The organism is Glutamicibacter sp. FR1 (assembly GCF_047300825.1).
Classification (GTDB): domain Bacteria; phylum Actinomycetota; class Actinomycetes; order Actinomycetales; family Micrococcaceae; genus Glutamicibacter; species Glutamicibacter nicotianae.
The window spans coordinates 510391-625733 of sequence record NZ_CP178602.1 but is presented as its reverse complement, the minus strand read 5'-3'; the positions used below and the strand labels follow the sequence as shown (position 1 = coordinate 625733).

General features: G+C 61.6%; 97 protein-coding genes, 6 tRNA genes, 4 rRNA genes, 1 pseudogene and 3 riboswitches (2 of these 111 only partly in view). Of the genes and pseudogenes, 41 read left to right on the top strand and 67 right to left on the bottom strand.

What is annotated here, in order from left to right:
- Together ACLQ8T_RS03030 and ACLQ8T_RS03025 are read right to left on the bottom strand one after the other, a co-directional pair.
- Window positions 1–500 carry the 5' end (the start) of an NRAMP family divalent metal transporter gene (locus ACLQ8T_RS03030; RefSeq protein WP_413455647.1) on the bottom strand. The gene continues 625 nt to the left of window position 1, outside the view, so the window shows 500 of its 1125 coding nt (coding positions 1–500); the start codon lies at window positions 498–500; its stop codon lies off the left edge, out of view.
- 474 nt (window positions 501–974) lie between these two features.
- Window positions 975–1472, bottom strand: a complete 498-nt coding sequence (locus tag ACLQ8T_RS03025) for a GNAT family N-acetyltransferase (RefSeq protein WP_413455646.1) — start codon at window positions 1470–1472, stop codon at window positions 975–977.
- 75 nt (window positions 1473–1547) lie between these two features.
- Between ACLQ8T_RS03025 and ACLQ8T_RS03020 the strand changes: the two genes are divergently transcribed.
- A complete protein-coding gene (locus ACLQ8T_RS03020) occupies window positions 1548–2036 on the top strand; it encodes a hypothetical protein (RefSeq protein WP_413455645.1) in 489 nt (162 codons plus the stop codon).
- Between the two features lie 365 nt (window positions 2037–2401).
- Here ACLQ8T_RS03020 and purH read toward each other — a convergent pair whose 3' ends face one another.
- Window positions 2402–4072: a bifunctional phosphoribosylaminoimidazolecarboxamide formyltransferase/IMP cyclohydrolase gene (gene purH / locus ACLQ8T_RS03015; protein ID WP_204720705.1), complete on the bottom strand. Its 1671-nt coding sequence runs from the start codon at window positions 4070–4072 to the stop codon at window positions 2402–2404.
- A 97-nt stretch (window positions 4073–4169) separates the two neighbouring features.
- Complete coding sequence (locus tag ACLQ8T_RS03010) at window positions 4170–4907, bottom strand: hypothetical protein (protein ID WP_204720703.1); 738 nt, start codon at window positions 4905–4907, stop codon at window positions 4170–4172.
- A 187-nt stretch (window positions 4908–5094) separates the two neighbouring features.
- Between ACLQ8T_RS03010 and ACLQ8T_RS03005 the strand changes: the two genes are divergently transcribed.
- On the top strand, window positions 5095–6432 hold the full coding sequence (locus ACLQ8T_RS03005) for an MFS transporter (protein ID WP_413455644.1): 1338 nt from the start codon (window positions 5095–5097) through the stop codon (window positions 6430–6432).
- Between the two features lie 47 nt (window positions 6433–6479).
- On the opposite strand, the gene ACLQ8T_RS03000 is transcribed toward ACLQ8T_RS03005, so the two are convergent.
- Complete coding sequence (locus ACLQ8T_RS03000; protein WP_413455643.1) at window positions 6480–7049, bottom strand: TetR/AcrR family transcriptional regulator; 570 nt, start codon at window positions 7047–7049, stop codon at window positions 6480–6482.
- A 202-nt stretch (window positions 7050–7251) separates the two neighbouring features.
- Here ACLQ8T_RS03000 and ACLQ8T_RS02995 point away from each other — a divergent pair, with 202 nt between their 5' ends.
- Together ACLQ8T_RS02995 and ACLQ8T_RS02990 are read left to right on the top strand one after the other, a co-directional pair.
- A complete protein-coding gene (locus tag ACLQ8T_RS02995; RefSeq protein ID WP_413455642.1) occupies window positions 7252–7920 on the top strand; it encodes a histidine phosphatase family protein in 669 nt (222 codons plus the stop codon).
- Window positions 7921–8028: 108 nt separating this feature from the next.
- The gene (locus tag ACLQ8T_RS02990) at window positions 8029–11049 is read left to right on the top strand and encodes an alpha-mannosidase (RefSeq protein WP_413455641.1); all 3021 of its coding nucleotides are present in this window, start codon (window positions 8029–8031) and stop codon (window positions 11047–11049) included.
- A 93-nt stretch (window positions 11050–11142) separates the two neighbouring features.
- Here ACLQ8T_RS02990 and ACLQ8T_RS02985 read toward each other — a convergent pair whose 3' ends face one another.
- Entirely contained in the window at window positions 11143–11433 is a 291-nt protein-coding gene (locus ACLQ8T_RS02985) for a hypothetical protein (RefSeq protein ID WP_413455640.1), read from the bottom strand.
- On the opposite strand from ACLQ8T_RS02985, the gene ACLQ8T_RS02980 reads away from it, so the two are divergent.
- Window positions 11432–11692: a hypothetical protein gene (locus ACLQ8T_RS02980; protein WP_413455639.1), complete on the top strand. Its 261-nt coding sequence runs from the start codon at window positions 11432–11434 to the stop codon at window positions 11690–11692. The two genes, ACLQ8T_RS02985 and ACLQ8T_RS02980, sit on opposite strands and share 2 nt — an antisense overlap.
- A gap of 24 nt (window positions 11693–11716) precedes the next feature.
- Here the strand turns inward: ACLQ8T_RS02980 and ACLQ8T_RS02975 are convergent, their stop codons facing one another.
- Together ACLQ8T_RS02975 and purN are read right to left on the bottom strand one after the other, a co-directional pair.
- Entirely contained in the window at window positions 11717–13231 is a 1515-nt protein-coding gene (locus ACLQ8T_RS02975) for an SDR family NAD(P)-dependent oxidoreductase (RefSeq protein ID WP_413455638.1), read from the bottom strand.
- Between the two features lie 32 nt (window positions 13232–13263).
- Window positions 13264–13833, bottom strand: a complete 570-nt coding sequence (gene purN / locus ACLQ8T_RS02970) for a phosphoribosylglycinamide formyltransferase (RefSeq protein ID WP_413455637.1) — start codon at window positions 13831–13833, stop codon at window positions 13264–13266.
- Between the two features lie 148 nt (window positions 13834–13981).
- Here purN and ACLQ8T_RS02965 point away from each other — a divergent pair, with 148 nt between their 5' ends.
- The gene (locus ACLQ8T_RS02965) at window positions 13982–14512 is read left to right on the top strand and encodes a DinB family protein (RefSeq protein ID WP_204720686.1); all 531 of its coding nucleotides are present in this window, start codon (window positions 13982–13984) and stop codon (window positions 14510–14512) included.
- Between the two features lie 105 nt (window positions 14513–14617).
- Complete coding sequence (locus tag ACLQ8T_RS02960) at window positions 14618–15256, top strand: hypothetical protein (protein ID WP_413455636.1); 639 nt, start codon at window positions 14618–14620, stop codon at window positions 15254–15256.
- On the opposite strand, the gene ACLQ8T_RS02955 is transcribed toward ACLQ8T_RS02960, so the two are convergent.
- The 4 genes from ACLQ8T_RS02955 to ACLQ8T_RS02940 all read right to left on the bottom strand — a co-directional run bounded on the left by ACLQ8T_RS02955 (window position 15253) and on the right by ACLQ8T_RS02940 (window position 19163).
- Window positions 15253–16542, bottom strand: a complete 1290-nt coding sequence (locus tag ACLQ8T_RS02955; protein WP_413455635.1) for a DUF6350 family protein — start codon at window positions 16540–16542, stop codon at window positions 15253–15255. The genes ACLQ8T_RS02960 and ACLQ8T_RS02955 overlap by 4 nt on opposite strands.
- Window positions 16543–16647: 105 nt before the next feature.
- A complete protein-coding gene (locus tag ACLQ8T_RS02950; RefSeq protein ID WP_413455634.1) occupies window positions 16648–17457 on the bottom strand; it encodes an aldolase/citrate lyase family protein in 810 nt (269 codons plus the stop codon).
- Window positions 17442–18227: a 2-oxo-hept-4-ene-1,7-dioate hydratase gene (gene hpaH / locus ACLQ8T_RS02945; protein ID WP_038989991.1), complete on the bottom strand. Its 786-nt coding sequence runs from the start codon at window positions 18225–18227 to the stop codon at window positions 17442–17444. Before hpaH ends, ACLQ8T_RS02950 begins: the two co-directional genes overlap by 16 nt.
- Window positions 18228–18479: 252 nt before the next feature.
- Complete coding sequence (locus tag ACLQ8T_RS02940; protein WP_204720680.1) at window positions 18480–19163, bottom strand: CE1759 family FMN reductase; 684 nt, start codon at window positions 19161–19163, stop codon at window positions 18480–18482.
- 151 nt (window positions 19164–19314) lie between these two features.
- Between ACLQ8T_RS02940 and kynA the strand changes: the two genes are divergently transcribed.
- Together kynA and ACLQ8T_RS02930 are read left to right on the top strand one after the other, a co-directional pair.
- Window positions 19315–20181 (top strand): tryptophan 2,3-dioxygenase, encoded by an 867-nt coding sequence (kynA, locus tag ACLQ8T_RS02935; RefSeq protein WP_128471450.1) that lies wholly within the window; start codon window positions 19315–19317, stop codon window positions 20179–20181.
- The gene (locus ACLQ8T_RS02930; protein WP_413455633.1) at window positions 20171–21010 is read left to right on the top strand and encodes a PaaX family transcriptional regulator C-terminal domain-containing protein; all 840 of its coding nucleotides are present in this window, start codon (window positions 20171–20173) and stop codon (window positions 21008–21010) included. The genes kynA and ACLQ8T_RS02930 overlap by 11 nt, the downstream gene beginning before the upstream one ends.
- Here ACLQ8T_RS02930 and ACLQ8T_RS02925 read toward each other — a convergent pair.
- Window positions 21007–22380, bottom strand: coding sequence for a CoA transferase (locus tag ACLQ8T_RS02925; RefSeq protein WP_413455632.1), 1374 nt, complete (start codon window positions 22378–22380; stop codon window positions 21007–21009). The two genes, ACLQ8T_RS02930 and ACLQ8T_RS02925, sit on opposite strands and share 4 nt — an antisense overlap.
- Before the next feature lie 108 nt (window positions 22381–22488).
- Window positions 22489–23196 carry a transglycosylase family protein gene (locus ACLQ8T_RS02920; protein ID WP_413455631.1) on the bottom strand — a complete coding sequence of 236 codons (708 nt, stop codon included), beginning with the start codon at window positions 23194–23196 and terminating at the stop codon, window positions 22489–22491.
- 646 nt (window positions 23197–23842) lie between these two features.
- On the opposite strand from ACLQ8T_RS02920, the gene ACLQ8T_RS02915 reads away from it, so the two are divergent.
- Window positions 23843–25003 carry a YihY/virulence factor BrkB family protein gene (locus ACLQ8T_RS02915; RefSeq protein WP_204720674.1) on the top strand — a complete coding sequence of 387 codons (1161 nt, stop codon included), beginning with the start codon at window positions 23843–23845 and terminating at the stop codon, window positions 25001–25003.
- Here the strand turns inward: ACLQ8T_RS02915 and ACLQ8T_RS02910 are convergent.
- Window positions 24986–25705, bottom strand: coding sequence for a M50 family metallopeptidase (locus ACLQ8T_RS02910; protein WP_413455630.1), 720 nt, complete (start codon window positions 25703–25705; stop codon window positions 24986–24988). The two genes, ACLQ8T_RS02915 and ACLQ8T_RS02910, sit on opposite strands and share 18 nt — an antisense overlap.
- A 158-nt stretch (window positions 25706–25863) precedes the next feature.
- Between ACLQ8T_RS02910 and ACLQ8T_RS02905 the strand changes: the two genes are divergently transcribed.
- Window positions 25864–26184: a hypothetical protein gene (locus tag ACLQ8T_RS02905; RefSeq protein WP_413455629.1), complete on the top strand. Its 321-nt coding sequence runs from the start codon at window positions 25864–25866 to the stop codon at window positions 26182–26184.
- Between the two features lie 77 nt (window positions 26185–26261).
- Complete coding sequence (locus tag ACLQ8T_RS02900; protein WP_413455628.1) at window positions 26262–29717, top strand: TM0106 family RecB-like putative nuclease; 3456 nt, start codon at window positions 26262–26264, stop codon at window positions 29715–29717.
- Between the two features lie 21 nt (window positions 29718–29738).
- Here the strand turns inward: ACLQ8T_RS02900 and ACLQ8T_RS02895 are convergent, their stop codons facing one another.
- Window positions 29739–30995, bottom strand: coding sequence for a polysaccharide deacetylase family protein (locus tag ACLQ8T_RS02895; protein WP_413455627.1), 1257 nt, complete (start codon window positions 30993–30995; stop codon window positions 29739–29741).
- A gap of 227 nt (window positions 30996–31222) precedes the next feature.
- Between ACLQ8T_RS02895 and ACLQ8T_RS02890 the strand changes: the two genes are divergently transcribed.
- From ACLQ8T_RS02890 to ACLQ8T_RS02880, 3 genes are read left to right on the top strand one after another with little or no spacing between them, the layout of a single operon-like run.
- Window positions 31223–32683, top strand: coding sequence for a DUF3375 domain-containing protein (locus ACLQ8T_RS02890; protein WP_413455626.1), 1461 nt, complete (start codon window positions 31223–31225; stop codon window positions 32681–32683).
- Window positions 32680–33366 (top strand): DUF4194 domain-containing protein, encoded by a 687-nt coding sequence (locus ACLQ8T_RS02885; protein WP_204720662.1) that lies wholly within the window; start codon window positions 32680–32682, stop codon window positions 33364–33366. Before ACLQ8T_RS02890 ends, ACLQ8T_RS02885 begins: the two co-directional genes overlap by 4 nt.
- 3 nt (window positions 33367–33369) lie before the next feature.
- Window positions 33370–36696, top strand: a complete 3327-nt coding sequence (locus ACLQ8T_RS02880) for an ATP-binding protein (protein ID WP_413455625.1) — start codon at window positions 33370–33372, stop codon at window positions 36694–36696.
- A 73-nt stretch (window positions 36697–36769) separates the two neighbouring features.
- On the opposite strand, the gene ACLQ8T_RS02875 is transcribed toward ACLQ8T_RS02880, so the two are convergent.
- From ACLQ8T_RS02875 to ACLQ8T_RS02855, 5 genes are all read right to left on the bottom strand, one after another.
- Window positions 36770–37114 carry a DUF6176 family protein gene (locus ACLQ8T_RS02875; protein ID WP_204720658.1) on the bottom strand — a complete coding sequence of 115 codons (345 nt, stop codon included), beginning with the start codon at window positions 37112–37114 and terminating at the stop codon, window positions 36770–36772.
- A 93-nt stretch (window positions 37115–37207) separates the two neighbouring features.
- Window positions 37208–39703 carry an ABC transporter permease gene (locus ACLQ8T_RS02870; RefSeq protein WP_413455624.1) on the bottom strand — a complete coding sequence of 832 codons (2496 nt, stop codon included), beginning with the start codon at window positions 39701–39703 and terminating at the stop codon, window positions 37208–37210.
- Between the two features lie 3 nt (window positions 39704–39706).
- Window positions 39707–40456, bottom strand: coding sequence for an ABC transporter ATP-binding protein (locus tag ACLQ8T_RS02865; RefSeq protein ID WP_149596367.1), 750 nt, complete (start codon window positions 40454–40456; stop codon window positions 39707–39709).
- Window positions 40457–40578: 122 nt separating this feature from the next.
- On the bottom strand, window positions 40579–41505 hold the full coding sequence (locus ACLQ8T_RS02860; RefSeq protein ID WP_413455623.1) for a cation diffusion facilitator family transporter: 927 nt from the start codon (window positions 41503–41505) through the stop codon (window positions 40579–40581).
- 2 nt (window positions 41506–41507) lie between these two features.
- Complete coding sequence (locus ACLQ8T_RS02855; RefSeq protein WP_413455622.1) at window positions 41508–41879, bottom strand: ArsR/SmtB family transcription factor; 372 nt, start codon at window positions 41877–41879, stop codon at window positions 41508–41510.
- 81 nt (window positions 41880–41960) lie between these two features.
- On the opposite strand from ACLQ8T_RS02855, the gene ACLQ8T_RS02850 reads away from it, so the two are divergent.
- Window positions 41961–42554, top strand: coding sequence for a DNA-3-methyladenine glycosylase I (locus ACLQ8T_RS02850; RefSeq protein ID WP_413455621.1), 594 nt, complete (start codon window positions 41961–41963; stop codon window positions 42552–42554).
- Window positions 42555–42558: 4 nt separating this feature from the next.
- Window positions 42559–43404, top strand: coding sequence for a DNA-3-methyladenine glycosylase family protein (locus tag ACLQ8T_RS02845; protein WP_413455620.1), 846 nt, complete (start codon window positions 42559–42561; stop codon window positions 43402–43404).
- A gap of 327 nt (window positions 43405–43731) precedes the next feature.
- Here the strand turns inward: ACLQ8T_RS02845 and ACLQ8T_RS02840 are convergent, their stop codons facing one another.
- From ACLQ8T_RS02840 to ACLQ8T_RS02830, 3 genes are all read right to left on the bottom strand, one after another.
- Window positions 43732–44586 (bottom strand): siderophore-interacting protein, encoded by an 855-nt coding sequence (locus ACLQ8T_RS02840; protein ID WP_413455619.1) that lies wholly within the window; start codon window positions 44584–44586, stop codon window positions 43732–43734.
- 63 nt (window positions 44587–44649) lie between these two features.
- Window positions 44650–45117, bottom strand: a complete 468-nt coding sequence (locus ACLQ8T_RS02835; RefSeq protein ID WP_413455618.1) for an acyl-CoA thioesterase — start codon at window positions 45115–45117, stop codon at window positions 44650–44652.
- Between the two features lie 2 nt (window positions 45118–45119).
- Window positions 45120–46205, bottom strand: a complete 1086-nt coding sequence (locus ACLQ8T_RS02830; protein WP_413455617.1) for an App1 family protein — start codon at window positions 46203–46205, stop codon at window positions 45120–45122.
- A 96-nt stretch (window positions 46206–46301) separates the two neighbouring features.
- Here ACLQ8T_RS02830 and ACLQ8T_RS02825 point away from each other — a divergent pair, with 96 nt between their 5' ends.
- Window positions 46302–46736, top strand: a complete 435-nt coding sequence (locus ACLQ8T_RS02825) for a pyridoxamine 5'-phosphate oxidase family protein (protein ID WP_204720641.1) — start codon at window positions 46302–46304, stop codon at window positions 46734–46736.
- Between the two features lie 84 nt (window positions 46737–46820).
- On the opposite strand, the gene ACLQ8T_RS02820 is transcribed toward ACLQ8T_RS02825, so the two are convergent.
- The 7 genes from ACLQ8T_RS02820 to ACLQ8T_RS02790 all read right to left on the bottom strand — a co-directional run bounded on the left by ACLQ8T_RS02820 (window position 46821) and on the right by ACLQ8T_RS02790 (window position 53621).
- On the bottom strand, window positions 46821–47678 hold the full coding sequence (locus tag ACLQ8T_RS02820; RefSeq protein WP_413455616.1) for a 3-hydroxyacyl-CoA dehydrogenase family protein: 858 nt from the start codon (window positions 47676–47678) through the stop codon (window positions 46821–46823).
- A gap of 106 nt (window positions 47679–47784) precedes the next feature.
- Complete coding sequence (locus ACLQ8T_RS02815; RefSeq protein ID WP_413455615.1) at window positions 47785–48186, bottom strand: aldehyde dehydrogenase family protein; 402 nt, start codon at window positions 48184–48186, stop codon at window positions 47785–47787.
- Between the two features lie 80 nt (window positions 48187–48266).
- On the bottom strand, window positions 48267–49445 hold the full coding sequence (locus ACLQ8T_RS02810; RefSeq protein WP_413455614.1) for an acyl-CoA dehydrogenase family protein: 1179 nt from the start codon (window positions 49443–49445) through the stop codon (window positions 48267–48269).
- A gap of 27 nt (window positions 49446–49472) precedes the next feature.
- Entirely contained in the window at window positions 49473–50618 is a 1146-nt protein-coding gene (locus tag ACLQ8T_RS02805; protein ID WP_413455613.1) for a CaiB/BaiF CoA transferase family protein, read from the bottom strand.
- Window positions 50619–50772: 154 nt separating this feature from the next.
- On the bottom strand, window positions 50773–51492 hold the full coding sequence (locus ACLQ8T_RS02800) for a GntR family transcriptional regulator (RefSeq protein ID WP_204720631.1): 720 nt from the start codon (window positions 51490–51492) through the stop codon (window positions 50773–50775).
- 46 nt (window positions 51493–51538) lie between these two features.
- On the bottom strand, window positions 51539–53086 hold the full coding sequence (locus tag ACLQ8T_RS02795; protein WP_413455612.1) for an MFS transporter: 1548 nt from the start codon (window positions 53084–53086) through the stop codon (window positions 51539–51541).
- A gap of 4 nt (window positions 53087–53090) precedes the next feature.
- Window positions 53091–53621 carry a MarR family winged helix-turn-helix transcriptional regulator gene (locus tag ACLQ8T_RS02790; RefSeq protein WP_413455611.1) on the bottom strand — a complete coding sequence of 177 codons (531 nt, stop codon included), beginning with the start codon at window positions 53619–53621 and terminating at the stop codon, window positions 53091–53093.
- Window positions 53622–53722: 101 nt separating this feature from the next.
- Here ACLQ8T_RS02790 and ACLQ8T_RS02785 point away from each other — a divergent pair, with 101 nt between their 5' ends.
- Both ACLQ8T_RS02785 and ACLQ8T_RS02780 read left to right on the top strand, forming a co-directional pair.
- Complete coding sequence (locus ACLQ8T_RS02785) at window positions 53723–54583, top strand: inositol monophosphatase family protein (RefSeq protein ID WP_413455610.1); 861 nt, start codon at window positions 53723–53725, stop codon at window positions 54581–54583.
- Between the two features lie 76 nt (window positions 54584–54659).
- Window positions 54660–54872 carry a hypothetical protein gene (locus ACLQ8T_RS02780; RefSeq protein ID WP_143181038.1) on the top strand — a complete coding sequence of 71 codons (213 nt, stop codon included), beginning with the start codon at window positions 54660–54662 and terminating at the stop codon, window positions 54870–54872.
- 94 nt (window positions 54873–54966) lie between these two features.
- Here ACLQ8T_RS02780 and ACLQ8T_RS02775 read toward each other — a convergent pair whose 3' ends face one another.
- The 4 genes from ACLQ8T_RS02775 to ACLQ8T_RS02760 all read right to left on the bottom strand — a co-directional run bounded on the left by ACLQ8T_RS02775 (window position 54967) and on the right by ACLQ8T_RS02760 (window position 59132).
- Window positions 54967–56610, bottom strand: coding sequence for a thiamine pyrophosphate-binding protein (locus tag ACLQ8T_RS02775; protein WP_413455609.1), 1644 nt, complete (start codon window positions 56608–56610; stop codon window positions 54967–54969).
- The gene (gene speB / locus ACLQ8T_RS02770) at window positions 56607–57596 is read right to left on the bottom strand and encodes an agmatinase (protein ID WP_038990019.1); all 990 of its coding nucleotides are present in this window, start codon (window positions 57594–57596) and stop codon (window positions 56607–56609) included. The genes ACLQ8T_RS02775 and speB overlap by 4 nt, the downstream gene beginning before the upstream one ends.
- Before the next feature lie 417 nt (window positions 57597–58013).
- Window positions 58014–58430 (bottom strand): hypothetical protein, encoded by a 417-nt coding sequence (locus tag ACLQ8T_RS02765; RefSeq protein WP_413455608.1) that lies wholly within the window; start codon window positions 58428–58430, stop codon window positions 58014–58016.
- Between the two features lie 135 nt (window positions 58431–58565).
- Entirely contained in the window at window positions 58566–59132 is a 567-nt protein-coding gene (locus tag ACLQ8T_RS02760) for a cupin domain-containing protein (protein WP_413455607.1), read from the bottom strand.
- Window positions 59133–59263: 131 nt separating this feature from the next.
- Here ACLQ8T_RS02760 and ACLQ8T_RS02755 point away from each other — a divergent pair, with 131 nt between their 5' ends.
- The 3 genes from ACLQ8T_RS02755 (at window position 59264) to ACLQ8T_RS02745 (ending at window position 61472) form a co-directional block, all read left to right on the top strand.
- Window positions 59264–59851, top strand: a complete 588-nt coding sequence (locus ACLQ8T_RS02755; RefSeq protein ID WP_413455606.1) for a DinB family protein — start codon at window positions 59264–59266, stop codon at window positions 59849–59851.
- A gap of 67 nt (window positions 59852–59918) precedes the next feature.
- Window positions 59919–60032: riboswitch (SAM riboswitch) on the top strand.
- A gap of 15 nt (window positions 60033–60047) precedes the next feature.
- The gene (locus ACLQ8T_RS02750) at window positions 60048–60314 is read left to right on the top strand and encodes a hypothetical protein (RefSeq protein ID WP_204720611.1); all 267 of its coding nucleotides are present in this window, start codon (window positions 60048–60050) and stop codon (window positions 60312–60314) included.
- A 54-nt stretch (window positions 60315–60368) separates the two neighbouring features.
- Window positions 60369–61472: a VIT1/CCC1 transporter family protein gene (locus ACLQ8T_RS02745; RefSeq protein ID WP_413455605.1), complete on the top strand. Its 1104-nt coding sequence runs from the start codon at window positions 60369–60371 to the stop codon at window positions 61470–61472.
- Window positions 61473–61537: 65 nt separating this feature from the next.
- Here the strand turns inward: ACLQ8T_RS02745 and ACLQ8T_RS02740 are convergent, their stop codons facing one another.
- Complete coding sequence (locus ACLQ8T_RS02740; protein ID WP_413455604.1) at window positions 61538–62728, bottom strand: LOG family protein; 1191 nt, start codon at window positions 62726–62728, stop codon at window positions 61538–61540.
- 86 nt (window positions 62729–62814) lie between these two features.
- Between ACLQ8T_RS02740 and ACLQ8T_RS02735 the strand changes: the two genes are divergently transcribed.
- The 3 genes from ACLQ8T_RS02735 to ACLQ8T_RS02725 all read left to right on the top strand — a co-directional run bounded on the left by ACLQ8T_RS02735 (window position 62815) and on the right by ACLQ8T_RS02725 (window position 68717).
- On the top strand, window positions 62815–66162 hold the full coding sequence (locus ACLQ8T_RS02735; protein WP_413455603.1) for an SNF2-related protein: 3348 nt from the start codon (window positions 62815–62817) through the stop codon (window positions 66160–66162).
- Window positions 66163–66324: 162 nt separating this feature from the next.
- Window positions 66325–66609, top strand: coding sequence for a hypothetical protein (locus tag ACLQ8T_RS02730; protein WP_128471409.1), 285 nt, complete (start codon window positions 66325–66327; stop codon window positions 66607–66609).
- A 578-nt stretch (window positions 66610–67187) separates the two neighbouring features.
- Window positions 67188–68717, top strand: a complete 1530-nt coding sequence (locus tag ACLQ8T_RS02725) for an MFS transporter (RefSeq protein ID WP_413455602.1) — start codon at window positions 67188–67190, stop codon at window positions 68715–68717.
- 441 nt (window positions 68718–69158) lie between these two features.
- On the opposite strand, the gene sucD is transcribed toward ACLQ8T_RS02725, so the two are convergent.
- The 3 genes from sucD to pcrA form a co-directional block, all read right to left on the bottom strand.
- Window positions 69159–70061 (bottom strand): succinate--CoA ligase subunit alpha, encoded by a 903-nt coding sequence (sucD, locus tag ACLQ8T_RS02720; RefSeq protein WP_038990032.1) that lies wholly within the window; start codon window positions 70059–70061, stop codon window positions 69159–69161.
- Window positions 70062–70077: 16 nt separating this feature from the next.
- Window positions 70078–71250, bottom strand: a complete 1173-nt coding sequence (gene sucC / locus ACLQ8T_RS02715; protein ID WP_204720600.1) for an ADP-forming succinate--CoA ligase subunit beta — start codon at window positions 71248–71250, stop codon at window positions 70078–70080.
- Between the two features lie 242 nt (window positions 71251–71492).
- The gene (gene pcrA, locus ACLQ8T_RS02710) at window positions 71493–73871 is read right to left on the bottom strand and encodes a DNA helicase PcrA (RefSeq protein WP_413455601.1); all 2379 of its coding nucleotides are present in this window, start codon (window positions 73869–73871) and stop codon (window positions 71493–71495) included.
- Between the two features lie 84 nt (window positions 73872–73955).
- Between pcrA and ACLQ8T_RS02705 the strand changes: the two genes are divergently transcribed.
- Together ACLQ8T_RS02705 and ACLQ8T_RS02700 are read left to right on the top strand one after the other, a co-directional pair.
- On the top strand, window positions 73956–74618 hold the full coding sequence (locus ACLQ8T_RS02705) for a hypothetical protein (RefSeq protein WP_204720596.1): 663 nt from the start codon (window positions 73956–73958) through the stop codon (window positions 74616–74618).
- A 67-nt stretch (window positions 74619–74685) separates the two neighbouring features.
- A tRNA-Arg gene (locus tag ACLQ8T_RS02700) sits at window positions 74686–74762 on the top strand.
- A gap of 119 nt (window positions 74763–74881) precedes the next feature.
- On the opposite strand, the gene ACLQ8T_RS02695 is transcribed toward ACLQ8T_RS02700, so the two are convergent.
- Window positions 74882–76111, bottom strand: coding sequence for an ROK family transcriptional regulator (locus tag ACLQ8T_RS02695; protein WP_204720594.1), 1230 nt, complete (start codon window positions 76109–76111; stop codon window positions 74882–74884).
- Window positions 76112–76310: 199 nt separating this feature from the next.
- On the opposite strand from ACLQ8T_RS02695, the gene ACLQ8T_RS02690 reads away from it, so the two are divergent.
- Window positions 76311–76709 (top strand): NUDIX hydrolase, encoded by a 399-nt coding sequence (locus tag ACLQ8T_RS02690; protein WP_275588020.1) that lies wholly within the window; start codon window positions 76311–76313, stop codon window positions 76707–76709.
- Window positions 76710–76754: 45 nt separating this feature from the next.
- Here the strand turns inward: ACLQ8T_RS02690 and ACLQ8T_RS02685 are convergent, their stop codons facing one another.
- The 4 genes from ACLQ8T_RS02685 to ACLQ8T_RS02670 all read right to left on the bottom strand — a co-directional run bounded on the left by ACLQ8T_RS02685 (window position 76755) and on the right by ACLQ8T_RS02670 (window position 80633).
- Window positions 76755–77249: an HNH endonuclease gene (locus ACLQ8T_RS02685; protein ID WP_204723209.1), complete on the bottom strand. Its 495-nt coding sequence runs from the start codon at window positions 77247–77249 to the stop codon at window positions 76755–76757.
- Window positions 77250–77480: 231 nt separating this feature from the next.
- Complete coding sequence (locus ACLQ8T_RS02680) at window positions 77481–78332, bottom strand: C40 family peptidase (protein WP_413455600.1); 852 nt, start codon at window positions 78330–78332, stop codon at window positions 77481–77483.
- Window positions 78333–78335: 3 nt separating this feature from the next.
- A riboswitch (cyclic di-AMP (ydaO/yuaA leader) is annotated at window positions 78336–78506 on the bottom strand.
- A 123-nt stretch (window positions 78507–78629) separates the two neighbouring features.
- Window positions 78630–79676: a M23 family metallopeptidase gene (locus ACLQ8T_RS02675; protein WP_413455599.1), complete on the bottom strand. Its 1047-nt coding sequence runs from the start codon at window positions 79674–79676 to the stop codon at window positions 78630–78632.
- Between the two features lie 4 nt (window positions 79677–79680).
- A riboswitch (cyclic di-AMP (ydaO/yuaA leader) is annotated at window positions 79681–79831 on the bottom strand.
- A gap of 103 nt (window positions 79832–79934) precedes the next feature.
- Entirely contained in the window at window positions 79935–80633 is a 699-nt protein-coding gene (locus ACLQ8T_RS02670; RefSeq protein WP_204720587.1) for an iron dependent repressor, metal binding and dimerization domain protein, read from the bottom strand.
- A 260-nt stretch (window positions 80634–80893) separates the two neighbouring features.
- On the opposite strand from ACLQ8T_RS02670, the gene serC reads away from it, so the two are divergent.
- Window positions 80894–82015 carry a phosphoserine transaminase gene (gene serC, locus ACLQ8T_RS02665; RefSeq protein ID WP_204720585.1) on the top strand — a complete coding sequence of 374 codons (1122 nt, stop codon included), beginning with the start codon at window positions 80894–80896 and terminating at the stop codon, window positions 82013–82015.
- Window positions 82016–82087: 72 nt separating this feature from the next.
- Here serC and ACLQ8T_RS02660 read toward each other — a convergent pair whose 3' ends face one another.
- Both ACLQ8T_RS02660 and ACLQ8T_RS02655 read right to left on the bottom strand, forming a co-directional pair.
- A complete protein-coding gene (locus tag ACLQ8T_RS02660) occupies window positions 82088–82705 on the bottom strand; it encodes a DUF3027 domain-containing protein (RefSeq protein WP_413455598.1) in 618 nt (205 codons plus the stop codon).
- A gap of 3 nt (window positions 82706–82708) precedes the next feature.
- Window positions 82709–83092 (bottom strand): cold-shock protein, encoded by a 384-nt coding sequence (locus ACLQ8T_RS02655; protein WP_204720581.1) that lies wholly within the window; start codon window positions 83090–83092, stop codon window positions 82709–82711.
- A gap of 255 nt (window positions 83093–83347) precedes the next feature.
- Between ACLQ8T_RS02655 and ACLQ8T_RS02650 the strand changes: the two genes are divergently transcribed.
- The 5 genes from ACLQ8T_RS02650 (at window position 83348) to ACLQ8T_RS02630 (ending at window position 87259) form a co-directional block, all read left to right on the top strand.
- Entirely contained in the window at window positions 83348–83566 is a 219-nt protein-coding gene (locus ACLQ8T_RS02650; RefSeq protein ID WP_204720579.1) for a hypothetical protein, read from the top strand.
- Between the two features lie 58 nt (window positions 83567–83624).
- Window positions 83625–84332, top strand: coding sequence for a response regulator transcription factor (locus ACLQ8T_RS02645; protein ID WP_038990042.1), 708 nt, complete (start codon window positions 83625–83627; stop codon window positions 84330–84332).
- Between the two features lie 52 nt (window positions 84333–84384).
- Entirely contained in the window at window positions 84385–85923 is a 1539-nt protein-coding gene (locus tag ACLQ8T_RS02640) for a sensor histidine kinase (RefSeq protein ID WP_204720577.1), read from the top strand.
- A 111-nt stretch (window positions 85924–86034) separates the two neighbouring features.
- Window positions 86035–86325 carry a WXG100 family type VII secretion target gene (locus tag ACLQ8T_RS02635; protein WP_038990044.1) on the top strand — a complete coding sequence of 97 codons (291 nt, stop codon included), beginning with the start codon at window positions 86035–86037 and terminating at the stop codon, window positions 86323–86325.
- Window positions 86326–86368: 43 nt separating this feature from the next.
- Window positions 86369–87259, top strand: coding sequence for a DUF4031 domain-containing protein (locus ACLQ8T_RS02630; protein ID WP_204720575.1), 891 nt, complete (start codon window positions 86369–86371; stop codon window positions 87257–87259).
- Between the two features lie 102 nt (window positions 87260–87361).
- Here ACLQ8T_RS02630 and groL read toward each other — a convergent pair whose 3' ends face one another.
- The 3 genes from groL to ACLQ8T_RS02615 form a co-directional block, all read right to left on the bottom strand.
- The gene (gene groL / locus ACLQ8T_RS02625; RefSeq protein ID WP_204720573.1) at window positions 87362–88999 is read right to left on the bottom strand and encodes a chaperonin GroEL; all 1638 of its coding nucleotides are present in this window, start codon (window positions 88997–88999) and stop codon (window positions 87362–87364) included.
- A 296-nt stretch (window positions 89000–89295) separates the two neighbouring features.
- Window positions 89296–89901: a LytR C-terminal domain-containing protein gene (locus tag ACLQ8T_RS02620; RefSeq protein WP_204720571.1), complete on the bottom strand. Its 606-nt coding sequence runs from the start codon at window positions 89899–89901 to the stop codon at window positions 89296–89298.
- 42 nt (window positions 89902–89943) lie between these two features.
- On the bottom strand, window positions 89944–90234 hold the full coding sequence (locus ACLQ8T_RS02615) for a DUF3263 domain-containing protein (RefSeq protein ID WP_038990048.1): 291 nt from the start codon (window positions 90232–90234) through the stop codon (window positions 89944–89946).
- Window positions 90235–90389: 155 nt separating this feature from the next.
- Here ACLQ8T_RS02615 and ACLQ8T_RS02610 point away from each other — a divergent pair, with 155 nt between their 5' ends.
- Window positions 90390–91163, top strand: a complete 774-nt coding sequence (locus ACLQ8T_RS02610; protein WP_413455597.1) for a uracil-DNA glycosylase — start codon at window positions 90390–90392, stop codon at window positions 91161–91163.
- On the opposite strand, the gene ACLQ8T_RS02605 is transcribed toward ACLQ8T_RS02610, so the two are convergent.
- Entirely contained in the window at window positions 91160–92830 is a 1671-nt protein-coding gene (locus ACLQ8T_RS02605) for a threonine/serine ThrE exporter family protein (RefSeq protein WP_413455596.1), read from the bottom strand. The two genes, ACLQ8T_RS02610 and ACLQ8T_RS02605, sit on opposite strands and share 4 nt — an antisense overlap.
- Before the next feature lie 200 nt (window positions 92831–93030).
- On the opposite strand from ACLQ8T_RS02605, the gene ACLQ8T_RS02600 reads away from it, so the two are divergent.
- Window positions 93031–94077, top strand: coding sequence for an LLM class flavin-dependent oxidoreductase (locus tag ACLQ8T_RS02600; protein ID WP_413455595.1), 1047 nt, complete (start codon window positions 93031–93033; stop codon window positions 94075–94077).
- 56 nt (window positions 94078–94133) lie between these two features.
- Here the strand turns inward: ACLQ8T_RS02600 and ACLQ8T_RS02595 are convergent.
- A tRNA-Val gene (locus ACLQ8T_RS02595) sits at window positions 94134–94210 on the bottom strand.
- A gap of 410 nt (window positions 94211–94620) precedes the next feature.
- Between ACLQ8T_RS02595 and ACLQ8T_RS02590 the strand changes: the two genes are divergently transcribed.
- Window positions 94621–95238: a GNAT family N-acetyltransferase gene (locus tag ACLQ8T_RS02590; protein ID WP_128471657.1), complete on the top strand. Its 618-nt coding sequence runs from the start codon at window positions 94621–94623 to the stop codon at window positions 95236–95238.
- A gap of 27 nt (window positions 95239–95265) precedes the next feature.
- Here the strand turns inward: ACLQ8T_RS02590 and ACLQ8T_RS02585 are convergent, their stop codons facing one another.
- The 5 genes from ACLQ8T_RS02585 to ACLQ8T_RS02565 all read right to left on the bottom strand — a co-directional run bounded on the left by ACLQ8T_RS02585 (window position 95266) and on the right by ACLQ8T_RS02565 (window position 100189).
- Entirely contained in the window at window positions 95266–96192 is a 927-nt protein-coding gene (locus tag ACLQ8T_RS02585) for a hypothetical protein (protein WP_413455594.1), read from the bottom strand.
- Between the two features lie 2 nt (window positions 96193–96194).
- Window positions 96195–97841, bottom strand: coding sequence for an N-6 DNA methylase (locus tag ACLQ8T_RS02580; protein ID WP_413455593.1), 1647 nt, complete (start codon window positions 97839–97841; stop codon window positions 96195–96197).
- 110 nt (window positions 97842–97951) lie between these two features.
- Window positions 97952–98902, bottom strand: a complete 951-nt coding sequence (locus ACLQ8T_RS02575) for a DUF808 domain-containing protein (protein ID WP_413455592.1) — start codon at window positions 98900–98902, stop codon at window positions 97952–97954.
- A gap of 164 nt (window positions 98903–99066) precedes the next feature.
- Window positions 99067–99140, bottom strand: a tRNA-Thr gene (locus ACLQ8T_RS02570).
- Between the two features lie 182 nt (window positions 99141–99322).
- Window positions 99323–100189, bottom strand: coding sequence for a DsbA family protein (locus tag ACLQ8T_RS02565; RefSeq protein WP_204720559.1), 867 nt, complete (start codon window positions 100187–100189; stop codon window positions 99323–99325).
- 400 nt (window positions 100190–100589) lie between these two features.
- Here ACLQ8T_RS02565 and ACLQ8T_RS02560 point away from each other — a divergent pair, with 400 nt between their 5' ends.
- The 3 genes from ACLQ8T_RS02560 (at window position 100590) to ACLQ8T_RS02550 (ending at window position 104007) form a co-directional block, all read left to right on the top strand.
- Window positions 100590–102053, top strand: coding sequence for an alpha,alpha-trehalose-phosphate synthase (UDP-forming) (locus tag ACLQ8T_RS02560; RefSeq protein WP_073706479.1), 1464 nt, complete (start codon window positions 100590–100592; stop codon window positions 102051–102053).
- Between the two features lie 41 nt (window positions 102054–102094).
- Entirely contained in the window at window positions 102095–102874 is a 780-nt protein-coding gene (gene otsB / locus ACLQ8T_RS02555; RefSeq protein WP_413455591.1) for a trehalose-phosphatase, read from the top strand.
- A 65-nt stretch (window positions 102875–102939) separates the two neighbouring features.
- On the top strand, window positions 102940–104007 hold the full coding sequence (locus ACLQ8T_RS02550; RefSeq protein ID WP_413455590.1) for an ABC transporter ATP-binding protein: 1068 nt from the start codon (window positions 102940–102942) through the stop codon (window positions 104005–104007).
- Window positions 104008–104129: 122 nt separating this feature from the next.
- Here ACLQ8T_RS02550 and rrf (ACLQ8T_RS02545) read toward each other — a convergent pair.
- The 11 genes and pseudogenes from rrf (ACLQ8T_RS02545) to ACLQ8T_RS02495 all read right to left on the bottom strand — a co-directional run.
- Window positions 104130–104246 (bottom strand): 5S ribosomal RNA (rrf, locus tag ACLQ8T_RS02545).
- A 144-nt stretch (window positions 104247–104390) separates the two neighbouring features.
- Window positions 104391–104639 carry an SDR family oxidoreductase gene (locus ACLQ8T_RS02540; protein WP_413455589.1) on the bottom strand — a complete coding sequence of 83 codons (249 nt, stop codon included), beginning with the start codon at window positions 104637–104639 and terminating at the stop codon, window positions 104391–104393.
- A gap of 83 nt (window positions 104640–104722) precedes the next feature.
- Window positions 104723–104860 carry a hypothetical protein gene (locus tag ACLQ8T_RS02535; RefSeq protein WP_413455588.1) on the bottom strand — a complete coding sequence of 46 codons (138 nt, stop codon included), beginning with the start codon at window positions 104858–104860 and terminating at the stop codon, window positions 104723–104725.
- Between the two features lie 602 nt (window positions 104861–105462).
- Window positions 105463–105579, bottom strand: a 5S ribosomal RNA gene (gene rrf / locus ACLQ8T_RS02530).
- A gap of 163 nt (window positions 105580–105742) precedes the next feature.
- A 23S ribosomal RNA gene (locus ACLQ8T_RS02525) occupies window positions 105743–108877 on the bottom strand.
- Window positions 108878–109473: 596 nt separating this feature from the next.
- Window positions 109474–110999, bottom strand: a 16S ribosomal RNA gene (locus ACLQ8T_RS02520).
- Together the 16S, 23S and 5S rRNA genes form the textbook arrangement of a ribosomal RNA operon.
- A gap of 1449 nt (window positions 111000–112448) precedes the next feature.
- Window positions 112449–112524: transfer RNA gene (locus tag ACLQ8T_RS02515), tRNA-Glu, on the bottom strand.
- Window positions 112525–112571: 47 nt separating this feature from the next.
- Window positions 112572–112643, bottom strand: a tRNA-Gln gene (locus tag ACLQ8T_RS02510).
- Window positions 112644–112931: 288 nt separating this feature from the next.
- A tRNA-Pro gene (locus ACLQ8T_RS02505) sits at window positions 112932–113005 on the bottom strand.
- A 108-nt stretch (window positions 113006–113113) separates the two neighbouring features.
- On the bottom strand, window positions 113114–114490 hold the full coding sequence (locus ACLQ8T_RS02500) for an FAD-binding oxidoreductase (protein ID WP_413455587.1): 1377 nt from the start codon (window positions 114488–114490) through the stop codon (window positions 113114–113116).
- Window positions 114491–114780: 290 nt separating this feature from the next.
- A pseudogene (locus ACLQ8T_RS02495) lies at window positions 114781–115343 on the bottom strand (amino acid permease); it runs 751 nt beyond the window's last position.

Sequence of the window (115343 nt, the reverse complement as noted above, 5' to 3'; positions counted from 1 at the left end):
GCCACGTACAGCATCAGCAGGATCATCACGGCGCCGAGCATCACCACGATGCGGTCCAGGGCCATGCCGGCCTTCTTGGACAGGAAGATCAAGATGGCAACGACCGCGGAGATGGCGCCACCGATCTTTGCATCAACGCCAAGCATGGCGTTCAGGCCCAGGCCGGTACCGGCGATGTTGCCGATGTTGAAGATCATGCCGCCGATGAAGACCAGCGCGGCCAGGAACCAGCCGATGCCCGGCAGGACCTTGTTGCCCAGTTCCTGGGCACGCATGCCGGAAACGCCGATGACGCGCCAAACATTCAACTGGACGGCGATGTCCACGAGGATGGAGACGACAATGGCGAAGGCAAAGGCCGCGCCAATTTGGACCGTGAACTCTGTGGTCTGGGTGATGAAGCCCGGGCCGATGGCGCTGGTGGCCATCAGGAACATGGCACCGAGCAGCGCTGTGCGCCGTGCCTTGCTGGTTTGGGATGTTGACTCAGGAAGTGCCATGCTGACGTTCCAATGCGATAGTGGTGACAACCGTCACAAGGTCAATATGATGGAGACGACTTTACAGGTTGTTCAACAACTTTGCCAACAGGTTGTTGAACAATTTACCTGCCGGACACAACACGCAGAGCAGCTGCGGCGATTAGTGATTCAGCACCAACGGTTGGCGTCAGAATAAAAATCCCGCTTCACCAGCACAAAATAGCGCAATAGCCCGTAGTGGAAACGTGGTGGCCTGCAGCCAGCGCCAGAGACAAATTTTATATTTCGTAGTGCTCCGTTTCGGAAAATACAGATTCGGCCGCGTTGCGCGGGCTTCCCAACCCCCTCGCATCAACGGCTGGCGCAACTTGCACGTGGATTAGTTTTCAACTGAAGCCGGACGCCTATCGGCACCATTGGAAACTCACGAAGGCGAAGATTGCGGCGAGGCCATGCTTCGACAACCATACTGATGACTCCGCCGCTATTCGGCTAGGACAACAACCTGAACCCAAGTCGTCGATATAGTTCTAACGCTGCGCCAGAGGTTCCATCGCCGATCCTTAGACTCAACGTGTCAGCACCTCGCTTCTTACAAGCGGCCATGGCAGCGACGATCAAGGAATTGCCCAGTCCATGTCCCTGATGCTGTGGATCAACGAAGAGGTCGATGATGAATGGCCCCAACAGGTCTTCATCCCAAATCGATTCTTCGACAACAAAAATCGCCCCAATCGGCTTTCCCAGGTGCAACGCTACGAAAGAAGCATCTTCGACGAGTTGGCCGAACTCGTGGGCAAAGGTTTCCTCCATCTCGGTTTGCGCTTCGGCAAGTGTTGCAGCCGCAATGCCCGGCGGGTATGCCGCGAAGTACGCAGCAGCTAGGGCTACCGAGGAAGATGATTTGGCATTGCAGATATCCGCGTACGAAGACACTGCAGGAGTGAGATCTGATTGATGAAGGTCAACTTGTAGAACGTCCGAGGGCATGGCAAATCCATTCGTTAGGTTTTCTGAAATAGTTGAGAGAAAACTTTATGAACGGAACATGCCTCGAATCTACCAGTGCAAAATCCATACGTCCACGCCCTGCAGCAATGCTTTGTCCGCTGGATCTGGTTGACTGTGAGGGTGTTAACCAGCTGCGAGCACGAGGAGCCACCACAGCAAATGCATATCCGGTACCAAGCGGGCGTTCCGAATCATCGAGGAATATTCCCCGGTGTCTTCGGACTTGCCAATAATCTCGCCCGCGAGGGCAAATTGAGCGATGCTGAATGGGCTGCTTGGAGGTCTGGAAATGACTGGTTCAATGCTGCATATCCGGATCCGGCGGCATCGAATCCGGATGTCTACAATCCTCAGGTGAATCCCAGCGCAGCAGCTTGGTTCAAGGACACCGCAACACACCTGTTGGAACGCGTCGAGCCGTACTTGGAACTTCTTGCACGGCATGGCGTGGAAGTTGTGCGACTTGTCAGTGATGATCCGGGGAGAATCATCTACGAAGACACAGTGCAGATCGTTGTCGTTCCGCACGAAACCACAAACTGACCACTCTTCAGTGTCCATGTCCTGCAGATGGGTGCCACCAGGACCATCGCATTTTATCCATGCCCAGTAAACCCGGCCTTCCAACATGACAACCGCGCTGGGCGAAATTGGCCGGGGCGATGATGGCCCAGAGCAGTACCGCGAGGACCGCGACCAACGCCGAGACGAACACGCCGCGACGGGTTGGGAACGTGGCGCCGGTGACTTCAACACTGATGCCGGGGATCAATCCCGAGCTCCGGCGATTCCAGCCTCAGGGCAAGAATTGCGAATCAGCACCTGCGTTGCAACCCGTTAAGCGCCGCGGGCCGTGCAGCCAGCGCGGCAAGCGCTGGCTGCACGGCCCGAAAAGGCGTGGCTAGTTCCTAGTGGAAGAAGTGGCGTGCACCGGTGAAGTACATGGTGATGCCAGCTTCGTTCGCGGCCGCGATGACTTCCTCATCGCGTACCGAGCCGCCTGGCTGCACGACAGCCTTGACGCCGGCGTCGATCAGGATCTGCAGGCCATCGGCGAACGGGAAGAACGCATCCGAAGCGGCCACGGCGCCCTGTGCGCGCTGCTCGGAAGCTGCGCCATCAGCGTTTTCGGCACCCCCGGCGGCATCTGCGCCGGACTCGACCTGCACGCCCAAGGTGTTGGCGCGCTCTACTGCCAGCTTGCAGGAGTCGATGCGGTTGACCTGACCCATGCCGATGCCCACGGCGGCACCGTCCTTGGCCAGCAGGATCGCATTGGACTTCGCGGCGCGCACGGCGCTCCAGGCGAATTCCAGATCTGCCAAGGTCGCGGCGTCAGCTGCCTCGCCGGCGGCCAGGGTCCAGTTCGCCGGGGTGTCGCCCTCGGCGTCGATCTTGTCGCCGGCCTGGACCAGCATGCCGCCGGAGACCTGGCGGAATTCGTTCTTGTTGCGGCCATAGCCATCTGGCAGGGCCAGCAGGCGGATGTTCTTCTTCGCCGAGAGGATCTGTACTGCTTCCTCTTCGAAGTCCGGGGCGATGACTACTTCGGTGAAGATGCCCTTGACGGTTTCGGCCATTTCCTTGGTGACCGTGCGGTTCGCAGCGATCACGCCGCCGAATGCGGATACCGGGTCGGTAGCGTGCGCCTTGCGGTGCGCGTCGGCAATCGGGTCCGCAGCACCATCCGAAGCCACTGCCACACCACAGGGGTTGGCGTGCTTGATGACGGCAACAGCCGGCTTCTCGAAATCGTAGGCGGCGCGCAGTGCGGCATCCGCGTCCACGTAGTTGTTGTAGCTCATTGGCTTGCCGTGCAGCTGGTCGGCCTGGGCGATGCCGGCCGGGGCGGCCTCATCCACGTAGAGCGCTGCCTGCTGGTGCGGGTTCTCGCCGTAGCGCAGCACCTCGGCGCGCTGCAGGGCCACGCCTGCATAGGCTGGCCAATCGATGACGCCGTCGCCGTCCTCGTCGAGGAACTGGCTGGCGGTCCACGAAGCGACCGCGGTGTCGTAGGCTGCGGTGTGCGCGTAGGCCTTGGCGGCCAGGCGCTGGCGGGTCTTCAGATCGAAGCCGCCTTCGGAGGCGGCGGAGATGACCTGCGGGTAGAACGCTGGATCAACCACGATGGAGACGGCGGCGTGGTTCTTCGCTGCCGAGCGGACCATGGCTGGGCCACCGATGTCGATCTGCTCGACCACTTCGTCCTGGGAGGCGCCGGAGGCAACGGTCTGCACGAATGGGTACAGGTTCACCACGACCAGGTCGATCTGTTCGATGTCCATCGAGGAAAGGGTGTCCATGTGCTCGGTGACGCGGCGGTCGGCAAGGATGCCGCCGTGGATGCGCGGGTGCAAGGTCTTGACGCGGCCGTCGAGCATTTCAGGGGAACCGGTCACCTGCTCGACCTCGGTCACGGGAATTCCAGCAGCGGCGATCTTCTTGGCCGTGGAACCGGTGGATACCAGCTGCACGCCTGCAGCGTGCAAACCAGCGGCCAGCTCCTCCAAGCCGGTCTTGTCGTAGACGGAAATCAGCGCGCGACGGATAGCGACTTTGTCCAGCACGGTCTTACTCACGAAATTTTTCTCCCGGCGGTGAGAATGAATGGGGCGGGCAGCGCAGAGGCCACCGCCATCATTCTAACCAACGAAGGCACCGGAATTTCAGTTCGTGTCAAGCCCCTTCGGACAGGGCGGAAAGCTGCGGGAAATACGTGGAAAGCTGCTTGTCAGTCAGGCAAAGCTGCAGGAGCTTCTCGGCATGCTCCTCATCTGCGACATAGGCCACAAGATCGACCTTTGTCCGTTCGTTCAACTCTTCGCGCAAGGAACGGGCCACCGCAACCAGCGTGTGGTAGTAGCGCTTGATGGTCGGTTCCCAGCCTTCGCGTGCGGCCAGCCCGGTCATCGCATCAGACCACAGGGTAGCCGCCGGATCCTCGCATAAATCAATGGATGACCAGTGCCAATCGCTGGGCTCCCACTTATCCGAGTAGAAGCTTTCGGCGTCGTCTTCTTCCAGATCCGCTTCCAAGGAGGCCAGAACGTCGTCAAGGTCTTCCCCATCGGAGTCCTCGTCATCTTCCTGCTCGTCATCCTCGTCCTCGGAATCCGAGATCAGCAGCGAATCTTCTTCCAATGTGACGGATTCAGGTTCAAGGCCTCCATCGCCTTCGGCATCGGGGCGATCCTCGTATTCGGCAGGCTCATCGGCGTCCTCGCCGCGTTCCACCAGTTGCTCGCGGGATTCGGTGAGGCGGTCGCGTTCCAGGGCCTGCACCGAGTTCAGGGCCAGCAACGGCATGGCGATGGTTTCGCTTTCCTCGGTGCTGACGCCATGCAGGGCAATGGCATAGAAGTCTTGGTCCGGGTGTCCAGCTATCACTTCCGCTGCGTGTCGAAGGGCAGTCACCCGTATAGCCTCTTCGAGAGCGGTCCAATCTACTCCCATGTCCGAAGATTACTCCCTTGCCGTCGCTTGCAACAGGCCTTGACGCGGCGCGAGAAGAAGCGTAGAGAGCTACACCTGCACCCGGGTTTTCAGTTATGCTTCACGCGGTACACACCAATTCCGCTCGCACACCGAAAGGTGCACCACTGTGTCTTCAGCACCCCTGCCCTCTGGCACGACCATCGTGCAAGAGCTGCCATTCAAATGGAAGGTGCAGGGCACCATTTTCATTATCGGCGGCCTCGGCTTCATGTTCGACGCCTGGGACGTCACCCTCAACGGCGCGCTGATTCCACTGGTCGCCGAGGAATGGGGACTGGATCGTCCCACCGCTGCCCTGCTGGGCACCTCCAACTTGGTGGGCATGGCCGTGGGCGCGTTCCTCTGGGGCGGGATCGCCGACAGGTACGGGCGCAAGAACGCGTTCAGCCTGACGCTGCTGATGTTCTCGCTGTTCACCGTCCTCGGTGCGCTGTCGCCGAACTTCGGCTTCTTCGTCGCCTTCCGCTTCCTGGCCGGTGTCGGCCTGGGTGGCTGCATCCCGGTGGATTATGCGCTGGTTGGCGAATTCACGCCGGCGAAGCTGCGCGGACGCGTGCTCACCGCCATGGACGGCTGGTGGCCGGTGGGCGCGGCGCTGTCCTTCTTCGTCTCCGGATGGGTGATGGCCACCGCGGATAATTGGCGGCTGATCCTGGCAGTCATGATCCTGCCGGCGTTCATGGTGTATCTGGTGCGCCGCTCCATGCCCGAGTCCCCGCTGTTCCTGGCGGCCAAGGGCCGGGATGCGGAAGCCCGTGCGGTCATCGACCAGCTGGTGGAACGCACTGGGGCAACCAAGCGGGACTACGTGATCGAGCCGGTGGAGCTGGAGAAGGCTCCGCGCTGGTGGGAGCAGGTGGCCTCGCTGTGGCGGTATTCATGGAAGATCACCGCCACCAGCTGGCTGCTGTTCATGACCATTCTGCTGGTCTACTACCTGGCGCTGACCTGGCTGCCGTCGATCCTCACCGAAGCCGGAATGGCCCAGTCCGCCTCCTTCTTCGCCACCGCGGTGATGGCACTGATGGGCCTGGCAGGCGTCGTGCTGGCTGCCCTGCTGGTGGAGCGGGTCGGCCGCAAATGGCTGCTGGCGATCTCCGCCCCGCTCTCCGGCCTCGTGCTGGTCATCGTCGCGCAGAACCTCGACGTCCCGGCGGCCGCGATTGGCTGGGTGCTGGTCTTCGGCGTCATTGTCCAGGTCGCCATTCCGGTACTGTATGCCTACGTTTCGGAGCTGTACCCCACCGAGCTGCGGGCCAGCGGCTTCGGCTGGGCCTCGACCATGTCGCGCTTTGCTGCCGGCTTCGGCCCGCTGATTTTCGCGGCGCTATGGCCCGTGGTGGGGCTGGGCTGGCTGTTTGCCGGCGCGACCGCGCTGGTGCTGCTGGCCATCCTGTTCATGGCACGCTTCGCCCCGGAAACCCGCGGACTGCGGCTGGACTGAATCTCTCCCCCAATAGCGAATGCCGGCACCATTGGTGCCGGCATTTTCTAGTTCTGCGCAGGTTGCGGGCGCAAGCCGTCACTCATGATCTGCACGATGCGCCCTTCCAGGCCGGGCTGGGAGTTGCTGAAGGCCCGAGGCAGCGGGCGGGTCATGGACCCGACGGCGGCAATCAGTTCCAGCCCTGAGATGTCGGCGCGGACCAGCTGGGCGTTCTTGGCCAGTTTCAAGGCGGAGTTCAGGGTCTTGGCGGCCTCGTTTTGGGCTTCGAGGATGCGCGGGCTGACCTTCTTGGGCAGCTGCAGCCCCAATGCTTCGCTCAGCGCCCCGAGGTTCTGCTCGATCAGCGTGCCCAGCAGGACGTCCCAGCCCTCTGCGTCATTTGCGTCAAGCCGCTCGATCGCCTGCTGCGAGGCACTGCGGATATCCTCCAGCATGACGAGGGTGACTTCTTCAACCAATGCCAGCCGATCAGCGAAGTTCCGGTAGAGCGTGCCGATGCCGACACCGCTTGCCTCTGCGATGGTTTCCATTGCGATCTGGGCTCCGTGTTCGGCGAATAATTCACGAGCAACTCGAAGGATGTTCTCACGTCGCCGAAGAGCATCTGAACGCATGAGCGGATTCCGATCTGGGGGAACTTCCAGGTCGCGGCTTGCCACCTGTCGAATTCACGATAGCGGACGGGCAGTGCTGAGACGAGGCGGAAATCATCATTCCAGATAGAAATGTTTCTTCCGTGCGAGAAGCCATTCCGCGTTTGCGCGAAACCGTGCTATCCCTAGGATCCAGGACCGCTAGGCCAAGGAAGCAGAGGATATGCGTTTTCAACTCATCAGGCATGGGCAAACCCCGTCGAATGTTGCCGGGAAGCTCGATACCGCTTTTCCCGGTGCCAGCCTCACCCCTCTGGGCCATCGCCAGGCTCGCGCCCTGCCGCAGGTATTCAGTAACGGGCAGCTGCAGTCGATCTACGCCTCAACGCTGAACCGCACGCAGCTCACAGCCCAGCCGCTGAGCGAGTCAATTGCAGAACCGGTGCACATCATGGACGGCCTTGAAGAGATCTCGGCGGGCGAGCTGGAAATGCTGGGAGATGAGGCATCGCGATCTGCCTATGTCATGTGCCTGCGTTCCTGGATGCACGGCGATTGGGAGCAGAAAATGCCCGGCGGGCCGAACGGCTACGACTTCATCGAGCGCTATTCCAAAGCCTTGGAATCCATCGCGCAAGCGCAGGACTACTCGGGAACCGCAGCGGTTTTCAGCCATGGTGCGGCCATTCGCGTCTTCAGCGCCTGGGCCACCAAGATGTCCCCCGATGCGGCATCGCAGCTGGTCATCGAGAACACTGGTGGTTCCCTGCTGGAGCTGGGCGTCGGCGGGCAGTGGTCACTGGCGCGCTGGGATACCGAACCGCTGGGCGGGGACTTCGTCCGCGATGCCCTCGACGAGGATGTCACCGGCGGCGAGGACGACGCGGCCTGAGCCCTGCCGACTTCTGGCGAACGCGAGTTGGACCAGCTCAGCACCTGATATTTCGGTAGTCTGGCTAGGGAGCTCATTTTCTGCGGAGCGCACAAACGGAAGGCCCTGATGCACGACGACATTTCCCTGACCATCGGACGCGTCCGCCGCGTTCTGACCGAACGTATCCTTCCAGCGATATATTCGGAAACCGTGCCACTGGATCTGTCATGGCATGAGCTGCCCGGCGAGCCGGTCGCCCCGTCGCAGGGCCTGGCACTGGACTACCAGCCAACCGCCGTTGGCACGCCTTGGGGCGCGGCGTGGGGCACCACCTGGTTCCATCTGCAGGGCCGGGTACCGGCGCAGTGGGCGGGACGCCGCGTCGAAGCGGTGATTGATCTGGGCTTTGACGTCAACATGACCGGCTTCCAATGCGAGGGCCTGGTGTACCGCCCCGACGGCATCACGATCAAGGCGATCAATCCGCGCAACCAATGGGTGCCGATCACCGCCTGCGCCGAAGGTGATGAGGTCATCGACCTGTACCTGGAAGCCGCCTCCAACCCGGTGCTGCTCGACTACCACCCGTTCCTGCCCACCGAGCAGGGCGATATCCTCACCTCCTCTTCGCGCCGCCTGTACACCACCAGCCGGATGGACCTGGCGGTCTTCGAGCCCGTGGTGCATGAGCTGTCCCTGGATCTGGAAGTGCTGCTGGATTTGCAGGAGCAGCTTGGGCAAACACCGCGCAAGATGCAGATCCTGCAGGCCATGGACAACGCCCTGGACGTTCTGGATCTGCAGCGCATCGCGCAGACCGCGCAGGCCGCCCGCGATGAGCTCGCCTCGGTCCTGGCCGCCCCGGCTGAGCACAGTGCCCACCAGATTTCGGCCATCGGCCACTCGCACATCGACTCGGCCTGGCTGTGGCCGCTGCGCGAAACCATCCGCAAGGTCTCGCGCACCTGCTCCTCGATGGTGGAGCTGCTGGGCGACGAGAAAGAATTCCTCTACGGCATGTCCAGCGCCCAACAGTACAAGTGGCTCAAGACCCACCGCCCGGAAGTCTGGGAGCGGGTCAAGCAGGCGGTAGCCGACGGGCGTTTCCTGCCGCTGGGCGGCATGTGGGTGGAATCCGACACCGTGATGCCTTCGGGCGAATCACTGATCCGCCAGTTCCTCTACGGCCAGAATTTCTTCCGCAAGGAATTCGGCATCACCTCGAAGGGCGTCTGGCTTCCGGACTCCTTCGGCTACTCCCCCGCCCTGCCGCAGCTGATGCGCCGTGCCGGCTTCGAATGGTTCTTCACCCAGAAGATCTCCTGGAACCAGCAGAACAAGTTCCCGCACCACACCTTCGATTGGGAAGGCATTGACGGTTCGCGCATGTTCAGCCACTTCCCGTCGATGGATACCTACAATTCGCAGCTTTCAGGCGAGGAAGTCGCCAAGGCATCGCGCCAGTTCCGCGAAGCGCGGGTCACGAACAATTCCATCGCGCCGGTGGGCTGGGGCGATGGCGGCGGCGGCACCACCCGCGAAATGACCGGCAAGGCAAAGCGCCTGGCCAACCTGGAAGGCAGCGCGAAGGTGGCCTGGGAACACCCCAACGACTTCTTCGACCGGGCCAAGGCCGAGCTGCCCAACCCTCCGGTCTGGGTCGGGGAGCTCTACCTGGAATTGCACCGCGCCACGCTGACCAGCCAGCACCAGACCAAGCAGGGCAACCGGCGCACCGAGCAGTTGCTAGTCGAAGCCGAGCTGTGGGCCGCCACCGCTGCGCTCTGCACCGGAGCCGACTATCCCTATGAACTGCTTGACGAACTGTGGGAGACGGTGCTGCTGCACCAGTTCCACGACATCTTGCCCGGCACCTCGATTGCGTGGGTGCACCGCGAGGTCGTGGCCCGCTATGCGCAGGTCATCGAGCAGGCCGAAGCACTGATCCGCACCGCCCAGCAGCAGCTGGCCGGCGAAGGATCCACCCCGATTGCGTTCAACGGCGCCGCGTTCACCCGCAATTCCTTGGCCTTCGGACAGGCCAAGCCGGTGCAGCCTGCTGCCGCGTCCCCGGTCAGGGCAACCGCCGTTGACGGCGGCTATGTCCTGGAGAACTCGCTGGTTCGTGTGGCCATCAATGCCCAGGGCTTGCTGACCTCCGCCGTGGACCTGGCCACCGGCCGCGAAGCCATCGCCGCAGGCCAGGAGGCGAACCTGCTGCAATTGCACCAGGACTTCCCGAACATGTGGGATGCCTGGGACGTGGACAAGTACTACCGCAACCAGGTCACCGACTTGCGCGAGCTCGACAGCCTTGAGCTGTCCTCGCGCGAGGACGGCAGCCAGGTCGTCACGATTGCCCGCAGCTTCTCGCAGTCCACGCTGGTGCAGGAACTGTCGCTGGCTCCGGGCTCGCGGACCTTGCAGATCTCGCAGAGCACCGATTGGCATGAGGCCGAGAAGTTCCTGAAGGTCGCTTTCCCGCTGGATATCCGAGCAGAGCATGCCATTGCCGAAACGCAGTTCGGCTACCACAAGCGCGTCACCCACGTGAATACCAGCTGGGAAGCGGCGAAATTCGAAACCTCGATGCACCGCTTCGTGCTGGCCGAGGAGCCCGGCTTCGGCGCAGCGCTGGTCAATGATTCCATCTACGGTTTCGACGTCACCCGTGATGCCAAGGACGCGGAGGTCACCACGACCATCCGACTGTCCCTGCTGCGTGCTCCGCGCTTCCCCGACCCGGAAACCGACCAGGGCGTGCAGACCCACCGCTACGGCTTGGTCATCGGCGCGGATGTGGCCACGGCAACGGCAGCGGGCGCATTGCTGAACAGCGCAGAGCGCGTCATCGACGGCGCGCAAGGCGTGGACCCGCTGGTTGAGGTATCCGGCGAGGGGCTGGTGATCTCCAGCGTGAAGCTGGCGGCCGACCGCTCCGGCGATCTGGTGGTGCGCGTCTATGAATCCTTGGGCCGCCGTGCCAGCGGCCGCCTCAAGGTCAACGCGCAGATCGCCCACGCATCCACCGTGAGCCTGCTGGAAGACGAACTGGACGGGCAGCGCATCGAACTGGCCGATGGTGCAGTGCCACTGAAGCTGGGCGCGTTCGAGGTAAGCACCCTGCGCTTCGCCGTGGCCAAGTAACCGCAGGATCCACAGGCCGGGCCGGCACGCTGCTTCGCGTGCCGGCCCGGTCCGTTTCCCGACGACGATTGCCAGGGATTATTGGATCATTGCCTATTGAATCATTGTCCCGTCGGGAGCCGCCGCGTACCAGACCCCGCCACCGCCTTGCCCGGCAGTATCCCCGGGCTTGGCATCCTGGGCAAAGGTGTACAGGGGCATGCCGTTGAGCGTCACCTGCTTTTCGCCATCGGGGCTTTCTATGGTGCCGGCTTCGCCGGTGACACCCTCCAGGACCGGTTCATCGCTCACGGCCGTGGAAATCGGCCACTTGGCCAGGCAATCGCCGGTGCACACGCTGCTCGACGTTCCCTTCTCATCCTTGGTGAAGTAGTACAGTGTCATGCCCTGCGAATCCACCGCAACATCTCCCAAACCGGTGGAGGCAACACCCAAGTCAGCGCCGGTCCCGCTTTCGCTGTGGGTGCTGGATGCGGCGGGAAGCGCCGAGCAGGCCGGAGCCTGGCTGGCCACAACAACCGGCACCACGCAGATGACCGGCGCCGTGCCGGTGATGCTGAATGACATTTCGGTGATACAGCTGCGCGATGCCGGCTCGGCGGTGCTCGCCGAGGTGCCGCTGGGCCGACAGGGTACGTCCTAGCCCCGGCGCATCACGCGCGGCTTCCTACCACGGCGAGGGCTGGTAGTCCTTGAGGAAGCAGCCGTACAGGTCGATGCCGCGTTCGCCGTCAACGATGGGCTGGTAGACGCGGGCGGCGCCGTCGATCAGATCCAGCGGTGCGTGCCAGCCTTCGGCGACCATGCGCACCTTGGAATCGTGCGGGCGCTCGTCGGTGATCCACCCGGTGTCCACCGCGGTCATCAGGATCCGGTCGGTGGCGAGCATTTCCTCGGCGCTGGTGCGGGTGAGCATGTTCAGCGAGGCCTTGGCCATGTTGGTGTGCGGGTGCCCGGCGCCCTTGTAGCGGCGGGAGAACTGGCCTTCCATGGCCGAGACGTTCACGATGTACTTGCGCCGCGCCTCGGAGGCGGCCAGCGCGGGGCGCAGCCGGGAGGCCAGCAGGAAGGGCGCGGTGACATTGCACAGCTGCACTTCCAGCATTTCCAGGGCATCCACATCCCCGAGGATCTGGGTCCAGGAATTCTCCGTGACCACATCCGGCACCAGTCCCCCGGCGTCGATGGCGGTGCCCGCGGCAATGCGCTCCAGGGAGGCGGAACCGGCGGTCATCGCCAGGTCCGCGAGCTGCTGCGCGTCGTACCCGCCCAGCGTGCTCGGGGCCAGCAGCGCGGAATCCTCCAGCCGGAAGGCGCTGGCCAGCGCCCGCGGGTGCTCGGCCGGCGGGTTCGCCTCGCCCCACAGCTGAGGTCCGCCCTGCCCGGAGGCCAGTTCACCGGCCAGCGGCTGCAGCTCTGATTCGATCAGGTGCTGGTAGGAGTTCGCGGTGCGGCGCACGGTCTGCGCGGCGTTGTTGATCAGGATGTCCAGCGGGCCCTCGGCCGCAATGCGGTCAGCCAGCGAGATCACCTGGGCGGGGTCGCGCAGGTCGATGCCCACGATGCGCAGCCGGTGCATCCAGTCCGCGCTGTCCTCCAATGCGGCGAAGCGCCGGGCAGCGTCCTTGGGGAAGCGCGTGGTGATGGTGGTGTGGGCACCATCGCGCAGCAGGCGCAGGGCGATATGCATGCCGATCTTCGCCCGGCCGCCGGTGAGCAGCGCGCGCTTGCCGGACAGGTCGGCGCGGGCATCGCGGCGTTCGCGCCCGGCGGCGGCGCAGTCAGGGCAGAGATAGTGGTGGAAGGCATCCACCGTGGTGTAGCGCTGCTTGCAAATGTAGCAGCCGCGCGGCTTGCGGAATTCCCCGGCACTCTGCCCCTGGGTCGGGGTGCTCAGATCCAGGCCCAGGGTCTCGTCGTCCAGCCGCTGCGGCGAGCCGGTGGCGGTCCGCTCGATCAGCGCGCGGTCAGCGGCGCTGATCTCGGCGCGCTTCTGGGATTTGCGGTAGCGCTTGGCAGCCTTGAACATGTTGCTGGTCGCGCGGCGCACGGCGATATGCCGTTCATCCGCGGAGTCCAGCGTGTGCACCACGGAGAGCACCTTCAGCGCAGTCGCCAGTTCCTCGTCGGTGAACAGTTCGGTTTCGGTTGCCTGCCCGGGCGGCGGTGTCAGTTCATTCATCTCGCCACCAATTTTACGTGGTGGGCCGCCGGCTAGTTTCCTTGGGCCAGATCCGCCAGGGTGGCGATGAGCAGGCGGCGCTCGACTACCTTGATGCGCTCGTGCAGGGATTCTTCGGTGTCGGTGTCCTCGATGGTCACGGCTTCCTGGCGCAGGATCGGACCGGTGTCCACCCCGGCATCCGCGATGTGCACGGTGCAGCCGGTGACCTTCACGCCGTAGGCCAGGGCGTCGCGCACGCCGTGGGCGCCCGGGAAGGACGGCAGCAGGGCCGGGTGGGTGTTGATGTAGGTGCCGTCGAAGGCATTGATGAACTCTTCGCCGACGATGCGCATGAATCCGGAGGACACCACATAGTCCGGGGCGTAGGACAGGCACTTTTCGGTCAGCGCATGGTTCCAGTCGCCGCGGTCCGCGTAGTCCTTGAAGTTCACCACGAAGGTCTCGATGCCGGCGGCGGCCGAGCGTTCCACCCCGTAGGTGCCGTGCTTGTCTGCGCCGACGGCAGCGATCTCGACGTTCTCCAGTTCGCCGCTGGCGACGGCATCGATGACTGCCTGGAGATTAGAACCGGTACCTGAAACCAAAACCACAATGCGCATGGGTTCAATTCTACGGTTCGCTTCTTGCCCCGCTTGAACCCGGACGCAATGTTGCACTGCGTTTCCTCTGCTGCCGCCATATTCGATGCCCGCGTGCTGTACCGGCCATAGACTGGCCTTAGCAGCGCAGTTCGAGGTGGAGGTTTTGATGAGCCAGATAGTTCCCGATGGCAAGGACTGGACAATTGTCCTGGATACGGTGTGCGAGCAGTGCGGCTATGACGTGCGCGGCATCTCGCCGGGCGATGCCATTGAGCAGCTGCCGGGACTCGTGGAGCGCTACATCTCGGTGCTCTCACGTCCCGAGGCGGCCACCCGCACCAACCCTGCGCGCTGGAGCGAGCAGGAGTACGTGGCGCACGTCGCCGAAATGCTTGAGGTGATGACCGGGCGCTTCACCCTGATGCTGGAACGCGATGAACCGGAGTTCCCCAACTGGGACCAGGACCAGGCGGCCGAGGCGGGAAACTACAACGCGCTGGGAGCCGGTCAGGTCGCCGAGCTGCTGCGGAAGAATGCCGCCGGCTACGCCGCGATACTGGAGAGCCTGGATCCGGCGCAGTATTCCCGCCGCGGCCTGCGCTCGAACGGCGCCGCGTTTACCGTGGAAACGCTGAACCAGTATGCCTGGCATGATCTCGTGCATCACCTGTGGGATCTGGGTGTGGAAATCAGCTAACTGCGCCCGACACGGACCCAGCAGGTGAATGGAATGGGTTGTGGCCTTTGGCTAGACTTCTTGGCGTATGCGCGAAAACAGATCTACGTAAGGAGCCAGGCGTCCATGCCAAAGGCATATTTCGGAAAAGTTTCTGCACTGGCAATCACCGGGCTGCTCACCCTGACGGCATGTTCGGCCGGAACTCCCCAGAGCGAACCAAGCGATGTTCCGGTCCCTTCTGCTGAAGAGTACCTGCCGCTGCTTGCGCAAACTCAGGACGATGACGACAAGCTTCCCGAGGGCTTCGAGGATACCGAATCCTACGACCCGCAAACCCGCCACTTGCTGGCCACCTCGGACTTCGGCCGGCATTATGTAGCCATCGGCAACGAAGGCCAACTGTGCATGGTGGCCATTCCCGAACCGGTGGAAGAGGGCGGCGACTACGAGATCGCCGGGACCACCTGCCCGACGATGGATTACGTGGTGCAGAACGGTGTCCCGCTCAAGGTCAACGGCGGCGAGGACAGCCTGGCAATCGTCACCTACCTGATGCCTGCCGGCATCAGCGACGAGACGGTTCAGAACGCCGTCTCCGAAATGCGCGCCTCGCACCCTGAGCTTGCCGCCGAGGATATCCAGGTAGTAGCCGAAAACGACTCCGTGCTGCTGGTGATGGAAGAATCAACCGCCGCGACGCTGGGACAAATCACCATCAACCGCCCCGAGGGCGACCCGCTGGTGCTGGCCAGCCTGACCTAGCCTTCGAGCACCGGGTCGGTTTCGAAGAGCGGGGCAATCAGGTAGCCGATGGCGGTGCCCAAGCCGATTTGCAGTGCCAGGGCGCCGGCGGTGGCCCACATGTTCGGGCCGATCTCGACCAGCCGGCCGATGGCCAGGGAACCGGAAGAGAGCCAGGAACCGGCAAGGCTCAGCAGCCCGGTCACGACCCCGGTGAAGACCGCCAAGCATGCGGTCGAGGCCCCCAGCGACAAGGCATTGAAGGGAATCCTGCGGGCAAACCAGTCTTCGAGGTGGTTCTCGCCCACGCGCAGGAAGTACCAGCCGGCCACGATGCCTGCGGCCACCGGGATCAGCAGGAACAGCCATTGGTGCGCCATGTCCCCGGAGGGCAGGGACGCGAGCATTGGAATCGACGGCAGCGGGCCCACCGTGGTTTCCAGGGTGGACAGGGTGCTGCCGGTGCCGATGCTGAACCCGCCGCCGCTGATCCACGACAAGACCCAGAACACCGCATTCGGGATGAAGGACAGCTGCACCAGGGTCAGCGCTGCCGAGCCGATCGGTCCCGGGCGCAGCTCCTGGGACACGTTGGCGACATCGGTCCAGTGCACACCGAGGTTGATGGTCAGCAGCAACCCGGAGATTCCCACGGCGGCCACATAGCCGAGGAATCCGGCGACGATCACATGCCAGACATAGGATCCGGCCCAGCGGCGATGCGGCGAGATCCTCTGGATATAGGCGGCCGTGTCAACACCGAACAGGCGGGCCCAGGAGCCGGCTTCGCGGCGCGCGCCGATAATCAGGCCCAGCAGGGCAATGATCAGCGGGATGAAGGCGGCGGCAAGGATATTGACCCGCGCATAGGAATTATTGGCAAGGAAACCGATGCCGGTGCCGATGGCCCCGTAGGCCAGGAAAGCGCCGGCCAGCCCCTGCCAGAGCTGGTCGGTGTAGGATGCGCGGGCGATGCGCCGCCCGGCTCGCAGGCAGAACAGGAAGGGCACCAGCGACAGCCCCAGGGGGATCAGCGTGAGCCATCCGGTCACCGCGCTGGGGTCCGCTTCGGGACCGAGATTCAGGATCTCCACCGGCACGCCATGGACGAGCAGCCAGATGAGGCCGCCGAACTGCAGGATCGCCTCGAAGGAGTCTTCCAGAAAGCCCCCGCTGAAATAGACGGCGACCAGCGGCAGCGTAATCAGGGCAAGGCAAAAGACCACGGATTGCAGTATCTCGAAGACCCCCTGCAACGCCAGGGGCATTGGCCAGCCGTTGCGCAGGCGCAACATCACTGCCTTCATGGGTTTCTTTTCGCGGCTCATCATCTTCAATGGTGCCACCATTGGCGCCGACCGGCCTCGATCGACGCGCAATGATGAGCTGAAGGGTTGCCTAGAACGCCCGGGCTAGTAGCTGTCCGGGGTGGCGCCCTGGGCTTCGGAGGAGAAGCTTGCGGCCAGCGCTTCGGTGGCGCGCGCCAGCAACGCCACATCGGCGCCCACGCCGACAAAGTCCGCGCCGGCAGCCATGTATTCGCGGGCGCTCTTCTGGTCGAAGGCGTTCACCCCGGCATACTTGCCCGCGGCCTTGGCCGTCTTGATGGACTTGTGCACCGCGGCGACCACATCCGGGTGGCTCTGCTGGCCGTTCACTCCCATGGAGGCGGCCAGGTCCGATGGGCCGATGAAGATGCCGTCGACACCTTCGGTGGCGACGATGTCCTCGACGTTGCGCACCGCTTCATCCGCTTCGATCTGCACCATGATGGTGATGGTCTCGTCGGCACGGGTCAGGTAGTCGGGGATGCGGTTCCAGCGGGCCGAGCGGGCCAGCGCGGAACCGACGCCGCGCACGCCCTTGGGCGGGTACTGGCAGGCGGCCACGGCAGCCGCGGCCTGCTCGGCGTCGTTGACCATCGGGATGATCAGCGACTGCACGCCCAGGTCCAGGAACTGCTTGATGGTCACCGGGTCGTTGACCGCAGGGCGGACCACTGGCACTACCGGATAGCTGCGCACCGCTTGCAGCTGGGCCAGGATGTTCTGCAGGTCGTTGGGCGAATGCTCGCCGTCGATGAACAGCCAGTCGAAGCCTGCGCCTGCGCAGATCTCGGCGACCAGCGGGGAGGCCGAGCAGACCCAGATGCCTGCCAGCGAGTGGTCGGCGTCCTTGAGCGCGTCCTTCAGCGACGGATCCGGCTCTACTCGAAATGGCATGTCACAGTTCCCAACGGTCCGTAATCGGCAAAGACGGTGTCCCCGGCGTTGACCCACATGGGGCGGGTGAAGGAACCGGCAAGGATGATTTCCCCGGCCTTGAGCTTGTCGCCGTGCGGGGCGATCTTGTTGGCCAGCCAGTACACGCCAGCGGCGGGGTGGTTCAGCACACCGGCTGCGACGCCGGTTTCCTCGACGGTCTGGTTCTTGAACAAGATGCCGGAGACCCAGCGCAGATCGATGCTTTCGGGCTTGACCGGGTTGCCGCCGATCACCATGGCGCCCATGGCCGCGTTGTCGCTGATGGTGTCCACAATCGTGCGGCCTTCCATCTCCACGCGGGCATCGAGGATTTCCAGAGCCGGGATGACGTATTCGGTAGCGTCGAGCACATCGAAGATGTTCGCCCGCGGGCCTTCGATATCCTTCTTGAGCTTGAACGCCAGTTCCATTTCCACGCGGGCGCCGGTGAAGTCTTCCCACTTCAGCTTGGCGCCGGAATCGTAGACCATGTCGTCGAAAATGATCCCGTAGTCAGGCTCGGTAATTCCGGTAGCCATCTGCATGGCGCGGGAGGTCAGGCCGATCTTGCGGCCTACCAGCACACGGCCGGCCGCTTCGGACCGCTGGCGCCACAGGTTCTGGACGCGGTAGGAATCCTCTACTGTCATTTCTGGGTAACGCGCGGTCAGGCGCGGCACGGGAGTCCGCGTCTCGCCGGCCTGGACCAGTTCATCGGCAATGGCCGTGATTGTTTCCTCGGATAGCATCGACGGCTAAACCTTTCACTACTCTTCAAACCTCGTTCAGCTGCCGCCATCTCGGAGAAATGACTTAGCTCACGGTTCTTGATCGTACCGAGGTTCCAGTTTGATGGCACATCGTACTAACATATTGCTTCGCTTTCACGGGGATTCGATACCCCAGCGAAACAAGAAGCATGGGGACGAAAAATGGCCCCGCTCCCAAGCACTCCGAATGGATGCAGGACAACGGGTCCATAATGATGGAGGCAGGCCGGCTCAGGAACCGGATTTGAGGTTCGCCAGCAGCGCCTCGAACGGCAATGAGGTGAGCTCGTCATCGGGATCGGCGAATTCACTGACCGACGGGGCGATGGAACGGGTGTCGCCCAAATCCGCGTCCGCGGATAGTTCGCCTTCGCTCAGCGACAGTGCCAGGGCGACTTCCCGCGCAACCCGGCGAGCGCGATCGGCCAGCGTGCCGGACAGTCCCTGCCCGCCGAAATCCTCGGAGGCCGCGAAGACCGTAGTCGGCATGATCTGCGCCCGGAGGTAGGAGAAGATCGGGCGCATGGCGTAGTCAATCGCGAGCTGGTGGCGCTGGGTTCCCGCGGTGGCGGCGAGCACGACCGGCTTTCCACTCAGCGATTTGGGGTCCAGGATATCGAGGAAGGACTTGAACAGGCCCGAGACCGAGGCGGTGAAGACCGGGGTCACTGCCACGAGCACGTCGGCGCCCACTACCGCGTCGATGACCTTCTGCAGGCCTGGGGCGGCGAAACCCGTGAGCATGTTGTTGGTGATCTCACCAGCATGCTCGCGCAGTTCGATATTGGCCACGTCGGCCTGCACGCCAGCGGCAGCCAGCTGGGTAGCGATGTTCTGTCCGATTTGCTGGCCCAGTAGAGAGGAGCTCGATGGGCTTCCCAGTCCACCGCTGATGACGACTACTGACTTGCTCACGGTTCCTGCCTTTCACGATTTACATGCGTATGCATGTATCAACTGCGCGGGCGCCCGAGGTATTCCCGCTTGCCTAAAACTTTTCAGCCCGTAGCGCGAGCTGCCTTTTTCAGTATTGTGACGATCGCAATGTTATTGATAACATCGGCCTATGAGCACCCCGCAGCCCCAGACCGAGAACCAGCGCGAAATCGAAGATGGCGTCCGCACCGACTTCAAGAACACGATGTCCTACGGCAGCTACCTCGATTTGGACCGCATCCTGTCCGCGCAGCATCCGGTCAGCGTTCCCGAGCACCACGATGAAATGCTCTTCATCATCCAGCACCAGACCAGCGAACTGTGGCTCAAGCTCATGCTCCACGAGCTCATCGAGGCTCGCCGACTGCTGGGCGTTGACGACTTCGGCAAGGCGCTGAAATGCCTGGCCCGGGTCAAGCACATCCAGAAGACCCTGACCGAGCAATGGTCGGTGCTGGCAACCCTGACGCCGCGCGAATATGCGCAGTTCCGCGATTTCCTCGGCTCATCTTCCGGCTTCCAGTCCTTCCAGTACCGTGCCGTCGAATTCATCCTGGGCAATAAGCATGAAGGCATGCTCAAGGTCCACGAGGCAGACCCCAAAGCCCACGAGCTGCTGTCCAAGCTGCTGCACGAGCCAAGCCTCTACGACGTCTTCCTGGCCGCCTTGGCCCGCCATGGCTACAGCATTCCCGAAGAAGTGCTGTCCCGCGACGTCACCAAGCCATGGGCGTTCCAGGAGGCGCTGGTTCCGGTCTTCAAGGACATCTACGAATCCGAGGACACCCGCTGGGGCTTCTACCAGGCCTGCGAGGACCTCGTGGATGTCGAGGACAACTTCCAGGCATGGCGCTTCCGCCACATGCGCGTCGTCCAGCGCACCATCGGCTTCAAGCGCGGCACCGGCGGTTCCTCGGGAGTCGATTTCCTCAAGCGCGCCCTGGATCTGACCTTCTTCCCGGAACTGTTCGCGGTGCGTACCGAAATTGGCAAGTAGCACCTCGCTCACCGCGCTCAGCCTCGATGATTTCGAAGCGCGAAGCGGTAGCGCGACATCAATTATCCGCACAATCACCGGCCTGTATATCAGGCATGAGAAAGCACCGGTGGCGCGAACCCGCATCGTCGAGCTGGCGCAGGCTGCCGGGGTTTCGGCTCCTGCGGCGCAGACCGCCATCTCCCGGTTGATCAACCGCGGAGTGCTGGAAGCCTCGCAGCCGTCCACCTTGGGCGTGCCGAGCGCGGCGCAGCAGATGTTCGAGCGCGGCACCCGGAGAATCTTCACGCCACGACAGATGTCGGACGCTGATCCCTGGTGCTTGGTGGCCTACTCGCTGCCGGAGAGCCTGCGCTCCGTGCGCCATCAGGTGCGCAAGCATTTCCTGCAGCTTGGCGGAGGCATGCTGGGATCCGGGTTATGGATTTTCCCCGAGTACCTGCGCGAGGAAGCCACGGCAGTGCTCATGGCCTTGGGCGCCAGGCAGCACGCAACGCTGTTCACTGCGCAGCAGCCTCACTTCCCCGGCACGCCGCAGCAGGCCGCCAGTGCATGGTGGGACCTTGAGCGCCTGGCCGCGCTGCATCAGGCATTCCTGGAGAACACCAATTCCCTCGATGCCAGTGACAGCACTCCATCCAGCGTCTATCGGGGATATGTGGCAATGGTCGATTCATGGCGCACGCTCCCCTACCTCGACCCCGGTTTGCCCGGATCCATGCTGCCCGCACATTGGCCTGGCACCGACAGCCGGGAACGCTTCCTGACGCTGTCCTCGGCATTCAAGGAACCGGCCCTGCACTTCGCCCGCTCGCTGCTGGCTTCCTAGCTCCAGGCTGGTTTGCTTTCTCCATACGGTGCCGGCGGATGGGGATAATCCATTGCTTGGCCTGCAAAGCTGAAGGGCGGTGGAACATATTCAAGCATCCCGTAAGAACTGTCCATCTGCCGCAGCTGCACGCCACTGCCGAAATCAGCAGGGTATTCGCGCTCTTCATCTAAGGCGAACAGGGCATGAGCCGTCCGAGCCAAGGAGAATCGCACCGCCCCGGTTCGTCCTTGGGCGCTGCGGGTTCCAGCCAGGGCAATGATTGCAGCAGCCAGCCCGTAGCCGGTGGCATGATCCAAGGCTTGCACCGGCAAAGCGCCGGGAGTCCTGCCGTCGCCGCTATAGGCTTGCGCAATGCCGGTGGCGGCTTGTACGACGCTGTCGAACCCGCGCCGCTGCGCCCAGGGCCCGGAAAAGCCCCACGCTCCCAGTTCAGCAATAATCAGCCGAGGATAGCGCTGGGCTAATTCATCCCGGCCAAGCCCCGCCGCGGCCAAGGCTCCGGGGCGATAGCCCAGGATGACGGCATCGGCATCCTGCAGCAGTTCATGGATCTTTGCCCGCCCCGCTGCGCTCTTCGCATCGAGCACCGTGCTGCGCTTGCCGAACCCGGTATCGACAAGTTGCCAAGGCAGTTCCGGAAGCCGCGGACCGTCCACGCGCAAGACCTGGGCACCGAAGGCCGCGAGGGTTCTGGTGGCGGTGGGTCCGGCGATCACCCGTGTGAGATCCAGGACTTTCAACCCTTGAAGGGGCAATCCCGCACGCGGATCATATTTCCAGAACGGTGCCGAAGCGAGCGGACGCATGCTGAACTGTGCCCAGTGCCCGTTGCCTGCCACCTTGCCCTCGGCGGAGCTGAGCCACTGCTGCCGGGATCGCACCCGCGCGGCAACACCGCCAGCCGCCACGATGCGCTCCTGGGCATCATGTGCTGGCAGGCCTGCCAGCACATCGATGATGCCGCTACCCGAGGACATCCCTAATGCAGATTTGAGCGCACTCTCATGATGAGGGTAATTCGCGTGCGCCCTGATCCAGCCATCGGCTGTCCGGTAGAAGCCCGAGTGCGGGGCAAAACCCTGCGTTTTCTCCCCTTCGATCCGCAGGTGGGCGGAGGACGCAAAAGCTGCCGCGATGTCCGCCGTCGCTGATGCCACCCGCAGTGGCGCAGTAGCAAGCGCATTGAGTGCAGAGCAGACCAACCCGACGGATCGTGCCGCGAGCTGCTCCACATCCAGAGGACCACCCCACCAGCCTAAGGGTCCGGAAACGGGCCAGTTGCCTGCTGTCTCAAGCAACTGATGCTCATGGAACCCAGAGCCCAGGACGTGCTCCATGGACGCGCGTTCTTCTTCGGAATGCAGCATGCTGCTCAGCCTATACCTGCAAGACCACCGTTCCGCTGCCGGCCGCTTCAATACAGAAAACCCGCAGCGCGTAGAAGTACGATGCGGGTTTTCGGAAGCTCAGAGAAATTAGTTCGCTGGAACGTTCAGGGTCTGTCCAACCATGATGTAGTCGGGGTTGGACAGCTGGTCGTCATTCAAGACGAACAGGCCACGCCAGTCCTTGACGCCAAGCTTGTCGGCAATCTTGGACAGGGTGTCGCCCGACTTGACGGTGTAGTCCTTGCCCGAGTCGGTCACATCAATGTTGAACACTGGTGCCTTCGGAGCTGGAGCAGCGTGCTTTGGAGCTGCCTGCTGCTTAGGAGCCTGCTTCTGGGTCGGTGCCGACTGCTGCTTCGGAGCTGCCTGCTGCTTTGGTGCGGCCTGCTGCTTAGGGGCTGCCTGCTGCTTCGGAGCCTGCTTCTGCGGAGTCGAGGAACCCGAAGGGGAACCGCTGATGCCCAGCTTTGCAGTACATGCTGGCCATGCGCCCCAGCCCTGCGTTGCCTGGACCTTGGTTGCAATGCGGATCTGCTCGGCCTTCGAAGCCTGGTGCGGCATGCCCGAGCCGCCGAACGCCTTCCAGGTGGACAGCGAGAACTGCAGGCCACCGTAGTAGCCGTTGCCGGTGTTGATCGACCAGTTTCCACCGGACTCGCACTGGGCCAGCTTGTCCCAGGTGCTTGCGGCGTTTGCTGGTGCGGTTGCGGCAACGATTGCGGTGCCGGCAACTGCAACGGCGGCCAGCGAGGCTCCACCGCGACGGATCAAGTTCTTAGTATTCTGCTGGATCATGATTCTCCAGTTGCTCTTCCCGCGCTCAGGTCTTCCTAGACCATCCTCGTGCACCGCTCAGCGTCGCATTTCGACTTTGATTAAATACTGCCCTGGCGAGCGGTTTGGAAGTCCCGGCAGTACCTGTTTCCCCATAACACTGCGAGTGTTATCGAAACGTTATAAAAGACCATAGCGCACCAACCCACCACCCCCGCAACTCAGGAAACGGTCAGAAACCCCGTAAATACAGGTCAACTGGTCAGAAAAAAATTTAAAATCTGGTCGCGAAATCGCTCCGAACCCCTGATCAAGCGACGAAAATGTTACTCGTATGGAGTGGATATTCATCAGGACACTGTGATATAGCTTGCAATCCACTCACGGGCGGTTTCCAGCACCCTTCAAGGCTGCATTTCCGCATCGACGAAGCTGCACACTCTGGATCCGCTACGCAGCATGCAAGGCATTCTGAACGAGGCAATTTCTCCCCGGCAGATCCCCTCGGCTCTCAACGCCCTCAAGATCTCAGCGTGCAATAGACACACCACGCAGTTCCAGCAACGTGTCAACTAAATTTCCCTTAGGTAATGTGATTCAAGAAGCCGGAACTGTAGGTTTGATTTCATCAGTCAGACAGGGGAACTCGATGCCACTGGGAAACAGCATGACGAAAGAACGGTTCAAGGAGTCCTTGAGCTGCTATCCCCGTGCCCTGCGGGAATTCTTCCGCAATGACGGGCTGGATATAGCGGCGTCTCTGTCCTACTTCATGGTCCTTGCCATGTTCCCCGGCCTCTTGGCCTTGATCTCGCTGCTGTCCTTGGCCGGTGCCAGCGAGAGCGGCACCAAATGGATCATGGAGCTGCTGGAACAAAGTCTCGCCCCGAACGGAGAATCGGCAAGCGGCGACTCTCAGCAGCTGCTCGACACAGCAGAACAGCTGCTCGCAGGTTTGGCATCCCAGGCCAGCGGAACATTCTGGGCAATCCTCGTCGGTTCACTCGGCGCCTTGTGGAGTACCTCTGGCTATGTCACGGCATTCAGCCGCGCATTGAACCGGCTTTACGGTGCACCGGAAGGCCGCCCGCAGTGGAAGCGCCGCCCGCAAATGTTCCTGATCACCGTGCTGATCATGCTCGTTGCCGTCGTAACCTTGGTGCTCCTGCTGACTTCGGGCTCCGTCGCCCGCGCAATCGGCAACATCATCGGCATGGGCGACAGCTTCGTGCTGATGCTGAATATCGCAAAGCCGCCATTGATGCTCATCATGTTGCTGCTGGTTCTGGCCTTGCTCTACTACTTCACCCCCAACGTCAAGCCGACGAAATTCCGCTGGTTCTCACCCGGCACCCTGACCGCTCTGGTAATCCTGGGGCTCTCGGTCTTCGGCTTCGGCATCTACGTTTCGCAGTTCGCCAGCTACTCCGCTACCTATGGAACCATTGGAGGCGTGATCATCCTGGTCCTTGCTTGCTGGATCAGCAATATCGCCTTGCTCCTCGGGGCCTTGGTGGATATCGAATTCATCCGCCTCCGCCAGCTGCGTACCGGCATGCCGGCCGTTGATGATGTGCTGCTTCCGCTGCGCGATGACACTTTGATAGCGAAGCAGGAACTGGCCTCGTACAAGGACCTGGTCCAGGCTCAGGAGATCCGGATCAAGCACGGTGGCGACCCGCTGGAGGATATGGAAGCGGATCCTTCAACGAGTCCGAAACGCAAGATGAAGCTGCTGCCCATGGGGCTGGTTGCCGCGGCCGCCTGGACCGCTGGCCGAATGAAAACCAAACGCGATGTGCGCCGGGACTCAGAACAGTCCCGATAAGCTCAACAGCGCCCACCAGAGGCCGCCGGATCCCAGAATCGCGATCGCCAATAACCATAAGGAAGGAAAGGTTCGCGTCGCCGCAGCGATCAAGTACGCATCGGACTGGGCAATATCCTTGCGCCTCCACAGGTGCACCGCAAAAAGCTTCACGAAGTCCTTCAAGCCCGCCAGCAGCAGGAACCCGGCAATCAGCAATGCCAGATACAGGTAGGCATCGACCGGCGCAAAGAAGACCACTCCCAATGCCACTGCTGCGCTGATCGTGCACACGACAAAGGCCGGCCAATTGCGGACGAAGACCAGCGCCAGCAGGAACAGCAACGCATAAATTCCTAGGGCCCCCCCGGCATAGCCCGCAGATATCCCCCACAGCATCAACGCTGAAACCCAAATGGGTGCGGGGTACCCGAAGATCCCGGAAATGATGACGGAGAACTTGCCCCGGCCGATGCTGCGCACTTCCCCGGAATGGTCCCAGCCCAACCGCAAGCCAGCCACGTACCTGCCGGTGAACAAGGCCGCTACGATATGGCCGAGCTCATGGATCAGCGTGGAGTACAGCCCGGTGATACGCCATACCGGACGCGGTACTACCAAGACCAGGATCAGGAACGCCAGGATCAGCCACTGCCACTGGTTCAAGGCCACGTCCACCGGCTGCGCGAGCCGGGCCCAAGCCTGGGCAATATCTAGATTCATTCCTGCTCCTTCGTGGCATCCAACATGACTCATTCTTGCAAGCCCGGCCTGCTACCTGCTGTCCGGCGAGCGCATTTCCCGGCTTTCTGGGAAACATCACAGGTGGCAGGAATAGTCTGCATAGCGAAACACTTTGCTATATCCCTTGGAGGAGTCTCATGTCCCGCATCGCTTCAACTGCCTTGGCCACCACCGGTTTGCTGGGCGGCTACGCTACCGGCCGCGCCACGAAGAAGCGTCCGCTGGCCGCGGTAGTGCTCGGTGCCGCCGGCGTTGGCGCGTTCCTGCTGTGGAAGAAGGACGCCGGAACCGGCAAGGCGGTGGCTCTGGCCAGCGCGTACCTCAGCGGCTTCGGTGCGTCCCATCCGCTGGCCAAGAAAATCGGCGCGTGGCCAGCAGTGAACACGGTGACTGCCGGCGTGGCCCTGCTCTCGCTGGTGCTCGGCGGTTCCAAGAAAAAGGCGGAGGAGCTCTCCTAAGCGGGAACAGTGAATCTGTCGGCGTCTGGTGCTACGTTGACTAGGTAAGAATCGAGTCAGCGAAAGGCCCAGGCCCCGTGTTCTTCCTGGATGATCAGTTCATCTTCTCAGCGAGCGACCTGTCGGTCTGTGTTGACTGCAATTACCAGTCCCTGTACCTGCTGGATGTGAAGCTCGGCCTGCGTCCCAAGCCGGATATGGCACGGGACGAGATGCTCGAACGCACGGCGGTGCTTGGCGACGCCCATGAGCAGAACGTGCTCAAGGAGCTGATCGCGACCTACGGCGATTACGACCCGCAGACAGGTACCGGCGTCAGGCAGTTCGCCGACCGTCCGCAGATGACCCCAGCCGGCCTGCGGGCAGCCCACGAAGCGACCATGGATGTGCTTCGCACCGGTGCCGATGTCATTTTCCAGGCCACCTTCTTCGACGGGGCTTTCCTCGGTTTTGCCGACTTCCTGGTCCGCCAGCCCGACGGCACCTGGGCCGTCTGGGATACCAAGCTCGCCCGCCATGCCCGGGTCAGCGCGCTGCTCCAGATCGCGGCCTACGCCGACCAGATGCTGGCCGAAAACATCCCGGTCTCCACCTCGGCAACGCTGGTGCTCGGCGACGGGACCCATTCGGTGCACCGCGTTGACGAAGTGATTCCGGTCTTCCGGGCCCAACGCGAACGCTTCCTGGCGATGGTGCAGAAGCACCGTGCGAAGAACCAGCCGGTTGAGTGGAATTCCGATGAACTGCGCCTGTGCGGCCGGTGCGACTACTGCGAAGAACAGGCCCAGGCATCACGCGACCTGCTGCTGGTGGCCGGGATGTCCATGGTGCAGCGTGAGAAGCTGCGCGCCCGAGGCATTACGACCATCGACCAGCTCGCCGCGCTGGAGGCTGAACCGGGCACCGCCCTGCAGCGCGTCACCGAGCAGGCCAAGATGCAGCTGGGCTTGGCCACCGCGGATGGCGGCGCCCACGGCGTCTCCTACCGGGTGAAGAATGCCGGCCCGATTTCTTCCTTGCCGCGTCCCGACCAGGGCGACATCTTCTTCGATTTCGAGGGCGACCCGCTCTACCAGGACCCGTCCGATGGCTCCTGGGGCCTGGAATATCTTTTCGGCGTAGTCGAATACGACACCGGCGCGCCGGTGTTCAGGCCGTTCTGGGCGCATGACCGAGCCGAGGAACGCCAGGCGTTCCTGGACTTCATCGCCTACGTCGAGGAACGCCGCCAGCGCTACCCGCAGATGAAGATCTACCACTATGCGCCCTATGAGAAGACTGCGCTGCGCAAGCTCTCCCAGGTGCACATCGCCGGCGAGGACGAAGTCGACCAGTGGCTGCGCGAGAACCTGCTGGTGGATCTCTACGAAACCGTGCGCAATGCCCTGGTGGTATCCACCCGCTCCTACTCCATCAAGAAGCTTGAACCGCTCTACATGGGCGAGCACCTGCGATCCGGCGATGTCACCGATGCCGGAGCGTCGGTGGTCGCCTACGCCCAGTACATGCTGGCACGCGATGCGCAGGACGAGAAGAGCGCTGAAGCCATCCTGGCCTCCATTGCCGACTACAACGAATACGACTGCCTGTCCACGCTGCGCCTGCGCGATTGGCTGCTCACGCTCATCGACCAGGCGCCCGGCACGCTTCAGGACACGCCCGAGCCTCCCGCGGCCGGCGACGCATACGAGCCCACCCCCGAAGAGCTGCGGCTGCAGGACTACCTGGCGCAGCTGCCCCACGGCCAGGCACTGAGCGATGATGACCGAGCGATCGCCATGGTCGCCGCCGCGACCGGGTACAACCGCCGTGAGAAGAAGCAGTTCTGGTGGGAGCACTTCGACCGCCTGTCCGCGCCGATGGATGACTGGAGCGATGTCCGCGGGGTTTTCATTGTGAATACCGCCGAAGTGCTCGAGGACTGGCATAAGGCCACCGAGCGGGCGCGCACCTACACTCGCGTGACGAAATTGCAGGGAACGCTGGCCGAAGGCTCGCTGCTCTCCCCCGGCTCCTCGGTGTTCGCCATGTTCGAGGCCCCGTTGCCCGAGGGCATGGAAGTTGACGGCTCCGTGCGCGGAGGAGCATTCAACGCCACGGTGGTCGAGCTCGGAGAAGGCTGGATCACCATTGCGGAGAAATCCAGCGGCAAGATTCCTGCCTACGGTGCGCTTCCCTGCGCACTGGCTCCCGACAAGCCGTTGGCGACCGTGAGCATCGATGCGGCGCTCACGGAGATCGCCCAGCAAGTTGGCGCCACCGTGCCGGTGCTCCCGCAACGGCCGGGAATCGACATCCTGCGGCGCATTCCGCCACGCCTAAAGACCCTGACCGTGCCGGTTGAACCGGAGCTTGTCGACGGCCAGTCCCAGGTCTATCCTGCCGTGGTGCAGACGCTGAAGGACCTGGACAATTCCTATCTTGCGGTGCAGGGCCCTCCGGGCACGGGCAAGACCTTCGTCGCTTCGCATGTGATCCGTGAACTCATCGACTACGGATGGAAGATCGGGGTGGTGGCCCAGTCCCATGCGGTGGTTGAGAACGTGCTGCGCAAGGCTGTGGAAGCCGGGGTGGATCCCGAGGTGGTAGCCAAGGAAGTCAAGCACAAGGATCCGGTACCTTGGACCGGCACGTCCAAGGAATCCGTGGCCGAGATGCTGGATGCACCCGGCGGCGCGCTCATAGGCGGCACCGCCTGGACGCTGACCGGCTCGAAGGTTCCGGCCGAGAGCCTGGACTTGCTGGTGATCGACGAGGCCGGCCAGTTCTCCTTGGCCAATACGCTGGCCGTCTCCCGCGCTGCCCGCAATTTGCTGCTGCTCGGAGATCCGCAGCAGCTGCCGCAGGTCACCCAGGGCACCCATCCGCAGCCTGTGGATGAATCGGCGCTGGGATGGCTTTCCGGTGGCGAACCGGTGCTGCCCGCCGAGTTGGGCTACTTCCTTGCGGCGTCATGGCGGATGCACCCGGCATTGTGCGCTAAGGTGTCGGCGTTGAGCTACGACCACCAGCTGTTCTCGGCGGACGCCGCCGGGCTGCGGGTGCTGGAAGGCACCGAAGCCGGGGTCGAAACGGTCTTCGTTGAGCACCGGGGCAATACCGTCAGCAGCGTGGAAGAAGCGGAGGCCATTGTCCGCCTGGTGCGCGAGCATCTGGGCATGCTGTGGAGCCCGGGCCCCGGCAAGCCGGCCCGCCCGCTGGCCGCCGCCGATATCCTGGTGGTGGCCGCCTACAACGCGCAGGTGAATCTGGTGCGCGAGGTACTGGAAGCCGAGGGCCTGCCGGATGTCAGGGTGGGCACGGTGGACAAGTTCCAAGGCCAGGAAGCCCCGGTGGTGCTGGTGACCATGGCCTGTTCCAGCGCCGCCGATGCCTCGCGTGGCATCGAGTTCCTGCTTAACCGCAATCGCATCAATGTGGCCATTTCCCGCGGCCAGTGGAAGGCGGTCATCGTGCGCAGCGAACGGCTCACCGATTACCTGCCGTCCAACCCGTCGACGCTCTCCCAGCTCGGTGCGTTCATGGCCTTGTAGCCTGGGGGCGGATTGGTCCGCTCACTTGCGGGCCGGATCGATCACGTCCTGAACATCGAAGAAGCTCTCCAGAACTGGCCGGTCGCCGCGTTCTTCCTTGGCGAACTGCAACCCGTCCACGTTGATGCGCATCTGCCGCTGGTATTCATCTCCTTGCTGCATCCATGCGCGGATGGTTCCGTCAACGCCGTAGAAGTAGTCGAAGCCCTGGTCCTTGAAGAACTCGTAGCGGGCCCCGGAGTAGCGTTGGGTCCGGGCAATATCCGATCCGAATGGATAGATGAAGTGATCGGTCTTTCCCACGATCGGTTCCACCTCGTCCTTCCACAGCTTCATGTCGCGCTTGAGCCGGCCCATGCTGTCGGTCCCGGTGGCAATGTGCCCCCATGAATGCGATGCGAACACCCAACCGCTGTCCTTCATTGCCTCGGCGATCTTCGTGGCCATCTTCTGGTCGGCTTCCAGCGTCTTGCTTTCGGGGTACTGGCTGGCCGAGGTTCGGTAGCCGAAAGCGCCGTTGTATCCGGTCATCGCGACCAGGCCGCGGGCATTGCGGTAGCTGAAGTCGGGATGCTCGGCGATGAAGTCATCGATCATGGTGGTGACGTCGTATGCGCCAACGTGCGTTTCGCCTTCCGCATCTACGTATTCGTTGCGGACCTTGCCGTCCTCATCCAGCACCAGCTTGCTGGCGAAGCCATCGCCTTCCATGTATTCGTAATAGCTCAGGTCGTCAACGGACAGCACCAATGGCTTCTTATCCTTGGGCAGCATGATGTCCCGGTACTTCATCTGTCCCTGCTTATCGGGCGAAGCAAAGTCCTCCGGGTTGACCAGCATATAGTCGCGCTCATGCAGCTCGTTGAGAATGGCCGCGAATTCATTCTGGGTCACCATGTAGTTGGCGTAGCCCTGTGAGCTGTTTCCCTCGTCAAAAGCCCGGTCCGGATCGACTATCAGCGAGTGGAAGAACAGGTGCGGTATCTGCTCCGGCTGGTCCCACGCCGAAACTTGGTTCTTCTCATCTTCCAGGCCGCCAACCATCTGGTTCAGCTCTTCGGCGCTGTCCTCCTTGGCGAGCTTGATCGCCGCGTCATAGTCGTATCCGTCAGCCAGCCGGTTGATCTCGGCCTTGACGCTGTCCACGCGTGCTTTTTCCTGCTCGGCCTTTTCGATGGCAGCGGGATCCGTGGACGGTGCTGAGGGTGGTTGCGCCGTGCTGCACCCGGCAAGGCCCAGCACCAGCCCGAGCGAAATCACAATGCGTAGGTTTTTCATTGGCTGCGACCTCCATGACCTCCACCGCACCTGCAGCGCCGGAAGAAAACTAGTTGTCATCTGCTAATTTCGAGCCTACCCAGATAGGGCTGGGGGCAAAACCCTTTGGCGATGAATTATCGAACTCAAACGGTGCCTATCATCCAGCTTTTAGGGAGCTCACATTTTGGAAGGAGTCCAATGATTTAGAATTGATTGGTTAGGCATTTCAAAGATCAAGGAAGTACATGCAGCCCTCGCACCGCGCGAATAGTTTGTGGCTTCAGTCCCAGCAGTTCAAAAGCTCGGCAGCGTATCGGCTTCTGACCGCCCAGCCGTGGGCTGTGGCGTTCATCCGTGCAGAGTTCACCGCAGATCGTTCCCGTATCGCATTGGAGCTTTTCCATGCCTCGCTGGATTCCTTCCTGAAGCAGGCACGCAAAAGCGATGACCAGATCCCTGCGTCCTATTCGGCCCAGGATTTCGCCGAGACCTGGGTCAAGCAGGGAATCCTGGCCCGTCCGCTGATTGACGGGCGCTTCGTCTATGAACCCAGTGCGCAGACCTTGCGCACCCTGCGCTTCTTGGCGGATTTCTCCACCGACGATTCGCATTTGAACTCCTCGCGCCTGAACACCCTGCTTTCTTCCCTGGAGTCGCTGGCCCACGAAACGGATCCGGATCCCGAAGCGCGTATCCGTGCCCTCGAATCCCAGATCGCGTTGCGCCAAGCCCAAATCGACCAGCTGCGCAGCGGGGACGATCCGGCGGTGCTCTCCCGCACGACCGCGTTGTCGGCCACCCGTTCGGTGCTCGATCTGGCCTCCAGCCTGCCAGCGGATTTCCGGCGCATGCGCGATGGCGTCCAGGACATGCTCCACTCGCTGCGCGAAGGCATTCTGGATGCATCCACTGCCAAGGGCGTCGCCGTGGGCCAGGTGCTGGAAGCCGACCGCCAATTGCGTTCCACCGCCGAAGGCGAAACCTTCAGCGGATTCACCGAGTTCTTGAATTCCCCCGAAGCGCAGCAGCGTTTCCGCGCGGCATTGGCCGAGGTCCTGGAACGCGACTTCGTCGATGATCTGGAAACGCCCGAACGCCAGATCCTCACCAACCTGTTGCGCGAACTGCGCCGCCAGGCGGCTGAAGTCCATGCCTCCTACGGCAAGCTCTCCGAATCCCTGCACGCGTTCGTCCAGTCCGAGGACTACAAGCAGGCCGAGCTGCTGCGCCAGGCAGTGCGCGAAGCCGAACTGGCGATCAGCAAGTCCACGAGCCTGAAGCCGCGCAGCGGCCTGGCTCCCATGGAGCTGTTCGCCCCGCAGTTCGTCACCCTTGCCGGGCTTGGAATCTACGACCCCTCCGAGCATGTGGCTCCGCCGCCGCTGGCCCAGGCGCCGGAATTCAGCGAAGCCGACATTGTGCGCAACCCGTCGACACCCCAGGCCGACGTGCAGTTGCTGCGTGAATCCATCACCCGGCAGCTAGGCCAATCAGGTTCCGGTTCGGTTCGGATCGATAACGTCTTTGAATCATTGGATGCCGAGCAGCGGCACCTGAATACGATTCGCGCCCTAGTGGAAATCGGGCGCACCAATGGCGAGCCACTGAACGAGAGCGACCTGCTCAGCATTGAATTCCAGCAACTCGATGGTTCTCAGCGAACCGCTATCCTGCCCGCGTTGAGCTTTACGAAGGAGCCGCTATGACCACGAGCGATTCATACGCCGCACCGATCACCGACCCGCTGTTCGACGGCGATACCGGGAAGTTCTCGCTGCCGCTGCGCCAACTGCTGGTCCGGTTGCTGCGCGGCCCCTATCTGGACGGATCCACCGATCCTTCGGCGTGGCAGCTGCTGCTGGACCAGCAGCAGGGCATCAGCGATTACTTCTCCGAGATTTTCCTGGCCTTGCGGCTGGACATGGATCGCAAGATCGCCATGCTGGCCCCGGTCCAGATAGAACAGGTCCACACCTCCCCGATCGCTCCGCGCCGTCCGCTGAAGCGCGATGAAACCCTGCTGGCCCTGCGCCTGCGGCTGCTGCTGGAGCAGCATTCGGGCAGCGGCAGCGATGCGGTGATTTCACGGGCAGGCATGCACGAGATCCTGGCTGAGCACCGCCAGGCATCGGACCGTGATGACAAGCGTTTTGCCGAATCCTGCGATGCCGCTATCACCCGCCTGCAATCCTTGCGCCTGCTCACCGGCACCGAGCTGGAGAACGAGTTCCGCATTTCCCCGGCGCTGGCGATGGCCTTGCCCATCACCAATATCCAGGACATCCCGCGCTACATTGCGGCCATCGACGCCAATGACCCGGCGTTCAGCCTGGGCGCAGATGACACTGATGACCTCGCAGAGCAGACCCCCGAGTTGGTGCAGGAGTAACCGATGAGCATTGAAATGACTCTCCCGCTAGGCGGGGCGCTCAATCCAGGCCAGCATCGCCTGAGCCGATTACAGATCGTCAACTGGGGCACCTTCCACGGCTTGCATGATCTGGCGGTGGACCGTGCCGGCACGCTGGTCACCGGCCATCCGGGCGTAGGCAAATCCACCCTGTTCGATGCGATGGGCCACGTCTTCTTCGCCACTCCCCGGCTGAACGAATCGGCCAATGATGCGGCCACCCGCGAGGACCGCCGCACCACGTTCTCCTATATGCGCGGGCGCAAGTTCAAGACCAGCTCAGGTACCGTCTACCAGCGTCCGGGCGCGACGTGGAGCGCCATTGTGCTCAGCTACGACGACGGCATGGGCAACACCGTGACCGCCGGCGCGGTCTTTGACCTGCCCGACGCCGGTCTGGAAGGCCAGGTCTCCAAGCACTACCTGTTGTGCGAGGGCAAGGTCGATATCGCGGAGCTGGAAAACCACGGACCGCGCCGCTTCACTGCGTCCTCGCTGTCCAAGGCTCTGGCACCCAGCGAAGCCTTCGATACGCACAAGGCGTTCATCGAGCGCCTGCGCCGCCGGCTCGGAGTGGAAAGCGACAAGGCTTTCGCTCTGCTGCGCACCTTGCAGAACGGCAAGGGCCTGGCCAAGGGCGTCAACCAGTTCTTCCGCCATGAGGTGCTGGAAGAACCAGCCACGCTGAAGGCCGCCGCCGCGGCGGTGGAGGACTTCGCCCACCTGCGCGGCATCTACCGCCAGCTGGATACCGCCCGGGCCCAGCGCGACGTGCTGGCGCAGGTCCCCGAGCAGGACCAGGCCTACCGCGATTTGGCCAGGCAGATTGTCAGCACCCGGCAATTGCTGGAAAGCGACGTGAACACCCTGGAAGCCCAGGTCCGCCAGCTGGTGCTGCGCAATGACCTGGCCTCCCATGAATCCGAGCTGGCCAAGCTCAAGGCCGACGAGGCCGAGCTGCGCCAGCGCAAGGAACAGCTCGATGACCAGCTGGCGTCGCTGGAAGCCGCCCACGATTCCGCCGGCTCCGCTTCCCTGATGCTGCTGGAGCGCGAAGCCGATGTGGCCCGCAAGGCTCTGAGCGAGAAGGAAAATCTCATCCGCACCCTGCAGCAGCAGGCGGCGGATGCCGGATTGTCCTTTGAATTCTCCGCCACCGGCTTGGATGAGCTGCGGGCCAATGCCGCGCGCACCCTGCAGCAGCTCAGCTCGATTACCCATGATGCCCAGACCGTCGAGTACGAGGCCATGGCCACCCTGGTCAACCTGCGCAAACGCGCAGAAACCTTGGCCGAGCAGATCCGCTCCTACCAGCGCCGGGCCAGCAATATCGATGACCGGTCGATCGCCGCCCGCCGTGCCATCGCCTCGGCCTGCTCGCTCAAGGAAGAACAGCTTCCCTTCGCTGGCGAGCTCATGGATGTCTCAGCCGATGCCGGCAGCTGGCGCTTGGCCGCTGAAAAGTCCCTGCATTCGCTGGCCCGCACCCTGCTGGTTCCGGGCGAGCTGCTCGCCCAGGTCACCCACGCCATCGACCGGCTCGACGGGCTGGGCCGTGTGAGGTGGAGCGACATCTCGCAGCAGCCGCGCACCGCGCAGGCCGGCCCGGCAGACCTGGTCACCAAGCTGGACTTCGCGCCGGGCGACGCCGGGGCCTGGCTGCAGGCCAAGATCACCGCCGACTATCCATTGGCCTGCGTCGAGAACGATGCCGCCATGCATGTGCACCCCAAGGCAATCACCCCGGCCGGCACGATCAAGTCCGGCACCGGATCCTTTGAGCGCGATACCCGCACCTTGCCGGCATCCGAGTACCTGCTGGGCTTCACCAACGAGTCGAAGATCGCCGAGCTGCAGTCCAAGGCGGCGCGGCTGGACGAGAAGATCATCAAGGCCCAGCAGGCTGCCGACGAGCGCAGCGCGGCGAAGAACAAGGTCGTGGCCAAGGCCCAGCTGCTGCAGGCGCTGATTGCCGACGAGCGGACATTCGGCCAACTCGATGCCTCCGAAGCGCTGGAAGCATTGCGCCGCAGCGAGCAGAAGCTCGGCGATGCACTGGCACTGTCCGGGGACTCCTCCCGGGTCCGCCAGCAGATTGAAAAGGCGAAGGCCGAGGCCGAGACGCTGGTCGGCGACCTGGCGCTGGTCCGCTCGCGCATTGCCGATATTGAGCTGCAGGTTCAGCGCGCGCAGCAGATCCTGTCCGCCAGCGAAGAGCTGGATTCCGGATGGGAGGACAGCATTCCACGGGCCTTGCGCCAGCATCAGCTGCTGGGTCCGGTGCTGCAGCAGGTTGCCGCCGGCGACTGCCCTGCCAACGAGGAGATCAGCGAAGCCTTTGCCGAGGTCAAGCTCCAGCTGGGCAGCCAGGTCAATTCCCTGCAGTCGCGGCGCCAGGAAATCGGCGGCGCATTGAGCGAAACCTTCCGCCGGTTCGCCCGCGAGTTCGGCACCTCCCACGCGCAAACCCACGGCACCACCGCTGAAGCCGCAGAGCACTATGCGCAGCTGCACGACCAGATTGTGGCCGATGGCCTGCCTCACCATGAGGCGCAGTTCCGCGAATACTTCGCGAACCGTTCCTACGAACGCTTCAGCGACCTGTTGCAGCTGCTGGATGAAGAGCGCCGGATGATCTCCGAGCGCATCAAGCCGCTGAACCAGATTCTCTCCGAGGTGGCCTTCGAGCATGGCTCGGTGCTCCGCCTGGAAGTGGCCAATGCGATTCCGGTGGAGGCCGGCACCTTCCGCAAGGAATTGAAGGACGCGTTGCAGGAGGCCTACACCACCAAGGACGAAAGCACCCTGGCCAGCTCGTACCAGGCGCTGGAGGCACTGGTCACCGCGCTCAGCGACCCAGCCATGACCGCCTGGCGCTCCACCGTGCTCGATGTCCGCCAGCATGTGATGATCAGCTGCAATGAGCACAAGCCCAATGGAGAAATCGAAACCGGCCTGGAACCGGGCACGCTCTCCGGCGGCGAAGGCCAGCGCTTCACCTCGTTCATCATGGGTGCAGCCTTGGCCTACCAGCTGGGCTTCGCCTCGGCCGGGTTCACCTCCTACGGCACGGTGATGATTGACGAGGCCTTCATCCAGGCCAACTCCGAATATGCGGCGGCAGGCATACGCGCGTTGCAGGAGTTCGGTTTCCATCTGGTGCTCGCGGCCCCTGAAGACAAGATCGATTTGAGCCGCCATCTGGGATCCATCACGGATATCATCAAGCATCCGGGATCCAACATTTCGGGCTTCGTGACTACCGGCCGTTCCCCGGCCATGGCCACCACGATTACCCTGCGCAGCTAGCCATCACGGCAAAAAGCACTCGGTCCAGAACTCGCCGTGCGGGTTCTGGACCGAGTGCTTTTTACTATGGACGCTAGTGCATGCTGCGCTGCACGCGTTCAGGAATCATGAGCACCCGTGGGGTCAGCTCTTGGGGTGCGAAGCCAGGATCGATGCATTCCTTCCAATACTCCAGATGCACCTTGTCGACTTCATGGGCAGAATCCTGCACCTCGATGCCGCCCTCGCCTCGGATGCTGTACCAGTACAGGTAGTCGACGCCATCCAGGGTCTCGCTGAAGATTGTTTCCACATACATCTTCTCCCCCTCAAGGGTGTCCAGCACCGCGGGCATATGGCTGTTCAGAAATTCCAGCCAGTCATTGACCTGCGCAGTTTTGCCGGGCAGGACGCGGAATCTGGTGAGTTCAACGTTCATGCTGACAGCCTACCGGGCTCAGCCGGAGCCCAAAAAAGCGGTGGCCCTGGAAGCGTGCGCTTCCAGGGCCACCGCAGCTTGGCTAGTTGCCGGCTACTCGGTAGCCAGGCCTTCGACCGGCGACAGCTTTGCTGCCCGGCGGCCCGGAGTCACCGAGGCCAACAGGGCTGCCACAATGCTGATCAGCAGGACCACCGCCAGCTGCCACCATGGGATCTCGTAGGTCATCGCACCCATGGAGGAGAGCGCCGAGCGGGCTCCGAGCAGGCCGTAGGCAACGCCCAGCACCAGGCCGAGCAAGGCCGCTACACCGCCGATGAGCACCGCTTCGGTGGCCAGCATGCTGCGCAGTTGCTTCTTCTTCAGGCCCAGTGCCCGCAGCAGGGAATTCTCCCTGGTGCGCTCCAGCACCGAGAGGCTGAGCGTATTGGCGACGCCAATCAGCGCGATCAGCACCGCTACCGCCAGCAGCGCCGAGACGATTGCCAGCAGGACGTCGATGACTTGCGAGAACATGGACTTCATGACCACGCCGCCAGAGATCATCGACGAGTCCACACCGGTGATATCCGCAATTTCGCTGACCAGGTCATTGATCTTCGAGCTGGCCAACTGCTCATCGGTCTTCACCAGGATCCCGGAGAAGGCTTGCGATTCATCGATTCCGAGCTTGCTGAAGGTCTGCTTGCTCACGATGTTCCCATCCACCGTGGCAGTTGAGGACTTGATTTGAAGCGTCTGTCCGCCGATGCTCAGCGAGGTGTCCTCGGTGGACCACTGCGTGAATACGATCTGCCCATCTTTTGGAACGATGCCCTCGGACAGCGCCACGTCGGCAAATGGCTGCGGGTCAACGGCCATCAGCTGCACCTCGTAGGTTTCTTCCGTGCTGAATTCCGCGGTCGCCGAGCCGAAGTCGTACGTGGCGGTGGCGTCGACGCCTTCCAGTTCCCCGATCTGCTCGGCGAAGTCCTTGGCCTCGGCTTCCTGCAGGCCGGTGCCCGGCAACGCGACCATCACATCCACCGGGAATTCCCCGGCGATGGAGTTGTTCAAGCTGGCCTTGGCGGTCTGCCCGCCAACCATGATCATCGACACCAGGGTGACGCCGATCAGCAGCGCCGTAGCAGTGGCCGTGGTGCGCCCGGGGTTGCGCACGGCGTTCAGCGCGGCCAGCTTGCCGGCCGTCGAGTTGCCTGCGACGGCCTTGCCGATCCCCGCCACGCTGGAGGGGACGAAGAGCGAGGCGAGCATCAGGATGCCCGGGAAGGACACCAGTCCGCCGAGGAAGGCGATGATCAGGTCCCCTTCAAGCGCGCCGTAGGCCAGTCCCGCGGCTCCGGCCAGTGCCAGCAGGGCGCCGATGACGATGCGCACCTTGCCGGCCCGGTTCTTCACGCTGGCCGCATCGAAGGGGCGCAGCGCTGCCAGCGGCGCCAGCCGCATGGCGCGGCGTGCTGGCAGGCTGGCGGAGATCACCGTCATCAGGATGCCGACGATGATCGGGATGATGATCCCGGCGGGGTTCAGCGCCAAGGTGGCATAGGACATCGACGGCACCAGTGCATGCAGCACCTCGATCAGCCCGGCCATCAGGGCAATGGCCAGCAGGACGCCGATCACCGAGGCGGCGATGCCGATGAGCAGGGCCTCGACGAGGACCGAGCTGCGGATCTGCTTGCGCTTGGCGCCCAGGATGCGCAGCAACGCCAGTTCGCGGGTGCGCTGGGCGATCACCACGGAGAAAGTATTGACCACGACGAGCCCTGTGACCACCAGGGCGATCAGCGCGAAGACCACGAGCACGACGGTGAGCTGGTCGGTGCCATCGGTCATCTGCGCGACATCGTGGACGACCTTCTCGTCCGCGGTGAGCACGGCGATGTCCTTCATCTGCTGGCTGGCGAAGTGCTCCTGCAGCTGGGTTTCCAGCGCGGGCAGCGGACCCTGGGCGTTGATCACGATTTCCCCGAAGTCCTCCTGCCCATCGGCGAACTGGATCCAGGACTTCTCGCTGAGCCCGCCCAGGGCGGTGGCAGCCACCTGCGGGTTGGTGCTGGAGCGCTGGATGCCGACAATCTTCATGTTCTCGGTCTTGCCCTGCTCATTGCCCAGTGCCACGACATCGCCGATGGAGATGCCCATGTCCTCGGCGTGGGCCTCATCGACGATCATCTCGTTGCCGCTCAGCGGCGGGCGCCCTTCGAGCAGTTCCAGGCCGCCGAGCCGCTGGTTGGGATCCACCGGCTGCAGGGCCACGGTGTAGCCGTTGTCCGAGGTGTGCATCTGCCCGTACGCGTAGCCCACGCCGTAGGCGGTGGAGACCCCGGGCAGGTCGCGGATCGCTGCGATGTCCTTCATGTCCAGCCGGGTCGGTTCATCGGCATCGCCCAGCAATTCCCAGTCCGGGTAGGCGACCAGGTCCGCATTCTTGTACGCATCGCCCAGGGAGTTGCGCAAGGTGGCTTGGGTGGAGGAATTCACCGCAAGGGTTGCGGCGAGGAAGGCGGTGCCGATGGCCACCGCCAGGATGACGGCGATATACCGCCGCGCATAGGTCTTGATATTCGAAAGCGCTACGTGCAGCATTGCCTACTCCGCCAGGGAGGCCAGGGCCTCGGTTACGGCAGCCACGGTGGGCTCCTGGATGGAACCGACAATCGTGCCGTCCTTCATCAGCAGCACATTGTCCGCATAGGAAGCGGCCACCGGGTCGTGGGTGACCATGATGATGGTCTGGCCCATCTCGCGGGTGGAGGTGCGCATCAAGGAGAGCACTTCGGCGCCGGTGCGCGAATCGAGGTTGCCGGTTGGCTCATCGCCGAAGACGACTTCCGGCCGGGTGAGCAGCGCCCGGGCTACCGCCACGCGCTGCTGCTGGCCGCCGGAGAGCTCATGCGGCTTGTGGTTCAGCCGGTCGCGCAGGCCCAGAGCCTGGATGACGGTGTTGAACCAGTCGCGGTCGTGCTTCTTGCCGGCCAGCGACAGCGGCAGCAGGATGTTGTCCTTGGCGCTGATGGTGGGCACCAGGTTGAAGGACTGGAAGACGAAGCCGATCTGCTCGCGGCGCATCTCGGTCAGCTGGTCATCGCTCAGTTCCAGCAGGTTCTTCCCGCCAATGACGATTTCGCCGGAATCGGCGGTGTCCAGGCCAGCCAGGCAGTGCATCAGCGTGGATTTGCCGGAGCCCGAAGGGCCCATGATGGCGGTGAAGCGGGATCGTTCGAAGGAAACGGTGACGTTGCGCAGGGCTTCGACCCTGGTGCTGTCGTGCCCGTAGGTCTTGGTCAGGCCGCGGGCGGCGACCGCGTTCTCGGTTTTCGGCATAGTCTCGGAAGTCATATTAGAAAGACTACAAATCACCTAGCCATACCGGCATCAACCGCCAGGATCCAGTTCAGCGGGGCCACGTCATACCAGGGGATGAGCGAAGCCGCGGATCGCCTCCACCCGGTGCTGTCCGCCTAGCAACCGTGCTCGCGTTCGCTGAGCTGGTGCGAGGCCGGCTCGATCTGGAAGGTCGAGTGCTCAATGCTCACGGTGAAGTGGTCGGCCACGCATTGCTGCAGCTCGCGCAGCAACCCGCCGGCCGCGCCGGCGCTGAACACCGAGTCCTCGACCACCACATGGGCGGTGAGCACCGGAAGGTTGGAGGCAATCTGGCTGGCATGCAGATCATGCACCGCGATGACTCCGGGCAATGCTTCCAAATGCTCCCTGACCGCAATCAAATCCAAGCCCTTCGGCGTGGATTCGAGCAGGATGTGGGTGGTCTCCCCCAGCAGCTTCATGGCCCGCGGAACGATCAGGGCGCTGATCACCAGCGCCGCCACGGAGTCCGCCCGCATCCACCCGGTGAAGGTGATGACCAGCGCGGCAATGATGACGGCGACCGAGCCCAATGCGTCGTTGACCACTTCCAGGAAGGCCGCGCGCATGTTGAGGTTGTTGTTGCGACCCGCGGAAATGATCCACATGGAGATGACGTTGCCGGCCAGGCCGATGATGCCGAAGGCCAGCAGCCCAGCCGGCTGCACTTCTGCCGGGGCGAAGAGCCGGCGGACCGCGTCGACCGCGACATAGATGCCCACCGCCAGCAGCAAGGCCGATTGGAAGGTAGCCGAGAGCACTTCGGCGCGGCGGAATCCCCAGGTGCGCTTCGTCGTGGGCTTGCGCATGATCAGATTGGCGGCCGTCAGCGCGAGCAGGAGCCCCAGGGCATCGGTGAGCATATGCGCCGCGTCAACCAGCAAGGCCAATGAGTTGGTGAGGATCGCGCCAACCACTTCGGCGACGAGGATCGTCGCGGTGATGGCGAAGGCCCACGCCAGACGGGTCCGGTTGGCTCCTGAATGGTCATGCGAGTGGCCGTGGGAGTGGTCGTGCCCCATGCTCAGTCCTCCCTCCGGTCCGTGCCGTGGACTTCGTGCCACTGGTGGTGGGCCGCGTCCTGCGGCAGCAGTGCCGACGCGGCGGCGGCCAGGGCATCAAGCGCTTCTTGCTGGCCCAGCGAGTAGATGCTGGCCCGCCCCTGGCTTCTGACGCGGACCAGGCCGGTGTCCTTCAGGCAGGACAGGTGCGCGCTGACCGTGCTTTGGGCCAGGCCCAGATGCTCGGTCAGTTCCCTGACCTTGTGCTCCCCGGTCCGCAGGTGGTCAAGGATCAGCAGCCTCGTCGGGTCGGCGAGCGCATGGAAGAGCGCCGCGAACTGGAGCTTGCCGTTGCGGACTTCCACTGCATCGATATCTGACTCTATTATCGCCATATAACGATGATAGGCCACGTGGCCACGAAACGCAACGTTGCATGGCACTGCGAGAATCCGGATGGATGGGAAGATGAAAATATGACTGAAGATCTCATCGTTGGCGAGGACGGGTTGGCGCGCCCTCGCTGGGCCGCTTCGAATGGCATGCTCCGCGCGTACTACGATGCTGAATGGGGCATGCCGATCACTTCGGAAGCCGGCCTTTTCGAGCGGCTCAGCCTTGAATGCTTCCAGTCGGGCCTGTCTTGGGCCATTATCCTGTCCAAGCGCGAGGCATTCCGCCAGGCCTTCGAATACTTCGATCCCGAGAAGGTCGCCCTGTTCACCGAAGATGACTTCAATCGGCTGATGGAAGATGCAGGGATCGTGCGCAATCGGCTGAAGATCCGCGCTACAATCGCCAACGCCGAAGCAACCCTGATGCTTCGCGAAGAGGGTGGCCTGTCCGATTTCATCTGGTCATTCAAGCCGGAGCAGACGCCGGCTCCGCGCACCTTCACCGAGATCCCCACGCAAAGCCCGGAGTCCAAGGAGCTGGCCAAGGCGCTGAAGAAGCGGGGCTTCAAGTTCGTCGGCCCGACCACCATGTACGCCCTGATGGAAGCCATCGGCATGGTGGACACCCACCTGATCGGCTCGCACCGCCGAGGCACCTCCGGCATCTGGGCCTAAACGAATGGAACTGCGCCTGCCTGCAACCAGAACGCTGGACCCCGGCCACGCGCTGGCGGTGCTGGCATTGCATTCGCTGCCAGCCCAGGAGCGGCTGGACCCCGCCGCGGCCCAGGTCCAGCGCATCCTGCAGGTGCAGGGACAACTGGTAGAAGTTTCCCTGAGGCTGGATGCCTTCGGCGTATCGCTCACCCATGACGCCCCGCCGGAATCCGTTGCCCGGCTGACCGAAACCATCAACCATTGGCTGGGGCTGCAGCAGGACACCAGTGCGGCCTATGCGGCGCTTGGTGACCTGCCGGGCTACCAGCCGCTGGCCTTGGCCTTCCCCCACCTGCGGCTGATCAGCTACCCGGATCCTTTCGAGGCTCTGGCCACCACTGTCATCGGACAGCAGGTGTCCTTGGCGGCGGCACGGACCTTGGGCGGACGCTATGTCGATGCCTTGGGCCAGCCGCACAGCTCAGGCCTGCGGGCCTTCCCCTCGGCTGCTGCAACGGCCACCTGCACGCCTGCCGAATTGCAGCAGATCATCCGCTGCCCGCTTTCGCGGGCGGTGACACTGCTAACGGTCGCCGAATGGTTTGAGCTCAGCGGTCAATACCTGCTCGATGACGCGCCGGAATTCCTGGATCAGCTCCAGGCGCTGCGCGGGGTGGGCCCATGGACGCGCAATTACATGGCGCTGCGCGGATTGCGAGATCCGGAGATTTTCCTCGATTCGGATCTGGTCGTCCGCCGAGCCCTGGGAAAGCTTGGCGATGGCGGTTCGGTCGTCGCACCCCCGCCTCGGGACGCTGGCTATCTGGCGACCCTATTGCTGTGGTCTTTTGATGCAGCAAATCCCTAGGGACGAGAAAGGGAGCTTATCAAGGTGTGCAATCTTGATAAGCTCCCTTTTCGACGAATCGGTTGACTGAGTAAGCCCTCCGATTCTCCATTCCCCTAATTCAAGCCGGCTACGCCCCTCACTGCTCCGAGGTGAGCAGCCCCGGCATGCAGTGAGCTAGCCGATAAATATCGGTCAAGCTTGACGCTTCTCCCGACCACACACGGGAGAAGCTCTGGAATAAGCATAACCTAAGAACCGGCAATAACGTTAATACCTATTTGCGTAATTTTTCAAATAGTTTCTTAGGTCGATCTAACTTCGGTGAATCAGGTGACGGCACTCAGGCTAATCGGCGAAAATCTTGCCGATGTCCGTGCGCTTCTCGGCCTGGAACGCGTCTTCGGCGCGGCCGTAGGCCCAGTAGGCGGATAGCGACATGTCGCGGCGGTCCACTCCATGCTCGTCATAGAAGAAGTGGCGCAGCTTCTTCATCACTTCGCGCTCACCGTGGGCGAAGACCTGCACGCGGCCTTCGGGCCACGGGATCTCGCGGATCACCGACTCGAGGATGGTGCTTTCCGGGGTGAATTGCCCATTGCGGTGGATCCAGCGGATTTCCATGCCGGCCGGAGCCTGCAGCTGCATTTCATCGGCCTCGTCGGCGACCTCGATGACCACCAGACCCTTCATCTGCGGGGACATGGATTCCAGGGATGCGGCGATGGCGGGGATGGCGGTTTCGTCTCCGGCGAAGAAGTGGAAATCGAATTCTTCCTTGGGGACGAACATGCCGCCCGGGCCCGAGAAGCAGATGGACGAGCCGATCTGCGCATCTCGCGCCCACGGGCCAGCCAGGCCCTCATCGCCGTGGACCACGAAGTCGACCTCGATGGTGCCCGCCTCCATGTCGCTGCGGCGCACGGTGTAGGTGCGGCGAACCGGCATGTCCTCGGGAGCCAGCTGCTCGCGCAGCGCCTCCATGTCGTAGGGCAGCTCGAGTCCCAGCTCGGGCTTGGCGAACAGGAATTTCACGTAGCGGTCGGTGACCGGCTTGTCGACGAAATCTGAGAAGCCTGGGCCACCAAGGGTGAGCCGCACCAGATGCGGTGCGATGCTCTCACGCTTGAGGACCTGCAGGAGGACCTGAGGGCGCGCGGTGCGGCCTCCAGTTTGCGGGCGACCACCAGCGGGCTGGGACACAACATCACTTCCTGTCTTAATAAGGGTAGATAGATCAATCCTAATTGACAGGAGCCCAAGTGCTTACTTCGGGAAGGTCGAGGGCCCTTCATATGCGCTGAGCCCAGCCCGCTCCTCGGGGCTCAGGCGTTGCACGCGCGAGGTCGCCGGGTCGAAATAGGCCAGGGTCGTGGCCGCTTTGACGCACAGGTGGTCTTCCACCGGGTCGCGGAATTCGTAGCAGATGTCGAAGCTCGCAGGCTTGATATTTGCAACCCACAGATCGACGTTGACCGGCACGTTGCGGTATTCCAGTGGACGGGAGTAGCGCACCCGATGCTCGACAACGAGAATCTGGGTTCCGGCCGGAACCGCCGAGAAGATGTCGGCTTGCGGCTGGGTGCCGGGTGCCCCGGTGCCGCCGGGCACGCCGAAGCCGGCGATGCGCGCTTCTTCCATCAGCCGGATCAGGTTGACGTTATTGACATGCCCGTAGGCATCCATGTCGCCCCAGCGCATCGGCACCTGCACCCGCAGGGTGGTTCCATCCATAGCTATTCGTCCTTCAGCAGGTTCGTGCTGCCATCGCCCACGATCCCCAACTTGGCCAGTTCACGCAGGATGCGCGCTCCGTCCGGCTCGTAGACCCAGCGCACCCCGGGAGTGGTCCGGCGCAGCTCATGCGAGCGGCCGCCGGCCAGCACTGCTTCGGAAGGGGTCAGCTGGCGGATCACGATCGCCCGGACCAGTTCCGGGTAGCGGCGCGCGAACTCCGCATAGATGGCCGGATCATGCTGGCCGTCATCGCCAACGAGCACCCACGAAATATGCGGGAATTCCTCGGCCAGCCGGCGCAGCTGGTCGACCTTGTGCTGCATTCCGCTGCGGAACCAGGAACGGTCCGTCGGCCCCCAGTCGGTGAGCAGCAGCGGGCCCTTGGGGAACAAGTTGCGCGACATGAAGCGCTGCAGGGTCTGCGCGACATTCCAGGCGCCGGTGGACAGGTAGATGGTCGGCGATCCCGGATGCTCGTGCAACACCGTCTGGAGCATTACCGCCATCCCGGGGGTCGCCACGCGGGCATGCTCCGAGAGCACGAAGGAGTTCCAGGCCGCCAGCAGCGGGCGCGGCAGCGCGGTGACCACGACCGTGTCATCGACGTCGCTGATCACCCCGAACTTCTGCGACTGGTCGATCACGAGAATCTTTGCCTGCGCGTCATCGCCATCATGAGCCTGGAGGCGGATCTCGTTCCAGCCGGCAGGCAGGTCGACCATCAGCTTCACATCGATGACACCGCCGCGATCGGCCTGCACCTCGAAGCGATGGTCGCCCACGTTGATGCTGACCTTGCCGCCGGGGAGGATCGGGGAAATGAAGTTGCGGAAGCCGCGAATGCCATCGGCAATCACCTGGGCCTTGTGCTGCCCGTCCTCGAAGGCGCCCGGCTTGGCCAGCACCACACGGGCGAAGACGCGGATCCAGCCGCCGCTCGGTCCGGTGGAGCCATATCCCACATAGGGCAGGATGACCGCTTGATGGCCATTGGCCAGGGCACGCCGCGCGCGCCACCGATGCACTCCGTCTTCAATTCGCGACGCTACATGCCGCGCATCGCCATCAGCCGAAATATGACTCATGGCTCCAGTCTTTCATGCCGATGCCCACGCAGGGGAAAACGAGAACTTGTGTCTCAGGCCCTTGCACTTTTCTACAAAGAGTAGAAAACTGGTGCTATGAAATTCGAACACGAAATGAACAGTCCGGTCCTGGTCTTGGACGAGGACCAATCGTGGCAGCTGCTCTCGCACACCTCCCACGGACGCGTGGCGACCGCGGTTGCAGGGTTGATCGATATCGTCCCGGTGAACTACGGGGTGCACAACGGCAAATTGTTCCTGCGCACTGCGCCCGGAAACAAGCTGGCGGCCATGTCGATCAACGAAAAGATCGCCTTCGAAGTCGACGGCATCCTTTCCGATGAGGCGTGGTCGGTGGTCGTGCACGGCAGCGCCGAAGTGCTGGAGCATGAAGCGGATATCAAGGAGGCGCGCGAAAGCGGCGTCTCTCCATGGATCCCGACCCAGAAGGATTTCTGGATCCGGGTCAATGTCGATTCCATCTCCGGACGGCATTTCCAGCTCGGCGAGCAGCCAGAGGTCGCTGAATAGCTCCCCCGGAGAACCGCACGGAAAACGCCGCTGCCCACCCGATGCTAATCGGGCAGGCAGCGGCGTTTCCAGCTTGGGCCGTGCTCAGGAGTAAGGGTAGAACCCTTCCCCGCTCTTGCGCCCCAGCTTGCCGGCTGCAACTTTTTCGGTGATCAGCGGGTGCGGCTGATCGGCCGCATCGCGGGTTTCGGCGTAGGTCGCTTGGGCAATGAAATCGATGACGTCCAGGCCCACCATGTCCATCAGCTCGAACGGACCCATGGGGTGGCCCAGTGCGGTTTTCGCGGTGGTGTCGATGTCCTCGATGCTGGCGATTCCAGCGTGCGCCAGGTTCAGCGCCTCGGCGTTGATCGCGCCCATCATGCGGTTGGCGATGAACCCGGGGATCTCCTTGTTCACCAGCACCGGGTTCTTTCCCAGCCGGTTTGCCACCTCGGTGACGGCCTCGATGGTGGCGTCGCTGGTCTGCGCATTGCGAACCACCTCGACGCACTTCATCACCAATGCCGGATTGAAGAAATGCATATTGCACACCTGCTCCGGACGGCCGCTGGCCTCGGCCACCTTCGAAGACGGCAGCGTCGAGGAGTTCGTTGCAAGGATGGCGTGGGCCGGTGCATGCTCGCCGAGCTGCGCGAAGATCTGCTCCTTGATGTCCAAGCGCTCTACCGCGGCCTCGATGACCAGGTCCGCAGTGGACGCGCCCTGGACCAGATCGGTGTCCTGGCCCAGGCGTCCCAGCGCCGCATCGGCTGTGGCCTGATCCAGCTTGCCCTTGGCCACGCGCCCGGCAGCCCAGGATTCCAGTTCGGCACGGGCGGCGTCCAGCGCGTCGGCAGAGATGTCCTGCAGCACTGTTCTGTATCCGCCCAACGCGCAGCTCATCGCAATCTGCCGGCCCATGGTGCCGGCGCCAATCACCAAAATACGTTCAATCGTCATTGATCATTACTCTCTTTGCAGTCCCGCCCGGCACCCTTCAGCCGCGCAGGTAGGTCGTCGTGGTGTGCGTGTAGAACTCGCGAGCTGCCGCTCCCTGCTCTTTCGGTCAGTAGCCAGAAGCCTTCGCACCGCCGAAAGGCACATGCGGGTCGGCGCCTGCTGACTCCGAATTTACATGCAAAATTCCCACGTCGAGAGTTTGTTGCGCTTCCAGTGCCAGCGCGAGATTCGAGGTGAACAGCGCCAGGCTCAAGCCGAATTCCGAGTCTTCAGCGGCGTCGAAGGCTTCCTGCCACCCGTTGACCCGGCGCACCGCAAGGATCGGTGCGAAGAATTCTTCCTGCCACGCGCAGTTGGCCCGCCCTGCTTCCCCGTCAGGGAGCTCCAGGATGGTCGGGGCCAGGAAGCTGCCAGCGCCAGGAGCCTGCCCGCGATAGTGCAGCGTCGCGCCCTGTTCCAGCGAGCGTTCGATCCCCTGGGCTGCCGAGGTGGCCGCCTTGACATCCAACCGTTGATGCAGTGCTCCAGGGTGGCAACTGTTGTCGAAAGTTCCATTGGACTCTTTCCCGTCTTCTGTGGCTTCGCGGCTTAGCGGAAGGCCGACACGCCGGTGAGCTTGTTGCCCAGGATCAGGGTGTGCACCTCATCGGTGCCCTCGTAGGTGCGCACCGACTCCAGGTTGTTGGCGTGGCGCAGCGGCGAGTAGTCCAGGGTGATGCCGTTGCCACCCAGGATGGTGCGGGCTTCACGGCAGATCGCGATGGCTTCGCGGCAGTTGTTCAGCTTGCCGACCGAGATCATGTGCAGATCCAGGTTCCCGGCGTCCTTCAACCGGCCGATGTGCAGGGCGAGCAGGAACCCCTTGTTGATTTCCAGGGCCATATCCACCAGCTTCTGCTGGGTCATCTGGTATCCGGCCAGCGGCTTGTCGAACTGCAGGCGCTCCTGCGAGTAGGCCAAGGCCGCCTCGAAGGCGTCGCGGGCGGCGCCCATGGAACCCCACAGGATGCCGTAGCGGGCCTCATTCAAGCACGAGAAAGGCCCCTTCAGTCCCTTGACCTCCGGCAATACCGCAGTTCCTGGCAGGCGCACATCCACCATGTCGATGTCACACTGAATCGAGGCGCGCATGGACAGTTTCTGCTCGATTGGCGTGGCGGTGAAGCCAGGGGTGCTGGTGGGCACGACGAATCCGCGGATGCCCTCATCGGTCTGCGCCCAGATCACTGCCACCTGCGCGACGTTGGCCAGGCCGATCCAGCGCTTGGAGCCGTTGATCACCCAGTCATCGCCGTCGCGGCGGGCGAAGGTCTTCATGCTCGATGGGTCCGAGCCTGCGGTGGGTTCGGTCAGCCCGAAGCAGCCGATCGCTTCGCCGGCGGCCATCTTCGGCAGCCATTCTTGCTTCTGCTCCTCGGAGCCGTGCTTGTAGATGGCGCTCATGGCCAGCGAGCCTTGGACCGAAACGAAGGTGCGCAGCCCCGAGTCGCCGGCTTCCAGCTCGGCCCCGGCGATGCCGTATTCCACGGCCGAGCGGCCCGCGCAGCCGTAGCCTTGAAGGTGCATACCCAGCAGGCCCAGCTTGGCCATCTCCGGAACGATTTCCAGCGGGAAGACCGCGTCGTTGTACCACTTGGCGATATTCGGCTTGATGTTCTCGTTGACGAATCCGCGCACGGTATCGCGCAGCGCCAATTCCTCGGACGAGAGCAGGGAGTCGAAGTTGATCAGGTCCGCTGGGTCCAGCAGGCGTTCGATGGTGGTCATGGTGTATCTCCTTGAAAGTTCTTGCGATTAGCTGTTGGCGAAGGTGCCAAGAAGTTCCTGGTGCTCCCCGTGGGCCGGCGGGATGCTGCGGTATTGGGCTCCGGTGCGCGAGAGCCCGATGGGGCTGGCGATCTGCTCGGTCACCTCTCCGGTGGCCGGATCGGTGATCAGCGCGACCGGATCCAGGCCGAGTTCCTTGGCGAAATCGATGGCCTCGGCGATGGAGTTGACCTTGCCGGCGGGGACTCCCACGGACATCAGCGCTGCCGCCCAGTGCGCGGCCGTGGCCGAGTCGGTGGCCGCTTCGATGATGGCCTTCAGTTCGGTCCGGTGGGCCACGCGTGCGCTGTTGCTGCCAAAGCGCGGATCGTGGATCAGTTCCGGCTGGCCCAGGTGCTGGGCCAGGGCAGCGAACTGGCGGTCGTTGCCTACCGCGATCGCCACGACGCCATCGCTGGCTGCGAAGGTTTCATAAGGGGCGATGCTCGGGTGCGCGTTGCCCATGCGTGCCGGGGATTGTCCGGTGGCCAGCGTGCTGCTGGACTGGTTGGTCAGCCCGGCCAGCAGCGAGCCGAGCAGGTTGATGCTCACCCGCTGGCCGATGCCGCTGGAATCGCGTTCGCGCAAGGCCAGCAGGATCCCGGCCACCGCATTCTGCGCGGCCAGGACATCCACCAGGGCCACGCCCACCTTGCTCGGCGGCCCCGACGGTTCGCCGGTGATGCTCATCAGCCCGCCTACTGCCTGCACCAGCAGGTCGAAGCCGGGCAGTGCCGCACCCTGCTTTTCGCCGAATCCCGAGATGGAGCAATAGACCAGTGCCGGATTCAGTTCGCGCAAACTCTCGTAGTCCAAGCCGAATTTGGCCAATACACCGGGACGGAAATTCTCCACAAGCACGTCTGCCTCGCGGATCAATTCGCGCAGGGCGTGCAGCTGTGCCGCGTCCGCAAAGTCGGCGACTACTGCCTGCTTATTCCGGTTCACCGACCAGTAGTAGGTGCTGATGCCCTGGGCGTTGACCGGTGGCTTCCAGCTGCGGGTCTCATCCCCGGCAGCGCTTTCCACTTTGAGGACGTCGGCTCCGAAGTCCGCCATGGTCATGGAGCACAGCGGTCCGGCCAGGATGCGCGAGAGGTCGATGACCTTGATCCCTTCGAGCGGTTGGCTCATTCGCTTCCACACCTTCAATCCACAAAAATCATTAGTTACATGTTGCATGCAACTCTATGTAGTGCAGATCACCTTGGCAAGGAATTTCATGATGTTTCGCCGCCGCCTCGGCACCAATTGCGTTCAGGCTGGCGCGGAACGCTGCGGCTTGATGCTAGGAAATCAAGGCGTCCAACCGCTCCAGGAACGGTTGCGCGTCCAGTCCCTCTGTCCGCGAGCAGACGGACTTGATCAGCATCTGTGCGGTGCGCATGACGTGATCGCGAACCGCCGTTGCGGCGGCATCCGGATCCTTGGCAAGAATCGCTGCCATGATTTCCTCGCGGTCCCCGGCCAGATCCTGGCTGGACCGGGCGAAGGGCACCGTGGTCTGCCCGTGAGCCAGGACCAGGTTGCGCAACTCCCCCACCACGTTGTCGAGCTTCGCGTTGCCGGCCAGCCCCAGCAGGTAGAGGTGGAATTCCTTGTCCGCTTCCAGCGTTGCCCGGCCATCACCGGTTTCACCGATCTCAAGCATGCGCTGGTGCAGCGACTTCAACTGCTGGATGTCATCCTCCGTCGCATTCCGCACGCCACGTGAGGCAGCAGCAGGTTCAATGGCCAGCCGCAGCTGGAAGACTTCCACAATCTCGTCCAGGGAAATCTGGTTGACGCGCACCCCGCGGTTTTTCGCCACGGTCACGATGCCCTCTTTTTCCAGCAGCTGCAGGGCCTCGCGCACCGGAGTCCGCGAGACGCCCAGCTTTTCCGAGATGCCGATGGCTGAGTAGTGCTCCCCCGGAGCCATCTCGCCGGCAACGATGGCAGCGCGGATCATCGTGGACACCTGCTCGGTCAGGGACGCCTTCTGCTGGATCGGTTGCATGCTGCTCATGGTTTGAAGCTTATCCTGATTCGCCTCCGCGACAACGCCACGCCCGCTAGATCGTCTTGCGCAGCGGCACTTCCTTGATGAGCACGATGCATACAAAGGCGATAACTGCCACGGCTGCCGAAACGGTGAAGACGATTCCTGTCGCCTCGCCATAGGCGGCTTCGACCACCAGCCGCAACGCATCGGGCATCCCTGAAAGATTCAGCGAATCCTCGGTGGCCGATGCCGCGGAAAGCTGCCCCTTGGCCGCCAAGGATTCGGTGATGAGGTCAGCCACATTTCGGGACAGCAGCGCGCCGAGCACCGCGACGCCTGCCGAGCCGCCAACTGAACGGAAGAACGCCACCGAAGAGCTCGCCGCACCGATGTCGGTGACTTTCACCGTGTTCTGCACCGAGAGCACCAGGTTCTGCAGCATGAACCCCATGCCCACGCCGTTCAGGAACATGCCGCAGGCCAAGATCCAGTATTCGGTATCGTGGTGCATCGTTCCCAGCAGGCCGAGGCCGGCGATATTGAGGATTGAACCGATCAGCAGGTAGATTTTCCACCGGCCGAAGCGGGTGATCATCTGTCCCGAGAAGACCGATCCGAAGTAGTTGCCGGCGATCATAGGCAAGGTCATCAGCCCGGCCATGGTGGGCGTGGCTTCGCGGGCGATCTGGAAGTACTGGCCGATGAAGGCGCCGGTGCCGAACATTCCCACGCCGATCGAGATCGAGGCGAGGATCGCCAGCGACGTGGTCCGGGTGCAAATGATCTTCAGCGGGATGATCGGTTCGGGAACCCGCGATTCCACGAGCAGCAGCGCTGTTGCCAGCAAGATGACCGTCGAGACCATGGTGTAGGTCTGCCACGAATTCCAGCCGAAGTAATCATCCTTGCCCACATAGGACACCCAGATCAGCAGGATGGAGACGGAGGTGGTCAGCAGGATGGCGCCGACCCAGTCGATATGCACCGGGCGCTTCACGTGCTTCAGGTGCAGGGTCCGGTGGATCAGGATCATCGAGAGCAAACTGATCGGAATGCCGAAGAAGAAGCACCAGCGCCAGCCAAGCGGCGAGTCCACGATGAATCCACCCAGCAGCGGGCCTGCCGCGGTGGAGACAGCCATGACCGCGCCGAAATATCCCGAATAGCGTCCGCGTTCGCGTGGCGGAATGACCGTGCCGATGACCGCCATGCCCATGGCCGTCAGCCCGCCCATGCCGATGCCCTGGATGACCCTGGCGAACAGCAGCACAGGTATCGACCAGGCGAGCCCGGCCAGCAGCGAGCCGAGCACGAACACCAGGATGCCCGCTTGCAGCAGCTTCTTCTTGTCGAAGAGATCTGCCATCTTGCCCCAGATGGGTGTGGTGGCGGCATTGGCCAGCAGCGTGGTGCTCAAGACCCAGTTGAAGTCGGTTTGCGAGCCGCCCAGGACATCCATGATGGTCGGCAGGGCAATGGACACGATGGTCGCCGCGAGCATCGCGGCGAAGAAGGATGCCAAGACTCCAGCGATGGACTTGAGCACCTCGCGCTGGTCCATCTGCGGCTGGTCCGCGGCCACCTCGGTGAGGTCGGTAGGACGGTCTTTTTCCGGCATGCTCTTATCCAAGGTCGGTATTTTCTGCGTTGTTTCCGGTGGTGTTTTGCTCGGTGCCGAACTGATCGGTGCGCCGGGATTGGATACCGCGGATCATCGTATCGTTCAACTCGCCCAAAGCGTGGGCAACACTGGCCATGCGGGAGCTGTCCCAGTCGGGAAGGACCTGGCGCATGCGCTCCAGGCGCAATCGGTCGCGGAATTCAAGCCGCTCGCACCCCGCCTCGGTCACCCAAAGCACATGGCGGCGGGCATCGATTTGGCTGGACCGCCTGTCAACCAGGCCCGACTGCTCCAGTTCCGCCAGGTGCCGGCTCATTGCCGCAGTGCCAATGCCGAGGACCTGGGCAAGGTCGGCAGCATGCGTGGGTTCACGGGATTTCAGCGTCTTGAGCACATGATGGGAGGCGTTGGAAACCTCGGGATCCGTCTGGTCCATATGCGAGAACACGCGTAGGATCCTGGAACTGCGCGCCAGCTCGTCGAGCAGGCTCTTGAGCTCTGAATCCGAATGGCTGTCTGGAGACTTGACCACGGTCTATCGGCTGCCTATCTATTGTGTTTCCACCACAGTAAGTTTAATTAGTTGCTTTAGTCAACGTTTTGGCGTTCCGTGCCGGCGGTAAGCTGGACTTCGTGAATGATCAGCGAGTCCAAGCCCGCACCAACAACGCCGAAGAACTGCGTCTTGCAGCGCTTGAAGCAGCTCGCCAGTCCGCCGAACTGCTGCGCGTTTCCTTCCGCGGCACCGTGCACGCCGAACACAAAACCAACACGCATGATCTGGTCACCGGCATCGACCGGCGCAGCCAGCGGATCATCACCGACGCACTGCTCTCGGCCTGCCCCGGTTCCTGGGTGCTCGGCGAAGAGCGGATCTCCGGCGAGCACGGCCAGCAGGCTCCCGGCAAGGTGCAGTGGATCGTTGATCCGATTGACGGCACCAGCAATTTCGTCCACGGCGTGGCATTCTTCTGCATCTCGATCGCCGCCGCCATCGATGGCCAACTGGTTGCCGCCGCAATCCTCGATCCGATCTCCGGCGATGAATTCAGTGCCAATTCGGATACCGCATTCCTCAATGGACAAGTCCTTGAGCCCGGTGCCCGTCCCGAGCAGTCCCGCGCCAACCTGATGACCGATTACCCGGGAGCAGAATCCATGCTCAAGGACGGTGATCTGTCGCTGAAGCTTCTGGGCCAGTGGATCCAGGACTTCGCCACGGTGCGGCGCAAGGTCTGCGCGGCGTTGTCCCTGGCCCATGTGGCGGCAGGCTGGTGCGATGCCGTGATCGGTTTCGATACCAAGGTGTGGGATGTGGCCGCCGGCGCGCATCTGGTGCGCATGGCCAAGGGCACGTTCCGCGGCCTGTCCTACGGGCAACCGGGGCTGGCCGACCACCACTGCCCCGGATTCATCGCCCAGGGGCCAGGCGCCGACTATCCCTCGCTGGCCTCCGCTGCCGAGCAAATCCACCAGCTGCGCACCGGCCGCTGAGCCAACAAAGCAGACAATATCGAAGTTGTTGGCCCCACCCCTCGGCTTTGGCCGGTTTCGGACGTACCATGGCGGCATGGCACCACTAATTAACCGGACCGCACACTCCGCCGTGCGGCACCATGGTGGCGGAGGGGTGATCCTGGGAGGCATCGGAGCAATTCTGCTTTTCGCTACCTTCGCAGTGATGTTGGCAGCCCAGTCCCTGGACTGGGAGCCACTGCTCATCGGCATTTGCCTGGGCATCTCGACAGTGCTTTTCGGCGTGGTATTCCACTTCACCCACTGACCTGCACCGTTTCACCATCCATTAATCACCACGGCCCCGGACCCACCGCTTTTGCGAGCAGCGGATCCGAGGCCGTCGACGTGTCCGGATGCCTCTACAGGTGCGTGGGCGCGAACATCTTCAGCAAGGTGCGGACCACGATGACGTTCGGCCCGTCCGCCTCCAGCGCCTCGGCGAGCGCGGCACCGATGCCTTCCGGTTCCACCTCCCGGGCGGGGATGCCGAAGGACTGGGCCAGCGCGACGAAGTCGGGCCGCGCCAGCTCGGTGGCTGTGGCCTTGCCGAAGGCTCCCTCCATGTACTCGCGCAGGATGCCGTAGCCGCCATCATCGACGATCAGCCAGGTGACCGGTGCATGGTGCTGCTTGGCGGTGGCCAGTTCGGCGATGGAGTACATCGATGAGCCGTCTCCGCTGACCGCCAGCACGCGCTGCTTCGAGCCGATGGCTCCGCCGATCGCGGCGGGGAAACCGAAGCCGAGGCCGCCGGCGCCCTGCGCGGAATGGAATTCGCCGTCCTTGGCGTCCCAGCAGCTCCAACCCCAGTAGGCGGCAATGGTCATGTCCCAGAAGGTCTGCATCCCTGCCGGGACGGCGGCCCGGATATCGGCCATGAACTTCCGCTCCTTGCCCAGGTCCTGGGCATCCAGGCGGGCCTGCACCTTCTCCAGGGTCTCGGCCACCACCTGCTGCGGGGTGTTCCCATGCCACGAGGCCTGGGCGGTGAAGCCGGTCTTGCGCATTTCCCCATCGAGGAATTTCAGGGCCTCACGGGCATCGGCGCGGATGCCCAGGGCGGGGGTGTTGGATTCGAGCACGCGCGGCTCGGCGTCGATCTGGATCATCTTGCCGCGCGGTTCCAGGGTGAAGTAGTTGCTGGTGACCTCGCCCAGGGATGACCCGATGACCACCAGCACGTCGGCGTCTTCCATGACTTCCGAGACGTAGCGGTCCTCGACCCACGACTGCAAGGAGAGCTCGTGCTCCCAGGGGAAGGCGCCGTTGCCGCCGGGGCTGCACAGCACCGGGGCCTGCAGCTTCTCCGCCACGGCCAGCAGCTCGGCCTTCGCCCCGGCCCGGCGCACGCCGCCGCCGGCGATGATGGCCGGGCGCTTCGCCTCGGCCAGCCAGCGCATGGCTTCGCCGATCAGCTCTTCGCGCGGCGGATGCTCATAGGCTTCGGCCAGGGCGTCCTGCACTGGCGGCACCATCACCGGCGCGAGCAGCACGTCCTGCGGCACCTCGACCCAGACCGGCCCCATGGGCACGGTGATAGCCCGGGCCCAGGCGTCCTGGATGGCCGAGGGGATGCCGGAGGCATGGTGCACGGTCTGCTGGAACTTGGTGACATTGGCGGCCGAGGCCTTCTGGTCATCGAGCTGGTGCAGCATGCCCTTGCGGCGGGCGCCCAGCCCGTCCAGCGGGATCTGGCTGGCGACCACGACCATCGGCACACCGGTGGCGTAGGCTTCCTGCAGCCCGGCCAGGGAAGTCAGCGCCCCGGGGCCGGTGGAGAGGAACAGCACGCCCACTTCCCCGGTGGCCCGGGAGTAGCCGTCGGCGGCGAAGGCCGAGTTGTTCTCTACGCGCGAGGAGATGAATTCCAGGCTGGAGCGCGAGAGCGCGTCGAATAGTCCCAGGGCGTGCTGGCCGGGGATCCCGAACACGGTCTTGGCGCCGAGTGCGGTGAGGGTCTCGATGACCAGGTCGCCGCCGTTGCGTTGCGGTTGCTCGCTCATGAGGCATTCATTCCTTTGCTGGCGCGGAAGTCGCTGATCAGGCTGATCAGGTCGTAGGTGACGTGGCTGGCGGCCACGCCGGTCAGTTCCGCATGGTCGTAGGCGGGGGCCACTTCCACGATATCCGCGCCGACGATGTTCAGCCCGCGCAACCCGCGCAGGATTTCGAGCAGCTCGCGGCTGGTGATGCCGCCGGCTTCCGGGGTGCCGGTGCCCGGGGCGTGGGCCGGGTCCAGCACGTCGATATCCACCGAGATGTACAGCGGGCGGTTGCCGATGCGGTCCCGCAGCTTGTCCACGATCTCGCGCACGCCCTGGTAGTAGACATCCGAGCTGGTCACGATGCCGAAGCCGAAGCGCTTGTCGTCCTCCAGGTCCTTCTTGCCGTACAGCGGGCCGCGGGTGCCCACGTGGCAGATCGCCTCGGTGTCCAGGATGCCTTCCTCGACGGCACGACGGAACGGGGTGCCGTGGGTGTATTCGGCGCCGAAGTAGGTGTCCCAGGTATCCAGGTGCGCGTCGAAGTGCAGCATCGCCACCGGGGCGCCGGCGCGCTGGGAGGCGGCGCGCAGCAGCGGCAGCGCGATGGTGTGGTCGCCGCCCACGGTGACCAGGGTGGAGCCGTCGCTGGTCAGCTCCAGCGCGTTGTGCTCGATGGTCTCGATGGCCTCGTTGATGTTGAACGGGTTGACCGCCATGTCCCCGGCGTCAGCCACCTGGCTCTGTGCAAAGGGCGAGGTGTCGGTGGCCGGGTTGTAGGGGCGGATCAGGCGCGAGGATTCGCGCACGTGGTTGGCGCCGAAGCGGGCGCCGGGACGGTAGGACACACCGGTGTCGAAAGGCACGCCAACGATCTTGATGTCGGCCTGCTCCACCTGATCCAGGCGCGGCAGCCGGGCGTAGGTGCCGCCCCCTGCATAGCGGGGAATCTCCGCGGCATTGATCGGTCCCAGCCGGCCATTTTCCTCGATGCGGATTTCCTTCATCGCAACTTCCTCCCCAGACGCACGAGGACCACAGCCCAAGTTGTCTAATATGAAACTTCAGTTTTCCATTATGCTATTTTGTCTGCTGGGTCACGTCAAGATCCAACGACAGGGCCGGGCGGAATCCGGGCGCAAAAAGACGCGAGCCTCAGCCCGGGAATGGACTGCGGCCTGCGCCGGAACTTCAGTGAGGAGATCAGTTGGCGGCGCTGCGGATTTGCTGGACCAGCACCCCTAATCCAACACGCAGCTTCGTTTCATTGATCGCCAGCAACCGGGAGATTCGAGAGTCCAGGTTGAGTGGTGCTGATTGCAACCTAGTTCTGCCAATGCTGGCCAGGATGGGACAAGGCAAAAAACGACAAGGGTAGGGATACGTTGACTGCACTTTCAGGCCATTTCATCCAACCCGGGAGCTCAGGGCGCCTCGGAGCCCTTCTTGCTGGCATTCACCAGCGCCCGGTCGACCTCATGGATGCCCAGGACGAAGCCCGCGGACATCACCAACGACTTGATGGTCAATTCGGAAAGGTCATCGGCCACGTACACCAGCTGGATCGGGCCGGCCAGGATGAGCAGGATGGCGGTCCACAGCGCATAGGTCCAGGAGATGCGCGCCTGCGCCATCTGCGGGAAACGCGCACGCCGGCGGATCGTCCGCACGCCGATGGTCACGATGACGACAGCGAGAATCGCGGCGCCGAGGAAGAAGAAATTGCGCTGGGTACGGATCCAGGTCAAGGTGGTGCCGACAAGAACGCCGAAAAGCACCGAAGCCCACCAGCTGATGCTGCGCAGCTTGTCCTGCGTCGCAGTTGGTTCGCCTGTCTTCACGCCTCTCCCATCGCCAATCGTTCCGAGCGCCCGGAACAACGCATCGTTCCTAGAATACGCGGTTGCCCACCCCGCCAGCGAACACGCAGCCGCATCGCGCCGAGCGTGCCGCCGCAGCGGGCGCAGGGGTTGGGCTCAGGAAAGGATCAGCGTCCAGGTCACCACGGCCGGCTCATCGGAAGGGTTCTGCCAGCTATGCGGCTCGCGGCCCGGGAAGGTTACGGTATCGCCCGCCTCAAGCTCCAATCGCTGGTCGGGCAGGATCAGGATGAATTCTCCGGCGATCACGTGCAGCACTTCCAGCTCGCAATCCATCGAATACAGTTCCGCTTCGCCAGTGCCCCTCGGCGCAATCTCGGCGCGGATCATCTGCAGCCGCTTTTCGCTGCGCGGGGTCACCAGCTGCTCGGTGATCCCGTCGCCGCCCAGTGAAACCCGCGGCGCCTGGTCCAGGCGCACCAGTTTCGTTTCCGGGACTTCGAAAAGCGTGCCGACCTCGATGCCCAGCACCTCGCACAGGCGCAGCAGCGTCGCCACCGAGGGGCTGGTCAGGTCGCGTTCCACACGCGAGAGAAAGCCCTTGGTCAGCCCGGAGAGCTCTGCGACCTGGTCAATGGTCATGCGCTGGGTCTGCCGCACCCCGCGCAGCCGCGCACCGATGTTGATCGCAGCACCGGTTGGTTCAACTGGCAAGGTTTTCATCGTTTGGCTCCATCAACGTCGTGTCCGGCAGCGGCATCCGCGGCGACTTCACCGCCTGCGGGGCAAGTTTACCAATGGTAAACACGCGGTGTCCCCTACCGCGGGCCGGCCGCGATCATTAGACTCTGTCCATGGACAGCACCAAGGACAAGCTCTGCGGGTACCTGAATGAGGCGCGCGAGAATGCGATCTTCAAGGCCGAGGGCCTGGCCGAGCAGCTGGCACGCACCCCGCTCACCCCTACCGGCACCCACATCCTGGGCGTGCTGCACCATCTGGCGATCAACGAATACGAGTATTTCGGCACCTGCCTGCGGCGCGAGGCCAACGACGCCTATGTCCGCGAGTTCATCTCCCCGCATGATCCCGACGCTGATTTCCTTCCGCCCGCCCAGATGGACGGGCTGCAGCTGATAGACCTGTACCGCAAGGCCATCGCCTTCGCGGACGAGGGCATCGCCGCCTTGTACCTGGATTCTGCAGTGCACGTCCCGTGGTGGGGGCCGGCGGGGCATACCACCTTGGACCATCTGCTCATCCATGCGCTGGCCGAGACCTCCCGGCATGCAGGGCAGCTGGATATCATCCGCGAACAGCTCGACGGCCGCGCCGGCTGGACCGCGACGCTGGATTTGCTGACCGGCTACACCGCGGCGCAGTGGGCTGAACACCGCCAGAAGCTGCAGCAGCTGGCCGATTCCCTGGCCCCGGAGAACTGACCGGAAGTCATATTACGCAGTACGGCTTCATCTGGCGCCGCATGCGGCGGTACGCTCAGAATTGTTGCTTCACGAGACGCGGCGCCAAGCTCCGACTGGCCGCGCACCAACCCCAAGTTCATGGGTGGTTCGGATGAGGAAGCGGTCCGCGCATCAATTGGTGCACGGGCAAGAGCTCGCCAGAGAGTTAATATCCGTGGCCATCCCAATCCTTCCCATCATCGACCGCCAGACCGGCCAGGTGCAGTTCACCGCTGAGGGCCGCTGGTGCACCCGCTACGTTGCGGACCCGCTCAGGCTCGAACGCCTCATCACCCGCTGCTCCCGCCGTCCGGCCTTCGACCCGGACACCTCCGAATTGCTGCTGGTGGTGCCGGAAGCAGGGAATCCGGCAGGCAGGCGCCATGCATTTAGCCTTGCCAAATTCCCAAGTCCAGGGGCGCTGGCTAAAGTGGAAAGCTGAGCCGATCCACGGGTTTCCATGGGAAACTCCACGTTCAAGGAGAGCCTTTTCGAGATGCCACAGCACCCAAGCGCCGAACCGACCAAAGCGCAGATCCAGCGATGGCGCAAGTATCTCGCCGATGAAGTCGCCGAGGGCGCCATCTACCGGGCCCTGGCGGAAAAGAAGACCGGGCAGGAACGGCAAATCCTGCTGGGCCTGGCCGAAGCCGAAGCACGCCACGAATCCCACTGGCGCACGCTGCTCGGCGAGCATGCCAAGGAAGTCCGACCGTCGCTGCGCCGCACCATGCTGCGCTTCCTCGCCCTGCACTTCGGGTCGGTGTTCGTGCTGGCCATGGCCCAGCGCTCCGAGAGCAGCTCCCCCTACCGCAATGACAAGGACGCCACCGCGCAGATGGCTGCCGACGAGCAGGTCCACGAGGAAGTCGTCCGGGCCCTGGCCACAGCAGGACGCGCACGGCTGTCGGGCAACTTCCGCGCCGCGGTCTTCGGCGCCAACGACGGGCTGGTATCCAACCTGGCATTGATCATGGGCATCGGCGCCACCGGCGTTTCTTCGACCTTCGTGCTGTTCTCCGGCATTGCCGGCTTGCTGGCCGGAGCGCTGTCCATGGCGGCCGGCGAATACGTTTCGGTGCGTTCCCAACGCGAGCTGCTGACCGCCTCGCGGCCCACCCAGGTCACGCTGACCGCGGCCCCGAACCTGGATCTGGACGCCAACGAGCTGGTGCTGATCTACAAGGCCCGCGGCATGAGCGACGAGGACGCCGAGCACCGGGCCGCCGAACGCATGGGCCTGTTCACCTGCGACTGCAACCCTGATTTCTCGCTGAACCCGGAAGGCCGCGGCGACGAGCTCGAGAAGGAGCACCAGGAGCTGGGCTCGGCCACCGGGGCGGCCGCCACCTCATTCCTGCTCTTCGCTTCCGGCGCGGTGGTGCCGATCCTGCCTTACATGTTGGGCCTCTCCGGCCTGGCCGCGATCATCGTGTCGGTGGTGCTGGTGGGCATCGCCCTGATGATCACCGGCGGCATCGTGGGCCTGCTCTCCGGAGCCTCCCCGTTCAAGCGCGGCTTGCGCCAGCTGGCCATCGGCTGGGGCGCTGCGGCCGTCACCTACTGCCTGGGCCTGATCTTCGACGTCAGCGTCAGCTAATACTCCGCTTGGCATCGAAAATGCCGGGACAGCTTCGGCTGTCCCGGCATTTTCGATGCCCCGGACTAGTTGTCCTTTGCCGGCCGGGTGCGCCGCCGCAGGGTTTCCATGGACTGGATGAACGCCAGTGCTTCCTCGACGGTGTCCACCAGGGCGATCTTCTGCTCCATCACGCGTTCCTTGGCCAGGGCCTGGAGCAGCGGCCACGCCGGAAGGTCATTTCTCCAGTAGTCGCGGCCGACCAGCACCATTGGCACCACGCGGGCACCGGTGGCGTAGTAGTTCTCGCAGGCATCCTGGAAGATTTCCTGGACCGTGCCGGCAGCCCCGGGCAGCACGACCAGCCCGCCGTTGGACTGCTCCAGCAGGATCGCCTCGCGAATGGAATTGGTGAAGAACTTGGCGATCTGGGTGGCAAACAGATTCGGCGGCTCATGGCCGTAGAACCAGGTCGGCACGCCCAGCGACTGCCGCTGGCTGGGGAAACGCTCCTTCACCATCAGGGCGGTTCTCGCCCAGCCGGTGCGATGGTGGATCGCATCTGGCGCTTCGGCGAGCATCTGCAAGGCCGTCGCAATGTCATCTGCCCCATAGTCGGACAGCCACGCACCGGCATTGGCCGCTTCCATGGCTCCTGGCCCTCCCCCGGTGGCCACCGCGTAGCCAGCACGGGTAATCATGCGCCCGAGCTCCAAGGCCTGCGCGTACTGCGTGGTGCCCCGGTTCATCGCATGCCCGCCCATCACCCCGATGATCGGAGTGTCCTTGAACGTTCCCTCATATACCGCCGAGACCAGCGCCTGGCCAATGTGGTGATCGTGCAGGGTCCTGGCCAGCGCACTGTGATCGCTGTCGGCATTCGCCGCCGCATGCTGCTGGGAGTACGCGTATATTTTGGCATCGGGTACCTGCTGGTAGGTCTGCGTCCAGATCCCCGAGTACAGCTCTTCTGCCGTGTACAAGCCGCGGGCGCCGGTCTCGAACGGCAGCTGCGCCCCCGAGCTCATGTATAGCCCGCCCGTCGCCTGCACGATCTGCTGGCCTTGGGCGGAAAACTGGCAATCGATGAACAGCGCTTCGGAAAGATCCAGCGATTTCAGCACGGTATCCCGCTCGCGCAGATCCACGCGGTGCACGCGCCAGCCTTTTCCGTGGGCATGGTGGGAAACCAGCGCTTCAGCGGCAAGACGGTCGAATTCGACGAGCGAGGTGATGTTCACTGCTCGGGCTGGAAGATAGGGCCACACGTGGGACATGTGTCAACGCTACGTCATGGATAGTGATTATTCACAGAAGGGCCCATCAACTTTCGCGACGGCCCGGAACGTGAAACGATGAGAGGATGACTGAATCTGTTCCACCAACCATTGACGCCCGCCATTTACTGGCTTTTCTGGGCAACGTTCCTTTCTTTTATGGAAAGAACCTGGCCGCAGAAGCAAATTCCGTGGTTGACGTGGAATTCGATGAGAACACCGGGCAGATCGAGGGCACAGTCACCGATTCCGGCAAAGAATTCTCTCCGATGATCCAGGTCCACTTGGAGGGTGGCGAGTGGAAGATCGAATCCTGCGAGTGCACCTGCGACGCGCCAGGCATCTGCTCTCATATCGCGGCTTTGGCCATTACCTCCAATAAGATCGCCTCCCAGCCTCGCCCGCTGCCGGTCCATGAAGAGAAGCCGGAGACCGCGTGGTCAAAGCAAATCGATTCATGGTTCGAGGAGTCCGACCCGGGCCCGGCCGACGGGCTGCTCGGTTCGCAGCACGATCCGGTGGTGCCGATGGCGCTGCAGTTCCTGCTCTTCGATTCGAAGGACGCCACCCAGCAGCAGCAGTGGATGCCGACCGGGACCATCCCGCACCCGACCCGCAACAAGCGCTTCCGCTTGGGCGTGCGCCCCATGGTCCGCAATGCCGAAGGCCGCTGGGTGCGCGGCCAGCTGCGCTGGACCACCCTGGGCTTCAAGACCTACGGCTGGAACCTGCTGCGTGCACAGCACCACTGGTTCACCCGCTTCGCTTCCATGGCCCGCAGCGACAGCCAGTTGCAGTTCAAGGTGGACGAAGACTGGCTGTTCCTGGACGAGTACGCTTCCGAGCTTCTCTGGCCGCTGCTCGAACAGGCTGGCGAGCTGGGCATTGCGCTGATCACCACCCGTTCCGAGCAGCGCGTGCGGATCGTTGATCCGGCCAGCTTCAGCATGCAGGCCTCCCTGGATGAGCAGCAGTTGCAGCTGGACGGCGTCCTGCACATCGCCGGGCAGGATCTCGTGCTTGATCCGGAGGCGCCCAGCGGTGTCATCGCCGAGCATGGTTTCTATGCGCAAATGGCCCAGCCCGATGAAATCTGGCTCGCTCCAAGCACCGAGCCGGTTCCCGACGCGTACCGCCGCTGGTATATCGACCGCCGCCCGGTCACCGTGCCCGCACCGGAGATCAACGACTTCTTCGAATCCTCCTACCCTCGCCTGGCTCGCCGTTTCGAGCTGCGCAGCGTCAGCGACGAGCTGGTCCTGCCGGATCTGAAACCGCCCTATGTGCAGGCCACCGTGGTCTACAAGCGCGAATTCAACCAGAACAAGGAACCGAACGACACCGCCGCGCTGGACTTCCAGATCCGCTACCCTGGGATCCCCAGCGACCAGGAAGTGCACGACGTGGAGGCCGAGGAACTGCTCCAGTCAGCCGTGCATGAGGTGTTCCTGGCGCATGAGGAAGCCGGCAATCCCAACCTGTCGCCGAAGTTCTACGCACGCGATGACACCATTGATTTCGTCACCGAGATCCTGCCCGCGCTGGAGCGCCTTCCGGAGGTCCAGCTCGTCGAGCAGGGCACCCGGCCGACCTTCCGCCAGCTGCGTGAACTCCCCCAGCTGAAGATCAATGCCGTGAATCATGAACGGACCGACTGGCTTGATCTCGGCTTGCTGATCACCGTAGGCGACCATGAGGTTCCCTTCTCGCAGATTGTCGAGGCCATGAGCAATGGCCAGATGAAGCTCCGCCTGCCGGACAACACCTGGTTCTCGCTGAACCACCCGATGTTCGCCAAGCTCAAGGCGCTGGTTGACGAAGCCCAGGCGATGAACGACAAGCCGAAGGAGGGAGACCTGAAGCTGACGGTCTTCCAGATCTCGATGTTCGAAGAACTGGACGAGATGGCTGAAGGCATCGACGGCGCTGACCTTTTCATCGCACGCATGCGTTCGCTGCTCAAGGTCGCCGAGGCCCACCATGCCCAGGTGCCGAACACGCTGGACGCCCAACTGCGCCCCTACCAGGTGGAGGGGTTCCACTGGCTCTCCCGCCTGTACGAGGGCGGCTTCGGCGGCATCCTCGCCGATGACATGGGCTTGGGCAAGACCCTGCAGACAATTGCGCTGATGCTCCACGCCCACAAGCTCTGGGCGGATCCCGAGGCCAGCGCCCAATTGCCGGCAGCCCAGCGTACCCGCCTGCCGTTCCTGGTGGTTGCCCCGAGCTCGGTGGTGTCCAACTGGGAAATGGAAATCAACAAGTTCGCCCCTTCCCTGCGGGTCGTCAGCGTCGAGGGCACGTTGCCGTCACCGCGGCAGCTTCAGGAACTCGCTCAGGACTACGATGTCATTCTCACGACCTACACCCTGCTGCGCCTGAACGACGAGATCTACGAAGCCCAGCGCTTTGCCGGCCTGATCCTCGACGAGGCGCAGTTCGTGAAGAACAAATCCACCAAAGCGCACAGGACCGCCGTGAACCTGCAGACCAATTTCAAGCTGGCAGTCACCGGTACCCCGATGGAAAACAACCTGTCCGAGCTCGGTGCCCTGCTGTCGCTGGTTGCTCCGGCGTTGTTCCTGAACACCACGCGCTTCAATCGCCAGTTCGCCCGGCCCATCGAGGTCTTGGGCGACAAGGAAACCCTCGCCTTGCTACAGCGCCGGATCAAGCCGTTCATGCTGCGCCGCACGAAGGAATCGGTGGTGCTGGATCTTCCGGCCAAGCAGGAGCAGCAGATTCTGGTGCGCCTGTCCGAGGAGCACCAGCATGTCTACGACACGCATTTGAATCGCGAACGCCAGAAGATCCTGCACCTGGTGGAGGACCTGGATCGCAACCGCTTCACCATTTTCCAGTCGCTGACGCACCTGCGCATGCTGGCCCTTGAGCCGTCCCTGGTAGATCCGGAACTGTCGGACATCCCCGGCTCGAAGCTGGAAGCTCTCTTCGACCAGCTCGATGACGTGGTGGGCGAAGGCCACCGTGCGCTGATCTTCAGCCAGTTCACCTCATACCTGAAGGTGCTGGCCGACAAGCTGGCCGAACGAGGCGTGAAGTTCGTGTACCTCGATGGCAATACCCGCAACCGTTCCAAGGTCATCGAGCAGTTCAAGGAAGGCGAAGCACCGCTCTTCCTGATCTCCTTGAAGGCCGGCGGCTTCGGCCTGAACCTCACCGAAGCCGACTATTGCTTCTTGCTGGATCCGTGGTGGAACCCGGCCGTTGAAGCCCAGGCGATCGACCGCACGCATCGCATTGGCCAGACCCGGCAGGTGATGGTGTACCGGATGATTTCCCAGGGCACCATCGAGGAGAAGGTTGTGGCGCTGCAGGAAAGCAAGCGCAAGCTGATTTCGACGGTGATGGATGAGGCCGATGGATTCTCCAAGGCCTTGACCGCCCAAGACATCCGAGGACTGCTTGAGTAACAGGTTGATTAAATCCGCCGTCTTAGCAGGCGGCTGTCAGCAAAACCCTGTATATTCAAAATGTTCGACGTTGTGCGCTGCGCCACACACGGTGCGCTCGTCGGGCTAGGACCCGGGCGGCTCCTCGTACGGGTGATACGAACGACTAAGGCGGTAATATCCGTGTCCCTGATTAAATCGGAGACTCTCAGTACCCCCGATGACGACTGGATGAGCGCATCGGTGAGTATCGATAAAGATCGTGTGGTGATTGAAACCAAGCAGGAACGCCTGTCCTTGGAGAATGCCCGGCTCCTGGAAAAGATCCGCAGGGTCTTGGCTTCCCCTCTCGAAGAGATTTTCTACAATCCGAAGCACCGCATGCTCCTGATCCCGGGGGCTTTCGCTGCCATCGGCTCTTCATTCCTCAGGATCGACACCGAAGCTGCAGCCGGTCTACGCGGCTAGCCTGCTTCGACTTCATGCCCCAAGCTGCCCACCGGCGGCCTTGGGGCATTTTTGCGTCCCGCAGAGACGGTGCCGGGTGCGGATGAGCAGCTCACGGGATTCTTGCCGTCTGAAGCCCCTGTTTGCCCCCTGGATCCAGGGCTTCAGGAACACAGTTTTCGCTCAGATTCTCCGTTTTCCACCCCGTGGCGGACCGAGTTCTTCGCCACAGTTTGAGCTTTTCGGGCAGTTTGCTTCGAGCCTTCGCCGATCGCCCGTTTGCCCTATGCTTCCGTGGCTAATTGGCGGTCGGCACTTCCGCGATCTGGCTATTTGCCCCGGGTCTGCATTGGCTCAAGAGAGCCTCTCGATCAGGGAATTAAACTAATTTTTGGTAAACTTGACGTTTGTCCGCTTAAGCGTTTCATCGCTCAAAGCCGGTTTTTGACCGGATTTTTGAGTAGAAATCTATCGATTTCGACGAGTCACACGGCGGTCGCAACCAGCTTCAGGGAGCAGAAAATTCGCTTCTCAACATTGTGGACGAGGATGGTCGCCGGCACCGGGACAAGATCAAGAAAGATATGAGGAGTGAAACTATGGAAGCACGAAACTCACGGAAGCCACGGTTCCGCAGAAAACGTCGGCTGAAGGTCGAAGACGTCAACGTTGTCGATGATTCGATGCTCAAGAAAGCCATCGGCGGCACCGTCGTTGGCAACTTGATGGAATGGTACGACGTAGGTGTCTACGGCTACCTCGCAGTGATCATCGGCAAGCTCTTCATGCCTGACACGGTAGACCCCGCCATCCAAACCCTGTTCAGCCTAGGCGTATTCGCCGTGACCTTCGTTGCCCGCCCGCTTGGCGGCGTGATTCTGGGCCAGCTTGGCGACCGCGTAGGACGCCAGAAGATCCTGGTCTTCACCCTGCTCATGATGGCTTTGGCGACATTCGGCATCGGTATCCTTCCGGACTACTCGGTATGGGGTGTAGCAGCGCCAATTCTCCTCGTCGTGCTGAAGCTGATCCAAGGCTTCTCCACCGGCGGCGAGTACGCCGGTGCTACTACATTCATTACCGAATACGCTCCGGATAAGCGCCGCGGCTTCTTCGCCTCGCTGCTGGACCTCGGCTCCTACATGGGCTTTGCCTTGGGCGCCGCCTTTGTCTCCATTCTCCAGCTGACCCTGAGCGAAGATGTCATGGAAGGCTTCGCCTGGCGCATTCCATTCCTGGTCGCTCTTCCACTCGGCGTCATCGCACTGTGGTTCCGTTCCAAGATTGAAGACACGCCTGCCTTCAAGGAAGCCCAGGAAGCCGCTAACCGCGCCAGCGACGACGCTCGGAACTCCGCCGACGCTCCGAAGGGCGTCATCGACCTGGTCCAGGCCTACTGGCGCGAATTGCTGACCGGTTTCGTGCTGGTCTCGGCCGCCAACACTGCAGGTTATGCACTGACCAGCTACATGCCTACCTACTTGACCGAGACCCTGAAATACGATCCGGTGCACGGCAACCTGCTGACCCTGCCGATTCTGGTTGGCATGTCCCTGTGCATCCCGCTGGCCGGCATGCTCTCCGACAGCATAGGCCGCCGCAAGGTCCTGTTCATTGGCTCCGGCTCGGCAGTTGTCCTGGCTATTCCAGCCTTCTTGTTCATGATGCATGGACAAATCTGGTCCACGCTGACGGGCCTTGCCCTGTTGGCCATCCCCGTGGTCTTCTACGTTTCCAACCTGGCTTCGTCGTTGCCAGCCCTGTTCCCCACCGCCTCGCGCTACGGTGGCATGGGCATCTCGTACAACTTCGCGGTAGCCATCTTTGGCGGCTTCGCACCGTTCATCATGCAGGCTCTGGTCACCGTGACCAATTCTTCCCTGGCACCTGCCTTCTGGGTCATGGGAACGTCGGTTGCCGGCATCATCGCCGTGTGCTTCTTGAAGGAATCCGCACGCAGGCCGCTTCCGGGTTCGCTGCCTTCGGTGGCCACCGAGGAAGAAGCAGTAGAGCTGGTTGCAACCCAGGAAGAAAACCCTGACCTGGACGTGGAAGAAATCTTCGAGCAGGTTCCTGCTCTGGAAGAAACCTACCAGCAGGAGATTGAAGCAGAGAAGGCCAAGTCCTAGGCCAATTACCGCTCAAAGGGCGATTTGACGATGGTGGGGCTGGTTCTGCAAAGGACCAGCCCCACCGTTGTCCTACCCGGCAGAACCGCCAGCAGCCCGCATAGCAGGGCTTGCATGCTGCAGGCGCAGGTCGATGGGTTCTGCGCCGGTTAACGCCCAAGCGACCGGTAGACCGGGCAACGCACCTGGCCATTGCTTGGGGCCGTTCGATGGCATTGCAGCCGGCGGCGTTTCATCGGCATGCTGATTCTTCTTGAAGTCCGGGGTCTTGGGGCTCAGGGGTTCACTCCGGCTGGTTGTCCGGCCCGTCCGTGCCCAGAACAGGCCACGGCTTCTCGGGTTAATGCGAAACGGCCGCCGCGGCTCCTGAAAAATTCAGGAGAAGCGGCGACCGTTTGTTCCCGGATGAAACCCGGGAATCAGCCTTGCTCCAGCGTCAGCTTAGAGAGCTGCGAAGACTTCGCGCAGCAGGCGGGCGGTCTCCGAAGGAGTCTTGCCAACCTTGACGCCTGCAGCTTCCAGGGCTTCCTTCTTCGCCTGGGCGGTGCCAGCCGAACCGGAAACGATGGCGCCTGCGTGGCCCATGGTCTTGCCCTCAGGAGCGGTGAAGCCAGCTACGTAGCCAACAACTGGCTTGGTGACGTTGGCCTTGATGAATTCGGCAGCGCGCTCCTCGGCGTCGCCACCGATTTCACCGATCATGACGATGGCCTTGGTCTCTGGATCAGCTTCGAAAGCAGCCAGGGCGTCGATGTGGGTGGTTCCGATGACTGGGTCGCCGCCGATGCCGATTGCGGTCGAGAAGCCCAGATCGCGCAGTTCGTACATCATCTGGTAGGTCAGGGTACCGGACTTGGAAACCAAACCGATTGGGCCCTTGCCGGTGATGTTGTTCGGGGTGATGCCAACCAGCGCCTCGCCTGGGGTGATGATGCCTGGGCAGTTAGGGCCGATGATGCGGGTGATCTGGTTGCCGTCGGCGTCAACCTTCGACTGTGCCAGAGCCCAGAACTCAGCGGAGTCCTGCACTGGAACACCTTCGGTGATGACTACGACGAGGCCGACCTCGGCCTCGATAGCCTCAACGACTGCGTCCTTGGTGAACTTAGGTGGCACGAAGACGATCGATACGTCGGCGCCGGTCTCGGCCTTGGCTTCCGCCACGGTGCCGTAAACCTTGATGTCCTGGTCACCGTGGGTCACGGTGGTGCCTGCCTTGCGGGCGTTCACGCCGCCAACAATGTTGGTGCCAGCCTTGAGCATCAGGGCGGTGTGCTTGGTGCCTTCGCCGCCGGTGATGCCCTGGACGATGACCTTGGAGTCCTTGTTCAGGTAAATGCTCATTGTTCGCTTATCCCTCTTACTTCGCTGCGTTGGCGAGCTCGGCAGCCTTGTCGGCGCCCTCATCCATGGTTGCTGCCAGGGTGACCAACGGGTGGTTGGCCTCGGCCAAGATGGCGCGACCCTCTTCAACGTTGTTGCCGTCCAGGCGGACAACCAGTGGCTTGTTCGCTGCGTCACCCAGGGTGTTCAGCGCGCCGACGATGCCGTTTGCGACAGCGTCGCATGCGGTGATGCCGCCGAAGACGTTGACGAAGACCGACTTGACCTGTGGGTCGTTCAGGATGACGTCAAGGCCGTTGGCCATGACCTCTGCCGATGCGCCACCGCCAATGTCCAGGAAGTTCGCTGGCTTCACGTCGCCGTGGTTCTCGCCTGCGTAGGCGACAACGTCCAGGGTGGACATGACCAGGCCTGCACCGTTGCCGATGATGCCGATTTCGCCGTCCAGCTTGACGTAGTTCAGGCCCAGGGCCTTTGCCTTGGATTCCAGAGGATCGGCTGCGCCCTTGTCCTCGAGCTCTTCGTGAGCTGGGTGGCGAACCTCGGATGCGTTGTCATCCAGGGAGACCTTTCCGTCCAGCGCAACGATGTCGCCGGCACCGGTCTTCACCAGTGGGTTGACCTCAACGAGGGTGGCATCCTCTTCCTTGAAGACGGTCCACAGGGTCTGCAGGGTTTCTGCAACCTTGCCGCGCAGTTCTTCTGGGAAGCCTGCCTCGGCGACGATCTCTGCTGCCTTGTCGGCGTCGATGCCAACCAGCGGATCAACAGCAACGCGGGCCAGAGCTTCTGGGCGCTCCTCAGCCAGCTGCTCGATCTCCATGCCGCCCTCTACCGAGCACATTGCCAGGTAGTTGCGGTTTGCACGGTCCAGCAGTACCGAGAAGTAGAATTCCTCGGCAATGTCGGCGCCCTGAGCGATCATGACCTTGTTTACGGTGTGGCCCTTGATGTCCATACCGAGGATGTTGGAAGCGTGCTCGAAAGCTTCGTCGGCGGTCTTCGCGACCTTGACGCCGCCAGCCTTGCCACGGCCGCCAACCTTGACCTGTGCCTTAACTACTACAACGCCGCCGATCTTCTCAGCTGCGGCTTTGGCTTCTTCCGGGGTGTAAGCGACGATACCGGCAAGCACGGGAACGCCGTGTGCCTCGAATAGATCGCGCGCCTGGTACTCATACAGGTCCACGGGTTTGTGTCCTTCGTTCGAAGTTCATGCTGACTCGCGGCACGGCCACAGACCGAAATCCATGCCATGCCATAGAGAGCGCACCGCAACTACCGGGTCGTCGTAAGGCGCCGTAGCCCGTGCGCACCTCTCAGACTATCCCGACTTTCGCAAACTTCCCACTTTTACAGCATGTAGAGAAACCCGAAAACTTAGTCGGGAAGCATCAAGATGTGACGTGGAAAACAGTCGACGCCTGCAGGCTAGTCCACGATTTCCAGCGGTGCATAGCGCAACAAAAGCCTCTTCTCAGAGTCCGGAAACTGCACCTTGGCCACGGTCTTGTCTCCTGCACCTTCCAAAGCAATAACAGTTCCCAAGCCAAATGAAGAATGCTTGACGCTTTGCCCGACTTCAGGGATGGTGATGTCCTTGTTCTGCACGACGCGTTTCTTGGACACCGGAGCGGCGTTGTGCCCGCGCACCGGTTGCGGCGACGCCGAACCTGCACCCCAATGGCTGCCGCGGTCATATCTGCTGGTGGCGAAATTCACCGCTGCGTTACCGTAACCGAAGCCCATTCCACCGCCAGAGCCCTCGCGTTTCCAGTCGATGAGCTCGCTCGGCACCTCTTCCAGGAACTGGCTCGCCGGGTTGTACTGGGCCTGCCCCCAGAGGCTGCGCTGCTCGGCGCGCGTCAGGTACAGGCGCTCACGGGCACGGGTCAGCCCGACATAGGCCAAGCGGCGCTCTTCGGCGAGTTCCTTTTCGTCGGTCATGGAACGCTGGTGCGGGAAGACGCCGTGCTCCATGCCGGTCAGGAAGACCACCGGGAATTCCAGGCCCTTGGCGGTGTGCAGGGTCATCAAGGTGACCATGCCTTCCTGCGCGGCCATGGCCGCTCCCTCGTCATCGCTGGGCGCCTCCGGAATCTGGTCGGCATCCGCGACGAGAGCCACGCGCTCCAGGAAGCCTTCGAGGCCGCCTTCAGGCTCTTCGTTCACGTAGTCGCGGACCACGGCAACCAGTTCGGCGAGGTTCTCCACACGCGACTCATCCTGCGGATCCGAGGAGAGCCGGAGAGTTTCCAGGTATCCGGTCTGCTCAAGCACCGCTTCAAGGGCTTCTGCCGGGCCCGAGCCCTCCGCCACGGTCTTCAGGTCATCCATCATGGAGACAAAAGCTGCGGTCATCTTGATTCCGCGGGTTCCCAGCCCCGGCGCCTCGTCGGAACGGCGTAAGGCATCCATGAAGGAAATCCGGTCCCGTTCAGCCAGCGCCGCCACGGCGCCTTCGGCCCGGTCGCCGATGCCGCGCTTGGGCTCATTGAGAATGCGGCGGACGTTGATGTCATCGTCCGGGTTCACCAGGGCGCGCAGGTAGGCCAGCGCGTCCTTGATTTCCTTGCGGTCGTAGAAGCGGGTGCCGCCAACGACCCGGTACTTCAGGTCCAGGCGCATCAGCTGCTCTTCCAGGGCTCGCGACTGGGCGTTGGTGCGGTAGAAGATCGCCACATCGCCCGGGCGGACATCCTCGTCATCATTCAGACGCAGAATTTCTTCTGCAATCCAGCGTGCTTCGTCGGATTCGGATTCGCCGACATATCCGGTGATCTTCTCGCCGTCGCCGCTGGCAGTCCACAGCTTCTTGTCGTTGCGGTCGGGGTTTCGCTTGATGACCTCGTTGGCGGCCGACAGAATCGTCTGGGTGGAACGGTAGTTCTGTTCCAGCTTGATGGTTGCCGCGTTCGGATAGTCCTTTTCAAAGTCGACGATGTTGCGGATGTCGGCACCGCGGAAGGCATAAATCGACTGGTCCGAGTCGCCGACCACGGTCAGTTCGCCAGGTACGGCGTCGCCTTCGGCGCCGGTGAGCTCGCGCACCAGCCAGTACTGTGCGTGGTTGGTGTCCTGGTATTCGTCAATGAGCACATGGCGGAACCGGCGGCGGTAGCTGTCGGCCACTCGCGGGAACGCACGGAACATGTAGACGACCTGTCCAATCAGGTCGTCGAAGTCCATGGCGTTGGCGGCGCGCAGGCGGCGGGTGTAGCCGCGGTAGACCTCGGACACGGCACGCGAGAACGGATCATTGGCATTAATCGTTGCCGCGTAGTCCTCCTCGTCAATCAACTCGTTCTTCAGCGAGGAAATCTTGTGCGCAATTGCCTTTGGAGTGAAGCGCTTCGGGTCGATCTCCAAGGACTTGGCGACCAAGGTTATCAGGCGCAGCGAATCAGTGGAGTCGTAGATCGAGAAGTTGGATTTCAGCCCAATGGTGGCCGCTTCGCGACGCAGAATACGCACGCATGAGGAGTGGAACGTCGAGATCCACATCTTCTTCGCCTGCTCGTCGCCGATCAGCTCAGCGGCTCGTTCGCGCATCTCGGCAGCGGCCTTGTTGGTGAAGGTGATCGCCAGGATTTCGTGCGGCCGCGCGCGTCCGGTCGCCAAGAGGTAGGCAATGCGGTGCGTCAGCACGCGGGTCTTTCCGGAACCAGCGCCAGCCACGATCAGCAACGGTCCGCCGGCATAGCGAACTGCTTCTTCCTGCTGCGGATTCATGCCCACCAAAAGCTCCTCGGCAGTGGGCGTGGCCTGTGGTGCGGAATCCGGGGCGAAATCATCAAAAAGGAAATCCATGATGTAGCCAGTCTACGTGGAGCGCCGGACACTTTTCAGTGAGGGCGGGAAAGCCCGCATCGCTGGCCGGGCATAATAGTAGATATGGCAAAGAAGGTCAGGAAAAGCAAAGAGTATCGGAAGCCTGCGCAGTTCGCCGAGCAGCAGAACCAGCCGCAGGGCGTGGGCATGGGGCCAGGCAAGGTGCAAAGCACCTCCCACGAGAACAAGTCAAACCCGATGCTGCTCATCTCGGTGGGCTTGATCGTATGCGTTGCATTGTTCGCGTACTACCATCTGCTCACGATGGTGCAGATGAAGGACCTCAGTGATTCGCTGTCGATGCCCGATCAGCGGATTTTCGGCTACACGACCAGCGATATAGAAGCATTGCGCGGTGCCATGGATGATGACGCAGTCGGCCAGCTCAACTACCTGCACAAGACCGCGGGTTTCCTCTTCCCGATGTTTACCGCAGTGTTCTCCATGCTGTTGTTCATCCGCTGGATCCCCAACCGCCAGATGCGTTGGCTGGCCTGGATTGCCCCCTTGGGCTTCGCGGCCATTGATATTTGGGAGAACTTCGCCATTGATGCCCTATTGACTGGAGACTTGAGCAGTGGAGCCGTCGTATTGGCATCGATCCTCACGACGATCCGCTGGGCACTGCTGGTCATCACCGCCGGTCTTGTCATAGGCCTGGGTGCCCTACGTGCCAATCGTGCGCTCAAGGCAAAAATGGTTGCGATTCGCGAGGGAACGTCCTGAGCCGTGGCGTGAGAATTACGCCCGGCACGCCCTAGTAAGATAGTGTTGTTGGTGTTTTCACACCCATGCCTCTGTAGCTCAGTAGGATAGAGCGACCCTCTCCTAAAGGGTAGGCCGTCGGTTCGATTCCGGCCAGGGGCACCACGGAGGCCTTGTTTCCAGTCTTGCAATTGGGAACAAGGCTTTTGCCGTTGCTACGGCAGCAAGCACTGAGGGTACGTTCCATGCGGAACGTACCCTCAGTGCTTGAAGTTGGCTGTTGCTTAGCGCAGCAGCAGTGCGGTCGCCTTCGGCGACAGCGAGGCATCCATGACTACGCAAGCGCCACCGATGGCACCGACGTTGGAGCCGAGCTCGGACGTGCGGGTCTCTATTTCATGCACTCCGCGCAAGGCGAAGCGGCGGCCAATGGCATTCTGGACTTGATCATCGACCAGTTCGCGCACCTTTTCCCACTGCGGTCCGCCGAAGACAACTTCGCGCACGTCCAGCGAGTTGGCCAGCTGGCCGGCAACTTCGCCAACCTTGATCATGATCTCGGTGACCAGTTCCTTGGCGACCTTGTTGCCTTCATGGGCCAGCTCGTAGAGGCGGTTCATGCCGGCAGCGCGCTGTTCCGGACCAACGATTTCGAAGCTCGGCAGTTCCAGACCGCGCTCCTTGGCCTGGGCGGCGATGAATTCGTAAGAGGTGCCTGCGGCGAGGCAATCATCTGCACCGCATTCCTCGCAGGCCACACATTTGTGACCGGTCGAGTAGTGGCCGATTTCGCCTGCGTTGTTACTCGCACCATGGTGGACGTCACCGTTGAACACGAGACCAGCGCCGAAGCCGTGTCCGCAGTAGATGAAGACGAAGTCGTTGTTCTTCTCTTCCTTGGACTGCCACAGTTCGCCAACTGCCGAGGCAATGGTGTCCTTTTCGATGATGACCTGCAGGCGCAACAGCTTGCGCAGCGGGTTCACCAGTTCAACATCTGCCCAGCCATCGAGCAGCGGCGGGTTCAGCACCACACCTTCTTCGACGTTTACTGGACCCGGAACTGCAATGCCGACGCCGACAATGTGCTTCTTTGGCACGCGGATCTCAGCAATCAGCTCCTTGACGGTGGTTGCCATGAGCTGGACAGTTTCGGTAGCAACTTCGAGGTTGGGAACTTCGATGCTGCGTTCGCGCAGGACTTCGCCGCGCAGGTTCATCGCGACAAAGGTCAGAACGCTAGGGTCTAGGTGGATGCCAATGGAAACGAGACGGTTGCCTTCGAGCTCCAGTACGGTGCGAGGCTTGCCTGGCCCGGAAACGATAGTGCGGTCTTCTCGAACGATTCCGTCATCCAGCAAGCGGCGGACAACGTTGGAAATGGTCTGCGGCGACAGGCCAGTCGAGCCGGCCAGTTCAACGCGGCTGATTCCTTCCGGTGCCCGTCGAATCGACTCGAGAATTACGGCTTGGTTGAAGTCTCCCAAGCGCCCTAGATTTGTACCCCGTCGCATTTATTGCTCCATAGATCTGTAAAGTTGATGGATCGATCTTTCATTTCCAATGTTTTCGGTAGTCATCAATACCGCGGTTAGATACTGCGAGTAAATTAACCTTGATCAACTAGGACTAAAACCGTTGGAGATCCAATTAATCACGTTACCATCTCTAACTCGTATAAACACGCGATATTGTGTTTTGGTGAAGAAAAATTTGACGATCTCAGCGGCCTGTTTAATCAACAACCATGGAGAAATCCTGCTCGTACGCAAGCGCGGAACAACCATGTTCATGCAACCTGGCGGCAAGCCGGAGCGTGGGGAATCCGCGTTACAAACTATCATTCGAGAAATTCGCGAAGAACTGGGGCTGAGCTTCACCGCTGACGAACTGCGCTTCGACGGCGAATGGATCGGGCCAGCAGCCAACGAAGAAGACACCTCGATCCACGCATCTTTGTACAGTGCGGCTTTCCATGGCGAGCTCGCCCCGCTGGCAGAACTGGAAGAGCTGCTCTGGATCGACCCGCAGGCCGCGTTGGAACGCGAGGATATAGCTCCCCTGCTGCGAGACCACGTCCTGCCGCTAGCAATTGAGCGAAGCAAGAAGTAGGTCCCACACGGCCTAGCTGAAGGCCGCTGGGCCAGCGGCTAGCAGCTAAATAGCATGCAGGTATTCGTCCCACGCCGCGTCAACATGCTGCAGTCCCGAAACCAGGTGCCCGGCAACCCGTGGACGATGCGGCGTAATGCGCAATTGCCATCCCAACTGCGAGAGCATCTTGTCCGCTTTGCGGCTGTTGCAATGCAGGCAGGCGGCCACGAGGTTCTCCCAAGTGTTCTGCCCGCCCCTGCTGCGCGGGATCACGTGGTCAATCGTATTGGCTGCTTTGCCGCAATAGGCGCAGGTGAAGGAGTCCCTACGCAAAACGCCCCTACGGGTGACATGTTGCATGTCCCGGTAGGGGCGTCGTACATAGCGTTTCAGCACGATGACAGTTGGCCGCGGTAAATCTCCTTGAGAACTGCGAACTGGTGCGAGATCGTCTTGGAGGACGATGCTCGCCTTCTCGGTCATAACCAGCAGTAGCGCTCGACGGAACGTCACTACTGCCAGTGGCTCGTATCCTGCGTTTAATACCAATGTTCGCATTGCTCGTACTACCTTCATGAACCGATGGCTACCATCTGGCATTGATGGAGCTCGCGTTCTGCTCGGAGTGTCTCTAAGCGTTAGCCTATGCGATGCTTTCGATTATTGGTGGGTATCTCGCCAAGAAATTGTCTTCTTTTCATCACCTTGACGCCCATAGTTCATCTGATTAAACGAACATAGGCCATCGGATGACTTTCTCATCCGATGGCCTATGAAAAGTTTTCGTGCTTAGCCAGCCAAGGTGTAGTAGCCGTACAGCGGGTTGCGCGAAACCGAGTGGATAATGGTGTCCGTGGTTGGGTTCTGCGCACCGATCATCTGGCCGCCACCGAGGTAGATGCCAACGTGGCTGCCACCGTTCTGGAATACCAGGTCGCCTGGCTTAGGGTTGCTGGTGCGAACGAACTGGCCGGATGCGAGGATGGCCGAGGTGCCACGAGCAATGTTAATGCCGTGCTGTGCGTAGACATATTTGAGGAAGCCGGAGCAATCCCAGCCGCTTGGGCCGTTGCCGCCCCAGACGTATGGAACTCCAACGTACTTGGCAGCGGTTGCTGCGATGCCCGAAAGGTTGGAAGTCTGAACCTTGGTTTCAGCCTTTGGCTGGGCCTGCTGCTGCGGAGCCGATTCCTGTCCACCCGAACGGCTCTGACGAGTCATTGGTGCCATCGAATCCGAGCTGCCCGAGTTGCTGTTGCGGGTACTCGGAGTGTTGCTGTTGCGGGTAGTCGGAGTGATGTCATTCGAAACTGCGATGACAACTGGCTCTGGCTTCTCTTCAGCAGTGAAGCTAGCGCGCTCGATCTCGACGTCAGCCTTCTTGTCGGCAGCAACCTTCACTGCCTTGACTGCGACACGCTCTGGGTTGATGGTGTCGACAGGCGCTGCGGAAACGTCACGTGGTGCGGTTGCCTGACCTGGCACACCGAGAGTAACGATCAAGCCGGATGCTGCTGCGACAACGGCTGCCTGGCGTCCCACCGAGCCAGCGTTGGATGCTACGGCCTGTGAAATCGCCTGTAGCGAATTAGTGCGTGGTACGTCGGCGCGGCGACGTCCGCGTGCATGACTCTTGGTCAAAGTATTGCCTCTCCTTGATACCTACGAGGTAAGCTGTCGGGTTCGAAGTGGAGTTACCTCGGTGGATTCGAAGTTGCCTTCTCTGTCCACTTCACCCCTAGGGTTGTCAGCCAAAACTAACCACCCGATATTGGTTCCCCCGCCACTGCCGTACGAGTTGTGTATAACTACTCATTGCGTGTTGGCAGTGCTCGGTTCTCACGCAATGATGCCCAGGGATCCCCATGGCACGCATACAAGACTATAGGAAGTTTTTTGAAATGTCACGTTTTGATCACGGAATGGTGACGAAGGTCGTTATAACCAACCTGCTGAGTCTTTGAACTGGCCGTTAACGATCACTTCAAAGTGCACGTGAGGTCCGGTCGAGTTGCCGGTGCTGCCAGCCAATGCAACGACGTCACCGCGCTTAACCTTCTGACCGACCTTCACAACCAGCTTGCTGTTGTGGCTGTAACCGGTCTCCAGGCCGTTTCCGTGATCAAGCGTGATCCGGTTGCCGGAGTGCCCGGCCCAGCCGGATACGGTCACTACGCCGTCAGCTGCCGCGTAAACCTTGGTACCGCTCGGCACACCGTAATCGGTACCGCTGTGGATCATGAATCCAGGACCGGTTGGGTTCTTGCGGTACCCGAACGGAGAGGTGATGCGCTGCGTAGTAACTGGCGCAGCAAGCAGACCCGAAGTGTCCTTAATAGCCGTGATGCTACCGCCCGAGGCGGTCATGACCTCGGCGAATTTCTCTTCCTTGGCAACCTCGGGGTTCAGCTCCGAGGTCAAGGCTGCGCGCTCGACAGACAGTTCCGCATTTGCAGTTGGCGCCTTCACATCCACAACTGCGGAAGTGACGGTGCGCTGAGCGACAATCTCGCCAGCCGTGTTCTCGCCGGCACCACCCGAAAGTTGCGGGGTTACGGCAGCCAGCGCCAAGCCCGAAACTGCGGCGACAGCTGCCACCTTGTGGGCGAAGCCGCGGTGGTTGGACTTCTGTGCCTTCGACTTCAGGCTCGAAATGAATGCAACATTACCTGCAGCCTCAACCGCTGCAGGGGTACTCGCAGTCGCTTGAACAGCTCCTGGCAAGGCAACGACATTGCTCGCGGTGCCCTTGCCTGCAAGCAGGGCCTGGTTAGGCGCAACGCCGTAGCGTTGCATGGAGTCGAAGCGTCGACCAACAAAATCTGCATGGACCGGCTTGACCGGTGCAATTATCGGGACGGTGGCAGCAGCTCGTGCTGCCCGGCGCCCGCCGGTGCGCTCGATCGTCGAAGCGGTGACTTCTGCAATCACATCTACTTCAACGTCGGCAGCGCGGCGACGTCCCGCAGTCTTGGTTTCTACCAAAACAGTCCTCTCACTGTTGCGCCTACGAAGTTAGCTGTCGGGTTCGGCTACAGAGAATCAGCCGGCCTGCTTCACGCAGAACTTCACCCCAAGACGCTTGCACGCCGGAAAGTGGGTCCCCCGTTATTGCCCTCAAGATTTGGTGACCGTTTCTGGCGCAGGGCAACACTAGGCGGTCGCACCAGAATGGACAGAGCTAGCTAGTTCGCTAGCTCCGATGATTAACGTTACCTGTCAAAGCCAAAAGTTACAATTTCGTTATCTTTTCAGGGACTTTACAAATACGTGGGCACTGACCTCAACCGGCAGCTCCAGCGCGCCTTCGATGCCATCCACACGCACTACAACGTAGTCGTCGGCGCGCTCCAAGGTGACAATCGCACCCGGGCGGATTCCACCTTCGTTCAGTTGTCCGAGCAGGATTGGGTCGGTTTGGATCGGTTCGGCCAGACGCTCAATCGCCACCGGGCCGACGTTTCCGGACAACAGCGCGTCATCCAAATTCTCGACCTCGTGTGAGATTTCGCCCACCTTAGGGCCACCGAGGACTTCCAGACCCGGAATCGGGTTGCCATATGGCGACACGGTTGGCTTGCCGAGCAGGTCGAAGAGCCGGCGCTCAACACGCTCACTCATGACGTGCTCCCAGCGGCACGCTTCATCGTGCACGTACTCCCAGTCCAAGCCGATGATGTCCGAGAGCAGGCGCTCCGCCAAACGATGCTTGCGCATCACGCCCGTGGCCAATTCGTGACCTTTCTCGGTCAACGCAAGGTGGCGATCGGTCGATACGATAACCAGGCCGTCGCGCTCCATGCGCGCAACCGTCTGCGACACAGTCGGGCCCGAGTGGCCAAGACGCTCTGCGATTCGGGCACGCAGTGCCACGATCTCCTCTTCTTGAAGCTCAAGAATGGTACGCAGATACATCTCGGTTGTATCGATAAGATCAGACACAGCAGCCGCTCCTGGAAGTCACAACAAATAAGTTCGCTTGAAAAATACGTGGCGTCAATACCCCACTCTACTTGGTTGGAGCGACAGAAAGCTCTGTAACCCGCCAAGCCTTCGGCGTAACCGACCGACGCGCTTTTCTCACGACCCCCCGCTATTTGCGAAGATATCTATTGAAACGCCAAGGCTATCTATCAATATTCCGAACAACGGGTAATAGTGGCCGACATGGCACTTCAATCTATCGCTACAAGAGGAGCGCGATGAGCACGGACATCAACATTCCAGAAAATCTTCTGCCCGCCGATGGTCGATTCGGCGCAGGACCGTCCAAGGTCCGCGCAGAACAGATCCAGGCCATCGTCGATGCCGGCCCCGAATTGCTCGGCACGTCCCACCGCCAAGCTCCGGTCAAGAACCTCGTCGCTTCGGTTCAGGATGGCTTGAAGCAAATGTTCAACGCTCCCGAAGGGTACGAAGTTCTCCTCGGCGTAGGTGGCTCCACCGCATTCTGGGACGCCGCAGCATTCAGCCTGGTCCGCTCCAAGGCGCAGCACCTGTCCTTCGGCGAATTCGGCTCGAAGTTCGCCAAGGCCACCGACAAGGCGCCATTCCTGGAGCCTTCCTCGATCATTGTCGGAGAGCCGGGCACCGTTCCCGAGCCAGTCGCCGAAGCCGACGTAGACCTCTACGCGTGGCCGCACAACGAGACCTCCACCGGTGCCGCGGCCCCAATCAAGCGCGTTCCTGGCGCTAATGATGATGCGCTGGTAGTCATTGACGCAACCAGCGCCGCCGGCGGCCTGGATGTCGATCTGGCCGAAACCGACGTGTACTACTTCGCTCCGCAGAAGAACTTCGCCTCGGACGGCGGCCTGTGGCTCGCCTTCGTCTCCCCTGCTGCCATTGCCCGCATCGAGGAAATCGCGGCAACCGACCGCTGGATCCCGGACTTCTTGAACCTGGCGACCGCGCTGGACAACTCCTTGAAGAACCAGACCTACAACACCCCCTCGCTGACCACCCTGGTTGGACTGGATGCACAGATCAAGTGGATCAATGCCAACGGCGGCCTGAAGTGGGCAGCGCAGCGCACCGCGGAATCGGCGGGCAAGATCCGTGATTGGGCCGAGGCTTCCGACGTCGCTTCGCCCTATGTTGCCAACCCGGCGCACCGCTCGAATGTCATCTCCACCATCGACTTCGACGACTCGGTCGATGCCTCGGCAATTGCCAAGGCACTGCGCGCCAATGGCGTTGTCGACGTGGAGCCATACCGCAAGCTCGGTCGCAACCAGCTGCGTATCGCCACGTTCGTTGCAATTGAGCCAAGCGATGTCGAGGCACTGCTCAAGTGCATCGACTACGTGATCGAACAGCTCTAAGCAGCCGATTAAGGCCAAAGACCTTCGCGCAGCGATTCATCATCGTTGCGCGAAGGTCTTTTTCGCTGCTGCCTAGCTTTCCTTGCGCGTGCGGTTGCGCTGCGCTGCCCTGCGGCGGGCTGCCGTGCGCTGCGCGGTGCGGCGGCGACGCACCTGGCGACGTGCTGGCGACTTGTGCGGCTGCGAAGCCTCATCATCGTTTTCGGCATTCACCGCTTCGGTTTCGGCGTCCTGGTCCTTCGCTTCAGCTACTGGCTCCGATGCTTCCGGATTCTCCGCCGGCTTCGCGGATTCGGCTACTTCAGCTTCGTTGCCGGATCCAGCCCCGTCTCCTGCGGCTTCTGCGGCTTCCGCGGCCTTGGCTGCTTCAATCTCTTCCTTGGCCAGGCGGTCTGCCCATGGCACCCATGCCGGGGCCAGCAGTGACTGCTCCCCTGCGATGATGCCCACTTCGCACACCGTCAGATCCTTGGACTTGGCCCGTGGCACCCGCGCAAGCGTGGCAAACCAGGTCCATCCTTGATATCCCGTTTTCTGGGAGACAAAACGATGGGTGACAAGTCGCTCACCTTCCGCCGTGACGCCTAGGTGTTCGCCGACTTCCGACGCGCCGGCAATTTCTGCGAGCGCGTCGCGAGCAGCATTCACTGCTTCGGCGAGGGTGGTGTCCAACTTGGGTTTACGGGCCATTATTTATGCGTCCAGATCGTCGGCTACCGCGCGAAGCACGGTAGCAACCTTCTTGCCATATGCCTGTTCAGGATAACGCCCATTGCGCAAGCTATTGGAAACGTTGTCGAGCAGCTTAATAAGATCCTCGATCAGCACGGCTTCATCTTCAGGCTTCTTGCGCTTGGCGCGAGCTACCGATGGGGCCGCGTCCAGCAATCGCAGGCTCAGCGCCTGCGGTCCGCGACGGCCTTCGGCAACGCCGAATTCCAATCGGGTTCCGGGGCGCAGGTCATGCACGCCTTCGGGCAATGCCGCGGCATTGACGTAGATTTCCTTGCCGTCTTCTGCGGTGATGAAACCGAAGCCCTTGGCCTTTTCGTACCACTTAACCTTGCCGCTAGGCATGATCATTTACCTCGTTCGTTCTTTAACTAAGTTGCATGGCCGAGGCCGGCTCAGCGCCATGCATATTCATATGTTCGATCCAACGGAGCCACTGCCGGAATTCTTCTGTGCTTCTTTGCCGGGTGCTCAATCTGTTGGATCGGTTGAAGTCCTTAATCTAAGATTATGTCATCACTGGCACGCGGAATTCATCTTTGCACGCCGTTCTCGGCATTCGGCACCGCCAGCCCGGGCTCCACGGCTAAACTTGGTACCGTGAGCGATTCATCCAAAACCATGACTGCACTGTCCCGCCTGGCGATCATCATCGCCATCCTTTCCACCCTGGCGCTAATTGGAACTCTCGTCTTCTATTTCCAGGAGATCGCCATCCCGCCCGTGCTCATGCTCTTCGCGCGCGTAGGCTTGCCCATGGCATTCATCCTGGCCGCCATCGTGGTCTTCGGAAACATCGCCAAGCGCCGGAAAAGCTAAGCAGCTACCCCAGGATTCGCTCAGGAGACTCCCAGACTAATTCGGCACACTGGGATTCATGAGTCCAAAAACTGCTGAGGCAAAACTTCTCGTTGTTGACGACGAGCCGAACATCCGCGAACTGCTCTCCACTTCCCTGCGCTTTGCAGGCTTCGAAGTTGTCGCTGCCGCCAACGGGCGCGAAGCCCTCGCGGCCGTCGAGGCCGAGGAACCCGACCTGGCTGTCCTGGACGTCATGCTTCCGGACATGGACGGCTTCACCATCACCCGCAAGCTGCGCGCCGCCGGACGCCACTTCCCGGTGCTGTTCCTGACCGCCCGCGATGACACCAACGACAAGGTCACCGGCCTGACCGTCGGCGGCGACGACTATGTCACCAAGCCATTCAGCTTGGACGAGGTCGTAGCCCGCATCCGTGCCGTGCTGCGCCGCACCGCCAGCGGCGAGGACGAGAACGCGACGATTGTCGTTGCCGACCTTGAACTGGATGACGACGCGCACGAGGTCCGCCGCGCCGGCGAGATCATCGATCTCTCCCCCACCGAATTCAAGTTGCTGCGCTACCTGATGATGAATCCGAACCGCGTGCTGTCCAAGTCGCAGATCCTGGACCACGTGTGGGAATACGACTTCAACGGCGATGCCTCGATCGTCGAGTCATACATCTCCTACCTGCGCCGCAAGGTGGACCGCCCGGAATGGCCAGCACTGATCCAGACCAAACGCGGCGTCGGCTACCTGATGCGCACCCCGGACCGCCGCTAAAGGCACATGTAACGGTCCGCGCCAATAGTTGAAGGCCTTGTAAAGTCACCATATGAAGTCATTTCGAGCCCAGTGGCGCCGCACCTCGCTGCGGACCAAGCTGGTCGCGGTCATGCTTGGACTGATGATCGTCGCGATCTTCGCTACCGCCATCGGCTCAGCGCACACGCTGAGGATCGCGATGACCAGCCAGATCGACAAGCAGCTGAATGTGTCCAAGTCGACGATGGCTTACGGGCTCAACAAGGCCTACCTCTACTCCCTGAATGAGGACAACGGCAGCCGTGACGCGCTGGACGTCGATGCCACACTGCTGGGACTGAGCAGCGCCTACGCCGACATCCGCGACCAGGATGGCGAGATCGTCTACGTGATGCCGCGTTCGCGGGTGGGCCCATCCAACGGTACGGATTTGCCGTTGCTGAACATGGAGCAGATCCAGCAGCTGGCGGCCCACCCGAATTCCCCCGCCACGGTTCCCGGTGCTTTCCCCACCTCCGCTGGCTGGCGCACGGTCATGATCCCGCTGAAGAGCAGCGAACTGAACCTGTTCTTGTCCCTGCCACTGGACAATGTGAACCGCACCGTGAACCAGACCGCGGTGCTGGTGCTCTCCACCGGCACGCTCACCGCTCTGCTGATGTCGATGATCGCCTATGGCCTCACCGGACGTTCGCTCAAGCCGCTGATCAATGTGGAGCGCACCGCGTCGATGATCGCCGACGGCGACCTGTCCCAACGCGTGAAGGACTACCCGGCAGAGACCGAAGTGGGCAGGCTTTCCCGCTCGCTGAACGCCATGCTGGCCCAGATCGAAAAGGCGTTCAACGACCGCGAAGCTTCCGAGCAGAAGATGCGCCGCTTCATCCAGGACGCCTCGCATGAGTTGCGCACCCCGTTGGTGACTATCCAGGGCTACTCTGAGTTCTATCGCTACGGCGGGCTGGCGGATCCGGAAGCCATGGATTCGGCGATGAGCCGCATCGAAGGCGAATCCAAGCGCATGGCGCGCCTCGTTGAAGACCTGTTGATGCTCGCCCGCCTGGACGAGCAACGCCCCATGGAACGGCAGCCGGTGGACCTGCTGGTCCTCGGCCAGGACGCGGTGGAAGACACCAAGGTCCGCGCACCCGACCGCACCGTCAAGCTCGTCGGGCTGACCTCCGACCGGCCAAGCCCGGCCAGCACCGTCGGCGATGACGCCAGGATCCGGCAGATCATTGCCAACCTGCTCACCAATGCGCTGCGCTACACCCCGGAAGGTTCACCGCTGGAAATTGCCGTGGGCGTGCGTTCACTGGTGGCCGGAACGATGGACGCCGTCGTTGAGGTCCGCGACCATGGCCCGGGCATCCCGGCCGAAGACTCCAAGCGGATCTTCGAACGCTTCTACCGCTCCGACAGCTCGCGCCATCGCGAGACCGGCGGTTCCGGACTGGGCTTGGCAATCGTAGCGGCCATCGTCCAGCAGCACGGTGGTTCGGTGGCGTTGGCCGATACCCCCGGCGGAGGAGCAACGATGTCCATCTCGATGCCCTACGTGCCGCTTCCTGAACCGAAGGCCCCGGAAGTCGACGATACCGAGGATTAGCGCCGTTGGACTTCTCCACACCCCGTGCCGGTTTGCTCCGGCACGGGGTGCGGTGTTTCTAGGGTAAGTGCATCAGTGACCGATTCACGTATTTTAGAAAGGGTGATTTCAGTGAGCACGTTCTCCACCAACACCGGTGAGATGCAGGTAAAATCCCAGGCCGTCATGAATACCATCGACCGGCTGCGCAATGAAGTCTCAACCATGCAGATGAACCTGGACCAATTGCAAAGCACGTGGCAGGGCTCCGCCGCGGCTTCCTTCCAGTCGATCGTGGCCGAATGGCGTTCAACGCATGTCCAGATCGAGGAGGCGCTGAGCAGCATTGCCACCGCGCTGAACCACGCCTCCATGCAGTACGAAGAGGTCGAGCAGGTCAATACCTCGCTGTTCCGATACTGACCAGCGCACGCGCAGCGGCAGGTTGATCAGTAGGCTTAGCATCATGAGCATTCTGATTGACCCGCCGCGCTGGCCTGCCCACGGCACGCTCTTCGCCCATCTGGTGTCGGATACGTCATTGGCTGAACTGCATCAGTTCGCCGAGCAGCAGGACATCTCGCGCCGTGCCTTCGACCGGGACCATTACGATGTCCCGCGCGAACGCTACGACGAGCTCGTTTCCGCCGGCGCTCTCGAGGTCACCGGCAGCGAACTGGTGAGGGCACTGGTCGAATCCGGGATTCGGATCCCGGCCAAATACCGTCCGGAGAAATTAGGGGCGGTGCTCGCCCGCCGGTGGTCCCGCACCTTGCCTACCGAACCGCAGCTCGGATCCGAGCTGCTGGGCTGTTGGTCCCAGAGCCACCGGCACTACCATGACCGGGTCCATCTGCTCTCCGTGCTGGAAGCCATCGACTGGCTGGCCAAGAACCAGACCGATCCTGAAGAGCTCATGCTCCTCCAGCTCGCCGCCTGGTTCCACGATGCCGTCTACGAGGGAACCAGCGAAGACGAATTCAAATCGGCAATCATGGCCCGCGAGCGGCTGTGGGGAGTGCTCTCCCCCGGTGCCGTGTCGAAGGTCAGCGACCTGGTCATGCTCACCGCAACGCATGCGCCCGCAGAAACCGATCGCCTGGGACATATCCTCTGCGATGCCGATCTGGAGGTCCTAGCCCGTCCTGCCGCGGCCTACCAGCGCTATGCCGAGGCGGTCTACAAGGAGTACGAGCATCTTCCGCGCCATGTGCTTGCCGCCGGGCGCAGCAAGATCCTAGCCAGCTTGCTGGAGAAGGAACGGATCTACGGCACCCCCGCCGGATACCAGCGCTGGGATCGCATCGCCCGGCATAATCTGCAGACCGAACTGGAACTGCTGCATGGCTGGCTTTAGCCCGGTGCCCGTTGCACGCACAACGGCCGATGGCCCGGATCCTTCCTTGGAAGGATCCGGGCCATCGGCGCGTTGACTGCGTGCTTAGTGCATGCGGGAAGCTTAGAAGCCGCCCATTCCGCCCATGCCGCCCATGTCATCGCCACCGGCTGGAGCAGCGCCAGCAGGAGCTGGCTTATCTGCGACAACAGCTTCGGTGGTCAGGAACAGGCCAGCGATCGATGCGGCGTTCTGCAGTGCCGAACGGGTCACCTTCACTGGGTCGTTGACGCCTGCTTCGAGCAGGTTCACGTACTCGCCGGTTGCGGCGTTCAGGCCGTGGCCAGCAGCCAGGCCCTTGACCTTGTCAGCGACAACGCCTGGCTCCAGGCCGGCGTTCAGTGCGATCTGCTTCAGCGGGGCTTCGATGCCAACGCGAACGATGTTCGCACCGGTTGCCTCGTCGCCTTCCAGAGCCAGCTTCTCGAAAGCAGCGGCGCCAGCCTGAATCAGTGCAACGCCGCCACCGGCGACGATGCCTTCTTCAACAGCAGCCTTGGCGTTGCGCACGGCATCCTCGATGCGGTGCTTGCGCTCCTTGAGCTCCACCTCGGTAGCAGCGCCGGCCTTCAGCACAGCGACACCGCCGGAGAGCTTTGCGTGGCGCTCCTGCAGCTTCTCGCGGTCGTAGTCCGAGTCGGTGTTCTTGATCTCGGCTGCGATCTGCGCCTTGCGGCCCTCGATGGCGTCGGCTTCGCCGCCGCCTTCAACGATGGTGGTCTCGTCCTTGGTGATGACGACCTTGCGGGCGGTACCCAGGACCTCCAGGCCGACGTTGTCCAGCGACAGGCCGATTTCCTCGGAGACGACCTGGCCGCCGGTGAGGATGGCGATGTCGGTCAGCATGGCCTTGCGGCGATCGCCGAAGCCCGGAGCCTTGACGGCAACGGACTTGAACAGGCCGCGGATCTTGTTCAGGATCAGGGTGGCCAGGGCTTCGCCCTCGACGTCTTCGGCGATGATCAGCAGCGACTTGTTCGACTGCATGACCTTCTCCAGCAAGGTCACCATGTCCTTGACCGAGGAGATCTTCGAGTTCACGATGAGGATGTATGGGTCCTCGAGAACGGTTTCCTGGCGCTCTGCGTCGGTGACGAAGTAAGCGGAGATGTAGCCCTTGTCGAAGCGCATGCCCTCTGCCAGCTCCAGCTCCAGGCCGAAGGTGTTGGACTCTTCAACGGTGATGACACCCTGCTCGCCAACCTTGTCCAGAGCCTCAGCGATCAGGGCGCCGATCTCGGTATCGCCTGCGGAGATCGAAGCGGTAGCGGCGATCTGCTCCTTGGACTCGATCTTCTTCGCAGCGGCGAACAGCTCGGCGGTGACGGCTTCTACAGCCTTGTCGATGCCGCGACGCAGTGCGATTGGGTCAGCACCTGCGGCAACGTTGCGCAGGCCTTCCTTGACCAGTGCCTGTGCGAGCACGGTTGCGGTGGTGGTACCGTCGCCGGCGACGTCGTCAGTCTTCTTGGCAACTTCCTTGACCAGCTCTGCGCCGATCTTCTCGTAAGGCTCTTCGAGGTCGATTTCCTTAGCGATGGACACGCCGTCGTTGGTGATAGTAGGAGCGCCCCACTTCTTCTCCAGAACAACGTTGCGGCCGCGTGGGCCCAGGGTGACCTTCACGGCGTCAGCAAGGGTGTTCAGGCCGCGCTCTAGTCCGCGGCGTGCTTCCTCGTCAAATGCAATCATCTTAGCCATTGTGGCGTACGGTCCTTTCGGGACGATTTTGCGAAAATGCAACCGACAGACAGCGCCCGCGACGGACGAGTGGACCGGCGCGGCATCGGGCCAGCAACCGTTTCAGCTCTCGCTATCTGAGGTATTTTCCACGCTTCAGGCGCCGCATCCGCCATCCGGCGCTTCGGACGTTCCTGGTGAACGCACAAGCCGACCGGCGTTAGCAGTCGCAACGCATGAGTGCTAATACAAATATTGGCACTCTCGCATGGCGAGTGCAAGCCGATCGGCTCTGAGCGTATGGAATTATGAACGAATTATTCGTTGAGCCCCAGGGTGTCGTCGGATCCCAAAACGACGGTGACCCGGTTCGGAATGTTGCTGGTCTGCAGGACTTCGTCGATATTCAGGACTTCTGCGGCTTTTTCAGCGGTGGTCCGGTAGGCCTCGGACATGTAGTAGACCGCGGACACTTCGGCCGACTTGGTCCAGTTGTCGGCGACGACGCTGGTGAACCCGGCTTCGGTCATGGCTTCCTCGCCAGCGTTGGCCAGGCCGGCGACGCTTGCCGCGTTGTAGACGCCAATCAGCTGGCCATAGAGGACGTCTTCGTCATCGATGGTGCTTGATGGCGATTCGGATTCGCTCGGTGTTGCTTCCTCGGAGGACTCGGCCGTCTCTTCCTGCGATTGCGAGGTTTCGCTTTCAGCCGAAGTCGCAAGGGTCTCCTTGAGCTGCGGACCGAAGATGAAGGACAAGGCACCGATCACCAGCACGAGCACTGCGGTCAGCACCACCCAGCGCAGTTTCCCACCGGTTGACTTTGACGCGGCGGACTGCGCCCATCCGTGGGCGTGGTGCGAACCCACACGGGTGCTGAATTCCGGAACGCGATCAAATTCGTCACGCGGGTAGTTGGTCATTCTCGTCCTTGCTCGAGGTCTGATTGGTCACGGCAGGCAGGGTTATCGTCCCGTGCCGACCTTACCGCCCACGCGACGTTTTGTAGAACGTGCTCTGCGCAGGCGCTTGACCAACATCGGGTCGTAGGCCAGTGCCGCGTCGGTTTCAATCAGCTGGTTCAGCAGCTGGTAGTAATTCGTCGGCGACATCGAAAACTGCTTGGTAATGGCTTGTTCCTTGGCCCCGGCATACTTCCACCACAACTTTTCCAGGTTGAGGATCTGTTGCGAACGCTCGTCCAATTCCGAATCCGGGTTCATCACGAAATCCGCCAGCAATCCATTCTCAGCCATACGTTCTCACCTCGGTTCTTGGATCGGTTTTCTCGGGTTTCGGCTATGCATGCAATCCACCACCGGTAGATATACCACCGATATTCTAACCAATCTGCTTGCCTAACACCGTGTGGCCGAGCACAGGCACGCCAGAAAACGGCACAATTGCCTCTATGGACGATATGCAGCCAGCACTTTTCGACGCTCCCGAGCCAGCCGCGGCGCCCGTGTATGAAGCGGCGGATTTCCCGTTCTACCACGGCGCAAAATCCATGGCCGACCACGGGTTTATTGCCGAAGACTGGGTTCCTGCGCTCAGCCGCCAGGACGCGCTGCTGCGTCGCTTGGCCAGCGATTTGGCGGCCCGCTCGGCCGCCGGCGAACAGATCCTTCCAGCGCCGGAGGTGATGTTCCGCGCACTGAGCTTGCCATTATCCGAGGTCAAGGTCCTAATTATTGGCCAGGACCCCTATCCGACGCCCGGCCACCCCAACGGCTTGGCCTTCGCGGCGAATAAGCAGGTCCGCCCGCTGCCGCGTTCTCTGGCCAATATCTACAAGGAGCTGCAGGCCGATCTCGGTCTGGATCCGGTCCCACATCCGGATCTGGGTCCCTGGCTGTCCCAGGGAGTCTTGTTGCTGAACCAGGTGCTCTCGGTGACCGCGGGCAATGCCGGCTCGCACCAGAAGCTGGGGTGGGCGCCAATCCTGCAGGCGATCCTCCTGGCGCTGAATGAGCGGCCGCTGCCTTTGGTGGCGCTGCTGTGGGGCAATCATGCGCAGAAGCTTTCCGGGTTGCTGCCCAATGCCATGCAGCTGCAAAGCGCCCACCCCTCGCCGCTCTCCGCCTCGCGCGGCTTCTTCGGTTCCAAGCCCTTCTCGAATATCAATCGGCTCCTGTCCGATAGCGGGCAGGAGCCGATCGACTGGTCATTGCCGAGAACCTAGCGTCGGCGGATGCGCCGGCGCTCACGCCGGGCGGTAGAGGTCAGCGGACGGCACAGCGTATCGCCGAAGACGACCCCGCCAGCGATGGAAAGCATGATCGCCATCGCGTTGAACATCTCCACCAGGCCGGTGGCCATGTCTTCCACGTTGATGACGATTCCGTACATTGCGCGGAAGATCATCAAGCCGGGAAGCAGGAACATGACCGCGGGGGCTGCCAGCACCAGCTGCGGGGACCGGAGCTTGTCTGCGGCCAGCCGGGCGGCGAAGCCGATCACCGTGGCTACCAGCGCCGGGGTGGCCCGTTCACCGAGTCCAATACTTGCGGCCAGCAGCTGCACCAGGTAGCCGCCGACAGCAATCCCGGCGGTAGGCAGCAGCAGGCGCAGCGCGCTTTGCTCGGTGACCGCACCGGCAACGATGGCCACGCCCACCAGGATCGCCAGTAGCCAAGACGGATACTCTGTTGTCGCGATCTGGTGGACATCGACCTTTTCCCCGCCGAGCAGATCCGAGATCACCAACGCGGTGGCAATGCCGCAGAGGATCGCCCCGTAGATCAGGCTGGCAGAGAACAGGCGGCCTACCGCGGTCACCGGGAAGCCGTTGATGGCATCTTGCAATGCCGAGACGAACCTGCCCGACGGGAGCAGCAGCAGGATGCCGCCGGAAACCACCAACGCCGGATCCAGCGGTGCATGGAATTGGTGCCCCAGCAAGGCGATGCCGGTGACCGCAAAGGTCGAGGCGGCAATGGTGAAGAACTCGGGCACCCGCCAGCGCGAACCGTACCGGCCGATCTGCGTCACGAGGCTCGAAGAGAGCATCGCCACCAGCGCGCCGGCCCAAGAACCGCCGATGAACAGCACGAACGCGGCGGCGAACACTGCCCGGCCGCAGGCGACGATCCAACGCGGGAACGGCTTGGGCTGCCGGGTGATCTCCTTCAGCCGCTTGGCCGAGGCGGTGCGCGATACGCCACCGGCAATGATGTCCGAGACGAGCTCGTGCACCAGCACCATGCCGGCGTAGTTCGCAGTGTAGGAGCGAACCACGCGCAGCACCGAATAGCTTTCGGCATCCGGCGGGCTGTAGTTCAAATGCAGGGACTGGTTGGTGATGTCCACATCCAAGTGGCTCAGGCCCAGCGCCGCGGTCACCGCGATGATGCTGGTTTCCACTTCCAGGGCGCCTGCGCCGTAGCGGATCAGGGTCTCGCCCAAGTCCAGCGCGAATTCCATGGTGCGCCGGTTGGATGCGTCCTGGTCCACATTGATCTTGGGGTTGGCGTAAGGCGTGCCCTGGAGACGCTCAACGATATTCAGCGCCTGGGTGGGAGGGGTGTCCGAGATCCACATTTTCGCCAGCAGGCGGCGGGCCACCGGGTTGGCACGGGTAGGCATGAGGGTGATGCCCTCATCGGTGGTATGGACCTGGCCGGTGCGCCACTCGATATCGGAGGCATCGGCAGCCGCCACATTGGCGCTGACCGCGGTGTTGAGCGGCAGTTCCGAGGCCATTGCAGGCTCTTCGGCCGGTTCCGCCGGATGGAAGCCCATGTTGATCTCACTAGTGGCAATGCGGGGCAAGGCGCCAGCGGCAGGAGTCGGATCCTCGCCTGCGGCAGTCGACTCGGCGGACTGCTCCTCGCTAGATCGATGCGCCACGAATCACTCCCCCTCAACCAAAGTTTTTCCCATGGGATTCACCATACAACCCGTGCATGGGAAGTTGGCCGGAACGTGGTGAATTCGCGAGGTATCCCCGGACACATTCAGGGGTATTTTCGGCCACTGGAATACTGCCGGTCCGCAGTTGGTTGCACCAAACGGAAGTTAGATGTGTTTGCATATATTCGGAGGTTGCAGTGACTACGCAGTTCCCCTTGCCCGAGATCGGCGCCGAGACCTTCGGCGACATCACCGAGGACGCCGACGGCAACCCGCTGAGCCATGCCCAGGTGATCCGCAATGTCATCGCCGAAGGGCAGCAGGCCGAAGCCTCGAATCTTGATTTCTTCGGCGTGGGCGAGCACCACCGCGACGACTACGCCATCACCTCCCCCGAAATCGTGCTGGCCGCGCTGGCCAGCACCACGCAGCGCATCAAGCTGGGCACCGCGGTGACCGTGCTCTCCAGCGACGACCCGGTGCGCGTCTACGAACGCTTCGCCACCTTGGACGCGATCTCCAACGGGCGGACCGAGATCATCGCCGGTCGTGGCTCCTTCATCGAATCCTTCCCGCTGTTCGGACTGGACCTCGAGGACTACGAGGAGCTGTTCGAGGAGAAGCTGCACCTGCTGGCCAAGTTGCGCCACGGCGCACCGGTGTCTTGGCAGGGCAAGCACCGCTCCGCATTGCGCAACCAGCAGATCTACCCGCTGTTGGAGGGCAAGCCGCTGACCACGTGGGTGGGGGTTGGCGGCAGCCCGCAGTCGGTGATCCGCGCGGCCCGGCACGGCCTGCCGCTGTGCCTGGCCATCATCGGCGGCCAGCCTTCGGCGTTCGAAGGCCTGGCCACCCTCTACCGCCGCGCGCTGGAGGAATTCGGCCAGGAGCAGCTGCCGGTCTCGGCGCACTTCCATGGCCTGGTGGCTTCCAGCGACGAGGAAGCCCTGGAAACGCTCTGGCCCCATTACCAGCGCACCATGAACCGGCTGGGGGCCGAACGGGGCTGGCCGCCTGCCAGCAAAATGCGCTTGCAGGCCTCCATGGGACCGGAGGGAGCCATGATGGCCGGCAGCCCGGAGACCGTGGCGCAAAAGATGGCCAAGGTGGCCCAGGAGCTGGGCCTGTCCCGCGTCGACATCAAGTACTCTGCGGGATCCTTGCCGCACGAGGCGATGCTGGAGAGCATCAAGCTGCTTGGCGAAGAGGTCAAGCCACGGGTGCACCAGCTGCTCGGAGCTTAGCTTCCGGACTGCGCCGGAGACGGCGAAAGCCACCGCAATGCGGTGGCTTTCGCTCTTGGTGGATCTTACTGGACTCGAACCAGCGACCTTTCGCGTGTGAGGCGAACGCTCTAACCAACTGAGCTAAAGATCCATCTGCGCCCTGACTTGCTAGCCAAGTGCATAAGCAATCCTACCGGGGAAACGAGTCCCGCTCCAAATCGGCCCCGGCTCAAGCCACCGGATCCCTGCCCCGAACACGCCGATGTGCCGAATCGAACGCCGCGTTGAATCCCGGCAGCTTGGCCAGTGAGTAGAGCAGAAAAACAATGCCGAATGGTTTATTTGGGATTCACCTGAAAGTACCCTTTTCCACTTGTCAAAAAGGGACTTCAGGCTCCATAATTTTTCTAGCTCATCGAGCTCAAACTGGACCCTACAAGGAAGTTGCCGGAAGCCGCCGGCATCGGTCCCCTCAAGGCCAACGAAACCGCGCAGTGGATTTTAATCCACCGCGCAAAGCCTCATCTTTCGTTCGTTCTTAGCTTTTAGGACCGTACCCCAGTGTTTGAAAACCTGAACTTTTCCTTGTCATCCCTATGCGTTCAGCCAGCCCAGCGCGACGAATTGGCGACCCTCTACACCGTGGTCGACCAGCGCTGGCATCAGAAGTTCGATCGCCTCAGCCTCCTGGTGACCGTGCGCGACCAGGGCACCCTGGTTGCCGCCGGACTGGTGCACGACTCCATCGTGGCGCCGACGTCCTCTATGAACGCGGTGGAACTGGGCTGCATGGCCGTGCGCGCCGACTACCGCCGCCTGGGTATCCGCCAGCATGTGACCTCATTGCGCCTGGCCCACGCCCTGCGTTCGGGCAAGACCCCGATCAGCGTCATCGATTCGCAGAACCCTGCCTCCTGGGCCTTCTACGAGCGCTCAGAGCTGTGGCAGCGCGAGCGCAGCTTCGAGCACGAGGGCCGGCTCAAGTTCATCTACCGGGCCACCGAAGCCGCCTGGCAGTGGGCCGCGGACCTGCCGCAGGCTTCCGCCGACCAGGTAGCCATCCAGCTGCCTGGCGCCGCGCAGCCGGTCCCGAGCCTGGCTCTGCCCGCCAGCCCGATGCACCGCTTCGCCGCGCAGTTCGGCTCCGAGGATCCGGCCTCCGCCGTGCCGGTGATGTGACGGCCTGGGACGGCTTTCTGGATCAGGCTAGAACAGGGCGTCCTGCTGCTCGTCCACCATGGCGTGGCCCGGCAGCGGGGCGACTTCGCCGGCCCGGCGAGCGCGAGCTGCCTCGTGCAAGTCGATCGGGGTGACCTTCAGGACCGCATCAACCATGGCGTTGAGGAACTGCGGGGCGGCAATGTCGGCCGGCACCGGGGCATGGACGCACTTGACCTCCGGATGCTCGTCCGCATCATCCCAGTCCACCAGCAGCAGGCCGGTGGCGGTGTAGCCGAAGCCGTCGCCGAAGTCGCGCAGCTTGCGGATCATGTCCACAGTGCGGCGGAAGGCCGCCGGCTCGGATTCCAGGATCGTGGCGCGCTGCACGAAGAAGAACCCGACGGCGGCCAGCGGGTAGCGGGCACGCAGGTTCGCCGCGTCGCCGTAGGCCTCTTCATAGCGGTTGGCCAGATTCTTGCCGAAGGACGAGGTCATCGCCTTGGTGCTCAGCAGCAGTTCGGGGCCGGTGGACCAGTGGGTCATCACCACGTCGGTCTGCTTCATGTAGGCGCGGCCCAGGATGCGCGCGTCGGTGCTGCCCGCCTTGCCGGCCATGATGGACTCGTGCACCTCGTCGGCCAGCCGCTCGGGCAGCTTGCGCAGCAGCTGGAGGATGTCGCTGGACAACACCCGCGGCGCTTCCGGGCGCGGCCAGACCAGGTCGGCATCGAATCCGGCACGCCGCAGCTCGTGCGCCAGCCAGGCATCCACGCCCTGGGCGAAGCGGCCCGAACGGGTGACGGCCTTGGAACGCACCGGGATGCTCAGCAGCCGTTCGAGCACCGCGTAGGAGGGGTTGAATTCCCCGGTGACCGCGCCATTATTCAGCCAGGGCGAATCCTTCGGCGCTGACATCAAGGTGGTGTCGAATTCGGCGAAGGCCAGGGTCTTCTCGATCGCAGGATTGGCCACTCTTATCCCTTCACTGCTTTGCTTCTGGCCTTGCGGCGTTCGAGCATGTTCATCCGCGCCGCGCGCACCGCCTCGATCGCTTCCGGCTCCAGGTCGAGCAGCGCCTTGAGCACCACTGAATCCACCAGGTTCGTGGCTTCCTGCTTGCGCCCATGGGCCAGCAGCTCGCGCACCTCGGGCTTGATGGCGCGCAGTTCCGGGGCGTGGCGCTGCACCATGCCGATGGCCGGGACCGGCAGCTGGTCGGCTTCGCGCGGCTCCAGCTTCAGGATGCCCCCGCCGTAGGAGCGTCCCACCATTTCGGCGCCGAGCATGGTCAGCGTGTTCAGCGACGCCACTGGCAGCAGCTCGCGGCCCAGCTCCCTGGCATCGGCGCCGAGGTACACCCCGTGGACCGAGTTGATATGGTGCACGGCGGCCTCGTTGGCGGTCAGCCGCGGGGTATCGGCGTTCATGTAGGTCATGAACAGATCCGGTACCGACAGCACCGGCACCCGCCACCACGGCGAGCGCACCCGGCACTTGTAGGCCGCGTCCACGTTCTGCAGTTCGCCGCTGGCCACGAAGCGCGCGCCGGCGTTGCTGGGTTCCGCGGCGGGACGGAACATCCAGGCCGCCGCCCCGTGCGCTGCCAGCTTCTCCCAGCCTTCCCCGCTCAGCTCCAGCCCGCGCAGGTGGCGCGAGCCCGGCGGCGAGATGCGGATCAGGTCCTCTTCGGCCAATCCCAGCTCCTGGACCTGCGCGGCGGAAAGCGTGAACCACTTGTTGTTGCCGGTGACCGCGCCCAGCGAGGTTTCGCCCCAGGACTGCAGTGGCGCCATCCGCCCGGCGGCCAATGCCGCGGACAAGATCCCCTGTGCCTCAAGGCCCACCAAGGACCCGGTCCAGCGCTCGTTGCCGCGCGCCGGGGTGTGCCGGGTGCCCTCGCCCAGGGCCTGCAGGTCATGGGCATTGCGGAATTGGTGCAGGCTGAAGGAATCGCTGGAGCCCTGGCGGTACCCCTCGGCCAGCAGAAGCACCACTTCTTCCTGCGCGTCGGCAAACAGGCGCTCCTCGAAGACTGCCAGGTGCACGCTGGCGAAGCGCTCGAGCAGCATCTGGCGCACCGGCCCGGCATAGTTCACGAACATCAGCTCTGCCGGCAGCACCAGTGCCAGCCGCCCGCCGGCGGCCAGGAAGCTGGTGGAGTGCACGACGAAGGCCGCCCAGATGCTGGCCAGCTCGTTCAGCTCCACGCCCGAGGCCTTGGCCGCGGCGCGCGAGAGCTGCCGGTCGGCACCGCGGTGCAGCTGGTAGCGCACATAGGGCGGATTGCCGATGACCGCATCGAAGTCTGAGTGCCCGGGAACCTCGAAGAAGTTGGCCTGCTCGATCCGCGCGTCGATCCCGGCGGCCTGCATCCGCGCACGGGCCGCCTGCACCGACGGCTCGTGCAGCTCCAGGCCCACCAATTCCACCGGGCCCCTGCCGTCTTCCAGCACCGCGTTCGCGGCGGCCAGGAATTGCGCGTCGCCGCAGGAGGGTTCCAGAACCCTGCTGCCGTGCTGCCCCAGGGCCCACTGCGCCATGAAGCTGGCCACGGGTTCCGGGGTGAAGTAGGCGCCGCGCGCATGGCGGGCGGTGGCCGGATCAGTCAATTCTCTACTCAACACTCATCGATCTTTCCACGCAGGCCAGACAGTTTGGCTGGCCCAGAAGACCGGGTCCGGGCTGCAACTTCTCTATTCTACGTGCGCGGGACGCCCGCTGATTTCCGTTTCTAGTGGGCGGCTTCGGCTTCGCCCTTGCGGCGCAGCTTCTGGATGCCCAGGACGATGGCGGTAATCACCGAGCCGATGATGAAACCGGCCAGGCAGGAGAAGGCGGTATTCACCAGCCAGCCGAGCATGGCGCCTGCCTGGCCGGTTGCGTCGTGGACCAGCAGCTCCACATGGTGCACGAAGCCGTACGGCGCATGCCAGCCGAGCTCGTCCATGCCGACCAGCAGCAGGTGCCCGCCGACCCAGAGCATCGCGATCACGCCGACCTTGCTCAGGATCGACATCACGATGGGCATCGCCTTGACCAGGCCGCGGCCGATCTTCTGCGAAAGCTGGCGCGGCTTGGCGGCCATGTGCAGGCCAATGTCGTCCATTTTCACGATCAGCCCCACGGCGCCATAGACCACGACGGTCATCATGATCGCGATCACGACCAGGATCAGCGCCCGGTTCAGGAAGGATTCGTGCGCCACCTCATTCAGCGAGATGACCATGATCTCCGCGGAAAGCACGAGGTCGGTGCGCACGGCCGAGCCGATGATCGCCTTCTCGTCGCGCACGCCCTCCTTGCCGCCCGGAGTGTGGTGCTTGATCGCGCCCATCGCTTCGAGCAGCTTCTCGGCGCCTTCGAAAACAAGATAGGCGCCGCCGATCATCAGGATCGGGGTCAGCGCCCAGGGGGCGAACTGCGAAAGGATCAGAGCCACCGGAAGGATGATCAGCATCTTGTTCCGGATGGAGCCAACTGCGATCTTCCAGATGATTGGAAGCTCGCGCTTCGGCGAGAGCCCTGCCACGTATTGCGGGGTGACTGCCGCATCGTCGATTACGATGCCCAGGGATTTGGTGCTGGCCCTGCCAGCGCCCAGCGCGATGTCGTCCAGCGATGCCGCGGTGACTTTCACCAGGGCGGCCACGTCGTCCAATAGTGCTGCAAGGCCTCCGGCCATGGTCGGCTCCTCAAATCTAGGTTCTGCGCAGAATTCTACCGGTGGGATCCTAGAGCCTGCCACAGGCTCGAGGTTGCATCGGGCACAATCCAGGGTGAAAACGAAAAACCGTGCCATGAAAACTCATCGGCACGGTTCCAGCTGCTGGTCCAAGACCAGATCAGAGCCCCCTACCGGATTCGAACCGGTGACCTTCAGTTTACAAGACAGACGCTCTGGCCAGCTGAGCTAAGGGGGCGTACCGAATAAGAATATCGGAAAACCCTGCGGCACTGCGAATTGGCGCAGCCGCGCAGCGCATGCCTGATTAAATGCCGATGGGAAGGAAGCCAACATTGGCTTCCTTCCCATCGACCGGGTGCGAGATCACTAAGGATACTACCGGATCCCGGACAATTGTCCAGCGGTGGCTGGATGGGCTTACTTGTTGGCAGCGATGGCTTTCTCGACCTCGGTCGGGAAGTCCTGGGTTCCCAGTGCGAACTCCTTGCCCTGGATGAAGATCGAGGGGGTGCCGGCTACGCCGTCGTACTGGCCAGCGGTAGTGGCGTACTGGACGAAGGGACGGAACTTGTCATCCTCGATGCACTTGGTCACAGATTCCGCTGCACCGTTCTGGATGGCCAGGTCCGCCAGCTCTGCGTTCTTCATCTCGCCCTCTGGGTAGTGGCCCCAGAGCGCCTTGACGAAGCTCATGTAGGCAGCTGGGCTCTCGTCGGCAACGCAAGCCAGTGCGTTCGCGCCGCGCGAGGAGAAGTTGGTTGGCGAACCACGGTCCAGGTAGCCGACGTTGCGGTATTCAACGGTGACATCGCCATTGGCCAGCCATTCTTCGATCTGGTCTCCGTAGGTGGCCTCGAAGTCTGCGCAATGGACGCAGTTGGCATCAACGTACATGGTGATATTGATCGGCTCGCCCTTGTCAGCCACCGTCAGGTCGCGCGGGGTGGCAGGATTCGGCACTTCGGCAGGCGCTTCAAGGGTCTTGATGTCCACGTTCTCGATGGTCTTCTGTGCAACGGTGTCTGGAGAGGTGACCATGATGCCGCCCCCTGCGGTACCGCCCTGCGGCACGGCGCCGGAGTCGGCAATCTTGGCGTTGTTGTTCTGCACGATCAAAGTAACTACCAGTGCGATGACCACAATGACTGCAGCCAAGACACCCAGCTTCACGAAAAGCGACTTGCGCTTCTGGGCGGCTTCTTGCGCGGCACGCATCTGCGCCGCCTTCTCACGGGCACTCGCGGTGCGCTCCGCCTTCGATGGGCGCGGGTTATTCGTAGACATGTATTTGGCGTTTCCTTGGTCAGCGGACAAGTATCATCTGGAGTCAAGCTTAGCCAATTCCCGGGGTCCGTATCCGTGAAAACTCAAGATTGATCCACCTTCACAGGACTCACATATCTTCCGCATACAGCCCCCAAAGTACCCTTCACGGCTTAACATGAGCGTTAAACCAAGTGACCAGCGGAAATGGTTTGTCCACTGCCATTCCCATCCTGAGTACACGGCATCTGCGCAAAAGTGACGCGTATGACGGTGCAATCCGCCCCATCGTTCCCTTACCAGCCAGTTTTCATTAGGCTAAATAGCAAGAGCGAGGAAATTAGACGAGAAGTCATTCACTCAGAACCGACGAATCTGCACCACGCCGGTGAATCAGATTGAATAAACCAGGAGGTTTGCAGTGGGTAACCCAGCGCCGAGTACAAAGACCGAGAATTCCTACGATTTCGTGGTTGTGGCCAACCGCCTTCCGGTGGACCGCATCACCAATCCTGACGGGTCGCAAGGATTCCAGCGTTCGCCCGGTGGCTTGGTGACGGCCCTGGAACCTGTTATGGCCGCCTCCGAAGGCGCTTGGGTGGGCTGGCATGGCGGTATTGGCGAGGAGCTGGAGAGCTTCGACAAGGATGACATCCATCTGGTTCCGGTCCCCCTGGATGAAGACGACTTGACCCAGTACTACGAGGGCTTCTCCAACTCGACGCTGTGGCCGCTCTACCACGACGTGATCGTGCCACCGGAATACCATCGCACCTGGTGGGACCGGTACAAGAGAATCAACCGGCGATTCGCCGATGCAGTACTGGGTATTGCCGCTCCGGACGCGACCGTTTGGGTCCACGACTACCAGCTGCAGCTGGTTCCGCAGATGCTGCGGCTGGCACGCCCTGATCTGAAGATAGGCTTCTTCCTGCACATACCGTTTCCGGCAGCCAGCCTGTTCTCGCAGCTGCCGTGGCGCACGCAGATTCTGGAGGGGCTGGCCGGGGCTGATCTGGTCGGATTCCAGCGTGAAACCGATGCCAGCAATTTCCTGCGCTGCCTGCGCCGGTTCACCGGTTACTCGACCAAGGGCGATGTGGCGTCGCCGCCAGCCGGCAACGAAATGCAGAATCTCTGCCGTGCCAAGGCCCATCCGATCTCCATCGATACGGAGCACATCGCCAAGCTATCGCGCGATCCGCAAATCATCGCCCGCGCGGCACAGATCCGCCATGAGCTGGGCAACCCGAAAACCATCATGCTCGGCGTGGACCGCTTGGACTACACCAAGGGCATCCGCCACCGCCTGAAGGCCTACGGCGAGCTGCTCTCCGACCAGACGCTGCGCGCCGGCGACGTCTGCCTGATCCAGGTTGCCAGCCCCAGCCGGGAAAACGTGGACAGCTACATCGAGCTGCGCGACCAGGTGGAACTGATGGTCGGCCAGATCACCGGCCAGCATGACACCCTGAGCCACACCACCCTGCGCTACCTGCATCAGTCCTATCCGCTGCGCGAAATGATCGCCATGTACCTGGCCGCCGACGTCCTGCTGGTCACGGCCCTGCGCGATGGCATGAACCTGGTGGCCAAGGAGTACGTCGCCGCTCACCAGGACGGCCGCGGCGTGCTGGTGCTCTCGGAGTACACCGGTGCTGCCGATCAGCTGACCCAGGCCGTACTGGTCAATCCCCACGACATCGACGGGATGAAAGCCAAGATCGTGGAAGCAGTCCAGATGAACGAGACGGAGCAGGAACGCCGGATGAAGCGCATGAACCGCCATTTGGCGCTCAATGATGTTTCCAAATGGTCCGATGATTTCCTGGCTGAACTGGCCGAGATCAATGCGGCCACCTCCGTGCACGAAATCGTTCGCTAAGCAGATTCCCGCGGGAATCGTGATCCTTGATGAGGAACGCATTGCCAGAACTAGATCCTTCCCTGCATGCCGCGCTGGCTGAGTTTGCCGAGCACGAGCGGGTGCTCGTGGCTTTGGACTTTGATGGAACGATGTCCCCGCTGGTCGACCGGCCGCAAGATGCCCGGCCGCTGCCTCAGACCGCTGCCGCCTTCGAGCAGCTGGCGGCCAGCCCTGGCGTATACACCGCTGTAGTGTCGGGCCGTAACCTGCAGTCCTTGCGCGAGGTCTACCCGCAGCCGCGTCCAGGGATTTGCATTGGCTCGCACGGCGCCGAACGTGTGGTTCCGTCCCGGCTGGGCGCAAACTGGCAGGATGAGCCGCTGACCGCCGAGCAAACCGTACTGCTTCGGACAGTGACCCAGCGCTTGGAGCACGTCGCACAGCTGCATGAGAACGCCAGCTTGGAGTACAAGCCGTCGGCCACGGTCCTGCATGTCCGCCAGGCACTGCCGGATGCGGCTGCCAAGGCTTTGGCACAGGCGAGGCAAGCCCTTGCTGATTTGGACGGTGTGAAACTGCTCGATGGCAAGGCGGTCTTGGAAGCCACCGTGCATCACGGCGACAAAGGCCAAAGCCTGCAGTGGCTGCGTGAGACCCTCGACGTGCAGGCGGTCCTTTTTGCTGGCGATGACGTCACCGACGAGAACGGATTCAGGGTCCTCGGCGCGGAAGATGTGGGCATCAAGGTGGGTTCCGAGCCAACAGCGGCAGCGTACTCAATCTCTTCGCCTGCTGAATTGCCAGATATTTTGAAAAGTCTGATTTCCATGCGAAACTGAAGTGTCCCAATTCACTTTCACTACGGATCGTCGGGCACGTACCTGCCCGTGAAAGGATTGTCATCATGGCAACTGTGACCTTTGAAAAGGCCACCCGCATTTATCCGGGCGCACTAGTGCCCTCCGTCGACGCTATCGACTTGGAAATCCAGGATGGAGAATTCCTCGTTTTGGTTGGCCCCTCGGGTTGCGGCAAGTCCACCACTCTGCGCATGCTTGCAGGCTTGGAAGAAGTAAATTCCGGCCGCATTCTCATTGGCGACAAGGACGTGACCAACGTTCCGCCAAAGGACCGTGACATCGCCATGGTCTTCCAGAACTACGCGCTGTACCCCCACATGACCGTTGCCGAGAATATGGGCTTTGCCTTGAAGATCGCCGGCGTGAACAAGGAAGAACGCAAGCAGCGCGTGTTGGAGGCCGCCAAGCTTCTCGACTTGGAGAAGTACTTGGACCGCAAGCCCAAGGCCCTCTCGGGCGGCCAGCGCCAGCGTGTAGCCATGGGCCGCGCCATTGTCCGTTCGCCTCAGGTGTTCTTGATGGACGAACCTCTGTCCAACCTCGATGCAAAGCTGCGCGTGCAGACCCGTACCCAGATCGCTTCTCTGACACGACGTCTGGGAGTCACAACCGTATATGTGACCCACGACCAGGTGGAAGCGCTGACCATGGGCGACCGCGTTGCGGTGCTCAAGGACGGCGAATTGCAGCAGGTAGGCACCCCACGCGAGCTCTACGATCGCCCACGCAATGTGTTCGTCGCAGGCTTCATCGGTTCCCCCGCCATGAATTTAGTCCAGCTGCAGTCGTCCAATGGACAGGTCGCTTTCGGCTCAACCGCTATCGACGCACCGGGAGCCCAGGGCGGAACCACTTTGGGCTTCCGTCCAGAGGACGTCGAGATTGTCGGTGCCGGCGAAGGCATCGAGATTGTCGTAGACGTGGTTGAAGAGCTCGGCGCAGATGCCTACATCTACGGCTCAGCGGAGCTGGGCGGCGAAACCCAGATGGTGGTTGTTCGTGTTGATGGCCGTACCCCTCCTGAGCGTGGAGCGCGCATCAACATTGCGCCAAATATGGAGCATGTGCACCTGTTTGATACGGAAAGCGGTCTGCGTTTGGACCACGCCTAATACCTGCATTATCGGCGGCTCGGAAATGAATTTCCGAGCCGCCGATGATTTAAACGGTGGCGCACCTTCACGGTTAAACATCGAAGGCCCCGAACTCTCGTTCGGGGCCTTCGGCAAATTATGCCCGGCGATGACCTACTCTCCCACACCCTCCCGAGTGCAGTACCATCGGCGCTGTGGGTCTTAGCTTCCAGGTTCGGTATGGAGCTGGGCGTTTCCCCCACGCTATGATCGCCGTAACTCTATACCTCATGGCTAGCCACGGGAAAACTACGGTGTCATTCGCGATTGCGACAACTCCATAACTATATCAAGCGCGCAGGGGTTGCGCCACTTCAGAACCGGTTGCCAGCAGTGTCCTTCGCCATACACGGCTTCCTGATCTAGCTCCAGATGTTATCCCCTCGCAACGTCGTCTCGGCACCGCCATCGCAGTAGATGGTTTGGCCGGTGATGGGTGTTTTGTTTTCATCACTCGTCAGCCACAGCAGCAGCCTGGCGACCACCACAGCCTCAGAGTCGTAGTTCAGCGGCATCGGCACATTCTTGTCGACCATTGCCTTGCCTTCGTCGGTGGCCAGCAATTCGCGAGTCATGTTGGTGATCACGGTGCCAGGAGCCGCAGCATTCAATGCGATTCCTGCGCCGGCCCACTTCTCCGTGATGCATTCACGGCGTACCCAGCGGCTCAGCGCGCGCTAGGAGGACGGGTAGTTCAAGTAGCCGGTCCAGGGCCAGCGGCTTCCAGTTCCGCGCCAATGGCCAGGGCTGCCTCTTCGTCGCCCGTAATCAATGCTTCAACGAGTTCAGCGGAATTCTGCTGGATCGGAGCCATCGAGGACACGACGGCCACACGTGGTGCCTCCGAGTGCCCCAGAGCTGGCAGGAGGCCTTCCAAATACTCGGTAACACCGAAGTAGTTTACCGATACCGTAATTGCCTTAGGAGCCGAAATACCCGCGGCGGCGATGACAGCGTCAATTTTGCCTTCGGAAAGCTATAGAGTCTGCTTGATGGCACTTTTCCGGCCCTCCTGAGTCGACAGGTCAGTCGCGACGTCAGTATCGCGTAGATCAACGCCGATGACCTTGTGCCCACGTTCGCGAATCAATTCAGTTGCGGCTGCACCAATGCCGGAAGCAGCGCCAGTAACGACATAAGTTCTCACGTTCGGTTTCCCACTTTCGCAATTGGAAGATGAGTCGAGAGACCATCGATGAGTCGGTCGCGGCCGCGCTCATATCCCACACTAGGCCTATTTTCGGTGTCCACTTGAACTATACGATGCCTAAGTCAAGCATTTGTGGTCGCAGGTAGACGCGGCAGCGGCCAGCGACCGAATCCCCTTAAACAAAAACAGGCCAAGCACTCATGCCTGACCCCCAAGCCCTCCACGGGTTAAACAGGTGAGGCTCCAACCATCACTGGTTAGAGCCTCAAACCCACTTAGGTTAAGTCCGGCGGTGACCTACTCTCCCACACCCTCACGAGTGCAGTACCATCGGCGCAATGGGCCTTAGCTTCCGGGTTCGGTATGGGACCGGGCGTTTCCCCCACGCTATGACCGCCGTAACAATCACGAAGCACACAAACCCTACGGTTTGGTGTTGCCTTCGGTGGCATGCAGCAAAGCACGCACAAAGCCAAGTATTCTCGGTTTGAGGTTGTTGTCTCGTAACCGTATAGTGAACGCGAACAGCATTGAAATCATCAGTTCAAATTATTGTTTTATTGTGTGTTGTAAGTCATCGGCCTATTAGTACAGGTCAGCTGCACAAGTCTTCAGTTCTTGCTTCCACATCCTGCCTATCAACCCAGTGGTCTAGCTGGGGGCCTCTCACACACAATGGTGCATGGAAATCTCATCTCGAAGCAGGCTTCCCGCTTAGATGCTTTCAGCGGTTATCCCTTCCAAACGTAGCTAATCAGCGATGCACTTGGCAGTACAACTGACACACCAGAGGTTCGTCCGTCCCGGTCCTCTCGTACTAAGGACAGCCCTTCTCAAATTTCCAACGCGCGCAGCGGATAGGGACCGAACTGTCTCACGACGTTCTAAACCCAGCTCGCGTACCGCTTTAATGGGCGAACAGCCCAACCCTTGGGACCTACTCCAGCCCCAGGATGCGACGAGCCGACATCGAGGTGCCAAACCATGCCGTCGATATGGACTCTTGGGCAAGATCAGCCTGTTATCCCCGAGGTACCTTTTATCCGTTGAGCGACGGCCCTTCCACGAGGTGCCGCCGGATCACTAGTCCCGACTTTCGTCCCTGCTCGAGCTGTCACTCTCACAGTCAAGCTCCCTTGTGCACTTACACTCGACACCTGATTGCCAACCAGGCTGAGGGAACCTTTGGGCGCCTCCGTTACATTTTAGGAGGCAACCGCCCCAGTTAAACTACCCATCAGGCACTGTCCCTGAACCAGATCATGGTCCGAAGTTAGGTGACCGGTACAGCCAGAGTGGTATTTCAACGATGACTCCACCTGAACTAGCGTCCAAGCTTCACAGTCTCCCACCTATCCTACACAAGCTGCACCGAACACCAATACCAAACTATAGTAAAGGTCTCGGGGTCTTTCCGTCCTGCTGCGCGTAACGAGCATCTTTACTCGTACTGCAATTTCGCCGAGTTCATGGTTGAGACAGCGGGGAAGTCGTTACTCCATTCGTGCAGGTCGGAACTTACCCGACAAGGAATTTCGCTACCTTAGGATGGTTATAGTTACCACCGCCGTTTACTGGGGCTTAAATTCTCAGCTTCGCCACAAGGGCTAACCAGTCCTCTTAACCTTCCAGCACCGGGCAGGAGTCAGTCCGTATACATCGTCTTGCGACTTCGCACGGACCTGTGTTTTTAGTAAACAGTCGCTTCCCCCTGGTCTCTGCGGCCCACACCCGCCTCCGGAGAGCACGTCTCCATCACGGGGCAGGCCCCCCTTCTTCCGAAGTTACGGGGGCATTTTGCCGAGTTCCTTAACCATGATTCTCTCGATCGCCTTAGTATTCTCTACCTGATCACCTGTGTCGGTTTGGGGTACGGGCGGACTGGGACCTCGCGCCGATGCTTTTCTAGGCAGCATAGGATCACCGAATCACCCCATAAACGGGGCGCCTATCAGGTCTCAGAACATATGAGCGGCGGATTTGCCAACCACTCTTCCTACACCCTTGGACCAGGTCAATTCCATTGCCTGGCTCGGCTACCTTCCTGCGTCACACCTGTTAATACGCTGACCTCACTGCATCGGTTCCCACCACATCACACAACCAGCAACCCGAAGGCCGCAACAGCCATGATCCGTCATGGTTAGCATCCACAGCTTGGTATGGGCGGTCCTTCGCCGGTACGGGAATATCAACCCGTTGTCCATCGACTACGCCTGTCGGCCTCGCCTTAGGTCCCGACTAACCCAGGGCAGATTAGCTTAACCCTGGAACCCTTGATCATTCGGCGGACGGGTTTCTCACCCGTCATTCGCTACTCATGCCTGCATTCTCACTCGTGTGGCCTCCACCGCTGGTTTCCACCGCGACTTCACCGTCCACACGACGCTCCCCTACCCATCCAAGCACCCAATCGAAACCAGGCTAATACTTGAATGACGCAACTTCGGCGGTGTGCTTGAGCCCCGCTACATTATCGGCGCGGAATCACTTGACCAGTGAGCTATTACGCACTCTTTCAAGGGTGGCTGCTTCTAAGCCAACCTCCTGGTTGTCACAGCAACTCCACATCCTTTTCCACTTAGCACACGCTTAGGGGCCTTAGTTGGCGTTCTGGGCTGTTTCCCTCTCGACTATGAAGCTTATCCCCCACAGTCTCACTGCTGCGCTCTCACTTGCCGGCATTCGGAGTTTGGCTAAGGTCAGTAACCTTGTAGGGCCCATCGCCTATCCAGTAGCTCTACCTCCAGCAAGAAACACGCAACGCTGCACCTAAATGCATTTCGGGGAGAACCAGCTATCACGAAGTTTGATTGGCCTTTCACCCCTACCCACAGCTCATCCCCTCCATTTTCAACTGAAGTGGGTTCGGTCCTCCACACGCTCTTACACGCGCTTCAACCTGGCCATGGGTAGATCACTTCGCTTCGGGTCTAGATCACGCCACTCAAACGCCCTATTCAGACTCGCTTTCGCTACGGCTTCCCCACACGGGTTAACCTCGCGACGTAACACTAACTCGCAGGCTCATTCTTCAAAAGGCACGCCATCACCCAGGAACAAGTCCCAGGCTCTAACGGATTGTAAGCGCACGGTTTCAGGTACTATTTCACTCCCCTCCCGGGGTACTTTTCACCATTCCCTCACGGTACTGATTCACTATCGGTCATCAAGTAGTATTCAGGCTTACCAGGTGGTCCTGGCAGATTCACACAAGGTTTCACGGGCCCCGTGCTACTCGGGTATCAACACTAGAACGGCAGACACGCATTACACCTACGGGACTATCACCCTCTCTGGTCCGGCATTCCAACCGATTCACCTATACGCCTGCACCTCATCCCACCAGCAAGATAGCGCTGGTACATGTCAACCCCACAACCCCGGTGATGCAACGCCTATCCGCTATCACACACCAACCGGTTTAGCCCCATCCGCGTTCGCTCGCCACTACTAACGGAATCACTGTTGTTTTCTCTTCCTGCGGGTACTGAGATGTTTCACTTCCCCGCGTTCCCTCCACACAGCCTATACATTCAGCTGCAGGTCACACCACATAACATGGTGCGGGGTTCCCCCATTCGGAAATCCTGGTCTCAACGTCCGGTTATCGACTCCACCAGGCTTATCGCAGATTCCCACGTCCTTCATCGGCTCTTGATGCCAAGGCATCCACCGTGCGCCCTTAAAAACTTCAACACAAATCAAAGTCTCAGAATTGAGCAATAAAACAATCTAACAAAATCACGCAGACAAGACTCCAACACCAGGCAATCCCAGGAAAAGGACTACCCAGCTCATCTCATCTGCAAGATGCTCGCGTTCACTATACAGTTCCCAAACAACAACCCCGCACCCCCGCAACAACACCCCAAAACCAACACCAACCAAAGGCCAGCATCAATCCAACAGGACATCCTTGCAGCAAACACAGGACAAACACCGAAACACCAAGAACCCCTCACCCAAGCGAACACCACCAGGACCCTCCCCACAGGAAGAACCCCGGCAACCATTCACCAGGAAAGGAGGCTTGTTGCCTCAAAACCCAACAGCATGCCAAACCATACAAACCACACAACACCCACACACCGCATTCCAGCACCGCAAGAAGAAAACCCCCTGCAATGCGTACTAGCAGATGCCCAAGCACCACGCAGCCACAGCCAATACCCCGCACCAGCATCAGCCAGCACGTTTTCCAGTATTGAGTCCATTGATATTCCACCCATGAGCAACCCACCCGGACAACACTCGTGTCCAGCATGGGCAACCAATAATGGTTAGCTCCTTAGAAAGGAGGTGATCCAGCCGCACCTTCCGGTACGGCTACCTTGTTACGACTTAGTCCCAATCGCCAGTCCCACCTTCGACGACTCCCCCCACACAAGGTGGTTAGGCCATCGGCTTCGGGTGTTACCAACTTTCGTGACTTGACGGGCGGTGTGTACAAGGCCCGGGAACGTATTCACCGCAGCGTTGCTGATCTGCGATTACTAGCGACTCCGACTTCATGGGGTCGAGTTGCAGACCCCAATCCGAACTGAGACCGGCTTTTAGGGATTAGCTCCACCTCACAGTATCGCAACCCATTGTACCGGCCATTGTAGCATGCGTGAAGCCCAAGACATAAGGGGCATGATGATTTGACGTCATCCCCACCTTCCTCCGAGTTGACCCCGGCAGTCTCCCATGAGTCCCCACCACTACGTGCTGGCAACATGGAACGAGGGTTGCGCTCGTTGCGGGACTTAACCCAACATCTCACGACACGAGCTGACGACAACCATGCACCACCTGTGAACCAGCCCCGAAGGGAAACCCCATCTCTGGAGCGGTCTGGCACATGTCAAGCCTTGGTAAGGTTCTTCGCGTTGCATCGAATTAATCCGCATGCTCCGCCGCTTGTGCGGGCCCCCGTCAATTCCTTTGAGTTTTAGCCTTGCGGCCGTACTCCCCAGGCGGGGCACTTAATGCGTTAGCTACGGCGCGGAAAACGTGGAATGTCCCCCACACCTAGTGCCCAACGTTTACGGCATGGACTACCAGGGTATCTAATCCTGTTCGCTCCCCATGCTTTCGCTCCTCAGCGTCAGTAAATGCCCAGAGACCTGCCTTCGCCATCGGTGTTCCTCCTGATATCTGCGCATTTCACCGCTACACCAGGAATTCCAGTCTCCCCTACATCACTCTAGTCTGCCCGTACCCACCGCAGATCCGAGGTTGAGCCTCGGACTTTCACGGCAGACGCGACAAACCGCCTACGAGCTCTTTACGCCCAATAAATCCGGATAACGCTTGCGCCCTACGTATTACCGCGGCTGCTGGCACGTAGTTAGCCGGCGCTTCTTCTGCAGGTACCGTCACTTTCGCTTCTTCCCTACTGAAAGAGGTTTACAACCCGAAGGCCGTCATCCCTCACGCGGCGTCGCTGCATCAGGCTTTCGCCCATTGTGCAATATTCCCCACTGCTGCCTCCCGTAGGAGTCTGGGCCGTGTCTCAGTCCCAGTGTGGCCGGTCACCCTCTCAGGCCGGCTACCCGTCGTCGCCTTGGTGAGCCATTACCTCACCAACAAGCTGATAGGCCGCGAGTCCATCCCCCACCGATAAATCTTTCCACCACAAAACATGCGTTCCATGGTCATATCCGGTATTAGACCCAGTTTCCCGGGCTTATCCCAGAGTCGGGGGCAGGTTACTCACGTGTTACTCACCCGTTCGCCACTAATCCACCCAGCAAGCTGGGCTTCATCGTTCGACTTGCATGTGTTAAGCACGCCGCCAGCGTTCATCCTGAGCCAGGATCAAACTCTCCATAAAAAATAAAAAGCCACCAGCAACCCCTTGGAAAAGAAGGGCGAAGCCGATGAAGTCCTGGCGAATAATAAAACACTCAAGAACACTGCACGGGGGTGCAATGCCTCAAGCAAATGTTATGTATTCACCAAATAAAAATATTCGGTATCAACAAACTTGGCACACTATTGAGTTCTCAAACAACAAACACTCTCGACACCACACCAGCCATCCTCTGATGGCCACTGCTTCGCTCCGGAGCAACTTTTCCAACTTACCAGACTTCCTGATCCGATCAAAATCGGTGGAAAACCTTGAGTGGAAAGTGATTGGCTGCCGGGTAAACATTCGGTAGATTCCGTGGTGTTTCCGTTCCGGCAACAGATAAAAACTATACATAGGTTCTCAGGGCTCCGCAAATCGATACGACGCTTTTTGCAGTGATCGTCGTTACACTATGAGGGCATGTTCCACGGCGGCATATTGGCACGCCCCAAGAGTCTTTCGCTTGGTTCGAGAATCTAAGGGCCCTCGCCTCGATGTCTGCTGGATCTCCATACGAATAGCGAACATTCTCAGGATGGCAGAATCGTCAATGCCCAGGATCCGAAGACCATGCTAAGCAAAGCATCGAAACGGATGCCAGCAGTGCAGCCTGTGAACGCCTGGTCCATGCGGGATAAACATACGACCCCGTGATTCCAAGAACCTTGACCAAACACCCAAAGTGCCGCCACGGTAAATCCCCTAGCTGCAATCGCTATGCAGAAGAATTCGATGGGCTGTATTCGTTTGTAGCCAAAAGTAATGTCATCAAAAGTTAGGCGTCGAACGGCGCTTGGACGCCACGGTGGCCGTTGCCCTAGCCACAGGTGATCTGGAGTGGACTAGTCCCGCAGGCCGTAAAACGGGAGTTCATGATTCGCAACGAGGCAAGACGGACACCGTGTCGTTCTACACCCAAGAAGGCGCCGGCCTACCTTCGATGCCGTTTCAGTGTTGCGCGCAATCTGCGTCAGTCCGTATTTCACTGGTACATCCATTGAGCCAACGACTCAGGCGATCACGACAGGTTTCAGTAGGAACTATGAAGAGATCGTTGAAACGCAGTGGTGACTCTACGGCTCTACGGCTCTACGGCTCTACGGCTCTACGGCTCTACGGCTCTACGGCTCTACGGCTCTACGGCTCTACGGCTCTACGGCTCTACGGCTCTACGGCTCTACGGCTCTACGGCTCTACGGCTCTACGGCTCTACGGCTCTACGGCTCTACGGCTCTACGGCTCTACGGCTCTACGGCTCTACGGCTCTACGGCCAGTGTCCCGTCATCCACTTTAGAACTGCAAACCAAGCCGGCCTTGTCGAAGGGATGCCTAGTTTGGGGAAGCTCCAGTTAAAGCCGAATTCGAATCCGTCCATAGTTTTCGTGCATAAAAAAATCGCGGAACATAAGTTCCGCGATTTTTTGCTTTGGTGACCCCAACGGGATTCGAACCCGTGTTGCTGCCGTGAGAGGGCAGAGTACTAGGCCGCTATACGATGGGGCCGTATGCTGAAGAAAATCTTCAGCTCACCAAATTTCTTTGGTGAAGCGCTGGGATACCAGGACTCGAACCTAGAATGACGGAACCAGAAACCGTTGTGTTGCCAATTACACCATATCCCAATGTGACTTGGTATTCGTTTGCTTCAGCAGCCGAAACTGATCCGCATTGAATGCCTTAGCACGAGATATAACTATACCTAAAAAAATCTCAGATCGCACATCCTGAGGCGATATCCTCGAGTGATCTGCAGCTCGTTTGCTGGAACGCTTGTTATGGAACTGCCATTCGCTACAGGACAGCCTTCCAATTGCCCCCTAAAACCCAGAAGGCTATTTAGGTTTTACCGGGTGTTGCTGGGGCGGCTTAACGCAAAAAAGGGGAACCGTAGTTCCCCTTTTTGCTGCAAGTCGGGATAACAGGATTTGAACCTGCGACCTCGTCGTCCCGAACGACGCGCGCTACCAAGCTGCGCCATATCCCGTGGTTACAACCCTTTCACTATACACCCGTGCAGAACTATTTTCAGAGTCCGCCATGCCTGCGCGTTTCGCCTCGCCAGTTTATTGGCTGCCCCTCGTAGGTTCTTACTTTAAATAGCTTTCCCGGGATTCAAGATATTCAACGGATCCAGAAGACGTTTGATCTCCTGTTGGAGTTCGACCACTTCACTTGATTGCTCCCATTGCAACCAATCCTTTTTAATCAATCCGACACCGTGTTCACCGGTAATCGTGCCGCCTAGTTCCAAAGCAATGCGCACTGAGGCCTCAACCGCACGGTCTAGCCTGGCTAAGGGGTCCACACCGTCTTCTGGTTCTACAGAGAATGTCGGGTGCAGATTGCCATCGCCCACATGCGAAATCATCCGCATGTCGACGTTCTCTTCGCGTGCCACTTGTTGAACGCGGTGCACGTATTCAACCATTCTGCTTTTCGGAATGGCGACATCTTCGCCAGTGCGGTAAGCATCATCTTTGGTATCACCGCGGCTGGTTCGGCGCATTTCGATCAGCTTCGTAGCTCTGGGATCCGCTGAATTGCTTAGCTGTGCATTGCGTTCTTCGAAAACTTCACGGAGAGCAGATTCTTCACGCTCGGCGCCATAGCCATCTAGTCGAGCCAGCAACATGGCACCGCCGAGGCCTGCGTAATTCGTTGAGTACTGTTCATCGAGAATGAGCAACGTCGAGTGATCGATCAGTTCCAGAATGGCAGGTTGGATTCTAGCTTTGGCAATCAATTGAACGCCTTCGACTGCCTCCTCCAAGCTGAGGAACAATAGCGTTATGTCCCTTTCATCCACTGGAAGATAGCGCAATCGAACAACTGCGCGAACGACGACGCCCAATGTGCCCTCGGACCCTGTGAATAGGGCAGCGGGATCATAGCCAGCGACGCCCTTGAACGTGTTCTTGCCAACTCGGATTAGCCGGCCGTCAGCCAATACGACGTCTAGTGAGAGGACGGATTCACGAGTGACGCCATATTTCGCGCAACGCAAACCACCAGCATTGGTAGCGATATTGCCACCGATCGTCGACATCTTGTAGCTCGCAGGATCCGGGGCATACATGAGACCGAATTCTGCAACGGCTTCGTTCAGCTGATGATTGATGACGCCAGGTTCAACAACAGCGACTTCATCTTCCGGGCGGATTTCTAGAACTCTATTCATTCTACTCAGGTTCAACACGATGGCATCGCCTAGCACGTGAACGCCCCCGGAAACACCAGTGCCGGCACCGCGGCTAATCACCGGCACCTTGTATTCAGTGGCCAAGCGTAGAACTCGTTGGACATCCGCTACGGAACTGGCGAAAACCACGGCTAGCGGTTCAACGGGATTTCCCGACAATTGCCCGAAGTCCCTGGAGTTTTCTCGAAGCACCACACGCGATGTTTCGAGGGCTTCGTCCGGTAACGCTGCGCTTAAGGCATCTAGGAATTCAGCGTGGGTAGTTGCCATCGTCATCTCCACGAGTCGGTGTCTGCAGGTATTTACCTGAGACTAAGGCTTACGGCAGGCAAAGGTGAACTAGATGACTTGCCTATGCAATAGCTGTCCGGTGCACGGCGCTGTTTGTGCCCTCATTACGGGTCACCTTGCAGTAGGCCTAGGTCACGGCCCCAGCATTCTTTGAGGCTATCGCCGTTCAGCTGCTGAGGTCCCTTCCATCTTCGTTGCTTGGGTTTCAGCTGGACTAGCCTTTACTCTTACGAACAGCCGATAGCTTATGCCCAGGATTGCAACCCAAATTAGACCAGTAATGAGCGCGCACTGCGCGTTTCCGGAATAATGCCAATAAGGATGATCACAAAGATCATGAAGGCCAACGCCAAGTAGCTGCCCACGGGCCACAACGGAACTGGGAATGCTGATGGTTCAAGAGCATCTCTGTCTATCCGATGCTTCATCCGGATATGCGAGATCAAGATCATCGACCAAACGACAACGGTCGTGGACGTAGCCAATGCAGCGATCAGGAAGAAGATCTGGTCTTCGAACCATATGTTCAGCACGACACCGATAAGCAGCGCACCGATCATCGATAAAGATATCACCCATGGGACACCGTTAGCCGTGGTCTTCGTGAACACCTGGGGTACCTGGCCTTGCTTGACCATGCCGTGAATCATGCGTCCTGCGCCGAAGATGTCCGCGTTGATTGCTGAAAGTGCCCCTGTGATGACGATGAAATTCAGAACGTTCGTTGCAGACGAGAAACCGATGCTGGAGAAGATCGAGACGAATGGACTCTCATTGCCAACGATCGTGTTCCATGGCTGAATGCACATGATGACACCGAGCGTCAGTACGT

Coding starts and splice junctions, on each gene's coding strand:
- ACLQ8T_RS02915 (WP_204720674.1), top strand. CDS start 23,843: ATGACGAAAGAACGGTTCAAGGAGTCCTTGAGCTGCTATCCCCGTGCC.
- hpaH (WP_038989991.1), bottom strand. CDS start 18,227: ATGCTATCCGAGGAAACAATCACGGCCATTGCCGATGAACTGGTCCAG.
- ACLQ8T_RS02550 (WP_413455590.1), top strand. CDS start 102,940: ATGGCAACTGTGACCTTTGAAAAGGCCACCCGCATTTATCCGGGCGCA.
- ACLQ8T_RS02910 (WP_413455630.1), bottom strand. CDS start 25,705: ATGAATCTAGATATTGCCCAGGCTTGGGCCCGGCTCGCGCAGCCGGTG.
- groL (WP_204720573.1), bottom strand. CDS start 88,999: ATGGCTAAGATGATTGCATTTGACGAGGAAGCACGCCGCGGACTAGAG.
- ACLQ8T_RS02880 (WP_413455625.1), top strand. CDS start 33,370: ATGAGCATTGAAATGACTCTCCCGCTAGGCGGGGCGCTCAATCCAGGC.
- ACLQ8T_RS02835 (WP_413455618.1), bottom strand. CDS start 45,117: ATGGATGGAACCACCCTGCGGGTGCAGGTGCCGATGCGCTGGGGCGAC.
- pcrA (WP_413455601.1), bottom strand. CDS start 73,871: ATGGATTTCCTTTTTGATGATTTCGCCCCGGATTCCGCACCACAGGCC.
- ACLQ8T_RS02960 (WP_413455636.1), top strand. CDS start 14,618: ATGCCAAAGGCATATTTCGGAAAAGTTTCTGCACTGGCAATCACCGGG.
- ACLQ8T_RS02805 (WP_413455613.1), bottom strand. CDS start 50,618: ATGAGCCAACCGCTCGAAGGGATCAAGGTCATCGACCTCTCGCGCATC.
- ACLQ8T_RS02725 (WP_413455602.1), top strand. CDS start 67,188: ATGGAAGCACGAAACTCACGGAAGCCACGGTTCCGCAGAAAACGTCGG.
- ACLQ8T_RS02975 (WP_413455638.1), bottom strand. CDS start 13,231: ATGAATGAACTGACACCGCCGCCCGGGCAGGCAACCGAAACCGAACTG.
- ACLQ8T_RS02615 (WP_038990048.1), bottom strand. CDS start 90,234: ATGGCTGAGAATGGATTGCTGGCGGATTTCGTGATGAACCCGGATTCG.
- ACLQ8T_RS02575 (WP_413455592.1), bottom strand. CDS start 98,902: ATGGCCGGAGGCCTTGCAGCACTATTGGACGACGTGGCCGCCCTGGTG.
- ACLQ8T_RS02695 (WP_204720594.1), bottom strand. CDS start 76,111: ATGCGACGGGGTACAAATCTAGGGCGCTTGGGAGACTTCAACCAAGCC.
- ACLQ8T_RS02980 (WP_413455639.1), top strand. CDS start 11,432: ATGCCCTGCGAATCCACCGCAACATCTCCCAAACCGGTGGAGGCAACA.
- ACLQ8T_RS03025 (WP_413455646.1), bottom strand. CDS start 1,472: ATGCCCTCGGACGTTCTACAAGTTGACCTTCATCAATCAGATCTCACT.
- ACLQ8T_RS02920 (WP_413455631.1), bottom strand. CDS start 23,196: ATGATCCAGCAGAATACTAAGAACTTGATCCGTCGCGGTGGAGCCTCG.
- ACLQ8T_RS02740 (WP_413455604.1), bottom strand. CDS start 62,728: ATGTCCCACGTGTGGCCCTATCTTCCAGCCCGAGCAGTGAACATCACC.
- ACLQ8T_RS02995 (WP_413455642.1), top strand. CDS start 7,252: ATGCGTTTTCAACTCATCAGGCATGGGCAAACCCCGTCGAATGTTGCC.
- ACLQ8T_RS02830 (WP_413455617.1), bottom strand. CDS start 46,205: ATGAGTCATATTTCGGCTGATGGCGATGCGCGGCATGTAGCGTCGCGA.
- ACLQ8T_RS02905 (WP_413455629.1), top strand. CDS start 25,864: ATGTCCCGCATCGCTTCAACTGCCTTGGCCACCACCGGTTTGCTGGGC.
- ACLQ8T_RS02845 (WP_413455620.1), top strand. CDS start 42,559: ATGGAACTGCGCCTGCCTGCAACCAGAACGCTGGACCCCGGCCACGCG.
- ACLQ8T_RS02800 (WP_204720631.1), bottom strand. CDS start 51,492: ATGAGCAGCATGCAACCGATCCAGCAGAAGGCGTCCCTGACCGAGCAG.
- ACLQ8T_RS02820 (WP_413455616.1), bottom strand. CDS start 47,678: ATGACGATTGAACGTATTTTGGTGATTGGCGCCGGCACCATGGGCCGG.
- ACLQ8T_RS02890 (WP_413455626.1), top strand. CDS start 31,223: ATGCAGCCCTCGCACCGCGCGAATAGTTTGTGGCTTCAGTCCCAGCAG.
- ACLQ8T_RS02925 (WP_413455632.1), bottom strand. CDS start 22,380: ATGCTGCATTCCGAAGAAGAACGCGCGTCCATGGAGCACGTCCTGGGC.
- ACLQ8T_RS02885 (WP_204720662.1), top strand. CDS start 32,680: ATGACCACGAGCGATTCATACGCCGCACCGATCACCGACCCGCTGTTC.
- ACLQ8T_RS02810 (WP_413455614.1), bottom strand. CDS start 49,445: ATGACCACCATCGAACGCCTGCTGGACCCAGCGGACCTGATCAACTTC.
- ACLQ8T_RS02745 (WP_413455605.1), top strand. CDS start 60,369: ATGCCACAGCACCCAAGCGCCGAACCGACCAAAGCGCAGATCCAGCGA.
- ACLQ8T_RS02705 (WP_204720596.1), top strand. CDS start 73,956: ATGGCAAAGAAGGTCAGGAAAAGCAAAGAGTATCGGAAGCCTGCGCAG.
- ACLQ8T_RS02865 (WP_149596367.1), bottom strand. CDS start 40,456: ATGACTTCCGAGACTATGCCGAAAACCGAGAACGCGGTCGCCGCCCGC.
- ACLQ8T_RS02755 (WP_413455606.1), top strand. CDS start 59,264: ATGGACAGCACCAAGGACAAGCTCTGCGGGTACCTGAATGAGGCGCGC.
- ACLQ8T_RS02500 (WP_413455587.1), bottom strand. CDS start 114,490: ATGGCAACTACCCACGCTGAATTCCTAGATGCCTTAAGCGCAGCGTTA.
- ACLQ8T_RS03000 (WP_413455643.1), bottom strand. CDS start 7,049: ATGCGTTCAGATGCTCTTCGGCGACGTGAGAACATCCTTCGAGTTGCT.
- speB (WP_038990019.1), bottom strand. CDS start 57,596: ATGAAGGAAATCCGCATCGAGGAAAATGGCCGGCTGGGACCGATCAAT.
- ACLQ8T_RS02760 (WP_413455607.1), bottom strand. CDS start 59,132: ATGAAAACCTTGCCAGTTGAACCAACCGGTGCTGCGATCAACATCGGT.
- ACLQ8T_RS02825 (WP_204720641.1), top strand. CDS start 46,302: ATGAAATTCGAACACGAAATGAACAGTCCGGTCCTGGTCTTGGACGAG.
- ACLQ8T_RS02870 (WP_413455624.1), bottom strand. CDS start 39,703: ATGCTGCACGTAGCGCTTTCGAATATCAAGACCTATGCGCGGCGGTAT.
- purN (WP_413455637.1), bottom strand. CDS start 13,833: ATGCGCATTGTGGTTTTGGTTTCAGGTACCGGTTCTAATCTCCAGGCA.
- ACLQ8T_RS02645 (WP_038990042.1), top strand. CDS start 83,625: ATGAGTCCAAAAACTGCTGAGGCAAAACTTCTCGTTGTTGACGACGAG.
- ACLQ8T_RS02875 (WP_204720658.1), bottom strand. CDS start 37,114: ATGAACGTTGAACTCACCAGATTCCGCGTCCTGCCCGGCAAAACTGCG.
- ACLQ8T_RS02950 (WP_413455634.1), bottom strand. CDS start 17,457: ATGCCATTTCGAGTAGAGCCGGATCCGTCGCTGAAGGACGCGCTCAAG.
- ACLQ8T_RS02735 (WP_413455603.1), top strand. CDS start 62,815: ATGACTGAATCTGTTCCACCAACCATTGACGCCCGCCATTTACTGGCT.
- ACLQ8T_RS02895 (WP_413455627.1), bottom strand. CDS start 30,995: ATGAAAAACCTACGCATTGTGATTTCGCTCGGGCTGGTGCTGGGCCTT.
- ACLQ8T_RS02640 (WP_204720577.1), top strand. CDS start 84,385: ATGAAGTCATTTCGAGCCCAGTGGCGCCGCACCTCGCTGCGGACCAAG.
- ACLQ8T_RS02620 (WP_204720571.1), bottom strand. CDS start 89,901: ATGACCAACTACCCGCGTGACGAATTTGATCGCGTTCCGGAATTCAGC.
- sucD (WP_038990032.1), bottom strand. CDS start 70,061: ATGAGCATTTACCTGAACAAGGACTCCAAGGTCATCGTCCAGGGCATC.
- ACLQ8T_RS02855 (WP_413455622.1), bottom strand. CDS start 41,879: ATGGCGATAATAGAGTCAGATATCGATGCAGTGGAAGTCCGCAACGGC.
- ACLQ8T_RS02565 (WP_204720559.1), bottom strand. CDS start 100,189: ATGTCTACGAATAACCCGCGCCCATCGAAGGCGGAGCGCACCGCGAGT.
- ACLQ8T_RS02955 (WP_413455635.1), bottom strand. CDS start 16,542: ATGAAGGCAGTGATGTTGCGCCTGCGCAACGGCTGGCCAATGCCCCTG.
- ACLQ8T_RS02985 (WP_413455640.1), bottom strand. CDS start 11,433: ATGACACTGTACTACTTCACCAAGGATGAGAAGGGAACGTCGAGCAGC.
- ACLQ8T_RS02660 (WP_413455598.1), bottom strand. CDS start 82,705: ATGGCCCGTAAACCCAAGTTGGACACCACCCTCGCCGAAGCAGTGAAT.
- ACLQ8T_RS02775 (WP_413455609.1), bottom strand. CDS start 56,610: ATGAGCGAGCAACCGCAACGCAACGGCGGCGACCTGGTCATCGAGACC.
- kynA (WP_128471450.1), top strand. CDS start 19,315: ATGAGCACCCCGCAGCCCCAGACCGAGAACCAGCGCGAAATCGAAGAT.
- ACLQ8T_RS02795 (WP_413455612.1), bottom strand. CDS start 53,086: ATGCCGGAAAAAGACCGTCCTACCGACCTCACCGAGGTGGCCGCGGAC.
- ACLQ8T_RS02965 (WP_204720686.1), top strand. CDS start 13,982: ATGAGCCAGATAGTTCCCGATGGCAAGGACTGGACAATTGTCCTGGAT.
- ACLQ8T_RS02990 (WP_413455641.1), top strand. CDS start 8,029: ATGCACGACGACATTTCCCTGACCATCGGACGCGTCCGCCGCGTTCTG.
- ACLQ8T_RS02655 (WP_204720581.1), bottom strand. CDS start 83,092: ATGCCTAGCGGCAAGGTTAAGTGGTACGAAAAGGCCAAGGGCTTCGGT.
- ACLQ8T_RS02685 (WP_204723209.1), bottom strand. CDS start 77,249: ATGCGAACATTGGTATTAAACGCAGGATACGAGCCACTGGCAGTAGTG.
- ACLQ8T_RS02780 (WP_143181038.1), top strand. CDS start 54,660: ATGGCACCACTAATTAACCGGACCGCACACTCCGCCGTGCGGCACCAT.
- serC (WP_204720585.1), top strand. CDS start 80,894: ATGAGCACGGACATCAACATTCCAGAAAATCTTCTGCCCGCCGATGGT.
- ACLQ8T_RS02630 (WP_204720575.1), top strand. CDS start 86,369: ATGAGCATTCTGATTGACCCGCCGCGCTGGCCTGCCCACGGCACGCTC.
- ACLQ8T_RS02850 (WP_413455621.1), top strand. CDS start 41,961: ATGACTGAAGATCTCATCGTTGGCGAGGACGGGTTGGCGCGCCCTCGC.
- ACLQ8T_RS02860 (WP_413455623.1), bottom strand. CDS start 41,505: ATGGGGCACGACCACTCCCACGGCCACTCGCATGACCATTCAGGAGCC.
- ACLQ8T_RS02610 (WP_413455597.1), top strand. CDS start 90,390: ATGGACGATATGCAGCCAGCACTTTTCGACGCTCCCGAGCCAGCCGCG.